Source organism: Alteromonas sp. AWJ4_199 (assembly GCF_056159165.1).
Map to the genome: position 1 here is coordinate 2,422,207 of NZ_JBSWUR010000001.1, position 115,343 is coordinate 2,537,549.

General features: G+C 45.0%; 107 protein-coding genes (2 of these 107 only partly in view). 53 read left to right on the plus strand and 54 right to left on the minus strand.

Annotated elements, in window-relative coordinates; translation table 11 throughout:
• Together ACXAER_RS10615 and ACXAER_RS10620 are read right to left on the minus strand one after the other, a co-directional pair.
• Nucleotides 1–126: the 5' end (the start) of a DUF748 domain-containing protein gene (locus tag ACXAER_RS10615; protein WP_474829054.1), read on the minus strand. Its footprint begins 984 nt before the window's first position; 126 of the gene's 1,110 nt are visible here — the first part of the coding sequence; it begins with the start codon at nt 124–126; its stop codon lies off the left edge, out of view.
• 178 nt (nt 127–304) lie between these two features.
• Complete coding sequence (locus ACXAER_RS10620; protein ID WP_012520152.1) at nt 305–511, minus strand: YheV family putative zinc ribbon protein; 207 nt, start codon at nt 509–511, stop codon at nt 305–307.
• A 118-nt stretch (nt 512–629) separates the two neighbouring features.
• Between ACXAER_RS10620 and ACXAER_RS10625 the strand changes: the two genes are divergently transcribed.
• The 4 genes from ACXAER_RS10625 to ACXAER_RS10640 are packed head-to-tail and all read left to right on the plus strand — an operon-like array spanning nt 630 to nt 4,437.
• Nucleotides 630–2,603 (plus strand): ATP-binding cassette domain-containing protein, encoded by a 1,974-nt coding sequence (locus ACXAER_RS10625; RefSeq protein ID WP_474829056.1) that lies wholly within the window; start codon nt 630–632, stop codon nt 2,601–2,603.
• Nucleotides 2,584–3,090 carry a TIGR02444 family protein gene (locus tag ACXAER_RS10630; RefSeq protein ID WP_474829058.1) on the plus strand — a complete coding sequence of 169 codons (507 nt, stop codon included), beginning with the start codon at nt 2,584–2,586 and terminating at the stop codon, nt 3,088–3,090. Before ACXAER_RS10625 ends, ACXAER_RS10630 begins: the two co-directional genes overlap by 20 nt.
• Nucleotides 3,091–3,110: 20 nt before the next feature.
• Nucleotides 3,111–4,145 carry a hydrolase gene (locus ACXAER_RS10635; RefSeq protein WP_474829060.1) on the plus strand — a complete coding sequence of 345 codons (1,035 nt, stop codon included), beginning with the start codon at nt 3,111–3,113 and terminating at the stop codon, nt 4,143–4,145.
• A gap of 58 nt (nt 4,146–4,203) precedes the next feature.
• Nucleotides 4,204–4,437 (plus strand): YheU family protein, encoded by a 234-nt coding sequence (locus ACXAER_RS10640; RefSeq protein ID WP_474829062.1) that lies wholly within the window; start codon nt 4,204–4,206, stop codon nt 4,435–4,437.
• A 92-nt stretch (nt 4,438–4,529) separates the two neighbouring features.
• Here ACXAER_RS10640 and ACXAER_RS10645 read toward each other — a convergent pair whose 3' ends face one another.
• Nucleotides 4,530–5,084, minus strand: coding sequence for an outer membrane beta-barrel protein (locus tag ACXAER_RS10645; RefSeq protein ID WP_474829064.1), 555 nt, complete (start codon nt 5,082–5,084; stop codon nt 4,530–4,532).
• Nucleotides 5,085–5,895: 811 nt separating this feature from the next.
• Here ACXAER_RS10645 and ACXAER_RS10650 point away from each other — a divergent pair.
• Nucleotides 5,896–7,521 carry an OpgD/OpgG family glucan biosynthesis protein gene (locus ACXAER_RS10650; RefSeq protein WP_474829066.1) on the plus strand — a complete coding sequence of 542 codons (1,626 nt, stop codon included), beginning with the start codon at nt 5,896–5,898 and terminating at the stop codon, nt 7,519–7,521.
• On the plus strand, nt 7,502–9,502 hold the full coding sequence (gene mdoH, locus ACXAER_RS10655) for a glucans biosynthesis glucosyltransferase MdoH (protein WP_474829067.1): 2,001 nt from the start codon (nt 7,502–7,504) through the stop codon (nt 9,500–9,502). The genes ACXAER_RS10650 and mdoH overlap by 20 nt, the downstream gene beginning before the upstream one ends.
• Nucleotides 9,503–9,612: 110 nt before the next feature.
• On the opposite strand, the gene ACXAER_RS10660 is transcribed toward mdoH, so the two are convergent.
• From ACXAER_RS10660 to nudE, 3 genes are all read right to left on the minus strand, one after another.
• On the minus strand, nt 9,613–10,197 hold the full coding sequence (locus ACXAER_RS10660) for a YceI family protein (protein ID WP_474829069.1): 585 nt from the start codon (nt 10,195–10,197) through the stop codon (nt 9,613–9,615).
• 126 nt (nt 10,198–10,323) lie between these two features.
• The gene (gene cysQ, locus ACXAER_RS10665; protein ID WP_474829071.1) at nt 10,324–11,169 is read right to left on the minus strand and encodes a 3'(2'),5'-bisphosphate nucleotidase CysQ; all 846 of its coding nucleotides are present in this window, start codon (nt 11,167–11,169) and stop codon (nt 10,324–10,326) included.
• Nucleotides 11,170–11,172: 3 nt separating this feature from the next.
• Nucleotides 11,173–11,736 carry an ADP compounds hydrolase NudE gene (nudE, locus tag ACXAER_RS10670; protein WP_014951322.1) on the minus strand — a complete coding sequence of 188 codons (564 nt, stop codon included), beginning with the start codon at nt 11,734–11,736 and terminating at the stop codon, nt 11,173–11,175.
• A gap of 71 nt (nt 11,737–11,807) precedes the next feature.
• On the opposite strand from nudE, the gene yrfG reads away from it, so the two are divergent.
• The 4 genes from yrfG (at nt 11,808) to ACXAER_RS10690 (ending at nt 16,031) form a co-directional block, all read left to right on the plus strand.
• A complete protein-coding gene (gene yrfG / locus ACXAER_RS10675) occupies nt 11,808–12,521 on the plus strand; it encodes a GMP/IMP nucleotidase (RefSeq protein ID WP_474829073.1) in 714 nt (237 codons plus the stop codon).
• Between the two features lie 13 nt (nt 12,522–12,534).
• Nucleotides 12,535–13,080 (plus strand): inosine/xanthosine triphosphatase, encoded by a 546-nt coding sequence (yjjX, locus tag ACXAER_RS10680; protein WP_474829075.1) that lies wholly within the window; start codon nt 12,535–12,537, stop codon nt 13,078–13,080.
• Nucleotides 13,081–13,361: 281 nt separating this feature from the next.
• A complete protein-coding gene (locus ACXAER_RS10685; protein WP_474829077.1) occupies nt 13,362–14,750 on the plus strand; it encodes an NAD-dependent succinate-semialdehyde dehydrogenase in 1,389 nt (462 codons plus the stop codon).
• Between the two features lie 189 nt (nt 14,751–14,939).
• Complete coding sequence (locus ACXAER_RS10690; RefSeq protein WP_474829079.1) at nt 14,940–16,031, plus strand: MBL fold metallo-hydrolase; 1,092 nt, start codon at nt 14,940–14,942, stop codon at nt 16,029–16,031.
• A 211-nt stretch (nt 16,032–16,242) separates the two neighbouring features.
• Here the strand turns inward: ACXAER_RS10690 and ACXAER_RS10695 are convergent, their stop codons facing one another.
• From ACXAER_RS10695 to gspC, 13 genes are all read right to left on the minus strand, one after another.
• The gene (locus ACXAER_RS10695; RefSeq protein WP_474829081.1) at nt 16,243–17,676 is read right to left on the minus strand and encodes a YdgA family protein; all 1,434 of its coding nucleotides are present in this window, start codon (nt 17,674–17,676) and stop codon (nt 16,243–16,245) included.
• A gap of 87 nt (nt 17,677–17,763) precedes the next feature.
• A complete protein-coding gene (locus tag ACXAER_RS10700; protein ID WP_474829083.1) occupies nt 17,764–18,519 on the minus strand; it encodes a type II secretion system protein N in 756 nt (251 codons plus the stop codon).
• Nucleotides 18,516–18,995, minus strand: coding sequence for a type II secretion system protein GspM (gene gspM, locus ACXAER_RS10705; protein ID WP_474829085.1), 480 nt, complete (start codon nt 18,993–18,995; stop codon nt 18,516–18,518). Before gspM ends, ACXAER_RS10700 begins: the two co-directional genes overlap by 4 nt.
• On the minus strand, nt 18,992–20,191 hold the full coding sequence (gene gspL / locus ACXAER_RS10710; RefSeq protein ID WP_474829087.1) for a type II secretion system protein GspL: 1,200 nt from the start codon (nt 20,189–20,191) through the stop codon (nt 18,992–18,994). The genes gspM and gspL overlap by 4 nt, the downstream gene beginning before the upstream one ends.
• Nucleotides 20,191–21,219: a type II secretion system minor pseudopilin GspK gene (gene gspK, locus ACXAER_RS10715; RefSeq protein ID WP_474829089.1), complete on the minus strand. Its 1,029-nt coding sequence runs from the start codon at nt 21,217–21,219 to the stop codon at nt 20,191–20,193. The genes gspL and gspK overlap by 1 nt, the downstream gene beginning before the upstream one ends.
• Nucleotides 21,220–21,278: 59 nt before the next feature.
• Nucleotides 21,279–21,905: a type II secretion system minor pseudopilin GspJ gene (gspJ, locus tag ACXAER_RS10720; RefSeq protein WP_474829091.1), complete on the minus strand. Its 627-nt coding sequence runs from the start codon at nt 21,903–21,905 to the stop codon at nt 21,279–21,281.
• A 1-nt stretch (nt 21,906) separates the two neighbouring features.
• Nucleotides 21,907–22,335, minus strand: coding sequence for a type II secretion system minor pseudopilin GspI (gene gspI, locus ACXAER_RS10725; RefSeq protein ID WP_474829093.1), 429 nt, complete (start codon nt 22,333–22,335; stop codon nt 21,907–21,909).
• Nucleotides 22,336–22,376: 41 nt separating this feature from the next.
• Nucleotides 22,377–23,003 (minus strand): type II secretion system minor pseudopilin GspH, encoded by a 627-nt coding sequence (gene gspH, locus ACXAER_RS10730; protein ID WP_474829095.1) that lies wholly within the window; start codon nt 23,001–23,003, stop codon nt 22,377–22,379.
• A gap of 5 nt (nt 23,004–23,008) precedes the next feature.
• On the minus strand, nt 23,009–23,446 hold the full coding sequence (gene gspG, locus ACXAER_RS10735; protein ID WP_474829097.1) for a type II secretion system major pseudopilin GspG: 438 nt from the start codon (nt 23,444–23,446) through the stop codon (nt 23,009–23,011).
• The gene (gspF, locus tag ACXAER_RS10740; RefSeq protein WP_474829099.1) at nt 23,446–24,672 is read right to left on the minus strand and encodes a type II secretion system inner membrane protein GspF; all 1,227 of its coding nucleotides are present in this window, start codon (nt 24,670–24,672) and stop codon (nt 23,446–23,448) included. Before gspF ends, gspG begins: the two co-directional genes overlap by 1 nt.
• Complete coding sequence (gene gspE / locus ACXAER_RS10745) at nt 24,673–26,232, minus strand: type II secretion system ATPase GspE (protein WP_474829101.1); 1,560 nt, start codon at nt 26,230–26,232, stop codon at nt 24,673–24,675.
• A gap of 1 nt (nt 26,233) precedes the next feature.
• Nucleotides 26,234–28,279, minus strand: a complete 2,046-nt coding sequence (gene gspD, locus ACXAER_RS10750) for a type II secretion system secretin GspD (protein ID WP_474803613.1) — start codon at nt 28,277–28,279, stop codon at nt 26,234–26,236.
• Nucleotides 28,280–28,395: 116 nt separating this feature from the next.
• Complete coding sequence (gene gspC, locus ACXAER_RS10755; protein WP_474829104.1) at nt 28,396–29,316, minus strand: type II secretion system protein GspC; 921 nt, start codon at nt 29,314–29,316, stop codon at nt 28,396–28,398.
• A gap of 128 nt (nt 29,317–29,444) precedes the next feature.
• Here gspC and hslR point away from each other — a divergent pair, with 128 nt between their 5' ends.
• The 5 genes from hslR (at nt 29,445) to ACXAER_RS10780 (ending at nt 36,776) form a co-directional block, all read left to right on the plus strand.
• Nucleotides 29,445–29,849, plus strand: coding sequence for a ribosome-associated heat shock protein Hsp15 (hslR, locus tag ACXAER_RS10760; RefSeq protein ID WP_179984995.1), 405 nt, complete (start codon nt 29,445–29,447; stop codon nt 29,847–29,849).
• Between the two features lie 23 nt (nt 29,850–29,872).
• Nucleotides 29,873–30,772, plus strand: coding sequence for an Hsp33 family molecular chaperone HslO (gene hslO / locus ACXAER_RS10765; protein WP_474829106.1), 900 nt, complete (start codon nt 29,873–29,875; stop codon nt 30,770–30,772).
• A 445-nt stretch (nt 30,773–31,217) separates the two neighbouring features.
• Nucleotides 31,218–32,780 carry a phosphoenolpyruvate carboxykinase gene (locus ACXAER_RS10770; RefSeq protein WP_474829108.1) on the plus strand — a complete coding sequence of 521 codons (1,563 nt, stop codon included), beginning with the start codon at nt 31,218–31,220 and terminating at the stop codon, nt 32,778–32,780.
• Between the two features lie 234 nt (nt 32,781–33,014).
• Nucleotides 33,015–35,441 (plus strand): TIM-barrel domain-containing protein, encoded by a 2,427-nt coding sequence (locus ACXAER_RS10775; protein WP_474829110.1) that lies wholly within the window; start codon nt 33,015–33,017, stop codon nt 35,439–35,441.
• Between the two features lie 153 nt (nt 35,442–35,594).
• A complete protein-coding gene (locus ACXAER_RS10780; protein WP_474829112.1) occupies nt 35,595–36,776 on the plus strand; it encodes an MFS transporter in 1,182 nt (393 codons plus the stop codon).
• 110 nt (nt 36,777–36,886) lie between these two features.
• Here the strand turns inward: ACXAER_RS10780 and envZ are convergent, their stop codons facing one another.
• The 5 genes from envZ to ACXAER_RS10805 form a co-directional block, all read right to left on the minus strand.
• A complete protein-coding gene (gene envZ / locus ACXAER_RS10785) occupies nt 36,887–38,221 on the minus strand; it encodes a two-component system sensor histidine kinase EnvZ (protein ID WP_474829114.1) in 1,335 nt (444 codons plus the stop codon).
• 133 nt (nt 38,222–38,354) lie between these two features.
• Nucleotides 38,355–39,077: an osmolarity response regulator transcription factor OmpR gene (gene ompR / locus ACXAER_RS10790; RefSeq protein ID WP_118491268.1), complete on the minus strand. Its 723-nt coding sequence runs from the start codon at nt 39,075–39,077 to the stop codon at nt 38,355–38,357.
• Between the two features lie 153 nt (nt 39,078–39,230).
• Nucleotides 39,231–40,361: a DUF2855 family protein gene (locus tag ACXAER_RS10795; RefSeq protein ID WP_474829117.1), complete on the minus strand. Its 1,131-nt coding sequence runs from the start codon at nt 40,359–40,361 to the stop codon at nt 39,231–39,233.
• A gap of 163 nt (nt 40,362–40,524) precedes the next feature.
• A complete protein-coding gene (locus ACXAER_RS10800; protein WP_474803640.1) occupies nt 40,525–41,430 on the minus strand; it encodes a phosphoribulokinase in 906 nt (301 codons plus the stop codon).
• A gap of 121 nt (nt 41,431–41,551) precedes the next feature.
• A complete protein-coding gene (locus tag ACXAER_RS10805; RefSeq protein WP_474829119.1) occupies nt 41,552–42,496 on the minus strand; it encodes an ion transporter in 945 nt (314 codons plus the stop codon).
• Between the two features lie 163 nt (nt 42,497–42,659).
• On the opposite strand from ACXAER_RS10805, the gene ACXAER_RS10810 reads away from it, so the two are divergent.
• On the plus strand, nt 42,660–43,421 hold the full coding sequence (locus ACXAER_RS10810) for a sugar-binding protein (protein ID WP_474829121.1): 762 nt from the start codon (nt 42,660–42,662) through the stop codon (nt 43,419–43,421).
• 148 nt (nt 43,422–43,569) lie between these two features.
• Here ACXAER_RS10810 and ACXAER_RS10815 read toward each other — a convergent pair whose 3' ends face one another.
• The 8 genes from ACXAER_RS10815 to prmA all read right to left on the minus strand — a co-directional run bounded on the left by ACXAER_RS10815 (nt 43,570) and on the right by prmA (nt 52,116).
• On the minus strand, nt 43,570–43,986 hold the full coding sequence (locus tag ACXAER_RS10815) for a hypothetical protein (protein WP_474829123.1): 417 nt from the start codon (nt 43,984–43,986) through the stop codon (nt 43,570–43,572).
• Complete coding sequence (locus ACXAER_RS10820; RefSeq protein WP_474829125.1) at nt 43,986–45,182, minus strand: hypothetical protein; 1,197 nt, start codon at nt 45,180–45,182, stop codon at nt 43,986–43,988. The genes ACXAER_RS10815 and ACXAER_RS10820 overlap by 1 nt, the downstream gene beginning before the upstream one ends.
• Nucleotides 45,183–45,389: 207 nt before the next feature.
• Nucleotides 45,390–46,679 carry a phosphoribosylamine--glycine ligase gene (purD, locus tag ACXAER_RS10825; protein ID WP_474829127.1) on the minus strand — a complete coding sequence of 430 codons (1,290 nt, stop codon included), beginning with the start codon at nt 46,677–46,679 and terminating at the stop codon, nt 45,390–45,392.
• A 27-nt stretch (nt 46,680–46,706) separates the two neighbouring features.
• Entirely contained in the window at nt 46,707–47,522 is an 816-nt protein-coding gene (locus tag ACXAER_RS10830; protein ID WP_474829129.1) for a class I SAM-dependent methyltransferase, read from the minus strand.
• Nucleotides 47,523–47,863: 341 nt separating this feature from the next.
• Nucleotides 47,864–49,462, minus strand: coding sequence for a bifunctional phosphoribosylaminoimidazolecarboxamide formyltransferase/IMP cyclohydrolase (gene purH, locus ACXAER_RS10835; protein ID WP_474829131.1), 1,599 nt, complete (start codon nt 49,460–49,462; stop codon nt 47,864–47,866).
• An 82-nt stretch (nt 49,463–49,544) separates the two neighbouring features.
• On the minus strand, nt 49,545–49,838 hold the full coding sequence (fis, locus tag ACXAER_RS10840) for a DNA-binding transcriptional regulator Fis (protein WP_012520109.1): 294 nt from the start codon (nt 49,836–49,838) through the stop codon (nt 49,545–49,547).
• A gap of 30 nt (nt 49,839–49,868) precedes the next feature.
• A complete protein-coding gene (gene dusB / locus ACXAER_RS10845; RefSeq protein ID WP_014951289.1) occupies nt 49,869–50,867 on the minus strand; it encodes a tRNA dihydrouridine synthase DusB in 999 nt (332 codons plus the stop codon).
• A gap of 370 nt (nt 50,868–51,237) precedes the next feature.
• Nucleotides 51,238–52,116 (minus strand): 50S ribosomal protein L11 methyltransferase, encoded by an 879-nt coding sequence (gene prmA, locus ACXAER_RS10850; protein WP_334060906.1) that lies wholly within the window; start codon nt 52,114–52,116, stop codon nt 51,238–51,240.
• Nucleotides 52,117–52,322: 206 nt separating this feature from the next.
• On the opposite strand from prmA, the gene ACXAER_RS10855 reads away from it, so the two are divergent.
• Together ACXAER_RS10855 and ACXAER_RS10860 are read left to right on the plus strand one after the other, a co-directional pair.
• The gene (locus ACXAER_RS10855) at nt 52,323–53,084 is read left to right on the plus strand and encodes a substrate-binding periplasmic protein (protein ID WP_474829133.1); all 762 of its coding nucleotides are present in this window, start codon (nt 52,323–52,325) and stop codon (nt 53,082–53,084) included.
• Nucleotides 53,085–53,251: 167 nt separating this feature from the next.
• Complete coding sequence (locus ACXAER_RS10860; RefSeq protein ID WP_474829135.1) at nt 53,252–54,874, plus strand: amidase; 1,623 nt, start codon at nt 53,252–53,254, stop codon at nt 54,872–54,874.
• A gap of 120 nt (nt 54,875–54,994) precedes the next feature.
• Here ACXAER_RS10860 and ACXAER_RS10865 read toward each other — a convergent pair whose 3' ends face one another.
• The 3 genes from ACXAER_RS10865 to ACXAER_RS10875 form a co-directional block, all read right to left on the minus strand.
• Nucleotides 54,995–55,288 carry a high-potential iron-sulfur protein gene (locus ACXAER_RS10865; RefSeq protein ID WP_118491294.1) on the minus strand — a complete coding sequence of 98 codons (294 nt, stop codon included), beginning with the start codon at nt 55,286–55,288 and terminating at the stop codon, nt 54,995–54,997.
• A gap of 222 nt (nt 55,289–55,510) precedes the next feature.
• Entirely contained in the window at nt 55,511–56,140 is a 630-nt protein-coding gene (locus ACXAER_RS10870; RefSeq protein ID WP_474829137.1) for a flavin reductase family protein, read from the minus strand.
• Nucleotides 56,133–56,324, minus strand: a complete 192-nt coding sequence (locus ACXAER_RS10875) for a zinc ribbon domain-containing protein (RefSeq protein ID WP_105932532.1) — start codon at nt 56,322–56,324, stop codon at nt 56,133–56,135. Before ACXAER_RS10875 ends, ACXAER_RS10870 begins: the two co-directional genes overlap by 8 nt.
• Nucleotides 56,325–56,514: 190 nt before the next feature.
• On the opposite strand from ACXAER_RS10875, the gene ACXAER_RS10880 reads away from it, so the two are divergent.
• The 3 genes from ACXAER_RS10880 to ACXAER_RS10890 all read left to right on the plus strand — a co-directional run bounded on the left by ACXAER_RS10880 (nt 56,515) and on the right by ACXAER_RS10890 (nt 59,428).
• Complete coding sequence (locus tag ACXAER_RS10880) at nt 56,515–56,802, plus strand: hypothetical protein (protein WP_269917953.1); 288 nt, start codon at nt 56,515–56,517, stop codon at nt 56,800–56,802.
• A gap of 118 nt (nt 56,803–56,920) precedes the next feature.
• Entirely contained in the window at nt 56,921–59,065 is a 2,145-nt protein-coding gene (locus ACXAER_RS10885; RefSeq protein ID WP_474829140.1) for an exonuclease domain-containing protein, read from the plus strand.
• A gap of 99 nt (nt 59,066–59,164) precedes the next feature.
• On the plus strand, nt 59,165–59,428 hold the full coding sequence (locus ACXAER_RS10890; RefSeq protein ID WP_179984972.1) for a TIGR03643 family protein: 264 nt from the start codon (nt 59,165–59,167) through the stop codon (nt 59,426–59,428).
• Between the two features lie 55 nt (nt 59,429–59,483).
• Here the strand turns inward: ACXAER_RS10890 and ACXAER_RS10895 are convergent, their stop codons facing one another.
• The 8 genes from ACXAER_RS10895 to cutA form a co-directional block, all read right to left on the minus strand.
• Nucleotides 59,484–59,924, minus strand: coding sequence for a hypothetical protein (locus ACXAER_RS10895; protein WP_474829142.1), 441 nt, complete (start codon nt 59,922–59,924; stop codon nt 59,484–59,486).
• Nucleotides 59,925–60,223: 299 nt separating this feature from the next.
• The gene (locus ACXAER_RS10900) at nt 60,224–61,168 is read right to left on the minus strand and encodes a hypothetical protein (protein ID WP_474829144.1); all 945 of its coding nucleotides are present in this window, start codon (nt 61,166–61,168) and stop codon (nt 60,224–60,226) included.
• Between the two features lie 374 nt (nt 61,169–61,542).
• A complete protein-coding gene (gene accC, locus ACXAER_RS10905) occupies nt 61,543–62,886 on the minus strand; it encodes an acetyl-CoA carboxylase biotin carboxylase subunit (RefSeq protein ID WP_474829146.1) in 1,344 nt (447 codons plus the stop codon).
• A gap of 14 nt (nt 62,887–62,900) precedes the next feature.
• Nucleotides 62,901–63,365 carry an acetyl-CoA carboxylase biotin carboxyl carrier protein gene (gene accB, locus ACXAER_RS10910; protein WP_474829148.1) on the minus strand — a complete coding sequence of 155 codons (465 nt, stop codon included), beginning with the start codon at nt 63,363–63,365 and terminating at the stop codon, nt 62,901–62,903.
• A 14-nt stretch (nt 63,366–63,379) separates the two neighbouring features.
• Nucleotides 63,380–63,820 (minus strand): type II 3-dehydroquinate dehydratase, encoded by a 441-nt coding sequence (aroQ, locus tag ACXAER_RS10915; protein ID WP_014951275.1) that lies wholly within the window; start codon nt 63,818–63,820, stop codon nt 63,380–63,382.
• A gap of 303 nt (nt 63,821–64,123) precedes the next feature.
• Nucleotides 64,124–64,933, minus strand: coding sequence for a M23 family metallopeptidase (locus tag ACXAER_RS10920; protein WP_474829150.1), 810 nt, complete (start codon nt 64,931–64,933; stop codon nt 64,124–64,126).
• Between the two features lie 106 nt (nt 64,934–65,039).
• The gene (locus tag ACXAER_RS10925; RefSeq protein ID WP_474829152.1) at nt 65,040–66,926 is read right to left on the minus strand and encodes a protein-disulfide reductase DsbD; all 1,887 of its coding nucleotides are present in this window, start codon (nt 66,924–66,926) and stop codon (nt 65,040–65,042) included.
• A gap of 63 nt (nt 66,927–66,989) precedes the next feature.
• Entirely contained in the window at nt 66,990–67,304 is a 315-nt protein-coding gene (cutA, locus tag ACXAER_RS10930) for a divalent-cation tolerance protein CutA (RefSeq protein WP_474829154.1), read from the minus strand.
• A 213-nt stretch (nt 67,305–67,517) separates the two neighbouring features.
• Between cutA and ACXAER_RS10935 the strand changes: the two genes are divergently transcribed.
• The 5 genes from ACXAER_RS10935 to ppiC all read left to right on the plus strand — a co-directional run bounded on the left by ACXAER_RS10935 (nt 67,518) and on the right by ppiC (nt 73,446).
• Nucleotides 67,518–68,042 carry an FxsA family protein gene (locus ACXAER_RS10935; RefSeq protein WP_474829156.1) on the plus strand — a complete coding sequence of 175 codons (525 nt, stop codon included), beginning with the start codon at nt 67,518–67,520 and terminating at the stop codon, nt 68,040–68,042.
• A gap of 290 nt (nt 68,043–68,332) precedes the next feature.
• Nucleotides 68,333–68,623, plus strand: a complete 291-nt coding sequence (locus tag ACXAER_RS10940; protein WP_012520088.1) for a co-chaperone GroES — start codon at nt 68,333–68,335, stop codon at nt 68,621–68,623.
• Between the two features lie 40 nt (nt 68,624–68,663).
• Nucleotides 68,664–70,304 carry a chaperonin GroEL gene (gene groL / locus ACXAER_RS10945; protein ID WP_474829158.1) on the plus strand — a complete coding sequence of 547 codons (1,641 nt, stop codon included), beginning with the start codon at nt 68,664–68,666 and terminating at the stop codon, nt 70,302–70,304.
• Between the two features lie 490 nt (nt 70,305–70,794).
• The gene (locus tag ACXAER_RS10950; protein WP_474829160.1) at nt 70,795–72,975 is read left to right on the plus strand and encodes a methyl-accepting chemotaxis protein; all 2,181 of its coding nucleotides are present in this window, start codon (nt 70,795–70,797) and stop codon (nt 72,973–72,975) included.
• Nucleotides 72,976–73,176: 201 nt separating this feature from the next.
• Complete coding sequence (ppiC, locus tag ACXAER_RS10955; protein ID WP_474829162.1) at nt 73,177–73,446, plus strand: peptidylprolyl isomerase PpiC; 270 nt, start codon at nt 73,177–73,179, stop codon at nt 73,444–73,446.
• Nucleotides 73,447–73,504: 58 nt separating this feature from the next.
• Here ppiC and ACXAER_RS10960 read toward each other — a convergent pair whose 3' ends face one another.
• Nucleotides 73,505–74,251 (minus strand): hypothetical protein, encoded by a 747-nt coding sequence (locus ACXAER_RS10960; protein WP_474829164.1) that lies wholly within the window; start codon nt 74,249–74,251, stop codon nt 73,505–73,507.
• A gap of 94 nt (nt 74,252–74,345) precedes the next feature.
• Nucleotides 74,346–74,534 carry a DUF6435 family protein gene (locus tag ACXAER_RS10965; protein ID WP_474829166.1) on the minus strand — a complete coding sequence of 63 codons (189 nt, stop codon included), beginning with the start codon at nt 74,532–74,534 and terminating at the stop codon, nt 74,346–74,348.
• A gap of 514 nt (nt 74,535–75,048) precedes the next feature.
• Here ACXAER_RS10965 and ACXAER_RS10970 point away from each other — a divergent pair.
• The 5 genes from ACXAER_RS10970 to speA all read left to right on the plus strand — a co-directional run bounded on the left by ACXAER_RS10970 (nt 75,049) and on the right by speA (nt 80,570).
• Complete coding sequence (locus ACXAER_RS10970; RefSeq protein WP_474829168.1) at nt 75,049–76,206, plus strand: NAD(P) transhydrogenase subunit alpha; 1,158 nt, start codon at nt 75,049–75,051, stop codon at nt 76,204–76,206.
• A gap of 2 nt (nt 76,207–76,208) precedes the next feature.
• Nucleotides 76,209–76,490, plus strand: coding sequence for an NAD(P) transhydrogenase subunit alpha part 2 (locus ACXAER_RS10975; RefSeq protein ID WP_014951245.1), 282 nt, complete (start codon nt 76,209–76,211; stop codon nt 76,488–76,490).
• 11 nt (nt 76,491–76,501) lie between these two features.
• Nucleotides 76,502–77,890: an NAD(P)(+) transhydrogenase (Re/Si-specific) subunit beta gene (locus tag ACXAER_RS10980; protein WP_474829170.1), complete on the plus strand. Its 1,389-nt coding sequence runs from the start codon at nt 76,502–76,504 to the stop codon at nt 77,888–77,890.
• A gap of 187 nt (nt 77,891–78,077) precedes the next feature.
• Nucleotides 78,078–78,503, plus strand: coding sequence for an arginine decarboxylase (locus ACXAER_RS10985; RefSeq protein ID WP_474829172.1), 426 nt, complete (start codon nt 78,078–78,080; stop codon nt 78,501–78,503).
• A 156-nt stretch (nt 78,504–78,659) separates the two neighbouring features.
• Complete coding sequence (speA, locus tag ACXAER_RS10990; protein ID WP_474829174.1) at nt 78,660–80,570, plus strand: biosynthetic arginine decarboxylase; 1,911 nt, start codon at nt 78,660–78,662, stop codon at nt 80,568–80,570.
• A gap of 67 nt (nt 80,571–80,637) precedes the next feature.
• On the opposite strand, the gene ACXAER_RS10995 is transcribed toward speA, so the two are convergent.
• Nucleotides 80,638–81,786 carry a serine hydrolase domain-containing protein gene (locus tag ACXAER_RS10995; protein WP_474829176.1) on the minus strand — a complete coding sequence of 383 codons (1,149 nt, stop codon included), beginning with the start codon at nt 81,784–81,786 and terminating at the stop codon, nt 80,638–80,640.
• A 222-nt stretch (nt 81,787–82,008) separates the two neighbouring features.
• Here ACXAER_RS10995 and ACXAER_RS11000 point away from each other — a divergent pair, with 222 nt between their 5' ends.
• Genes ACXAER_RS11000 through ACXAER_RS11010 form a run of 3 tightly spaced genes read left to right on the plus strand, consistent with a single transcriptional unit; the run spans nt 82,009 to nt 84,896 of the window.
• On the plus strand, nt 82,009–83,463 hold the full coding sequence (locus tag ACXAER_RS11000) for an AlkA N-terminal domain-containing protein (protein ID WP_474829178.1): 1,455 nt from the start codon (nt 82,009–82,011) through the stop codon (nt 83,461–83,463).
• A 2-nt stretch (nt 83,464–83,465) separates the two neighbouring features.
• Nucleotides 83,466–83,978 carry a methylated-DNA--[protein]-cysteine S-methyltransferase gene (locus ACXAER_RS11005; protein WP_474829180.1) on the plus strand — a complete coding sequence of 171 codons (513 nt, stop codon included), beginning with the start codon at nt 83,466–83,468 and terminating at the stop codon, nt 83,976–83,978.
• 33 nt (nt 83,979–84,011) lie between these two features.
• Nucleotides 84,012–84,896, plus strand: a complete 885-nt coding sequence (locus ACXAER_RS11010; RefSeq protein ID WP_474829182.1) for a DMT family transporter — start codon at nt 84,012–84,014, stop codon at nt 84,894–84,896.
• A gap of 17 nt (nt 84,897–84,913) precedes the next feature.
• On the opposite strand, the gene ACXAER_RS11015 is transcribed toward ACXAER_RS11010, so the two are convergent.
• Nucleotides 84,914–86,335 carry a sensor domain-containing diguanylate cyclase gene (locus ACXAER_RS11015; RefSeq protein WP_474829184.1) on the minus strand — a complete coding sequence of 474 codons (1,422 nt, stop codon included), beginning with the start codon at nt 86,333–86,335 and terminating at the stop codon, nt 84,914–84,916.
• Nucleotides 86,336–86,571: 236 nt separating this feature from the next.
• On the opposite strand from ACXAER_RS11015, the gene glmU reads away from it, so the two are divergent.
• From glmU to ACXAER_RS11055, 8 genes are all read left to right on the plus strand, one after another.
• Entirely contained in the window at nt 86,572–87,930 is a 1,359-nt protein-coding gene (glmU, locus tag ACXAER_RS11020) for a bifunctional UDP-N-acetylglucosamine diphosphorylase/glucosamine-1-phosphate N-acetyltransferase GlmU (RefSeq protein WP_474829186.1), read from the plus strand.
• A 301-nt stretch (nt 87,931–88,231) separates the two neighbouring features.
• Complete coding sequence (locus ACXAER_RS11025) at nt 88,232–89,272, plus strand: Gfo/Idh/MocA family oxidoreductase (RefSeq protein ID WP_474829188.1); 1,041 nt, start codon at nt 88,232–88,234, stop codon at nt 89,270–89,272.
• A gap of 220 nt (nt 89,273–89,492) precedes the next feature.
• On the plus strand, nt 89,493–90,305 hold the full coding sequence (locus tag ACXAER_RS11030; protein WP_474829190.1) for a DeoR/GlpR family DNA-binding transcription regulator: 813 nt from the start codon (nt 89,493–89,495) through the stop codon (nt 90,303–90,305).
• A 2-nt stretch (nt 90,306–90,307) separates the two neighbouring features.
• Nucleotides 90,308–92,140, plus strand: coding sequence for a glutamine--fructose-6-phosphate transaminase (isomerizing) (glmS, locus tag ACXAER_RS11035; protein ID WP_474829192.1), 1,833 nt, complete (start codon nt 90,308–90,310; stop codon nt 92,138–92,140).
• A gap of 222 nt (nt 92,141–92,362) precedes the next feature.
• Nucleotides 92,363–93,349 carry an LLM class flavin-dependent oxidoreductase gene (locus ACXAER_RS11040; protein ID WP_474829194.1) on the plus strand — a complete coding sequence of 329 codons (987 nt, stop codon included), beginning with the start codon at nt 92,363–92,365 and terminating at the stop codon, nt 93,347–93,349.
• A gap of 124 nt (nt 93,350–93,473) precedes the next feature.
• Entirely contained in the window at nt 93,474–94,496 is a 1,023-nt protein-coding gene (locus ACXAER_RS11045) for an ABC transporter substrate-binding protein (RefSeq protein ID WP_474829196.1), read from the plus strand.
• A 19-nt stretch (nt 94,497–94,515) separates the two neighbouring features.
• Nucleotides 94,516–96,441, plus strand: coding sequence for an ATP-binding protein (locus ACXAER_RS11050; protein ID WP_474829198.1), 1,926 nt, complete (start codon nt 94,516–94,518; stop codon nt 96,439–96,441).
• Nucleotides 96,442–96,543: 102 nt separating this feature from the next.
• Nucleotides 96,544–97,614, plus strand: a complete 1,071-nt coding sequence (locus tag ACXAER_RS11055) for a GGDEF domain-containing protein (protein WP_474829200.1) — start codon at nt 96,544–96,546, stop codon at nt 97,612–97,614.
• 46 nt (nt 97,615–97,660) lie between these two features.
• Here ACXAER_RS11055 and ACXAER_RS11060 read toward each other — a convergent pair whose 3' ends face one another.
• Nucleotides 97,661–98,659 carry an NADP-dependent oxidoreductase gene (locus ACXAER_RS11060; RefSeq protein ID WP_474829202.1) on the minus strand — a complete coding sequence of 333 codons (999 nt, stop codon included), beginning with the start codon at nt 98,657–98,659 and terminating at the stop codon, nt 97,661–97,663.
• A 384-nt stretch (nt 98,660–99,043) separates the two neighbouring features.
• On the opposite strand from ACXAER_RS11060, the gene ACXAER_RS11065 reads away from it, so the two are divergent.
• A complete protein-coding gene (locus tag ACXAER_RS11065; RefSeq protein ID WP_474829204.1) occupies nt 99,044–100,402 on the plus strand; it encodes an OmpP1/FadL family transporter in 1,359 nt (452 codons plus the stop codon).
• Nucleotides 100,403–100,501: 99 nt separating this feature from the next.
• Here the strand turns inward: ACXAER_RS11065 and ACXAER_RS11070 are convergent, their stop codons facing one another.
• Together ACXAER_RS11070 and ACXAER_RS11075 are read right to left on the minus strand one after the other, a co-directional pair.
• Nucleotides 100,502–101,386, minus strand: coding sequence for a LysR family transcriptional regulator (locus ACXAER_RS11070; RefSeq protein WP_474829206.1), 885 nt, complete (start codon nt 101,384–101,386; stop codon nt 100,502–100,504).
• A 278-nt stretch (nt 101,387–101,664) separates the two neighbouring features.
• The gene (locus ACXAER_RS11075; RefSeq protein WP_118491429.1) at nt 101,665–102,108 is read right to left on the minus strand and encodes a DUF2721 domain-containing protein; all 444 of its coding nucleotides are present in this window, start codon (nt 102,106–102,108) and stop codon (nt 101,665–101,667) included.
• A 316-nt stretch (nt 102,109–102,424) separates the two neighbouring features.
• On the opposite strand from ACXAER_RS11075, the gene ACXAER_RS11080 reads away from it, so the two are divergent.
• Together ACXAER_RS11080 and ACXAER_RS11085 are read left to right on the plus strand one after the other, a co-directional pair.
• Nucleotides 102,425–104,494: a TonB-dependent receptor gene (locus ACXAER_RS11080; RefSeq protein ID WP_474829209.1), complete on the plus strand. Its 2,070-nt coding sequence runs from the start codon at nt 102,425–102,427 to the stop codon at nt 104,492–104,494.
• A 185-nt stretch (nt 104,495–104,679) separates the two neighbouring features.
• On the plus strand, nt 104,680–105,972 hold the full coding sequence (locus ACXAER_RS11085) for an NAD(P)/FAD-dependent oxidoreductase (RefSeq protein ID WP_474829211.1): 1,293 nt from the start codon (nt 104,680–104,682) through the stop codon (nt 105,970–105,972).
• 76 nt (nt 105,973–106,048) lie between these two features.
• Here ACXAER_RS11085 and ACXAER_RS11090 read toward each other — a convergent pair whose 3' ends face one another.
• Nucleotides 106,049–106,615, minus strand: coding sequence for a YceI family protein (locus ACXAER_RS11090; RefSeq protein WP_474829213.1), 567 nt, complete (start codon nt 106,613–106,615; stop codon nt 106,049–106,051).
• A gap of 22 nt (nt 106,616–106,637) precedes the next feature.
• Complete coding sequence (locus tag ACXAER_RS11095) at nt 106,638–107,165, minus strand: cytochrome b (RefSeq protein ID WP_474829215.1); 528 nt, start codon at nt 107,163–107,165, stop codon at nt 106,638–106,640.
• Nucleotides 107,166–107,626: 461 nt separating this feature from the next.
• On the opposite strand from ACXAER_RS11095, the gene ACXAER_RS11100 reads away from it, so the two are divergent.
• The 4 genes from ACXAER_RS11100 to ACXAER_RS11115 all read left to right on the plus strand — a co-directional run bounded on the left by ACXAER_RS11100 (nt 107,627) and on the right by ACXAER_RS11115 (nt 109,609).
• Complete coding sequence (locus tag ACXAER_RS11100) at nt 107,627–107,860, plus strand: hypothetical protein (protein ID WP_474829217.1); 234 nt, start codon at nt 107,627–107,629, stop codon at nt 107,858–107,860.
• Between the two features lie 43 nt (nt 107,861–107,903).
• Entirely contained in the window at nt 107,904–108,467 is a 564-nt protein-coding gene (locus tag ACXAER_RS11105) for a CBS domain-containing protein (protein ID WP_474829219.1), read from the plus strand.
• A 137-nt stretch (nt 108,468–108,604) separates the two neighbouring features.
• The gene (locus ACXAER_RS11110; protein ID WP_474829221.1) at nt 108,605–109,057 is read left to right on the plus strand and encodes a hypothetical protein; all 453 of its coding nucleotides are present in this window, start codon (nt 108,605–108,607) and stop codon (nt 109,055–109,057) included.
• A gap of 117 nt (nt 109,058–109,174) precedes the next feature.
• Entirely contained in the window at nt 109,175–109,609 is a 435-nt protein-coding gene (locus ACXAER_RS11115; protein ID WP_474829223.1) for a hypothetical protein, read from the plus strand.
• On the opposite strand, the gene ACXAER_RS11120 is transcribed toward ACXAER_RS11115, so the two are convergent.
• Nucleotides 109,606–110,547 carry an alpha/beta fold hydrolase gene (locus ACXAER_RS11120; protein ID WP_474829224.1) on the minus strand — a complete coding sequence of 314 codons (942 nt, stop codon included), beginning with the start codon at nt 110,545–110,547 and terminating at the stop codon, nt 109,606–109,608. The genes ACXAER_RS11115 and ACXAER_RS11120 overlap by 4 nt on opposite strands.
• A gap of 146 nt (nt 110,548–110,693) precedes the next feature.
• On the opposite strand from ACXAER_RS11120, the gene arfB reads away from it, so the two are divergent.
• The 4 genes from arfB (at nt 110,694) to ACXAER_RS11140 (ending at nt 114,187) form a co-directional block, all read left to right on the plus strand.
• Nucleotides 110,694–111,110, plus strand: a complete 417-nt coding sequence (gene arfB / locus ACXAER_RS11125; RefSeq protein ID WP_474829226.1) for an alternative ribosome rescue aminoacyl-tRNA hydrolase ArfB — start codon at nt 110,694–110,696, stop codon at nt 111,108–111,110.
• A gap of 126 nt (nt 111,111–111,236) precedes the next feature.
• Entirely contained in the window at nt 111,237–111,914 is a 678-nt protein-coding gene (locus ACXAER_RS11130; protein ID WP_474829228.1) for a hypothetical protein, read from the plus strand.
• Nucleotides 111,915–112,038: 124 nt separating this feature from the next.
• On the plus strand, nt 112,039–112,863 hold the full coding sequence (locus ACXAER_RS11135; protein WP_474829230.1) for a hypothetical protein: 825 nt from the start codon (nt 112,039–112,041) through the stop codon (nt 112,861–112,863).
• A 304-nt stretch (nt 112,864–113,167) separates the two neighbouring features.
• A complete protein-coding gene (locus ACXAER_RS11140) occupies nt 113,168–114,187 on the plus strand; it encodes an outer membrane beta-barrel protein (protein ID WP_474829232.1) in 1,020 nt (339 codons plus the stop codon).
• A gap of 42 nt (nt 114,188–114,229) precedes the next feature.
• On the opposite strand, the gene ACXAER_RS11145 is transcribed toward ACXAER_RS11140, so the two are convergent.
• A protein-coding gene (locus ACXAER_RS11145; protein ID WP_474829234.1) for a S8 family serine peptidase crosses the window boundary here: on the minus strand, nt 114,230–115,343 show its 3' portion. The gene runs 302 nt beyond the window's last position; only the last 1,114 of its 1,416 coding nucleotides appear in the window; the start codon falls outside the window, past its right edge — the gene reads right to left on this strand; its stop codon occupies nt 114,230–114,232.

Sequence of the window (115,343 nt, forward strand, 5' to 3'; positions counted from 1 at the left end):
GTCCGATTGGCTTAGTGTATTGTTAATGTATGTGGCTGCGGCATAAGGAAGGTACAACCTGAACGCGATGAGCATGAGCAATAGCCCTGCTACTACATAGCAAAATCGTTTTTTAGCGTGTTTCATATTTCACTCCTTAGGGAAAGGAATACAAAAAACATGCCTTGGAGAGCGTTTTTCCTCGGTAAGGGCGTTAGCCGCTAGTGGCGCGATACCCAGAGAAGGTTTTAAAAAGCCTGAGTACAGTATGAGAAGGTGTTACACAGGCTTAAGGGTAAGATTTACTGAGATGTGGGTAGGAATGCTAGTGCGGTTTAAAGATACCAATCACGTTTTCGTTAGAGCGCGTAGCGGCACTGACCTTTTCGTCGGTTTGCGCTTCGTTGTACCCACATGCGACGCATTCCAGCTTTTCCACGTTATTTTCAAAATATAACGAAATCGTATCTAACTCTTGGCATTTTGGGCACGTAGCGCCTGCTACAAAGCGGCGTTTTACACGTTTTGACATACATACACCTTTGGGGAATTTCGCCATTATTATACCTTGAAATAGCATGTGTTGATCAGCTTTTACCTTAAGTTTTTGATACTATACGCGCCCTAGATTGTTCTATCACAGGTTAGTCATGATTAAGCTTTCAAATGTATCGTTACTTCGCGGCCGCAAAATGCTGCTGGAAGAGGCGTCGGCACAGGTTTTCCCAGGCCACAAAGTGGCGCTTATTGGCAGCAATGGCTGCGGAAAGTCCACGCTGTTCGCACTGTTGCGCAGTGAAATAAGCGTCGATGCAGGAGATTGCAGCGTACCAAGTGATTGGCGAATTGTAAGCGTGGCTCAGGAAACGCCAGCAACTGATCGAACAGCGATAGATTACGTGATAGACGGTGACAAACATTTACGTGATTTACAGGCTAAGCTAGACGCCGCTGAAAAAAGCGGCGACGGTGTGAAAATAGGCCAAATTCATGGGCAACTTGAGCAGGCTGGGGCTTACGATGTGGAATCACGTGCAGCGACCATACTTTCCGGCCTCGGATTCACTAATGTGCAGCTAAGCGCACCGGTGAGTGACTTTTCTGGTGGTTGGCGCATGCGCTTAAACCTTGCACAAGCACTGCTTTGCCCTTCAGACTTACTGCTGCTTGATGAGCCCACTAACCACTTAGATTTAGATGCCGTAATTTGGCTAGAGAAATGGTTGCAACGCTATGCGGGCACGCTTTTACTTATTTCTCATGATAAAGCGTTTATAGACAATACCGTCGCGCAAATTATTAGTGTTGAGCAACAAAAGCTTGTTACCTACACAGGTAATTATTCATCTTACGAAACTCAGCGTGCTGAGCGCATGCGCTTGCAAAACATAGAGTATGAAAAACAACAGCAAAAGGTAGCCCATCTAAACTCGTTTATTACGCGGTTTAAAGCCAAGGCTAGTAAAGCAAAGCAAGCGCAAAGCCGTATTAAGCAGCTAGAGAAAATGGAAACGTTAATGCCAGCCCATATGGCTAGCCCATTTAGTTTTTCTTTCGCACCGCCAACAGCGCTTCCAAACCCTCTGGTTCAAATGGAAAAAATACAGCTGGGGTACGATGACCATATAGTGCTTCAACAGGTAAAACTGAATTTAGTACCTGGCAGCAGAATAGGTCTGCTAGGTAGAAACGGGCAAGGTAAGTCAACATTAATTAAGCTGTTAGCGGGCGTTCATGCGCCCAAACAGGGCATTTTCAATACCGCTAAAGGTCTTAAGATTGGTTATTTTGCGCAGCACCAGTTAGAAACACTAGACGCTAATGCCACACCCCTTTTACATTTGCAGCGTATTGATGAAAAAGCTACTGAACAGCAGCTTCGCGATTACCTGGGCGGTTTTGGATTTAACGGCGATGAAGCATTGGCTCCTGTGGCACCTATGTCAGGTGGTGAAAAGGCGCGCTTGGTGTTGGCACTAATTGTTTACCAAAAACCTAACTTATTGCTGCTGGATGAGCCTACCAACCACTTAGATCTAGAAATGCGCCATGCGCTAAATATTGCGCTGCAAGGTTTTGAAGGGGCAATGGTGCTGGTATCTCACGACCGCTTCTTACTTTCCTCGGTGTGTGAAGATTTCTATTTGGTAGACAGCGGTGAAGTTGAGCCATTTAAAGGTGACTTGGATGATTATCGCGACTGGATTTTAAAGCAGCAGGCTGCAGAAAAAGCCAAGGCCAACAGCGAGGCTAAAAGTGCTAACAGCGACGCTAAAAACGGCGCGCAGCAAGAGGCAGGAGCGGACAGTAAGCCGGAACGCAAGTTAGATCGTAAAGAAGAAAAGCGCCGCGAAGCCGAGTTCAGGCAAAGCGTAGCGCCACTTAAAAAAGCCATCGAAAAACACGAAAAAGCCATGGAGAAATGCAGTACCGCCTTGGCAGAGGTAGAAGCATCACTCGCCGATACCTCGCTTTACAGCGACGACAAAAAAGCAGAACTCATGGGCTTGCTCGAAAAACAAACTGAGCTTAAGCAACAGCTTGAAGAGGAAGAAATGGCATGGCTAGATGCCCAAGAGCAGATAGAGCAAAAAAGAGAAGAGTATGACAGTGTCAGCGCCTAATATAAAAAACAGTGTGTTTTGGGAGTACAGCGTATCTCGCTATAAGAAAGGTGATATGGCACCACTCGCGCTTCTGCTTCAAGATAACCACAAGGTGAATGTAAACGTTCTCTTGCTGATTTGCTGGTGTTTAGAGAATAATGTCATTATAAATTTGCCTCAGCTTAAATCGGTTATAGCGGCATCAGCGAGCACTGACGAAAAGTTAAAACAGCATCGCGAGAAGCGCAAAGCAGCAAGCCCCGAGAAAGGTGGTGAGCAAACAGCCTACGATGTACTCAAAGCGCAAGAGTTAGAGCTTGAAAGGCAACAGCAGCAAGACATCGTTGCGTCTTTTAATGAGCAGGCGGTTACGCACTTGGGTCAGCAGGCCTCGTCAACGAATATATTTAACGCGTCTATAGCTGCGTTCATTAATGCATACGAGTTACGCGACAACAACGAGGCGCGCCAGTTAGTGAGTCTTGTGGTTAATCAATTATCGTAAAAACACAATAAGAAAATACAATGAGCAAATCAGCGCTATCGCATGGAAAGATAATAAAAAGTAGCTTTAAAGTACCAGGATGGGCAAAGAACCGTCACGTGCAAACTATATGGCCGCGTTTTATTCAAAAGCGTTTACCCCTTTCTTATAATATGGAGCGTTTAACTTTACCGGATGACGATTTTGTTGACGTGGCGTGGGGCCCTAAACCTCAAGAAATATCAGGGATAGTGGTGATATTTCACGGATTGGAAGGCAGCATTAAATCGCACTATGCGAATGATATGATGGCCCAACTATCTGTGAATGGTTGGCAGGTGGTAATGATGCATTATCGCGGCTGTAGCGGTGTGCCCAATCTAAAAGCGCGGGCCTATCACAGTGGCGAAACAGAAGACCCCAGTTTTTTCTTAGAGTGGCTGCACGATAAATTTCCCCGTACTCCCAAAGTAGCTATTGGCTTTTCCCTTGGCGGTAATATGCTGTTGAAGCTGTTAGGTGAAAACCCAGCACAAAAGTGGCTAAAGGCAGCAGTTGCCATATCTTCTCCGCTTAAACTATCTGAGTGCGCTAAGTCAATCAATCAGGGTTTTTCTCGTGTGTATCAAAAGTATTTACTTACTAGCATGAAAGATACTTTGCGTAAGAAGATGGAATACATTGATTATCGCAAGCTTATTCAGCTTACAAAAAGTGATGTAGAAGGCATTACTAGCTTTACTCAATTTGACGAAAAGATCACGGCTCCCCTGCACGGTTTTGCAGATGCGCAAGACTATTATGAAAAGTGCAGCGCGTATCACTTTTTAAGCGCTATCCACTGTCCAACGTTAGTATTGCATAGCATCGATGACCCCTTTATGAACCACTTAATTGTGCCAAAAGAAGAAGAGCTTGCGCGTAACGTTACCGTAGAGTTGAGCGAACGAGGCGGTCATGTCGGCTTCATGCAAGGCTCTGTATTAAACCCGAAGGTTTGGCTGCACGAGCGCGTAAAACGCTTCGTTAGCGAAGCATTACCGGTAAACTCAACTTGTGGTTATGTTAGTCGCTAATGCCGCGGTGATATTGATGTCGTTTAAGTTTTATAAAACGTTTTTCCCAGGAGTGTGAATGATAGTCCCCATCGACGCGTTAGAAGCCGATACGCTTTATAGCTTGGCTGAATCTTTTGTATTACGCGAAGGCACCGACTATGGCGCTGAGGAAGTTGAGCTAGAAGTAAAAGTTCAGCAGGTGCTAGACAGGTTAAAGTCGGGCGAGGCAGTACTTGTATACTCAGAGCTCCACGAAAGTGTGGATATAAAAAGAAAAGAAGATATTGAGCCCAGCGACACAGCTGAATAAAAAACGAAGCGAAAGAATAGCCGTCTTCTTGAAGTGCAGACACAAAAAAGCCGGGTCGAGCAACCCGGCTACCTACCTGAGGAGAGGAAGGCTTAAAAAGCGTAGCGTGCAGTTACCTGCATAATGTCTAAATCATCAATGACTTTGTAGTTTGCACCAACAGCCCACTGTGGCGTGATGTAGTAGTTAGCGCCTACTTTGAATGTCGCTTCACCATCATCTACATCGTAATAGCCCACTTCACCAGCAAGCTCTACCTGCTCTGTAATCATTGAGCGAAGACCTGCATTAATGCTGTAGCCTGTCTCATCATCTATGTCACCATCAACACGCTCTAGGTTAGCGCCAAAATAGGCATCTGTTGTGGCGTTTACAGGTAAGCGGTAACCTGCACCTAGGGTTAGCATATCGAAGTCGAAGTTACCTTCTTCAAAAAAGCTGTACTCGCCGTTTAAGTACCAGTTGCTGTTTAACAGGTATTTACCGTTAACGGTTAGGCCGTCTGGTTCGAAAGACTCGTTGTCGTCAAAGTCCATTTTGGTGTAACCACCTTCTACGTAACGCCAGTCTGGCTTGTCGGCCATTGCTGTAAGAGGAAGTGTTGCCGCAGTAAGTGTAGCTGCAATAAGTGTGATTGATTTACGCATGTGATAACTCCTTAGTATGCTCAGTAGCCCACTGTCTGCAGCGCAGTCGCTCAATAAGTTTGCAAAGCGTCTCGGAGGTCAGCGCTTTTACGATGCGCTGCTCTTCAAAAACGTGCTGGCCCTATACGTCGCTTTTCAGTGGGTTACTTAAGTGATGAACACAAAGCTAAAAACTTCTTCATGTCATCTCAATTATTTCTTTTCAGAAATAGTGTCCGATGTATTTATCAAAACCATGAAGTGCAAAGCGTCTGCCAACTTCGAAAAAAGCTCAGCTGAAATACAAAGAGGAAGTGGCTATCTATCTAATAATTATAGAGAAATTTAAAGTAAGAAGAGGCGGTATGCGAATGACGAAGCAGCTAAAGCCTAGATTGAGGCTAAAAATTAAACATATTGGCATGGAGAACTGTCTCTAAAAAACAACAGTTAACCTTTTGGCTAGCTCATCGGACAAATTTACAACAACGAAATTGTCTTCCACCTTCAATGTCGATGTTTTTAAGTTGTTGTAAATAAATGTAAATTTAATTAATAAGACCGTGTTTTTAGTATTGGAACAGCTTTTGCTCAAGTACTTCTGTGTTATCCAGCATTCACTTTTGCCAACAGGCACGGAATTCGACTTTTTGCGATACCAGTGAATAAAGAAAGGAATAGAGCGCCTTTCTTGAATGGTTTCAATGAATACTTTTTCTCATCATCGTTTTAAAGCAGCAGATAATCTGTTGCTCGCTATGTATAGCTAAGCGATAAAGCTAAGAGATTGACGACCATCTGGATAACCATTGTTTTCATAAGGAGAGGACGAATGGCTAAGCCAGTTTCAATTTTCGGAAAAGATTTACAAACTAATGCGTTTCAGCATCGAAAGCTGTCGCGCATTCTTTTAGCAATGACCAGCGTTATTGCCCTATTTGCATTTCAACAAGCGGGCGCTGTCGAGGTCAATGACAACAATCAGCCTCAAAAAGCATCACCCGTTCTTCAATCTATTATTGATGCTGCTCGCAAATCAGCAACAGAAAGCTATGAACAAGACGATCACGGACTAAACAGCAAATTAAAAGAGATTGATTACACCACTTATCGTTCTATTCGCTTTAAGCCTGAGCAAAGTCTTTGGCACGGTGAGAACGACTACGAACTTCAGTTTTTTCATCCAGGTTTTTTATACGAATACCCCGTTACCATTCACACTATTGGCGAAAGCAATAAGCCCGAACGTTTAGCGTTTAACAGCGACATGTTTAACTACGATGGTTCTGCAGCAGGTTTAGCGGACATGACGGATGAAAAGTCAGGGTTTGCAGGCTTTCGTGTTCACTACCCTATAAAAAACGAAGAGTACAAAGATGAATTTGCTGTATTCCTCGGTGCTTCATATTTTCGTTTGGTAGGTAAAAATCAAGTTTATGGTATTTCAGCACGCGGTTTGGCAATTGATACCGCGTTAGCGAAAGGTGAAGAGTTCCCTCATTTCACAGAGTTCTGGGTTATCGAGCCTGGTGAAGGCAAGCCAATTACTATTTATGCTCGCCTAGAAAGTCCTTCTGTTGCGGGGGCTTATAAATTTGTTATCCAGCCTGATATTGATACCAGTGTAAAGGTAGAGAGCTGGTTATTTGCTCGCGACGACGTGAATAAGCTAGGTATTGCGCCATTTACCAGTATGTTTTTATATGGCGAGAACACAGAAAAGCGTCATGACGATTATCGTCCAGAAGTGCACGATAGTGACGGTGTGCTAATGGTAACTCATGCGGGTGAAGAGATTTGGCGTCCACTGACTAACCCAGCACGCCTTCAGGTTACGTCACTTAGCGATACAAATCCAAAAGGCTTTGGCATGCTTCAACGCGACGGCGAGTGGGGTAACTACCTTGATGCTGAGGCCAACTATCATATACGTCCAGGGCTATGGGTTACTCCGGAAGCCGGCTTTGAGAAAGGTCGCTTGGAAGTCGTAGAAATACCAACTAAGTCTGAAATTCATGACAATATCGTGGCTTTCTGGACACCTGAAAAGCCATTTAAATCCGGTGAGTCCCTGTACTTCTCTTACGACCTTAAGACGGTAGAGCAAAACCCTTTTGTAAGCGAATTAGCGTCTGTTGTGCGCACCCGTCAGGGAAAGGCTGTATTGCCCGGTGACGAGTTTAAAAACGAAAGTTTAAATACGACACGGCAGTTCAATGTAGATTTTAGCGCGCCTTCTGCCGTTGCTTTTGATAACGAGTCGATGAAGCTGGTGGTACAGGGTACTAACGGCACAATTTCTCAGCAGAGACTTTACCCTGTAGCCGACGGCCAAGAGTGGCGTGCTTCCTTCTTCGTGAAGCCGAAAGAGAAGCAAACGGTAGATATGCGCGCTTACATTGAAAAAGACGGCGAGCGTGTGAGCGAGGTTTGGAATTATGTCTACCAGCCAAAATAATCGTACTCAAACATCAGTATCGAACGAGGCTAAAGCCGTGCCTCAGGTTAAACGTGACAGCACTGCACGTGCTTCACAATTCATCTTAAAAGGAGAGCATATGCGTTTGTTTATCATGGCAATGCTAGTAATTCCAAGCACGGCATTGGCCGGTTGGAGCTTATACGAGATATTTTTACCTAACGGCCTTACGAATTTAGAAATTGCGCAGTTAGGCTTGGGTTTGACCCTATTCGCTTGGCTGTGCATGGCGTTTTGGACAGGTATCATTGGTTTCTTTTTACAGCTTTTCAATATAGATCCACTGAGTTTACGCAGAAACCAAGTAAAGCCCGATGCTTCGTCGCCGTTAAAGCAAAAACACGCTGTAGTCATGCCGGTTTATAACGAAGATACCCGCCGTATTATGGTGGGGTTCGAAGCCTGTATTCGCGAGTTAATGGAAAGCGAAAACAGTTCGAATTTCGATTTCTATATGCTCAGCGATACCCGTGACATGGAAAAAGCGGATGCTGAGCTACGCGCTTTTACTCGATTGAAAAAGCGTTTGGGAGCATTCTCTAGCCAAGTGTTTTACCGCCGTCGCGAGCAAAACCTGCACAGAAAAGTGGGTAACCTTAAAGAGTTTTGCGAACGCTGGGGCGCAAATTACGAGTCGATGATTGTGTTAGATGCCGATAGCGTAATGACCGCAGAGCGTATGCAGGACCTGGCCCGCCGTATTGAGCAAAACCCTGATACGGCCTTAGTGCAGACTATTCCTATGCCAGTGCGTCAAAACACCTTCTTTGGTCGTTTCGTGCAGTTTGCTGCTCACCTTTACAGCCCAATGTTGGCAACAGGCTTATCATTTTGGCAAACAGATAGTGCAAACTACTGGGGGCATAACGCCATTATTCGCATTGCACCATTCATGCAGCATTGCGGTCTACCCACCCTTGAAGGTCGTGCACCTTTTGGTGGCGAAATACTAAGCCACGACTTTGTTGAAGCTGCGCTTTTGCGCCGTGCCGGTTGGCAGGCTTACTTACTTACCGACACAACAGGTAGCTATGAAGAAGTGCCAAGTAACATTGTAGACTACGCCATTCGCGACCGTCGCTGGGTGCAGGGCAACATACAGCATTTAGGGCTTTTGAAGGTGAAAGGTCTTAAAATGGCGAATCGCCTGCACTTCTTATTTGGTGCGTTTGCGTACATTTCTTCACTAATACTGTTTTGTATGTTGGCACTAGGTACCGCAGATGCATTAATTCGCGCCACGTCAGTGCCAGAGTTCTTCGTATCTGAGTATCAGCTTTTCCCCAGTTGGCAGGTAGCACGCCAAGACATGATGATGGTAACCATGTGGGGTACCGCCGCCTTACTATTCTTACCTAAACTTTTAGGTATTACCTTGGCTTTAATGAAACGTCGTGAAGAGTTTGGTGGGGCTTGGTCTTTACTAAAAGGCGCGGCAATTGAATTAGCCATGGCTGTACTAATTGCGCCGCTGATGATGTTCTACCATAGCTATTTTGTGATCAGCGTGTTTATCGGTCACTCAGTTAAATGGGAAGCACAAGAGCGTGAAGGTCGCAAAGTACCTTGGACCGTTGCAATCAAACACACGCAAATTATGAGCTGCTTAGCGGTAGCGTGGGGCGTAACTACCTTTTATTTCACACCGTCGCTGTTTATGTGGCTGCTACCTGTATTAATTGGCATGGTGTTGGCAGCACCGGTTATCCGCTTAACAAGCAGTGATAAACTAGGCATAGCGATGCGCAAGTGGGGAGTGTTTGTCATCGATCAGGAAGTGAATGAGTGTAAAGCTCTTAAGCGTTTACGTGTAGCGATGGGATATTTCACTGTCTCTCAATATAAGGCTGAAGTACCTGCCCTTCCTGAGAACGTGTGGCAAGGTATGCCAGAGCAAGCGTTAAGTCAAAAGCCATTACCTATGCGTTACAGACTTCCTAACAGACTGCATCAGTCTTAGAGAGAAGCTCTTTAAACCAAAAAAGCCGCACGTTTTCGTGCGGTTTTTTTGTGCTTTCATTTATTACCACTGCCTAACTCTTATCGATAGACCCTAGCAATAGCAGTATTCTATTGCGTAAAGGTAACAGAAAACGTCACTGGGACTGTCGTCGTTATACTCTTTAGCCCTGCAATTTTTTGTAGCGCAGCTACGCCTTCGGCAAGGCCGAAAGATTCTGCTTTAATAAGCGTAGGAGCAGTAGTAGATACAGTTAGGGTATCGTCGTCTACTTTACTCGCCTTAACCGCAAATGATGTAGGAACGGCTTTTCCATGTAACATCAAAATGCCATCTACTTTCCCGTTAACGACTTGACCCGCTTTCAGGTTTGTCATCGACTCAGGTAACTTGGCTTCAAACGTTGCCTGTGCAAATTCGCTCACGTTGAACAGCATCTCTTGCATTCGCTTGTTGCGAATATCAATGGCTGTATTTACTGACGATAAGTCTACTGCTACGGAGAGCTTGCCGCTATCAGACAGCGTACCATCAAAGCTATCAAACTTATGTACTTCGGTGACCTGTGCATTCTTCGTTGATAAGAAGTGTAGTGCACTTGTTTCGCCGTCTAGTGACCAGTCGGCTGCGGCAGGAAATGCTAGCCCACATGTGAGCAATGCTGCAGATAACGTGCGAATACGTGTAGTCATCATAGGTTACTCCTTTTACTTTTTGGTTCCATCTGGCTTGATTTAACCACTACCAGAGTAATGTGGCCCAGCAACATTACTACGCTATTATACGTAGGTTAACACGCTGTGCTAACTAAATAGTACGCGCTAGCGCTGATGTGGGTTTACGAAGTCATCATACTGGACTACATCTCGCCATGGCACCCTTTGATCGCCCATTACCACAAAATCTGGGTTCTCTAGCGAATGACGCTGATTGTAGGTAAGTGGCTCGAAGTTAGCAGCGGCGATACTCCCGCCGGCTTCAGAGACAATACATTGCGATGCCCCCGTGTCCCATTCACCGGTAATACCTATGCGCATAAAAACGTCAGCTTTTCCTTCGGCAATAAAGCAGGCTTTTAGTGAACAGCTTCCCAAGGGAAGAGTGTGATAAACGCGCTTAGCGCACATTCTGCTAAGCACTTTTTCTCTTGACTGGCGACGGCTAATTGCAATCATCACCACGCTATTTTTAGGATCGTCTAGCTTGCGTACGCTAATGGGATGATCGCCATCAGGTGAAGACTTGAATGCCCCTTTCCCCTTTTGCGCATAATACAACGATTGCCCAGGAGGCCAGAAGATAACGCCTATGGTAGGTTCATTATTCTCAATTAGGGCAATGTTAACCGCAAAGTCACCACTTCTAGCGATGAACTCTTGAGTGCCGTCGATGGGATCGATTAGCCAGTATCTGGGCCAATGCTTTCGCTCTTCTAAACTTGCGTGTTTGTTTTCTTCTGAGAGGATAGGGATATCAGGCGTCGCGGCTTGTAAGCGTTTGTTGATGATATCATTTGCCAAATAATCTGCGCTGGTAACGGGAGACTCATCGTCTTTTTGATAAGCGTCAAATTCCCCTTTATCGTATACGTCTAATACGGCTTCACCGGCTTCGATGGCAATTTCTTTCGCAAGTTCTAGTAGGTCGGCATGGGCGTCATCGGGCATTGTTTATTGTTCCTTAAACCACTTTTGAGCTAAAAACAGCGCGGCTATGCAGCGTGCTTCAACAAAGTCTTCTCGTGCAAGTAAAGCATCTGCTTCATCTAAAGGCCAGTGAATCACCTCAAGAGGCTCGGGTTCGTCGCCTTCAAGTTGCTTAGGATACAAGTCGCGAGCCAAAACAATGGTCATATTGGCGTTAAAGAAAGTGGGCGCCATGCTGACCTTATGAAGCTCAACAAGATCATTGGCCGCGAAGCCAGCCTCTTCTTGTAGTTCGCGATTAGCCGCTTCAATGGCAGTTTCACCAGGGTCTATTAAACCTTTAGGGAAGCCTAGTTGATACGAATGAGTGCCGGCAGCATATTCGCGAATTAACACCATGGTGTTTTCATCAAGCATGGGCACTATCATTACCGCGCCCCTGTTTCCACCCGCCATCCGCTCGAACTCACGGGTGGCGCCGTTTGAAAACTCAAGGTCTAAGCGCTCTACCCTAAAGAGTTTGCTTTGCGCAACGATTTCACGAGAATGAATTTGTGGTAACGGTTTGTTCGGATCAATTTTTGGCATGTCTATCGCTACAACTTTGTTATCATACTTGTATACAATTTCTTAGCTTACTTCATTATAAGGAAAATCGCTTGCCCTTTCTGCCCTGGAATGAAATAGAAACTGTACTGCTAGATATGGACGGTACCCTGTTAGACCTTCATTACGACAACCAGTTCTGGCTACATCATTTGCCTAAACGATTGGCGGAAATAAGGGGAATATCAGAGGCGCAGAGTCAACGTGAAATGACTGCGCGATATGAGTCAGTATTCGGGCAAATTCAATGGTATTGCTTAGATTACTGGGCTGAATCCCTCGAAATGGACTTAGAAAATGAGTTTATGCCGCTTAAGCGTGAACTGGCGCATTTGCTCGCCCTTCGCGACGATACTATTCCTTTCCTTGATGCGCTTCATGACTCAGGCAGGCAGGTGGTATTGGTGACCAACGCCCACCCAAACAGTTTGGCGCTTAAGGTAGAACATACTCAGCTCGACGCGCATATCGACAACCTTATTTCTACCCATGAATTTGGTGTAACTAAAGAGTCTCAGCTTTTGTGGAAGCGACTACAAGAGAGAGTACAATTTGATCCTCGTCGTACCTTGTTTGTCGATGACTCATTACCCATTTTACATTCGGCAAAGACGTACGGTATTAAACATTTACTTGCTGTCGATAACCCCGATAGCACCTTGCCAAATCGCAATATTAGTGAGTTTTCAGCGGTGCGCGATTACCGTTTAATGCTAGAAGACATAAAGCAGAATCCAGTTGATACTGCTTTGAAAAAACGTTTTTAAAGGATGAAAGCAAATGGTTTCTGACACAATTTACGTAGGCTCGCTAAATCCGGTAAAAATAAACGCTGCGCTCAATACACTTTCCGACACACTAGAGCACGATTTCGACGCTCAGGGTATGGCTGTGCCAAGCGGCGTACCCGACCAGCCAATGAATGAGGACGAAACGCGCTTGGGCGCCATTAATCGCGTGAAGGCCATGCTCGCTCATCATCAAGGTGGACTCACAGACTCTTGGTATGTGGCAATTGAAGGGGGGGTGGATGTTTTTGAAGATGGCCCTGCTACCTTTGCCTATGTGGCGATTTACCACGAAGGTCACTGGTCGGTAACACGAAGTGCGAGTTTGCCTTTGCCTGTTAGCGTGTATCAAGCATTACAGCGTGGCGAAGAGCTTGGGCCGGTTATGGACAAGCTTTTCGATACCGTAAATATAAAACAAAAAGGCGGTGCTATAGGGTTACTGACTCTAAATCATGCTTCGCGACAAAGTGTTTATGAAGTGGCGTTGACCCTTGCTATGGCGAAGTTTCATTTTCCTGACTTATACACTGACTAGGTTGAGACAGCATTTGGTGCGCAACGAAGCACTTCACTCCGTTATTTCAACAGATTGCCACAAGGGTCTTTTCGCTTAGGAAAATAGATAAAGCGATCGCAATGGTCGCCCTGAAATCTTTACTGCGATAGGTAATCTTTTCTGTATCCTCTTTTACCTCTCTCGGTTTCTCTTACTGGGGGTCTTATATAAGCTTTTGAAAGTATTGAATAAAATTTCATTTGGCACATTGGCTTTTTAGTTGCAAATCCTTCAGACCAAACGGAATAAGGAGAGTGACGATGAGTGAGACAATCAATACCTACAACCCTGCTACAGGTGAAAAGATCGATCATTATCATTTGATGTCAGCTGAGGATGCCGAACAAGCGGTAACCCGCTCACAAGAGGCTTATTTGAACTGGCGTCGTACATCATTTGAAACCCGCGCAGATTTATTCAATAACCTTGCGGATTTAATGGAAGAACGCATCGACGATCTCGCTAGTCTCATGACTCGTGAAATGGGAAAAGTGACCGCACAAGGTAAGCAAGAGGTGCAGCTATGCGCTGAAATATGTCGCTACACGGCCGAGCATGGCGCTTCAATTCTAGAAGATGAACATCGCATTTTCGAGGGCGGTCGTGCCATCATTACTTATCAACCTATCGGCGTTATTCTGGGCATTCAGCCTTGGAATTTCCCACTTTATCAGGTTATTCGCTACAGCGTATCGAATATTATGGCGGGTAACACTACGGTGCTGAAGCACGCAAAAAACGTGTTTGGAATGGCACAAGCTATTCAGCAAATGTACGAAGATGCTGGTTTTCCAAAAAATGTGTATCAGTCTCTACTTATTGATGGCGGTACGGCCAGTGATTTAATTAAACACAAATATGTGCGTGGCGTCACCTTTACAGGGAGCGACGAAGTAGGTAAGCAAGTGGCGAAAGAGGCTGCGAGTCTATCTAAGAAAACCGTGATGGAACTTGGTAGTAACGATGCTTTCTTGGTGTTAGAGGATGCTGACATCGACCATGCGGTAGAAATGTGTATTCAAGGTCGCGTAATCAACAATGGTGAAACCTGTGTAGCGGCTAAACGCTTCGTTATCGTTGATAGCGTTTATGACGAGTTTAGAGACAAGTTCGTGGCGCAATGTAAAAAGCTTAAAGTGGGTGACCCAACGGATGAAAATACCGACCTTGGCCCCATGGCAAGAGAAGACTTGCGAGATGAACTGCACGACCAAGTGAAAAAATCGATCGAAAACGGCGCTACGCTGTCTCTCGGTGGAGAAGTTCCAGATTCTGATGGTTACTTTTATCCGGTGACGGTGCTTGAAAATGTATCGCCTGGCATGCCCGCTTACGACGATGAGTTATTTGGTCCTGTCGCGTCATTAATCCGCGCCCGTGACGACAAACAGGCAATGGAAGTCGCAAACGACTCACGCTATGGTTTAGGCGGCGGCATTTTTAGTACAGATACAGACAAAGCTATTGCACTGGCGAAAGATGAATTCGACACTGGTATGGTGAATATTAACGGTTATTCACTAGCACAGCCAAACCTGCCTTTTGGTGGTGTAAAAGATAGTGGCTACGGCCGTGAACACGGTGGCTATGGTATGCGCGAATTTGTGAATATCAAAACCATTATGGTAGCTGAAAGTGCTGCTGAGTAATTACTAGATATTTATCATCATTGTATTGAAACGGGCGCGTGCGACGTGCCCGTTTTTTTATATCTTCGTTTTAGTATCAACACGCTCTTTGACGCGTTTCTGTTTCCCTGAATATTTTTACGCCACCGTTCGGTCTTTTATCTTGATATGAAGGTATAAAAATATAAGGAATGGTTTAGGATGACGGCGATGAAAGTCTTACACAGGCAGTTAAGTATTATAAGCAAGGGCACAGTGCAAAAAGTGCACACAAAGGAACAAGGTAAACTACGCACTGCGTGGGTGAGTTTGCTTTCAACGACGTCTATTTTCTTGTTCTTGGCAATAGCGCCAGCCTCATCGGCGCCTTTTACGCAAACATCGTCTCCATCATTTCCTCAACCGCCGACTTCAGAAGAAAGTGCTGGTGAAAGTAAGGCATTTATGGCCTGCCAGAACGTGTCTGTTCAGGTGCTAGGTTCAGGGGGGCCGGAATTGGATGACGGAAGAACATCGAGCGCCTATTTGGTCTGGGTTGATAACAAAGCACGTGTTTTGGTAGATGCTGGCAGCGGCAGCAGTGTTCAGTTTGGCGCAACCGGTGCGTCATTTGAATCCCTTGATGTGATTTTGCTTTCTCACTTACATACTGACCACAGTGCCGATTTGCCGAGCTTCGTAAAAGGTGGTTATTTCACTAACCGCGAAAAAAATTTATGGGTAATAGGGCCTGATGGTAATGACGCCATGCCCTCGACCAACGCTTATCTCTCATCGCTAATTGGCGAGGAGGGCGCATTTAAATATCTGTCTTCTTACACTATCGATGGCCAAGACGACTACACCATATCGGCAAAAAGCGTTGTAGACGCCACATTAGAGAAACCTTTTGAATATGATGTGAATAGTGACATTAGTGTTGAAGCGATGTCGGTGAATCACGGGCCGATCCCCACACTCGCGTGGAAAGTTAAGGCTAACGGATGTGTAGCGGTATTTTCTGGTGATACGAATGATGAACAGGGAAACCTGGCTCGCTTCGCTAAAAACGCTGACCTTTTAGTATTGCACAACGCAATTGACGATAACGCGGGGCGCGTTGCGAAGAACCTGCATATGACACCTACACAAATAATCGATATCGCCGCGCAATCTAAAGCAAAACGCATTTTACTGTCTCATATTATGAAACGTAGCGAATCGGGCTTAGATGCGCTTACTGAGGCTATTACGGTTGTTGCTGAGGGGCGTGTCTATGCTGCGCAAGAATTGATGAATATCACGCTTTTTGATGAGAACTAGGTACGGTTTTAAGTAGAAACATAAGACTGGTCAGCCTATGCCAAGAGGGGAGTTAGCAGGGTTGAACGTGGTAAAGATGAAGTAATGAAAAAATGCAGAGCATTAGGCTCTGCATTTTTAATTCTGACTGGGTATTGTCAGCATTTGCCGCTAATAGCGCCTAATGTTAACTGTACTTTGCTGGCGCTTTTTTTAGTCACTTCTAAACATCTTATTGCGGCGCAAAAGGCAATGGAATAGGCATACCATTTACACTGGCTTTGCCGTCTTTAAGCTCTAATTTTGCCTCATAACCTTGCTCTGTTTCTTTTATCAAGCCTTGTTGGGCAAAAGTACCCAACATCATTGGCGTCTGTTGGTCTACTGCGGCCTCAAGTTCCTCAGCCGTCATGTTTTGCGCCTGAGGTGTTGCCATTAATTGCCCCATCATGTAACCAGATACTACGCTTTGCGCAAAGGCTTTGTCGGCTGTTACCTGTGCATCGACCAGCAAATGGGTTACCCAGTAAGCCACATCTTCCATTGTGCCTGGCAAGGCATCAATGCCAACTAGTTTAGTGTTTGCGTGAGCATTAAACGAACCCTCGGGCAACGTTGCTTTAAGCTTCGTTATGTTAAGTTCAGGCTCTGCTTTTAGCTGGGTAAGCAGGTTCGTCTCAATAAATTCCATCATTTTGGCGGGTACTTCCTCAGAAGGCACCAACAGGGATGTGTTGCTGAACTCTTGATATGCTTTGATGAAGTCAACGTCTAAGTTATTTAAAGCGACGCCTAACACCATATCAGTGGCTGCAAGTTCAGGCCCTTCTACCTTATCAATGGCGTATTCTACGTATACATTAGCTGTATTGCTGTCATCATCAATTTTAGTGTCTGTAATAAGCGCAATATTGTCTAGCTGAACTGTTTCTCCTGCTTCAAGGCCCGTAAATTCCATGGTTTCTATAAGTGCTTTAACTTTCGATTCAAACAGTTCGCCTTTAAAGGCTTCTACCATGCTGCCATCGTAGGTCACATCCATAGAAAGATTGGATATCTTAATCGACGCGGCATCGGCGTTTATGCTCAGTGATTCACCCGATGAGGTATAAAAGGTCTGATCGCCCTCAGGAACAGCTTTACCAGCATAACCTGAGAAAAGCACTGTAAAACCTTCTTCCTCATTGGTTGCGCTAAGGGCCGGAATTACATCTTCGTAGCTTAAATTGCCAAGCAGGCCAACAACGCCTTCATTGCTATAAATTGGCTGTTCACCGTCCCATTGAACGTATTCTCTTAATTCATCCCCATCGATAAATACCGTGTAGTGAACGCGACCTAATCCAACGCCATCACCGAAGTAAACAGGACCGTGATGGGCAACCAGCGAAGCAGTTATACTAGGGTTTTCTTCTAGTGGTATCTCAGATTGGTCGATATTTTGCGCATTAAAAAGCGCTTGAAAATCGATAGCGAGTTTGACTTCTGCTTTCGTTGAGAACCAGCCTTTGTCGTACGAAATGATTTCGGCTGAATAGACAGCCTGTTCGTTAATTTCGGTTACTGCAGCGTTAACATTTTCTTCAACGCTATTACCGATAAAATAAGGGGCAACGCCAAGTGCAACTAAAGTAACGCTAGCGCCAGCAAAAAGAGGTTTGTTCATTGTACAATCCTTTGTTGAGTGTTTTTCCTAGTGGCCCTGATGTGAAAAACCAAGGCTTTTTCTGTATTGTTTATTGGGTTTAGCACTTTAAAGCTTTATTGGGATATATCCGCTGCTATTAGGCGTACCAAACAAGCGTGCAGCCTGATGGACTTCTTGCGGTAAGCTGTCGTCAGGTTTGAATTTACCACTTACACGGATATTTTTCATCGTAGTAGGGATAACCGCATCCATCGATAAGCTTAGTAAGTTTGGCTCGCTTACCATTATGCCAATGTCTTTTCCTTCGCAACGAAGCTTTGCTGAGTAAGTTCCGAAATCAATTGGTCCTTGTGTTCCTGCAACCGTAGCGTTTAACCAGTCTCCTGTGCCATCGAGCGACTCACATGCTGGACCAAAGGTTAGGTCACTTAACGAGACTTTAAAGCGTCCGCCTGCATTTACCGGTAAAGGCAAGCGAACTTGTGCAAGTACTCTATCTACAGGTAGGTACAGCGTAAAGTTCTCGGTATTGATCGTATCTTGGCTGAAAAGCCCGGTAGTGATAGGGCCTTCAAACGCGATGTCGTTTTTATCGCGAATATTACCTGCTTTAAGATCTAGCTTAACTTTACCCAATAACATGTGAAGTGGGCTGAGTTCCCACTTCAGGTTGTTAACAGGCAAGCCGTTAACCACTAGGGTCTGTGCTTTACCAGAAAATAAGGTGCCACTTACTCCGCTTACAGAAACATTATTCGGTAGTGTTATACGACCGATAACCTGCACTGCGGGCATATAAGCAATAGCAAACAATAGGAAGGCAAGAATTCCGCCTATGATCCAACTAACTTTCGACTTCATGCTTTACCTAACTGTAGTCGGCGAATTTTGATATAGCCTGGCGCATCTGCTTCAGCTATATCGGCTTGAAGAATAACTACACCCATGTTTTCCATGGCCTTTAGCCAGTCTAACACACTGTTAAACGGCGCTTGATCAACCCATACTTGAAGCTCGTCGCCCTGTGGCTGCATCCGAGAAATAGCAATATCGTACTGAGCAGTAGTGCGGTTTACCGCTTGCGGCAACGAACCAGAAAATGCACGCTTTCCACCGCTGCTGCGGCGTAATTGCTGAGCGCGTGCACCGCTGTCTTTTACCCAAACTAGAAGCGACTGCTGGTTATCAAGCAATTGTTTTTGTTTGTCTAGCGCAGCATTTAGTGGCGACCAAACTGCAAAATAAAACAGTGCAATGACTATCATTACTGCAGAAATTAGCACTAATTTTTGTTCCCGTTCAGTGAGGGCTTTGTATTTTTCTAAAAGTGCGTTCACGACGTACTCCTTACTGACACTGTACCCACAACGCCATTGTCACGATTATTAATAGCACCCTGTTCAACCACAAAACCTGCGTTTTCAGCGCTGCGTTTAAACTGCTCTAAGGCTTCAAAGTTTTTGCCCTGCGCCTGAATACGAATTTCTGTGCGGGTAGCGTCAAAGCGCAATGTTTGCGGCTTAACGTCGGTGGCTGAAAAAGCCGGTGCAAGCTGATCTAACATAATAAGCATGGAAGCATCCCCACCGCCCTGCTCTAACTTAGCCAGTTCACTTTGTAGCTTTAATCGCACGTTGCGATAGGTGCCAATATTGGGGAAGCCGGCTTTAACTGCGCTACTTATTTCACTGCTAAGTGCTTGGTTTTGCGACTTTAACTGATAAAGAGTAACGCCTTTATCTACTAAGCTGGTACACAGTGCAAGTACAGCGAGTACAGCGGCTACACGCCACTGACTTAGCACACCGCTGCGCTTACGTTTTATCTTGTAATCGCCCTGGCACAAGTTAAAACTGGTTTGCATGGCTTCTTTAGCCAAAACTTGCATGGGCAGTTCAAGCGGTGCCTGTGCTTCTTCAATGTTCGGCAGACTGCTTAAATCGATACCTGCGTAGTTTGTGATTGTCACAGGTGCTTCTTGCTGCGCAGTGAAGTGCACTAAAGTAGGAAGCAACCAAGTTTGTTCACCTTGAACCCCTTTGAACTCATCTTGGCGCACCAGTAGCTGTTCACCTAAGGTCAGTACCGACCAGCCGTTTTCCGTTACTGGCACTGCAAGTACATCAGGAATAATGGTGTCGCAGAATAACCCTGCTTCGCTCAGCCAAGACTGCCACAGTTGCATTTTTTCATGGCTAACTACAGCAACGGCTTGCTCATCGCCGCGCTTCGGGCCGATTGCAAAAAACTGCTGGCTAATGTCAGTAGCAAGCTCGTCTTCTAGCATAAACGGGATGGCAGAAATGATCTTGCGGCCAGCTTTCGGCGGCAGCTCAACCCATTTGAGTAAAATTTCGCTGCTGGGCGCTAACGCAATGACGCTACGTTGGCCTGCGCGTTCAGTAAGCGACGATAAGGCGTCGGCATTAGGCAGTTCGCCCGACGCAATAATTTCATCTTCTGTTCGCGAATAAACGAGCCAGCTTATCGGGTCTGTGTAGTTGGCGCCTAAACGCACCAATAATTGTTCCATTAATAGGTTCCCCCAAACTCGCGATTCACAATACTAACACCGGTATCGGCATTAACGTGAAACACGGTGGAAAGCTTAAAAGTTGCTTTGTTGTACTGTGTTTTTGTGTGCAACATAAAATATTCAGTTTTTACCGCAAACCAATCTTGTCGAGTGCTTGTTAAATTAAGCGCTTGAATCGAAGGCTCGCTTAAAAAATCATTAATTTCGTCCCAGCCGTTTTGCGGGCGACTACTAATTAAACTTGTGACCTGTTGAATGTCTAAGCCTGTCAGGCCTGCAAGTAATGGTGCATCTTCTTCTTCTAAGGTGTTGACGTTAATTTTCAACTCATTGTAATCCGGAATCACGCAAACTAATGGCAGTAATGCGTCTAGCCATTGTGGTGATACACCGTTAATAATACGCAATTCACTTTTTGATGCCAGTGGACCGTTAGCCGCAAGGTAAGGAAACTCTCTGGACTCGTATTCGCTGTCTTCTGCGCCGTAAGGACGCATTCTGTCATCTTCGTCGACCCAGTCAGCTAAACTATCGCGTAAGGTATCTGCGGTGTAGTTGTCTAGTCCGTCAACGCTAAGTGATAGCAACATAGTGTGAAAAGCGTCCATGGCTTCCGTGGTGTCACCCGCTCCACTGCTGCCAGTACCGCTGTTACTGCCTGTGCCTCCTGCAGTGCCAGACGTAATCGCGTTTAGATTAAAACACGCCTGCAAATCGTCTAAGTTAGCGGTTAAACCACCGTTTTCTAGAGGATAGCTGAATTCTTGTGCCCAAGGCTGATCTATAGAAATCACATCCGGGCTTTCTTCTATCAAAGACTGGATAGACTTACGCGCAAAGGCCTCGGCGCCCATGGCGTACCAGTAGGCTTGATTGTTGTCTTTTAAGTTCATCGTACGCTGCACCTGAAGCTGCAAGCGTGTGCCCATTTCTGTGGCCAATACCGCAACCAAAGCTACTATCATCAGCACAATCATCAGTGCCACACCTTTTTGTTTAGCCGGTGGGGTAGACGGTTGGGGCATACACGTCTCAGCCTTGGCGCGCGTATGGTTTTTTAAAAGGCGTGTTCCTGTGTTTGGCATTATGATGATTCACCCGTGGTTAAGGTAAATTCCCTTCGAATTTTGCCAAAGTCTTTACTTACAAACTCTATCGCGACTGCCCGCGGCAGTGCTGTACCTTTATAGCTCTCGCTCCACGATAGGTCTTCGTCTTCATCTAATGAACCGCTGTCGGCTGTGGCGAGAAACTCAATTTTTAAACTTTCTATGTCTTCTAGCAGCACTCGTACTTTCGGCTCGTAGCCAATAACATTATCCACGTAATTACTGTAAAGTCTCTCAAGCTTGTTCTCTTGAAGCCTGTAGGCAACAAACTGCAAAGTACTTCTTGGCAGCATTAACTGTGGATTGTGCCAACCGCCTCTTACAAAACCAATACCATCATCATCGCTATCGTCGGTTTCTCCACCTGCCATTACTACATCTTGCTTTTCTCCATTAACCCTTGCTGCGCGAGGCACGGCTTGTTGAAGGTCTCGCTCGATAGTGATCATGGCACGCTGTAGCAATTGGAGCTTGGCAAAACGCTCTTCTGAAATGTCATTGCTGTCGATAACTGTGGTTAATAAACCCGTTGATGCCAGCCCGATAAGGGTAAATATGGCCATGGCAATCAGTATTTCTATAAGCGTAAATCCGCGCTGCATACTAGTTCCCCGCCGTTGGCTTAGCCACAAAAGTGGTAACCGATGTCACTGAACTTTCGTAGCTTTCATCTTCGCCTACCGAAACGGTAACTGCACGTAAGTCGTTATCGTTGGTTTTCGCGACGGTTTGTTGCCAGTACCAAGTGCGGTCAGCCATCTCCATGGTGCCTTTTAAATTATTTTTGGGCGGCCAGGTGGTATCAAGCTGAAGCTGGTTTAGGCGATTGCTTGCCACCCAATTGGCAAAAGTAACAGACTCTATTTGGCCGACGCTAGATAAATGCTCGCCAGCGGCTTTAAGCACTGCGGTGCCTGTTAGTGCGAAAATAAGCAGTGCCACCATAACTTCAAGTAGGGTCAGGCCACGTTGGTTATGGGGGGGGTTAACCGAAACGCTTTTGCCAGAAGAATTTACCGAGTTTGTTCTCATACAAGGTGCTTTTAGAGTGGGCGCGTTCATAATGGACGCTTTCATAGTGGACGCTCCAGGGGCCCTTCAAGCACTAAAGGCGGTAAGTCTTGGTTTTGCAGACTGAAATAAACAGGGGCGTCGCCATCATCGCCCTCATAATTAAACGATAGGGTAAAAGGTGTGATCTCGCCGCTCGACATTATAAGCACTTGCGGTGGAGGCAGCTTTTTCTCTTCTTCGTTACCTATTTCTACCCCTTCTTCGGAAACACTTAGGTTTTCGTCGAATAATTCTCTGTCAAAGAGTCTATCTTCAACGTCCCATGGGAGGTCATCTAAATTTAAGGTGAAGGTAAAAGGTTCGGGTAACGTGTAAGGCTCGTAGGTTTTTTCGCCTTCAATACGCTGCCACTCATCATCGTCGTCTAGGTAAACGAAGTAGTATTCGTTTTTGTCAGCTTCAAAACGTACGCCCAGCTGTTGTTGATTTAACACCGCGAAGTCGCTGGCCATATCAACAATCACCTGCAGGCGCTGTGCTTGGGTTTTCAATAGGTCTGATTTACTTGCGCCGAAGGCGTTAAACATAACGTAACCCGCCGCCAAGCCCATAAGCAGCAGTACCAGCATGACTTCTAATAGGGTGAAGCCTGCTTTATGAAACGATGTACTGCCGCGGTAGCGCATATAGGTTAGTTCAAGTATTCGTTGATGTTCCAGTTACCGATGTCATCATCAGTACCCGGCTCACCGTCTGGGCCATTAGAGAAGATATCCACCACGCCAAGCTCTCCCGGGCTAATTAGCGTATATGGGTTGCCCCATGGATCTTCAGGAAGACGCTTGATAAAGCCGCCTTCTGGATAGTTGCGTGGGATTGGGTCGATAGTCGGCGCTGTTACTAGCGCGTCCAGACCTTGTTCAGTAGTTGGGAAGCGGTTGTTACGTAGCTTGTACATTTCAAGCGCACTTTCCATTTGCTGAATGTCTACCGCGGCCTTTTTAAGCTGTGCTTCCTCTTGATTACCCAAAATTTGTGGTGCAACCATTGAGGCCATAATACCGATGATTAGAAGTACGACCATGACTTCAATCAAACTGAAACCAGAACTGCGATTAAGTGTTTTCATTAAATATTCACCATGTTGTTCAATGCTAAAATTGGTTGCAATATTGCCATAACGATAAACAGGACAATGCCTGCCATCGATACAATAAGTAAGGGTTCAAATACCTTAAGTGAGACACCAATAAGCGCTTCAAATTCCCTATCTTGATTATCTGCAGCGCGAGCTAGCATTTGCTGTAGCTCGCCAGACTTTTCACCTGATGCAATCATGTGCATCATCATTGGCGGAAACATTTTCGTGTTATCTAGCGCAGCGCGCAAGCTAGAGCCTTCTTTAACGTTGACTGCCGCATCGGCTACTTGATTTTTAATATGCTGATTTTCCAGTACATCGCCTGAAATACGCATAGCTTCAAGTAGCGGCACTGCGCTGGCACTCAAAATACTTAAGGTTCGCGCAAAGCGAGCTGTATTTAAGCCTCTAGACACTTTGCCTATTAAAGGTAGGGTTAAAAGTGCTCTGTGATAGCGCAGCTTCATGTGTTTTTGCTGTAGCACGCGCTGAATAATAACAATAAGTACGCCTATGCCAATTAGCATAAATAAACCGTAGTTCTGAAGCCATGTACTTACGGAAATAAGAAACTGTGTTATGCCCGGCAGGTCTTGCCCCATATGGTCAAACTGGCCAACAATTTTTGGCACTACTACGGTTAACAGCAGTAATACGATACCCATTGCAAAGAACAGCATTAACGATGGGTAAATCATCGCTTGAGTAATTTGGCTGCGGGTTTGCTGCCTGCGTTCAGTGTAGTCGGCCAATCGGTTAAGCACGGTATCAAGGTGACCGGATTTTTCACCAGCTGCGACCATCGCGCGGTATAGCTCGTCAAACACACTAGGAAATTGTGCAAGCGCGTCTGCAAGGCCGTGACCTTCTACCACTTTACTGCGTACCGCCATCATCATGTTCTTCTGGCGGGGTTTTTCACACTGTTCGGCGACAGCGAGTAGAGCTTCTTCAACAGGAAGTGCTGATTCTACAAGCGTTGCCATTTGGCGTGTAAGAAGCGCCAAATCCGATGCTGAAATACGTGGCTTAAACAGTGAAAAAGAAAGCCCTTTGCCTTCGCTTTGAGACCGCTCTGCAACTTGCTCTACTTCTAACGGAATTAAACCTTTTTCACGCAGCTGTTGGCGTACCTGACGTGCGTTATCGCCTTCAAGCACCCCATTTGTATTTTTACCGCGGGCATTAACCGCTTTATAAGCGAATGCCGCCATTTAATCTTCCCTCGTTACTCGAAGCACTTCTTCAAGAGAAGTTTCTCCAGCTAGCACCTTGCTACAGCCGTCTTCACGGATGCTTGGGGTCGAGGTTCTGATATAACGTTCAATAGCTTGTTCGCCCACACCTTCGTGCATCATTTCACGCACTTTTTCATCAACTAATAACAGCTCGTGAATGCCGGTACGGCCACGGTAACCAGTTTGATTACACGCTGCGCAGCCGTGCGGCTTATAGATAGTGGTGTCGCTCGTTGCGCTCTGCCCTAGCACTTCAAGCTCAGAAGCGTCTGGCGTATGGGGCTTTTTACAATCTGAGCACAGGGTACGTACCAGTCGCTGTGACAATACGGCCAATAAGCTCGAAGACAGCAAAAATGGCTCAATCCCCATATCTTCTAAACGAGTAATAGCGCCTGCTGCGGTATTAGTATGCAGCGTAGACAGTACCAAGTGACCGGTTAAACTGGCTTGAACGGCAATTTGTGCGGTTTCGATATCGCGAATCTCACCCACCATGACTACATCAGGATCTTGACGCAAAATCGCGCGAAGCCCGCGGGCAAAGGTCATATCCACACGAGGGTTAACCTGTGTTTGTCCAATGCCTGGAAGGTCAAATTCGATAGGATCTTCAACCGTTAAAATGTTTCTATCTCGCGAGTTTATTTCGGTTAGACCTGCGTACAGCGTGGTACTTTTACCAGAGCCTGTTGGGCCGGTAACCAAAATAATGCCGTGAGGCTTTCTGATAAGGGACGAAAAATGGTTTCGGTTTTGAAGCGTCATGCCCAAATCTTCTAGATTCAAGCGAGCATTGTTCTTATCTAAAAGACGCAGCACTACACGTTCGCCATGACTCGATGGCATGGTAGAAACACGAACATCCACAGCGCGACCGGCGATGCGAAGCGTAATACGACCATCCTGAGGCACACGCTTTTCGGCGATGTCTAATTTGGCCATTACCTTTATACGGGACACCAACATAGAAGAAAGCTTGCGGTTAGGACGCAAAATTTCGCGTAATACACCGTCTACGCGAAAGCGAACAACAAGCTGATTCTCAAAGGTTTCGATGTGAATATCCGACGCGCCTTCCTTAATCGCTTCGCCCAACATAGCGTTGATAAGCTTGATGATAGGCGCATCATCTTCACTGTCTAATAAGTCTTCAGTGTCAGGCAAGTCTTCGGCAAGGGCGAATAAATCGCTTTCATTACCAAGGTCTTCCATAAGCTGTTTAGCTGCAGAGCTATCGCGCTGAAACGCGCTAGTCAGTAAGTTTTCAAACTCGTCAGCGGGTATGGTTTTAGGTACAAAGGGCTCACCATAGAAGCGACGTACTTCGGCAAACACGTCAAATGGCGTATTTTCTGTAAAATACAGAACTGCAGGCGTTTCGTTGGTTTCAAGCAACACTTGGTTGCGCTTTGCAAAACTAAACGATAACTGCTTAGGGCCAGCCTCTTCTTCAGGTAAACCGGCCTCTTCACCCATGGCTTCTAGGGCTTCTTCTTGCGCCTCTAGTGCTTGAGTAAGTTGTTCATCCGCCATACTACTCGTTACCTTCTTTTTGCTTCTCTTTCTCAGAAAGGTACTCTTCAAATGAAGGTGGTAGGGCTAGTGCATCGTTCCACTCAGGCATGCTCGGCGTTTCAGCCGTTGGCATTAGAGACACACCTTCTTGCTGACGTTTAAGCTGTAGCGCTCGAATATAGTTGTATTTACGGTGACTGATTGAGTTCATAGTAGCGCCGTCACGCACAATCGTAGGCTTTAAAAACACCATTAGATTACGCTTACGCTTGCTGGTAGACGTGGTTTTGAAAAGGTGACCAAGAATAGGGATATCGCCTAAGAGTGGTACTTTAGACACACTTTCTTGTACGTCTTCATCAATCAATCCACCTAGTACGATAGTACCGCCATCATCAACGATCACTGTGGTTTTGATTTCACGTTTGTTGATAGAAATATCTACCGAGGTTGCACCGCTTACGCTCGACACTTCTTGTTCAATAAGTAGCTGAACAGCATCGCCTTCGTTTATTTGCGGTGTCACTTTAAGTTTGATACCTACTTCTTGACGGTCTACCGTTTGGAACGGGTTAGAGTTGTTCGCGCCCGTTGTAGTACCGGTAATAATCGGTACTTCCTGACCTACAATGAAAAAGGCTTCTTCATTGTCCATAGTGGTAAGGTGAGGTGTGGCAAGAATATTAGAATTGGTGTCAGTGCTTACCGCTTGGACAACAGCGCCCCAGCCATTTTCGATAACACCGGCAATCAACCCATTAGCTCCACCTAAAAGACTTGCTAGTGAAGTATAGTCGCCTTCATCGGTGGTAGTCACAGTTACCACTTCACCGTCGTCGGTAACATAGGCTTCAGTGTCTGTATCATCTTCTGCTTGCTTAAGGGCTACGGCTAATGAACCTACAGGAACTACACCGTTGCTAAACTGCGTGCCGCCACCTTGTTCTGAAACCCATTGTACACCTAGCGTTGTGCCATCGCCTTCAAACACTTCTACGATAATAGCTTCAACTTGTACCTGTGCACGGCGAATATCCAGCTGTCGTACAACCTCTTCTAGCGAGCGCATCATGTCTGGCTCTGCAGTTATAACGATGGCGTTAGAATCTTCATGCGCATCAATGCTGATTTCGCGGTTTGAACTTGCTCTACGCGATGTGGTACCGCTGCCTTGCTCTTCTGCTTGGATACTGGCTGATACACCTTGAAGAACTTTAACTAAGTCTTCTGCCTTTGCGTAATTAAGAAACAGTACGCGTGTGTTGCCGTTAGACTCAAGTTCCTGATCCATACGCTGAATAAGGTTAATGAGGCGCTGGCGTGCTTTAACATCGCCACTCACTATAACCGAGTTAGTTCTATCGTCAGCTACTACGCGAGGCTCTGACTTTGCGCCTGTATTCGCTTTGCCTTGTGATTTGTTGATACTTTCAATAATACGTACCATCTCAGAGGCTGAAGCATAGCGAAGCTTAACAATCTCTACTTCTTCGTCACCAGCGCGGTCTACGCGTTCAATGATTTCAACAAGACGATTAACCACTGCAGCACGGCCCGTTAGCATCATCACGTTTGATGGGTCGTGGCTAACCACGTTACCGCCGCCCGCTTGGTCATTTAGCTGTCGTAAAATAGGGGCTAGTTCACGTACCGGCACGTTATAAACAGGCACTACGCGGGTAATAAACTCATCGCCGTCTTGTTGTGCGCCTTCCACTACTGGAATATTAGAAGTTTTCGCGTCTTTAGAGCGTACAACTTTTAAGATGCCGCTTGGCATTTCAACTACAGCAAAGTCGTAAACTTGGAGTACGTTTAGGAAAAATTGATAGTACTGATCTTCATTAAGCATGTCGTAACTGCGTACGCTTATTTTTCCACGTACGTTAGGGTCGACAATAATGGTTCGCTCTAGGTTTTTACCAACAATATTAATGAATTCATTGATGTCAGTATCTTTGAAATTAGGCATGTATTCAGCGGCAGTCACCGAGAAACACAGAAGCGCTGTGCACATGGCGGTGCCTAAGCGAGATAATAGTTTATGGCTAGTGCGCCTTTTCATTCTAACTTCCTTCATTTCCTAACATGTCGATGGCTGAATTGCTTGCACAGTTACTGTGCTGACCTCTACACAAACGCTTACCAGTAAAAAACGAGCCGTTACCGTTTTAGTTGTTGTTACGCCTCGGGTAAATCTAAGTAGAGCGTGGTTAAACTGCCATCTCGAATAATCGTTAATTCTATATTTTGTGCATTGCGTAGCTCAGACAGTGCCTCTTGCGATTGTTGCAAGTCGGTAAGGTCTAGCCCGTTAATTTGGGTAATGACATCGCCAGCCTGAAGCCCGGCCGATTTGAATAACTCAGGCTCTTTCCCAGGACTAACTTGATAACCAATAAGTTGGCCTTCCTCGGTTTTCGGCGATATCGAAATAAAATCTGTAAAGCTAGCAGGCCGTTCACGAAGTGCCGCAGTTGCCTCTAATGCTTCATCGCTAAGCTCGACGGTATCTTCTTCTAATTCATCTTCTGGCTCAGGGCGATTTCTTGCCTGCATTTCACGGCGACGATTAGCTTCGTCGTAGTCAATGCCGTCTAGCATCAGGGTTTCGTTTCTCACCCCGTTTTTAATAATGACGCGATCGTTATACACCTTTTGCAACGTGGCATTGGTGCCTTCAATCTTTTCACCCAAGCCATACACCGCTTGGCTCCCACGATTTTCAATAATCGCGGTACCCGCTTCCTGCTCTGAACTGGCTACAACGCCCGTTAAGGTTAGATTCAAACGGGTTTCAGGGGCGTCGGTCACTTCTGCAACGGGTTCAGCAGGTCTAGCTGCCGCATTACCAAATAAATTCAGCTGTTGTATTTTTGCAATGTTGACCCCACTTTTGCCTGATGACGATGAGATAACCGGAGCACGGCTTACTGTGGGTGTCGCAGATAGTTGAGGTTCAGGTATAATTCGCCACACGAGTTTGGCAGCAAACGCAATTAAATACAGGCTAAGCAGAACCACTACTATGGTATGTAGCTGTTTTTGATGCTGGCTTAGATAAACAACCAGAGATTGTGGATTGGGTTTATTGAATGTCATGCTGCCACTAATGGTACTGCTTTATTATAATATAGTGAATTTTTGGTTAACCGCGCTTTAGCAAACCCATAATAGCCTAGTAAAGGTGAGGGTCAAACACTAAAGCCGCACCATTACGAAATTATTACATGAGCCAATCGGAAAGTAACAATACACCACAAAATGTTAGGCTGGACAAGTGGCTATGGGCTGCAAGGTTCTTTAAGACGCGCGCCATTGCGAGAGACATGGTGCAATCGGGAAAAGTCCAGTACAACGGGCAACGGGCCAAACCTGGTAAACATGTAGAGCTTGGAGCCATGATTAAAGTTCCCGCGGGATGGGATATTCGCGAAATAAAGGTGCTAGGCTTAAGCGACAAGCGCTTGAGTGCGCCATTGGCACAAGCTCTTTTCGAAGAAACGGCTGAAAGTGTAACAAAACGTGAAGAAAACCAGGCTGCACGAAAAATGAGCGCTTTTCACAGTCCTAAACCAGATCATAGACCTGATAAAAAGCAGCGAAGACAGATTATTAAATTTAAGCAGCAATAATGAGCTGCTAAACAGGATTACTTATGAGCGATTTCGATAAATTACACCGCTTCCTATTTACTCAAGCTAACGTTCGTGGCGAACTGGTTCGCCTGGATGAAAGCTTGAAGCAAATAGTGCACAGCTATGAATACCCAGTGCAAATTCAAACTTTGCTAAGTGAAATGGCTGCGGCGACGTCACTTTTAACGGCAACCCTTAAGTTTAAAGGTGAAATTTCACTGCAAATTCAAAGTAAAGGGCCGGTAAGTTACGCGGTATTAAATGCCACTCATGAGCAAACACTTCGCGGTGTGGCGCGCTGGGATGAAACACTGGAAACGCTGCCAGATACCTTTTCTGAGCTATTGTCGCAGGCCGTATTGGTTATTACGATTACACCAGATGAAGGTGAACGTTATCAGGGTGTTGTAGCTTTAGATAAACCGTCTCTTGCTGAATGTATTGAGGGCTACTTTGCTCAGTCAGAGCAGCTTGCAACCAGCGTTCATCTGATGACAGACATGAGCGACCCTAAAAATGCGAAAGCGTCGGGTGTATTGCTTCAGGTTCTACCTACCGATGCAAGCGCAACCGACGTGTCGCAGGCCAATGAATTTGCTCACATCTCAAAAATTACCGAAACATTGACCAAAGAAGAGATGTTTTCTTTGCCTGTTGAAGACATTTTATACCGTCTTTATCACCAAGAAGATGTGGAAGTGTATCCAGCTAAAGACGTAACCTTTGCCTGCTCATGCTCGAAGGAACGCAGCGCAGAAGCGCTTCGTCATGTAGAGAAGTCTGAACTTCACGCGATTATTGCTGAAGAAGGCGCGATCAAAATGAACTGTCAGTACTGCCATGCAGAATACCGCTTTGACAGTATAGACGTTGAAGCTATTCACAGTGGCAACTTCGACGCTCCTTCTTCTAATCAGTAACTACTTGTTTACTTCTGTGTTAAAGCACCTTCTTTCAAAGGTGCTTTTTTATTTCAGAACACCTCGCAGTATATCTCAATTCATTCGCTCAACACTTCACTTGTGGTCAAAAAATGCCCAGCAGTAAGTGTTTAACTTTTCTCCACAGTCCCACTTTCCTTTTTCTCCCGGTTTCAGTCAAAGTTTTCACTCGCTGTTTCAAAAAAAATTTAATTTTTTATTTTGAAATTCATCGATCAATATAGGTTTTCTAATCCCTATTTTTGCATTTATATCCAAGGTAAAGGCTTTCCTTGTAATTAATTTACAATATTTATGAAATTAGTATGTTCTAAATAGTGAGTATGCGTTTTATAAATGCTCTAAAGGCCTTGTTTACATTACACTCAAAGAGGTGATACTTTTTTGAAAGTGCTTTTGAAAAATTACATATAGGGTAACAGCCATGACCGCAGCAGCCTCAATTCAAACGGAACTGAAAGTAACGCCACTTATCGACCTGCCAAATGCAGAGCTCATCGAACGCGCCGTATTGCGCGGAGAAGGTGTATTAGACAAAAACGGCGCGCTTGTCGTTGAAACCGGCAAACGTACCGGTCGTTCTCCAAACGACCGCTTTATTGTGAAAGAGCCAACTACCGAAAACGACATCGATTGGGGCAAAGTTAATAAGCCTTTTGACGCCGACAAATTCGATGCACTGTGGGATAGAGTAGAAGCTTACCTGTCTACCCAAGAACACTTTCTTTCACACCTTCAAGTGGGCTCTGACCCCGAACATGCCTTATCTCTTGAGGTAAGAACGCAAACTGCTTGGCAGCATGTGTTTGCTCGTAATCTATTTATTATTCCACAGCAGTGGAATGTGAAAGGTGACCAGCCTTGGCAAATCTTAAACGTACCTGGTTTCACCTGTGAACCAGAGCGTGACGGCACAAACAGCGACGGCACAGTTATCATCAACTTCGCCAAAAAGCGCGTGTTGCTTGCTGGCATGCGTTACGCAGGTGAAATGAAAAAAGCCATGTTCTCAGTGCAAAACTTCCTGCTTCCAGCAAAAGACGTGCTCCCTATGCACTGTTCAGCTAATGTGGGTGAAGAAGGCGATGTGACTCTGTTTTTCGGTCTTTCAGGCACAGGTAAAACTACGCTCTCAGCTGACCCTAAGCGTTTCTTGATTGGTGATGACGAGCACGGCTGGGCACCAGGTAGCGTATTTAATATCGAAGGTGGTTGTTACGCTAAATGTATCGACCTATCTCAAAAGAACGAGCCAGTTATTTGGAATGCGATTAAGTTTGGCACTATTTTAGAAAACGTAGTGCTTGATGATACGCGTACACCAGATTACACCGACACATCGTTAACCCAAAACTCACGAGCGGCCTACCCACTTTCACACATTGAAAAGCGCGTTGCTGAAAACCGTGGTGGAGAACCTCGCTCGGTCGTATTTTTGACCTGTGACGTAAGTGGCGTATTGCCTCCTGTTTCTGTACTAACTGAAGAAGCTGCGGCGTATCACTTCCTAAGCGGTTACACAGCGAAAGTAGGCTCTACTGAAATTGGCTCTACTAGCGATATTGAATCAACCTTCTCAACTTGTTTTGGTGCGCCTTTCTTCCCGCGTCCGGCAGGCGTGTATGCTGAGCTTCTGATTAAGCGTGTTAAAGCGTTTGGTGCAAAGGTTTACTTAGTTAATACCGGTTGGACAGGCGGCCCTTACGGCACAGGTAGCCGTTTTGATATTCCTACTACGCGCGCCATCATCGATGCGATTGTATCGGGTAACTTGGCTGATGTTGAAACCCAGCACATTGACGCGTTAAACCTAGATGTGCCAGTGGCAATAGACGGTGTAGACAGCAATTTGCTTGTGCCACAAAACACGTGGGCAGACAAAGAGAAGTACAACGAATATGCCGCTAACTTAGTTAACGACTTTAAACAGAACTTTGAAAAATATGACGTTAGCGACGCTATCGTTAAAGCCGGGCCGGGTAACTAATACCCCGTTCGCCCCTTCCCAACGTTCATCACACTCAACGTGATTGATGTTTTGCCCGCACCGTGTTGCGGGCTTTTTTTATTGCTGTTAACAAATTTAACATTATGAATACGTATGTTTATTTAAGTTGAGCAATGCACTGGCTATCATTCACGGTACACAAGTAGGCTTTTAATTAAGCGCGCTTCGTCAATTAAGTGCGCTTCGCTAGGAAGCATAAAAAAGGTTTTGAGCATGATAGACAGGAAACAGCGTATAGCACTTGCATGTGCTAGTTTGGCATTTTTTTCGGTAAATGCGCTAGCGGAAGTTCAAACAGCAACACTTGAAAACGCAACGCTTACCATTGATACGGATACTAATGATTTTAAGATAAAGGCGCTGCGTAACAACAGTTTTCAGGTAACCTATCTTACCGATGTCAAAGGTGCGCCCTACGCAAACCTACCTTCTATGGCACTTCCTGAGGAAGGCACGAGTGCAGTTACAAAAGATATCGCAGGCGATGTTGAGCTAGAAGAAACCGCAACAACGCTTACCTTGAAATTCAATAATATTTCTGCGCATGTCGATAAATTAACGCACGTTATCAGTTACTCGGTAAACGGCAAAGTAGTAGCAAAAGAACAAGGCGGACTAAGTATTTCCAGTAACGGCGTCAGCCTGTCGTTTGCGTTAGATGAAAACGAAAAACTCTACGGTGGCGGCCAGCGCGTTTTAGGTATGGATCGTCGTGGTCATAGCATGCCGCTTTATAACAAAGCACACTACGGTTACACCACCTCTTCAAATCAAATGTACTTTGGCTTGTCGGCTGTGATGTCGTCAAAAAATTATAGCGTATTGTTTGATAACACCGCTTCTGGCGAGCTAGATATTGGCAAAACGAACAGCGACGAATTGCTATTTAAGGCACAAGGCGGCCGTGCCAGCTACATCATGGTGTTGGGTGAAAATTTAGAAGACACGGTTACGAATACCGTAGCAGTAACGGGAAAACAGCCGCTTCCACCGCGTTGGTTGTTAGGTAACTTTGCTTCTCGCTTTGGCTATAAGTCGCAGCAGCAGGTCATGGATGTTGTCGATGCCTTTAACACGCAAGATATTCCTGTTGATGCCGTGGTACTAGACCTTTACTGGTTTGGTAAAGACATAAAAGGGCACATGGGGAACTTAAGCTGGGACACTGTCACTTTCCCTGAGCCTGAAAAAATGATCAGCGAGCTACGCGCTCAAGATGTAAAAACCGTGCTTATAACCGAGCCTTTTATTCTTACAACTTCAAAGCAATGGGAAAGCGCCGTTGCCAATAATGCTCTTGCTCAAAACGATAATGGCACGCCGTATACCTTTGATTTTTATTTTGGCAATACCGGCCTTGTCGATGTATTCAGTGAGTCCGGCCAAGATTGGTTTTGGCAATACTATGAAAAGCTTGCTGCACAGGGCGTTGCGGGCTGGTGGGGCGACTTGGGCGAGCCTGAAGTGCACCCTGACGATATTCAGCACATGTGGCAGTCTACAAAAGTAAGCGGCGCAGAAGTGCACAATGCCTACGGTCATCAGTGGGCGAAAACCGTGTATAACAATTTAACTGCGCTACAACCCGACACGCGCCCCTTCGTACTGATGCGTTCAGGCTTTTTGGGCAGCCAACGCTACGGTATGGTGCCGTGGACAGGCGATGTGAGTCGAAGCTGGGGCGGACTTAAACCTCAGGTAGAGTTGGCACTTCAAATGAGTGTTTTTGGAATGGCGTATACCCATTCTGACTTAGGTGGGTTTGCCGGAGGCGAAACCTTTGATGCCGAGCTTTATACAAGATGGCTTCAGTTCGGTACTTTTTCGCCGGTATTTAGGCCTCATGCACAGGATAATATTGCCCCAGAGCCTATTTTCCATGCCGACCCGGTGAAGTCTATTGCGCGCAAGTTCATTCAGCTTCGTTACGACATGCTGCCTTACAACTATTCGATGGCATTTGAAAATGCACTGAACGGTACGCCGCTAATGCGCCCCTTGGCCATGGAGTATAGTGAAAGCGATTGGTTTGAGAACGCCGACAGCTATTTATGGGGCGACGCGCTGTTGGTCTCACCCGTGACTAGCCCTGACCAGACCCAATGGCCGACAACTCTTCCAAAAGGCGTTTGGTTCGACTTTTTCTCAAACACCAAATACCAAGGCGGGCAAACGGTAGATTACCCGTTAACCCAAGAAAACTTCCCTGTATGGGTTAAAGCAGGCAGCTTTATGCCCATGTCAAAAGGGCTTGATCGTACAGAGCAGTTTAATGCTCGCGAGCTAGAGATACATTACTGGCACGACAGCTCTGTAGCAGCATCTTCTTACACCTATTACGAAGATGACGGTAAGAATCCAGCGTCTGTTGAAAAAGGTTTGTACACTAGTTTACAGCTACGCTCGTCAGTTGATGATAACGCTAAGTTAACCCTTTCTCTTGGCAGTGACGGCAGCTATATCGGTATGCCGAAGCAGCGCAACATCACCTACGTGGTGCACGGCTTTAGTCAAAAACCTTCGCGTGTTTTGATTGATGGCCATAGCGTGCCAGTTGCATGGGATGAAAAAGGGAAAACGCTTTCGCTTGCATTTAACTGCGACTATCAGCAGTCTGTTGAAGTTGTGATCATGCGATAATGTAAGTTGTGCTCATGAGATAAGAAAGGGCCCTGATCTGTCTTACTAGGCAGTTTTCCCAAGGGCACACTTTCTAAGTTAAGGGCGCTACCTAGATTGTGCCCTTACAACTACATCCGCTGTTTCCCAACTGATATCAACTGTGGAGCCTAAATGAGCCGACTTCCCGCGACCATTGTTATTTTTGCCGGTTTTTTCTTAATTGGTAAGTTATTTCTTTTATGGGGAATACTTCTACCTGATATCGCCGCCGACCTGAATATGTCTGAGGTCGTCAGTGGTGCTTTGTTCTCGCTGTTTTCGGTAGGCATGATGTTGGGCGCAGTGATTGGCGGTAAATACGCCAGTCGCTTCGAGTACATGCCGCTATTAGCGACCCTGTTTAGCATGAATACGGGGCTGCTGCTTTTAGTCTCAGTACTGTCATCTTGGCAATGGTTTCTGGTGTTAGCTGTTTTGATTGGGGTGGTAAGCTCAACGATCTTTACCATAGGTCACACACTAATCGCGCGGATGTACGCTGAAAAGCGCTTTACTATGATGGGCTTAATGGACTTCATGTTCAGCTTAGGTACGTTTGCTGCGTCGTTTTTTGTAACACTGTTATATTTTATTGAACAAAACTGGCGATTGCCTATTCAAGTAGTGGCTGGCGTGATGATCATTCTATCGTGCTATACCTATATCGCTGCGCGGTCGCAGGCAAAAGTTCTCAAAGGTCAGCCAAAACAGCCTAAGAAAACCTTGGCATTTGGTACCATCATCAAACAGCCCGTTTTTATGTTTCTAGCCTTGCTCACATTTGGTTATGGCGCGGTAGAGTTTGGTAACGCTAACTGGTTTGTAAGCTATGCGCAAAACGGCTTAGACTTTAGCGGTGAACAGTCGCGTAATCTACTCGCATGCTTTACCGCAGGTATGGTTATAAGCCGTCTGACCTTTCCATTTCTGCTTCGCTTTGTGTCACTCCATCGCATGATAGTGCTTATGGCTACGGCTTCCCTTGCTGGTGTCTTTGCGCTTAAGCTGATGCCAACTTTCTATGGCATAGGCGCGGGTAATTTATTGCTAGGTTTAGGACTAGGTGGGCTATTCCCGCTTGCACTGTCTGCGGCAATGAATATCGACAGCGACAACGGCCCTGTGCTTTCTGGCATTGCGATTATCGGCAATTCTACCGGAGTGCAGGTCGCTTCTTTTTCTACCGGGCTTTGGGCTAACTTTGTACCGCTTACCACGGCATTTTGGGTGATTCCAATAGGGGGGTGTGTGCTGTGGCTAGCTTCTTACGGTTACAGCAGAAAGATAAAGTACCACAAAGACCCCGTAGGCTGAGCGCTCTGAGAAGGCTGAGAAGCCTAAGAAAGTAGAGAAAGCTGGCTTTGTGAGAACAAACATTTCTAGCCGGTATGCATAGCGCTACAAATTAACGGTGTAACGCTGTGCTATTTCTTTTCGGGCAGTTCAGATAGGTATGGCAGGTAAAACTCGGCCACTAGCCCTTGCTGCGGATGGTTTCTTAGTGTCACCTCACCGTCATGGGCCTCTACAATTCTTCGAATAATGGCAAGTCCTAAGCCAGAGCCTGACGAGTTACGGGCTTTATCGCCTTGTGCAAACGGCATGAAAACACTGTTTAATTCCTCTTCAGGTATGCCTGGGCCAAAATCACGCACTTTGCAGTACACACGCTTTTCGTGACGGTTATAGAAACTGCTAATGGCGATTTCATCAGAGCCGTATTTGAAGGCATTTTCGATGAGGTTATCGATGACTCGCTTCATTGCAATACGCCGCAGCGATAATGGCGGGATGGTGTTAAGCTTTAATTCAATATGATGTTTATCATCCAAGTGCCTTGCTTGCACCAGCTCTGCAATAATCGCGTTTAAATCGGTTTCTTGAGTCACTTCTTCGGTGTCGTAACGTGCATAGTCTATGAACTGGTCGATGATAGCGTTCATGTCCTCTATGTCGTTCACAATGCCGTCTTTTATCCAATCTTGATCTTCTGGCAGCATTTCTGATGCAAGGCGAATGCGAGTAAGCGGCGTGCGCAAGTCGTGAGAAATACCTGCGGTCATGATATTACGATCGTTCTCTAGCTGCTTTATGCCCTGATTCATACGGTTAAAAGCGCGAGTAACCTGGATCATTTCCGTGCTGCCTTGTTCGCGAAGCGGCGCTGGATGCTCACCTTTACCCACGGCAATTGCTGCTTTTTGTAAGGCTGATAATGGCCGCGTCATGCGCCTTACAAACAGCCAGCCACCCGCTACGCTCAATATCCCAATCACCATTAAATACATAGTCAGTGGGGAGATATTCGCTTCGTTAAGTCCTGAAATAGGAATAGAAATCCAGGTGTCTGGGTAGCGATTAAGCGATATCCACACAATGTAAGGCGCGTTTTCGTCGCTAGCTTGTGTGGCTGTGCTAATGCGTACATCGGCAAGCTGCCTAAGCTGTTCACTAACCTGCGTTGATATATAGCTGTAATAAACCGCGCTTTCTAGACCGTTCTCTCTCGCTACGCTTTCATCAAATACTTGAACCTGTGTTTGCTGAAAGTAGCTGTCACGTGTTTCTTGATTAGTCACCAGTAAATCGTTAGCTAGTACCGACTTTACTTGTGTGGCCAATAAGCTATTAATTTGCTGGTAGCTAGGATGAATAAAGTAATAGGTGACCGAGATGTAGGACACAATTTGGTTTATGAGCAACAACACGCCAATAAGCATGACGGTTTGGCCAAATGCACTTTTGGGAATTAAACGCATAACATGCTGTCACTGTGGGAAATGAGCCAGTGTCTGTAATGACAGTATGTGAACGCGTAGCTAGCCGTCATGAATACATACTTCACTAACGAACTGGCTAAGGCGGTAGCATCCGCCGTATCCATCATAGGTGCTAAACTTGTTCGCCATCAGGCACGAATACGTAGCCCAATCCCCACACAGTTTGAATGTAGCGCGGGTTGGCTGGGTCGTCTTCGAGCATTCTCCGAAGGCGAGAAACTTGAACATCAATACTGCGTTCTAGGGCGCTGTAGTCTCGGCCTCGTGCTAAGTTCATCAGCTTGTCTCGTGACAATGGCTCGCGGGGGTGAGTAACCAAAGACTTCAATACTGCAAACTCGCCGCTTGTCAGAGTGAGCGGCGTATCGCCTGCTGTCATCTCACGGGTGGCGAGATTAAGTTTGTAATTGCCAAACTCCACAATTTGCACGTCTTTAGACGGTGCGCCCGGCGCTTCGCTGCTGCGCCTGCGCAATACTGCTTTCGCGCGGGCTAAAAGCTCGCGTGGGTTAAATGGCTTTGGCAAATAATCATCTGCACCCATTTCAAGGCCAATAATGCGGTCAACTTCATCGCCCTTTGCGGTAAGCATAATAATGGGCATGTCGTTTTCTTGCTGACGCAGTCGGCGACAAATAGATAAACCATCTTCGCCTGGTAGCATTAGATCTAAAACCATAAGGTGAAAATTCTCGCGCTCAAGCAGTCTATCCATTTGCTCTGCGTTGGCCGCACTGCGAACTTGATAGCCTTGTTCTAGCAAATAGCGCTCTAATAGGCTTCGCAGACGCATGTCATCATCGACAACGAGAATTTTAGAGGTTTCCTGACCCATACTCATACCTTTTGTTTTACGTTTGTTTCACTATAACCACAAGATGTGAAATACAAAAGCGACAAAAGCGTAAAAGATAGCGCATGTTTGTTACAAATAGTGTCTAAAGCGGGTACGGCCCCATGTTGCTATGTAACGCTACTCAAAGTAACGCTAATCAAAAGTAGCGATATTAAGGGCTTTAGTATTTGCCGTGCCGTTAAGTGTCTCCAGATATAACTGTGTTATGGCACCAGTGCCCTGGTGCGACTGTTCGAAGAACTGATCGCTGACTTTTAAGGCGATGCGCTGCCATGCACCCGCGTATTTCGATAAAAAGGCCTCATGCCCCCATTCCCCTTGGCGCAGTTTTACGCGTGCTGGTGCGAAGAAAATCTCTGCATTAAGCAGTTTGGGGTTGGGCTTTTCTTCGGCTTTCCAATCTGTTGCACCAATTAAGGTTACCTCGCTTAAACTATCGCCAAGCAGCTCGCTAAGGTTATTAATTAGCGTACCGTTAGCTGCGAAATCAAGAAGCCAGTAGCGCGAATCGCTTTTGTCACTCGTAAGCGCATTAAGGTCATCATAGCTATACACCGCATCGTAGCAGTCAGACGCTTTGACCATATCTACATTTGACTGAGAGGTTAACCCAACCACTTGATAGCTGGCGTTTCGCGCCGATTTTTGATCTTTTAGTAACTGTGCTGTACCCAACGCGGTTTTACTTGAAGCGCTCGATAGCAGTAAGGTTTCACCCTTTGCTTTCTCTGCCACATAGTCATCAAGCACAAACGAGGTCATATAAAGAGGCCTGAAATTTAGCTGCCATGCCTCACGGTCTTTGTTGTAGCCAGGGTCCGCTGCACAGCGTAGATATTGGTCGTAAACGGGGCTAATACTTTTGCGTTGTTCGTGAATGTCAGAAAAGCCATGAGATGCGACTTTACCAGCCTTTATTACCCAGTGGCTCGCCATAGGAAGGTAACCAAACACTTTCTCACCTTCGCGAATATCAGGGTGGTTCGAGGCTTTGACTGTGGCAAAGCCCCAAACAGGTACTATTCCGAAGCCGTTTGGGTTATCACCATTGTCATCACTTTGTGGTGGAAAGAAACCCCAATAACCCATTTTAAAACCCAATGCCGCGTAGGTGATGTTATTGGCAGAAAAGCCGAAACTATCGGTCTCAAGCAATACTTCGTCTTGCTGTAAATCGCTTACGTTTATATCGCAGTGAACAACTTTCGTGTTAGAAAGGTCTTGCTGATCTATCCAAATCTGCTGGCTTTGAAATGTAGTCATAATAGATGCCCGACGGTCATAGAACTGGGTTAAAAGGCCCAGTTGAAAAAAGCTTAGTCAAAAAAAGCTAAGCAGCTATAAACCTAGACTGACGCAGAGGAGTAGCCATTACGACTTAATGTTTTAAATATATGCCTATAGAAGTGGTGTATACAGCCTGAAGCTACTCGTCGGTGTTAAGCCAATCCATCTGATGGCCAGCGCGGCGCTTTTTATTCAGAATATCTTCAAGCAGCGGAGTTAGGATAAGCTCCATTGCCAACGCTATTTTACCACCTGGCACCACTAGCGTATTGATACGCGACATAAATGAGCCGTCAATCATTTGAAGCAAGTAAGGATAATCGACATTCTTCATTTCTCGTCTGAAGCGGACTACAACAAAGCTTTCATCTTGGGTGGGAATTTCCCTAGCGCTGAAAGGGTTCGAGGTATCAACGGTCGGTACGCGCTGAAAGTTAACGTGAGTGCGAGAAAACTGCGGCGTGATATAGTGGAAGTAATCGTCTAGGCCGCGAACAATACTGCTCATCACCGCTTCACGAGAATGGCCACGATCAGTGGTGTCGCGCACAATTTTTTGAATCCACTCTAAGTTTACAATCGGCACCATGCCGACCAGCAAGTCCACGTGCTTTGCGACGTCATTTTCTTCAGTTTTAACGCCGCCATGTAAACCTTCATAAAACAGCAAATCAGTGTTTTGAGGTAAATCTTGCCACGGTGTAAAGGTGCCCGGCATTTGGTTAAAAGGAACGGCTTCATCAAAGGTGTGAAGGTATTGCCTAAACTGTCCCGTCCCCGAACTGCCATATTCTCTAAAAAGCGTCTCCAGCAGTTCAAAGTCGTTGGCTTTAGGGCCAAAATAGCTGATATGCCTGCCTTGTTCTTGGGCTTTACGAATTTCTACTTCCATTTCTGGGCGAGTGAAACGATGGAAACTATCACCACCAACTACTGCAGCATTAACATTTAAGTTCCTGAAAATATGGCGAATAGCATTGGTCGTGGTAGTAGTACCCGCGCCGGAAGAACCTGTTATAGCAATAATAGGGTGTTTGACAGACATAGGAATTCTTTTTGGAAATGACGGTTACTAGTTATAAGCTGATGTGCGACAAGAATCAAGGGGCGACCCTACGCGCGCAGCCTAATTTAGGTCATGTGTTTTGGCGGAAGCCAGCGCAGAATCAACGATCGAGCTTATGATGATGCTGCAACAAACGCGTTATTAATTTTGCTTCTTCTTCATCTAAATCTAGTAATCTTCTTACGTGTTCTAAATGATGGATGTCATGCTCACTCAACTTTCCATCGTCTAATGCACTTTGTACCGTATCTTTAAACCGGTCCCGTTTTAACTGCATCTGGGTGGTATAGCTTGACGATAAAATGCCCGCAGGTAAGGCATAAAAGCATATGCCCATGATAGTGATAAGCCCACCAAATACTTTGCCTAATGCTGTAACGGGAACGGCATCGCCATAACCTACGGTAGTTAGCGTGACCAGTGCCCACCACAAAGACGCGGGAATACTGCTGAAAACGTTGGGCTGCGCAGCATGTTCGATATAGTAAATGCAGGTGGCGGCGATAACAGTGAAAAGCAGAAGGACGCTAATAGCTGCGATGAGGCTATGCGACTCGTTGCGCAATACGGTGATAAGGGTTTGCATTGAACGGGAATAGCGACCAATTTTCAAAATTCGAAGTACTCTGAAAACCCGTAATATACGTAAATCAAATGCCACGAAAACGCTTAAGTAAAAAGGTAGTATTGCCATTAAATCCACCAGCGCCATAGGACTTTTTATATAAGCCCAACGCTTTTGCCATGCCGTCGTTTTTTCTTGGGAAGTGCCGTTAGCTTTGAAAGTACGGGGAGGCGCCGATGCACTGCTGTATACGCGAAGTATGTATTCAACAGTGAAAATAAGTACCGAAACGACCTCAATGGTATGCAGCTCTCGCTGCCAAAGGGCGGGAATACTCGGCACGGTTTCTAGCATCATGGCCGCTACATTTACGATGATCAGCGCGATAAGCAATATATCAAACAACTTGCTACGTTTTTTGTATTCGTGGGCTTCGCTAGCGGGGGCAAGAATGTGATAGCACGCGTTTCGAAATGACATAGCTAAATTTATGATTTAAGAATTAACCTTGTTATATCAATAACGGCGATAAATTGGTAATCCTTCTGATAAAGAGAGACGTTACTGTGCAGCTTTTCAAACGCAGTAGGGCTCAAAACATGTTAGTTTAAACGTCAGGAAGGCAAACTAAGAGCGTATTCAGTTGAAAAGTACTAAACCGCTAGTATCAGCATTCACCTCTACATTACTTGTCGCTATGCTTGCCCCGGCAGCACAAGCGAAGCCGGACAATGTTATGTTTACCGCGAATGCACCCGTTATAGATGGCGTAGCAAATGATGCTGCATGGAAAGAAGGTGATTGGCACGACATGACCTCGCTGATGTGGGGCACCAGGCCCGAGCCCAGTGACTTTTCTGGTAGATATAAACTACGATGGGATAAAAAGGCGCTGTACCTTTTAGCAGAAATAGAAGACGACCACCTCTCAGATACCTATGCCAACCCGCTTGAGCGATATTGGGATGATGATTGCCTAGAAATCTTTATTGATGCGGATGCCTCTGGTGGCGATCACTTTAATAACTACAACGCGTTCGCTTATCACTTAGCGCTAGACAACCAAGTTGTTGATATTGGTCCGAATGAAGCGGGTGAAGCCGTGCCGCAGCTGTATAACAATCACGTTGAAAACAAATGGCAGCGAGATATATCGGCGCCTCATAAGGTTTATTGGGAAGCGGCTGTGCGTGTATTTGACGATAGTTATCAGCATGGAAAAGACAACTCACCGTTAACCTTAAAAGAAGATATGGCTCTGGGCTTTATGCTGGCCTACTGTGATGCCGATGGCGGAGACAGAGAACACTTTTTAGGCTCTCATGACATTACTCCCGTAAACGGCGATAAAAACCTGGGGTTTAAGGATGCGTCTGTGTTTGGGAAAGTGACTTTAGCGAAGTAGTGAAGACCTAAATTAAGGCGTTTGAGCCTTAAAAAGGAGTTCGCGCACCCTTCAGCCAGTGTATTGCTATAAGATAAACTTGATCCACTGGCTGTGGGATGCTCACATATTCAATTATCGAATTACCGCTAGACAAAGCCGCAGCTGGTTACTGTTCTTTAAACAAAACAACAAGGCCTTGGGGCACTTCGGTGGTTGATAAAACATACGTCATCGAGTTTTTATTGTTTAGTACATATGCCAACGCTTCTTCTTGAGAGCGGAACTCTTTTGGTGGGGTTTTTCTTCCACTAAAGCGCATTTGTGCCCAATACCCTTGAATGCGGGACTCTGTAAGCGCAATAAACTTAGTGTTGAATATTGTCCTAGCGGTATTGGGTGGTCGCAATCCTACAGGCTCTATATCCCAGTCAGAAGAATTTCCCATAAAGATGTCTCGAATTTGCCATTTTTCAGTTGGAGCGTCTTGTGCTTCCAAGTTAGCAACAATGATGACTTCTTCGCACCTTGCGAGTGAAGCAAACATGGCAAAAAGAATGGCAAACAATAGCGTGCGAGTTTTCATTAGAACACCCACTCTAGTGCAAATTGGGTGAGTACCGCATTTCTATCGAAGCTCGGATCCTTAATTTCTGAATAAAATGAGTTCTGTCCCTCCTCACCACTTAACCAAGTCACCTCAGCTTTGGCCGACATATTATGTCTAAAGTCCCAGCGAAACCCTACTGAAAGTGAATCAAGGTCATAGCGCGGAAGGCTATCGACTATTGCATCATAGGCAAAAGACAATGAAGTGAGTTGTGGTGATTGTCCCTTCGGAATTTGATTTGTGGGGACATCATTGCTGCTATTTGCAGAAGCAATAGTAGTAAATATTTGAAACTCATCAAAGTGATACCCAAGAGTCAGGTAGTATGCATTAACTTCAGGAACACTGATTAAATCTGATTCAATTTTAATAACTTCAGAGTAAACAAAATAATCGAGAGAGTCATATTGCAGGCTAGCTTGATACGCAACCGCGTCCGAGTCGAATCGGAAAACGTCTGCGTTTTCTGTGTACCCCGCAAGCTCTAAGAGTGTAGCGAAGTCTTGAAAGCCGGGGATGTCTGCAAAGAAGTCAGACGACACTATGGCTGAAGCCCGTGCGCGAAAGCCGCCTTTAGATATGCCTAATATAAGCCCCCGAATATCGTTTACTTCAATGGCTGTTTCTTCACCTGCACGGTCAAAAGTACCATCATAAGTGCCGTAATAAGCTTCAATTTCTACATTCAATTTGTCGAAGTGAATGCGATACGTTGCGCTTAAGCCTTCATAGTTTGAAAATAAAAAGCCGCCGTAAACTTGTTCGGGAGGCGTAATCCAGGGGTAAGCGAAGCCCACATCAAGTACGTCGCTGTAGCGGAAAAATGGGGTTCTCAATTTGCCTAGCTTAAAGCTCCAATTGGAGTTTGCGTTATACGTTAGATAAAGCCATTCAAGACCTGAATCTCTATCGTCATTAGAATGCCCAAGTAATTGGCCAGACAATTTAAGTTTTTCACTAATGCTTAAGTCCGCTTGTAACGCGAATAAGGACTGTTCAGAAAAGCTAAAATCATTTGAATAGCCTTGGAATTCAGCTTCGCTCGTGTCTAGTTGTCCCCCGACAACCCTAGCAAAGCCACTGATACCTATCGAATCAGAGAGGGAATCGCTGCTCTTCGCCGCACAGGTAAAGCATGCTAGGCATATTGTCAGTATGTAAAGGGTTTTCATTCACCGTGAATTCTTTTGTACTTTGATATCGTTCAAGTATATACGCTCAAAATAAAAAGTTGCGTCTTTTTAACCCGTTAAGTGAGAGTATGTGAGCGTTGGGTGAGAGTCTGGTGTGAGCGTTTGGTAAGACAGTCAAAAAAATAGGCGATATAAAAAACGCGGCTTACGCCGCGTATTTAATGTTTGTGTTATATGCGCCGCTTATTAAGCTTCAGCTTCACGGGCAATTGCACGGTGGGCAATGTCAGTACGGTAATACACATCTTTAAATTGTATGGTTTTAAGTAGCTCATACGCTTTTTGCTGCGCTTCTGTAACGTTGTTACCCAAAGCAGTCGCACAAAGCACGCGGCCACCTGCGGTAACCACATCACCGTCTTGAAGTGCGGTACCTGCGTGGAAAACCTTTCCTTCTAGCTTAGCGGCTTCTTCGAAACCAGTAATCACGTCGCCTTTATCATAGCTGCCTGGATAGCCGCCTGCGGCAAGCACAACACCTACCGACGCGCGCTCATCAAACTCAATGGTTTTGTCTGCAAGCTCGCCTTTGCACGCTGCTTGGCAAAGTGGAACCAAATCAGATTTTAAGCGAAGCATAATAGGCTGGGTTTCTGGGTCACCAAAGCGGCAGTTGTACTCAATGACTTTTGGTGTACCGTCGGCCATGATCATAAGGCCAGCGTATAAAAAGCCAACGTAGTCGTTGCCTTCAGCGGCCATACCATTAACCGTTGGCATAATCACTTCCTGCATAATACGGTCGTGAATGTCTTGCGTAACGACCGGAGCAGGAGAATAAGCGCCCATACCACCTGTGTTTGGCCCTTTATCACCGTCAGCCGCACGCTTGTGGTCTTGGCTGGTGGCAAAAGGCAGTACGTTCTTGCCATCTACCATTACAATAAACGACGCTTCTTCGCCGTCTAAGAACTCTTCAATAACCACGCGGCTGCCCGCTTCACCAAAGGCGTTACCTGCTAGCATGTCGCGAATAGCATCTTCAGCTTCTTCAAGGGTCATCGCAACGATAACACCTTTACCGGCAGCAAGACCATCAGCCTTTACTACAATCGGCGCGCCTTTCTCGCGAACGTAGGCAATAGCTGGGTCAATCTCTGTGAAGTTTTGATACTCAGCCGTTGGGATATTGTGGCGAGCCAAAAAGTCTTTAGTAAACGCTTTTGAGCCCTCAAGCTGTGCCGCAGCTTGAGTAGGACCAAATATCATTAAACCCGCGTTAGTGAACGCATCTACTACACCTGCAACTAGCGGCGCTTCTGGGCCTACAATAGTAAGCTCAACATCGTTACCTTGAGCAAAAGAAACTAAGCCAGCGATGTCGTTTACATCAATAGCCACGTTCTCGAGCTTAGGTTCTGTAGCAGTACCGGCATTACCAGGTGCTACAAATACTGTTGAAACATCAGAAGACTGCGCTGCTTTAAACGCTAGCGCGTGTTCGCGGCCACCGCCGCCAATTACAAGTACGTTCATTAACTGTTCCGTTTTGAGTGTTTAATATTACGATTTTGGTTTGGTGAATTTTAGCGTCATGCGATTGCTCTCGCCAATCGCCATGTACTTCTCACGATCTTGGTCGTCTAGCGCCAAACGAGGAGGTAGCGTCCACACACCTTTCGGGTGGTCTGCAGTATCCATTGGGTTTGCGTTTACATCGCTACTTGCTTTAAGTACAAAACCCGCTTTTTCAGCGGCAGCTACAACGTAAGAACGCTTCATGTAGCCACTTTTCTTCATTGCTTCATCATCTGCACTTTCAGGTAGTTCATGTTCCACTACGCCCAGTACGCCACCTGGTTTAAGTGCTTTGAAGAAAGCCCCAAACGCATTGTCGATACCTTCGTCACCGTGACGCATGTACCAGTTGTGTACGTTGCGAAAGGTTAGCACCATATCAGCGCTGCCCGCTTCGCTAATATCTAGCGCTTTCATAGGGTCGAATGCGGTAAGTTCCGCACCTTCGTACTTCATGCCCGGCTTCATTTCTTCTTTGAAGCCTTCTACCGACTTTTTGTAATAGCCGCTAGTTTCATCGTCAACATAGAAGTGTGCCGCAACATATTTACCGTCTTCTTTTACAACAGAATAAAGAATGTCGGCATACCAGCCGCCACCTGGAGAGATTTCGACTACTGTCATGTCTGGTTGTAAACCAAAAAAGCGTAATGTTTGTTGAGGATTGCGATACTCGTCGCGCACTTTGGCTTTATCAGAGCGGATATCGCTCATCGCGGCGTCAGAAATAGCATCGGCACTAGCATAGGTTGCTGTTACACCTAGCGTTGCGGCTAACGCAAGTTGGGCTAACTTTTTCATTCTTATTTCCTTTTCTGTCTAGGGTAGGTAATTGTCTATGCGGACTAGTAAAACATAACATTTATTAGTAACACTATTACTACAAATTACCACAAGTCAGATCAAGCCTATCAGCTAACCCCTATTCGCATTTACGCCTTAGCATAATAATTCGCAACTTTGTCGCTTCGATAAGGTTTCACTACAACCAAGCAAATGACCTTGAGTTTACGTATTAAAAAGGGTTAAGGAAAAATAACAAACACACAGTAAAGTAACAATGTGCCACTTTACTGCGTGTTTAACTTAGGTGTTGGTTGCCCTCACTAAGCCTGCACTAAAAGATATGGTGTAGATACCTATTAGTGACGGAAGTGACGCATACCTGTGAACACCATAGCAATGCCGTGTTCATCAGCTGCATCAATCACTTCTTGGTCGCGCATAGAGCCGCCTGGCTGAATTACTGCCTTAATGCCAGCTTCAGCTGCTGCGTCAATGCCGTCACGGAATGGGAAGAAAGCATCAGATGCCATGACAGAGCCAGCCACTTCAAGGTTCTCATCAGCTGCTTTAATACCCGCAATTTTTGCAGAGTAAACACGGCTCATTTGGCCTGCGCCCACGCCTACCGTCATACCGTCTTTACAGTAAACAATCGCGTTAGACTTCACGTATTTTGCTACCTTCCAGCAGAACATAAGGTCGCGTAGTTCATCTTCGCTTGGCTTACGCTTAGTCACAACTTCTAGGTCTTCCATTTCAACCATGCCGAAGTCGCGCTCTTGTACTAATAAACCGCCGTTTACGCGCTTAAAGTCATAACCTTCAGTTAGCTGACCAGCCCAATCGCCACACGCTAGAAGGCGTACGTTTTTCTTCGCACTTACGACTTCTTTCGCTTCATCGCTTACTGTCGGCGCAATAATCACTTCCACAAATTGACGGTCAACAATCGCTTGCGCCGTTTTCGCATCAAGCTCTCGATTAAACGCGATAATGCCACCAAATGCAGACGTTGGGTCAGTTTTAAATGCGCGGTCATAGGCACTTAGGATATCGTCGCCAATAGCAACACCGCACGGGTTAGCGTGCTTAACAATTACACATGCTGGCTCTTCGAATTCTTTCACGCACTCTAGTGCCGCATCGGTATCAGCAATGTTGTTAAACGATAGCTCTTTACCTTGAAGCTGGGTAGCAGTAGCAACCGACGCTTCTTGAATGTTGTTTTCAACATAGAATGCTGCTTCTTGGTGGCTGTTTTCACCATAGCGAAGGTCTTGCTTCTTAGTAAGCTGCATATTATAGGTGCGTGGGAATTCGCTGTGCTGGTGGTCACAATCTGCTTCACAACCAGTGCTATCTAAACGGGCACCAAAGTAGTTTGCAATCATGCCGTCGTATTCAGCTGTGTGTTCAAACGCCTTAATAGCAAGGTCAAAACGGGTGTTGTACGTTAATGAGCCGTTGTTGTCGTTCATTTCAGCAAGTACGCGAGCGTAGTCAGACGCATTAACCACAATGGTCACATCTTTATGGTTTTTCGCAGCAGCACGTACCATGGTCGGTCCGCCGATATCGATATTTTCAATCGCATCTTCTAGCGTGCAATCTTCATTTGCCACGGTTGCAGCGAACGGGTAAAGGTTAACTACCACAAGGTCGATAGGAGCAATGCTATGCTCTTCCATTACCGCTTCATCGGTACCGCGACGACCAAGGATACCGCCATGAATTTTAGGGTGAAGCGTTTTAACACGACCTGCCATGATTTCTGGGTGACCTGTGTGATCAGAGACTTCTTTCACAGGTAAGCCAGCATCAGCAAGTAGTTTCGCGGTACCGCCCGTCGACAGAAGTTCTACGCCAGCGTTATGCAGCGCTGTCGCGAAATCGAGGATACCGGTTTTATCAGAGACACTAAGGAGAGCACGTTTAATAGGTTTTGGTGTTTGCATAAATTTTAAGTTTCTAATGTTGTAGTGTTGAAACAAAAAGAGCACCGATTGGTGCTCTTTGGTGGGCAAAGCCCTTGGAATCTTAGTTCATGCCGTATTGCTTAAGCTTCTTGCGAAGTGTGCCACGGTTGATGCCCATCATGATGGCAGCGCGGGTTTGATTGCCGCGTGTGTAAGTCATGACTTCTTCTAGCAGCGGCGCTTCAACTTCAGCCAGTACCATTTCGTACAGGTTATCGATGTTTGCGTTATCCAATTGCTTAAGGTACTTATTAACCGCTTGCTTTACAGAGTCACGCAGTGGCTTTTGAGCTTGCGTTTGTGAAGGCGTAGTTACTGTAGTAGTAAAAGGTGAAGTCACGTTTTGATCGAACATAATACTGTGTTGCTCTTAAGTTAGTCATCACTATGCTGCGGGAGAAATCTGTCGGGTTTCTCGTGTCTGCAGCGCTTGAAAATATGCATTTAGTGCATCGAGTTGCTCATTCGCATCATCGATAGCGTTAAACGTTTTACGAAACTGACGATCCGTATCGTGCTCCGCGAGATACCAGCCCACGTGCTTACGGGCAATTCTCACACCGGCTATGTCGCCATAAAAGTCCTGCACATTGGCTACGTGCTCATGCAAGAGTTCATATAACTCTGACAGCGGCGGTGCTGGTAGGTTCTCGCCCGTTTCAAGATAGTGTTGGATTTGCTTAAATATCCAAGGTTTACCTTGCGCGCCGCGACCTATCATTACGCCATCTGCACCGGTGTAATTCAGCACCTCTTGTGCTTTTTCTGGAGAAGTAATATCACCATTTGCAATAACAGGAATTGAAATTGCCGCTTTAATTTGGCGTATGGTGCTGTATTCAGCTTCCCCTTTATACATACAAGCTCGTGTTCTGCCGTGAACAGCAAGCGACTGTATGCCGTTTTGCTCTGCAATGCGGGCAATCTCTACCCCATTGCGATTTTCTGGGTTCCAGCCGGTACGAATTTTTAGTGTCACGGGTACATCAACAGCATTAACTACTGCTTTAATAATCGCTTCCACTGTGTCTGGGTATTGAAGCAACGCAGAACCTGCTAGCTTCTTATTGACCTTTTTAGCAGGACAACCCATGTTGATATCGATGATTTGCGCACCGTTCTCAACATTAAATTGTGCTGCTTGAGCCATAAGCTCAGGATCAGCCCCAGCTATCTGTACAGAGCGAATGCCTTCTTCACCCTCATGATTCATACGCGCTTGTGATTTAGCTGTGTTCCAAACCTTCGGATTACTCGAAAGCATTTCTGAAACAACAAGCCCTGCACCTAAGCGCTTACAAAGTTGGCGAAACGGTCTATCTGTTACGCCAGCCATGGGGGCCAACATCAAATTGTTTTCTAACTCGTAAGGTCCAATTCGCATTGTAAAATGTATAGCTCACCATCTAAAACTGCACAGAAAATATACACCCGGCTAAAACGGGGCGCTAAGTGTACGTGTTTTCGCAAGGCTTGAAAAGGCTAAAAATCACACAAAATTTCACTTCGTGGTCTTGACAGTGAAAAAAATCTGTCACATTAGTAAGCTAACGTCGATTTTTAGTACGAATATTGTACGAAAGTCTTACAGCCCCCGATTTGAAAGGGCTGTAATGTGAAAAAAATTAACAAATTATTAGATGATGACGATTTTTATCGTATGAATGTTCGTCGCAATATTGAGGTGGTTTGCCGTAAACGCTCTAATGCGACTAGACGTATATTTAACCGTCTAGTCAGTTTTTTAATCGCGCTTAGTGTTTTTTACCCGACACTCGTGCCCACTCTCCGTCAATGGCACTGGGTTCAAGCGTAATGTCGTTTGAATAAGCGTCTTCAATGCGAGTAACTTGTTCTGCCAGTATGCCTGAGAGCACTAACAAGCCGTCCTTTTTGCAGTAATTAGTAATAACGCCTTGGAGTTCTAATAATGGACCTGACAAGATATTCGCCATAACCACATCGGCTTCAAGTTCAGGCTGGTCTTCCGGTAGATACACATCTAGGCGGTCTTCAACGCCATTGCGGCGTGCGTTTTCTTTTGTCGCTTGCAGGGCTTGCGGGTCAATATCAATACCAATAACGCGCTTAGCACCTAGTTTTAATGCTGCTAGCGCTAAAATGCCTGAGCCACACCCAAAATCGACCACAGTTTTATCTGTCATATCGATACCGTCTAGCCAGCGTAGGCAAAGTGCAGTAGTAGGGTGCGTACCTGTGCCAAAAGCAAGGCCCGGGTCCAACATGACGTTAACGGCATCAGGGTCTGGAACGTCACGCCAGCTTGGGCAAATCCATAAGCGTTCGCCAAACTGCATTGGGTGGAAATTATCCATCCATTCCCGCTCCCAGTCTTTATCTTCAAGCGGCTCTAGCTTGTATTTAAAGTCTGGGCCAAGCACTTTAGCTTTACCTAGGCGCTGCAGAATACCTTTCATATCCGCATCTGCTTCAAACAAACCCACTACTTGTGTATCTGGCCACAATAACACTTCACCCGGCTTGGGTTCATACATTGGGGTGTCTTTCGCGTCTACATAGGTAACCGCCTGCGAGCCATTTGCCGTTAGCATGTCGCCTATTGATTCTGCGTATTCAGAAGAAGTATTAATTCGAAGTTGTAGCCAAGCCATATTTATCGTTCGTTGAGACCTTTGCTTGTTATTGTACCCTCGCTTGGCGTTAAACAAAATGAAAGGAATTGAAAAGCGATAACAACAGACGCCGTTTGTTGGTGTCAGGGAGCGGAGTGCCTTATTCTTTTGTCCACTGGTACAAACTAATATTGCGTTTATATTGGTACTTAATGCGGTTCAATTATTAAGTTAACCGGAGTTTTATGCGTCTTCTTATCTCTTTTATGTGTGTTGTTGTCTTTGCTTTGCCTACAAAAGCCCGTGAGTTGGATGTGGTTGTTGGCTGGAACAAGCCACCGTATGTTATTTCTCAAGAACACAGCGGTTTTGAAATTGATTTGGTAAGAGCCATTTTAGCGGAAATGGGACATACGCTTTCGCCCATCTACGTTCCTTTTGGGCGAACTGCGCGGCTCTTAGAAGATAGCGCTGTGGATATAGGCCTGACACAAAGCGCTGCGCACGATGTAGATGATTCTATCCTTTCCGAACCATACATTATTTATCAAAATGTTGTTGTGACAAAAACGCAAAATAACTTTGATATCAGCGAAGTCGGTAATCTCAAGGGCAAACGTGTCATTGGGTTTCAAACGGCGCAATCGGTATTAGGTGAAGAGTTCAAGCAAGCATTAGCACTAGAGCCAATGTATATGGAAATGGCAAGGCAAGACCGTCAGGTCGATATGCTCATGGCCGACCACGTGGACGCGATTGTTCTAGATAGAAACATTTTCAACTACTTCAAGTCTCAAAATAGCGCCTATGTTGAAGAGGAAACCGTATTCCACGAGTTGTTTCCTATCTCAATATATTGCGCGGCTATACCCAACCCAAAGCTGAGAGCAGAGTTTAATTCAGCCCTTCATCGCTTTATTGCAGATGGTCGGTATCAATTACTGCTCGATGAATATCAGCTTGATAATCTGCTTCACAAGCTGCCAAAGGCGTCCGCCAAACTGTAAATACGTATTTTATCGTGTAGACAGTGAACCATTTTTGTTTCAACGTATATCAAACTAGCAATACGTTTATGTCCGTCACTTTTTACCTAACCGTAGATAAGGGATGATGGTAAAAAGGTCATGGCATAAGAACGTTTTCATAAAAACAATGCGTTAAGGAAAGCTCTATGTTGAAACAGTGGTATTTACTGGCTGTAACCTTGCTGTGCACCGCCTGTGTGTCGCAAGCGCACCGTGAAGATAGCGATAATAAAAAGTGGCTAGATGAGCCAGCATACCTGCAGGCTCAAGCTATCGCTAATGGCGATACTACATCGGCAGAGCTTGTGAGCGGGTATTTAGCTCGAATTAATGAGTTAGATGAAAAGACAAATAGCGTTTTAGCACTAAACCCCAATGCATTAGCAGACGCTAATTCAATTGATAAACAATTTGCCAGTGGAGCGGAATTAGGCCCGTTAGCCGGTATCCCTGTACTTTTAAAAGACAATATAGAGAGCGCAGAAATGCCCACAACGGCAGGCTCTATGGCGCTTATTAATAACGACACCGGACGAGACGCCCCCATTGTGGCGAAGCTAAAAGCAGCGGGCGCGATCATTCTTGGCAAGACTAACCTGTCCGAGTGGGCAAATTTTCGTTCTGAATCATCGATAAGCGGTTGGAGTGCAGTAGGGGGACTAACCCGTAACCCTCACATATTATCGAGAAGCGCATGCGGTTCATCGTCTGGCTCGGGCGCAGCAATGTCACTTAGATTAGCGTCACTTGCCGTAGGTACTGAAACCAATGGCTCTATAATCTGCCCGGCATCTATTAACGGTGTAGTGGGCTTTAAGCCAACCGTTGGTTTACTTTCAAGAACGCACATTGTACCCATTTCATTCAGCCAAGATACGGCTGGACCCATGACATCCAACGTTCAAGACGCATGGCTGATGACAGCGGTAATGGCGGGCGAAGATGCAAGTGATAGTGCTACTGAAAACACAGCTTCCCATCGACCTGACATGCCTTCATCGGAAATGTTGGCAACAGATTTAAAAGGCAAGCGCATTGGCGTTGTCAGGTATCGTCAAGGTGATAACCCTCATGTACTTGACGTCTACGAAAGCGCGCTAAATCAGTTGAAAGCATCGGGTGCTACGCTGGTGGATATTAGTGATTTTTCACAGCCTGATTCATTTTGGGCCGACTCTTACAATGTTTTACTCAGCGAATTCCATCACAGCATCAACGAATATTTGTCGGGATCGCCAGCAGAGATCCCCGTAAGAAATTTATCTGAGCTTATCGCTTTTAACAACCAAACCGAGCGAGAGCTAGCGTTATTCAACCAAGATATTTTTGAAAAGTCGCTAGACGCGGCGCCTATTGATAGCGAAGCGTATCACAGCGCCCTAAGTCTTATTCAAGATACAGCGGGCAAAAATGGTATTGACGCATTGCTAGCAAAACACAATGTCGATGTATTAGTTGCACCTTCAAATAGCCCTTCATTTTTAATTGACGGTGTGTATGGCGATCATTCGCCAGCGGGTTTCATTGGTATAGGCTATCTAGCCGCTGTAGCGGGGTATCCACATCTCACAGTACCGGCGGGTGAAGTGAAAGGCCTTCCAGTAGGCATTAGCTTTATCGGAGGTAAGTGGCAGGATGAAAATGTGCTGAAAATAGGTAAAGTCTTTGAAGCTAAACATGGCTTTTTCATTAAGCCCGGCCTTTTACCTACACGTTTTGATGATCCGAGCTTAAAGGGCATCCAGAATGGACTAAATGAGAGCCGCTAGATAAAAGCACGTGGTTTGAATGTGTAGTCCGTTAAGCAGTATTGAAACTAAAAAGCCCCCGATACTTATCGGGGGCTTTTTCTATTTATGTATGCTGTTTATGTAGCTGCGAGTGATGGTTTAGCCTGGCTTTTTAACCCACGCGCTACACCAGCCATCAGCGTTAACCAGCTTGTTAGGGAAAATGTTACAAGGGCGATATTGTTCGCCATCGGCTCCCTGCACGTACATGCAGTTTGCACATTTTGCACCTTCAACGGTTGAAGACGGTGTGTAGTTTAATGCTTTCGCAGTTGGGTCATCAGCGCTCAATTGTTCTTGAGCTTGTGCACGTAACGCTACACCACCTAATGTAAGACCGATAACTGTAGAGCCAGACAGTTTTAAAAAGTCACGGCGGTTTACAGATTTCATAACATTCTCCTTAAGAGATAGAAACGATAATGATTCTTTTTTATTCAGTGTCTTAAACGCAAAAACCTGCCCAAAGAGGCAGGTTTTGTGTAATGTTTAAATACTATCTCTTTTTGAAAAAAGATCGAATGAAATGTCTTATTTTCACTTGATCTAGATTAAATAAACTTCAGAGTAATAATACCCGATAGTAATTATCAGACCCTTCTATCTGCTACAAGTTCATTTTTTAGCTAGGGGGACTCCGGGTTTGGCGTAGGCAAACTGTGCAACACGCTTAGTGCTATGATAGCTATCTAATCCAGAAATACAGGCAGTGTTTGCTTTTTCTATATCGGCGTATCCGTCTTCATCAATAATGCTCTCTGGCATATGAAGCTCTTGAATCTCTCCAATAACCATTTCGGTTTCGTTAAGCAGTTTTAAATGTTGCGCCACCTTTAAGCCCATCTTGATTTCACTTTCTTTAACAAACGGCGCACTAAATGACTCGCTAAACAGCGGTGTTAAACCCACTGCTTCAAATTCGCTTTCATCAGGGACATAACGGGCAGATGTTTGGTGTGCTTTATCGACCCAATCAGTCGACACGTGATTTAGCGTATAAAAGCCCTGTTGCTTTATATTGCTAAGGGTATCTCTTACCACAGTATGTGGGCGCATGATCATGCCTATAAGTGGTGGGTTAGCACCGACATGAACGATAGAGCTTACAATGGCTAAATTGTTGGTGTTCCCGTTTGTGGTACCCACCAAAGTAGCCGACTTAAAGCCAGATAAACTGTTGACTAGATTAGCTCGGTATCGCTGAGCAAGTTCGTCAATATCGCTGCGTGTAAACTGCTTAGTCATTTTCTCGTTCTGCCTCAATTTGAATGTCGTCACCATGCTGATACGTGGTCAACTCTATGGGTTGGCAGCACACCTGACAGTCGAGTACTTGGACTTGACCCACATCGTTAACTTCATCTATTTCAACGTCGTTAGGCGCCATACAGTAAGGGCAGGAGAAGCCCATGGAACGGGTTAAGCTCATATTTCATTGCCTTATTAATCATGAATAGTGTTTATTACGTAATGCTAAGACGAGTGGATTTTCTTTAGCAAAATACCCCGTTGTTTATGAAAAGAACGCGCCGAGGCAATCGCAATAGCCATTATTAAATGAAAGTCTTGATGATGAGCCCTAATAAACAGCAGTAAGGTGAATGAATAGAGGTGATGGTGTGGCAAATAAAGTAGGAAACTGCCCGTGTTGTAATAGAGAAACGCGCCTGACTTATCATCACCTTATCCCGAAAAAAATGCACCGACGCACCTATTTCAAAAAGCACTTTAGCAAAGCCGAACTGCAGGACGGTATCTATATTTGTAGGCAGTGCCATAGCGGCATACATCGCTTTTATGATGAGATGACATTGGCCAAGCACTACTTCAATTTACAACGTTTACTAGATGACGAGCAGCTTTCAACGTTCTTTCAGTGGGTGTCTAAACAAAGAGTACGTGTTTAATAAAGGGCTTGGTCTAATAACGGCCAGTAGACTTTAAATACATTCGATATGGATTTAATTTGATTAACTTGGCTGTATAAATATACACTATTGGTGTTTTCATAGCCAAAGATACCTCATGCGAAAAGATTTACCGCCACGTTATTACCTCACACATTTTCACGAGTTCCTTAAGTTCTTTGAAGGTGCGAACAGCATGCTTTTGAGTGATGAGGCAGCTGATTTTGTCGAGCGCTTTAACGCATTAGACGATGACAAAAAATGTATTGTAGTACGCGCTGCAAATCGCAAGTATGCGGTTATTGACAGAACCCAGTTTAACTACAGTGAAATCAGCGAGCCGCAAGCACAAATAGATTGTCTCATTGATAGCGGGTGGTTTGGCGACCTTTCGAACGCATCGCTTAATGATATCGCCGGCGTTCTAACCAAAGACGCGTTGTTGGCGCTTCTTGCTGAATACGGCAGTACGCAGGGGCTAGCGTCTCTCACCAAGCCTAAACTCGTGACGTTACTTAATGAACATATCGGTGCTAGAGGTTGGCCAGAGCGCTTTTCGCTAAACAACTATTTAGTGTGTTTATTTGATAATGCGCTTCGCTATTTGCTGTTTATCTATTTCGGTAACACCAAAAGTCGTTTAAACCAGTTTTCTATGCGTGATCTAGGCGTAATGAGAACCCGCTCAGATTCGGTAACCGATACAGCGCGCTTTGAAAGTAAAAGCGATGCGCAATCAGCTTGGTTTTACGCAAATCATTACAGTCAGTTAGCCTTTTATAATGATGATATGTTACTTGCCTTAGCGGATAGTGATTTCCCTGCTACAGAAGGTGTGTCAGCCAGTTTCTACCGCGACCAGCTGCTTTATGCGCTAGGGCTCAAAGTGTTGGCTTTCGATAAACCCAAAGGGTTAGGCATTTTAAAATTAGCTCAAAGCGATAAAGCAAAAGAAAAATGGCTAAGGGAGAGCTATAAAGACGGACAAGAAGATGACGTCAAACAAGCCCTTGAGGACATTATTGATAACCCTCAATCCGATACGCTATTAGCGTTTGCCGAAGATTTTTATGCCCGTAAATACCATAAAAAGCGCACCAGTACCGTCACCGATATGCTTCGTAATGCAAGTCGGTCGTTAGATATTGATGTAAGCCAGAATCAACAGGTAGAACGTGGCGTATTGGCCCATTATGCGAGACAAGGCGTAGAAGGCTGGCGCACAGAAAACCGTTTGTGGCGAAGTTTATTCGGTCTTACTTTTTGGAAGCAACTTTACGAAGAAGATACACTGGTTACTGAGTTTGATCGCAGGCCATTATCGCTTAAGCAGAATAACTTTTACGTCAAGTTTGAGCAAAGTATTGAAGCACTGCTGCTTGCCCTTGATAGCAAAGAGAAACTGCGCTTTCACATTCATAAAATGGCCACAATGCACTATGGCAAAGTGAACAGCCTGTTTATGTGGTCAAGCCATTTGCTTACGCCTTTAGAAGCTCTGCTTGAGCACGGTTCGCTCGACAACATCTATGCTTTACTTCGCATGATGTGTAAAGACTTTGAAAGCCTGCGCGATGGTTTCCCCGACATTATGGTGTTTGACGGCGCGCTTCGCTTTGAAGAAATTAAAGCGCCTGGCGATCAGCTTCGTCGAAACCAATTGGTTTCTATTCAGCGTTTGCAGCAAGCCGGTTTTGACGTTGCTGTGACGACAGTGAATTGGGTGCGCGACCCAGCCCAACCCTATGTGGTAGTGGATATTGAGACTACCGGTGGAAACAATAGTTATAACCGCATTACCGAAATAGGCATGGTTAAACTAGTCGGCGGTGAAGAGGTAGACAGATTTCAAACCTTATTGAATCCGCAGCGCAGAATCCCTAGTAACATTACCCGTCTTACCGGGATTTCGGATGATATGGTGGCTGACGCGCCGACTTTTGCTGAAGTCGCAGATCAGGTGGCGCGCTTTACTGAAGACGCTGTGTTTGTTGCCCATAATGTGAATTTTGACTATGGCTTCATTAAACAAGAGTTTGCGCGACTAGAGCAGCATTTTAGGCGCCCCAAAATGTGCACCGTTCGCGAAATGCGGCGAACTTATCCCGGGTTGCCTTCGTACTCATTGGCTAACCTAACTAAGCACTTCCATATCGAAATGGAACAGCACCACCGCGCGTTAAGTGATGCCAAGGCTGCTGCCGAGTTGTTAAAGCTGGCGTTTGAGAAAGATGATGAATTAACGAGTCTGTCAGCGAATTAATAACGTTGTTATTAAACTTTTTAGCATATGGGCACTGAACAAAATGCGCGTAAACTCAGTATTGAGTTGAGTTATAACGTGCATATTGAGATGTAAAACATGGCATTAACTGAAGAACAAGAATCACGAGTTATTGAAATGGCGTGGGAAGATCGTACGCCGTTTGAAGCAATTGAACGTTTATACGGGCTGCCGGAAAAAGACGTGATAAAGCTTATGCGTAAGAACCTTAAACAGAAAACCTTTAAAAACTGGCGAGAGCGCGTGTCGGGGAGAAAAACTAAACACGCTAGCTTGCGTCCAGAAGGTGTGGATAGAGGTTACTGCCCATCTCAGTATAAATACAAGAGTGCCAATAAATAGAAATATATTTGTATTTTCGGGAGCTTCTAGCTTCTTAAAAAATGTAATGCTGTGGCTATTTCTTTGGCGTAGTAATAGTGGTTATAGGTAAAAGAAACGCGGTAAGTTCCTGGCGCAAAGGCGTTGGGAAGACAACCGTGTTTTCTGATTGCAGAATGCTCTTCGCATGGTGAACCTGACGCAAAAGATTTTGGTAGGTTTCATCATTTCGCTGCAATGCTTCAACCTTTCTCATCATGAGTTCTATAAACTCGGCGGTGGATAAATCGTCGTGCTGCCTAATTTCAAAAGCAAGCGCTTTAAGAACATAGGCTTCCCACTCTTTCCGGTAGCTCTCTTTTAAGCGTTCAGGGTATATCGCCAAATCTGCAATATCTTGCGCTAAATCTACAATATCAAGTGGAGCATCGAATAAGACCCGAAATGCAAGAAGCACTTCGTCAGAAAGGCGAGAAATGGGAAGTTTTTCTTTGAACTGAGCGTAGCGGCTTGGCACAAGAACACCTTTTTGTTGCGGGTAAAACTTATAGCTTTCTAGTAATGGACCCCATAATCCTAACTAAATAACTTCGCCTGATTGTAGTAAAACCAATAGCTGGATGAAAGTGGGCTTGGTTAAAAATACGTAATCTAAAATAACTGAACGTATTAGCAGACCAGCCCGTAACCTATTATGCACTGTTAAAGTGTGTACGCGTTCTTGCTGTTTGGCCCATCGTTTGATGGGCCTTTTTTATTTAGCTTAGCCGTTCTTATGCTATCGGTTGTTTTAACGAACTGACGAGCGTCAGTCACTTAACTTTCAAAAGAAAGCTTTATGCCGGCCAGTAAGCGGCTGACGCTATCTACAACATCCGCTCTGACAAACCACTCAACATCATTTTTTTCAGAAAGCACACCGCTAAACTCTAGTGAACCACCGTGACCTGTTCCCAGAAAATCTTCAATTAATTCAGCGCGCTCACCAAAGCTACTGTCTATGTAGGAGTAGTATGCGAAGTATTCTATAGGGTATGACGTGTTAAACGCACTGGCTGCAAATTCGCCGCTAGTTCCCACTACAACTTTTGCGGCACTTTCATCAATACGCTGCACTAATTCAACAAACGCCGTATCTTCGTCGTTTACTCGAAACCGATATTCTGCACGAGCAAATGCACCGCCGAGCATTTTTTCAAAACTGGCCTCATAACTGTGGCGTTGGCCCATTTTTGCTGAGTACTCTACTTCGAAATATTCATCTTCGCCCCCGATATTAAAGGCTTCAGACGCTTCTGCGTTAGCTAGTTGGCCAACTACTACTTCAATGGCGGTGTCGTTTTGTAATTGCCTCACGTGGCGTACCCCGGTTATCCAACCATCTTTTGATAAGCCGGTGGAAGAAACACGCCCTTTGTAAGTCGGAATAATACCTAGCTCGGTTTTGCCGTAATCGTTTTCGTGCCTTAAATAAAGTCGCCTTGCATAGAGATAATCGGTGTTATCGCTGCCGAACGTATTATGACTTGATGAGAAGTCATCGCCCGTAACAACAAAGCTGTTTAGCGACCATGCAGAAGTTAGCGCCACCGATGGGTAATAGCGCAGTCGATATTGCTCTCTGCTAGGGCGATTAGAACGTTCATCGAATCGAACTTGAATGTCTAGCTTCTGTGAGAAAGAAGGCGATATTGGCTCTGCAAGAGCGTCAGTTCCAGTAACAATGATGAGTGGTAAAACAAGAAAAACCGGTTTTCGCACTTATTAAACCCTACGCGGCATGACTAATTAGTTTATACATTAAATCTAATTAATTGGCGCAAATAAATTGCAATGTAATGGGTAAAAGGCAAAAAAAAAGCCGGCAGGGATACCGGCATAAGTGGAGTGGGACTCCAATAAGGGTAAACACACAAAAGTTTCAAACTCAGGGAGATGTCTTAAAACTTGTACGCAGTATAGAGCTAGTTTTTAAATAGGAAAATTGTTAAAAATTGATTGTGGTAATCGGAAAAATAGAATTTGCTTAAAAGCGAAAAGCGAAAAGCGAAAAGCGAAAAGCGAAAAGCGAAAAGCGAATAGCGAATAAAGAAAATTGGGCTACACAAAAAACAGCGTGTAGCCCAAAGGGGGGATTAGGCTAAACCTAGCTTCTTCTCTAGGTAGTGGATGTTGGTTCCACCTGCGAAGAAGTTTTCATCGGCCATAATGGCGCGTTGAAGAGGGATATTCGTTTTAATGCCCTCAACCACAATTTCTTCAAGAGCATGGCGCATACGAGCAATCGCTTCGTCGCGGCTTTCACCATAAGTGATAAGCTTGCCTATCATTGAGTCGTAGTAAGGAGGCACGTGGTAGCCCGCGTAAATATGCGACTCCCAACGAATACCCAAACCACCTGGCGCATGGAACATATTGATTGGACCAGGGCTAGGAATAAAGGTTTGTGGATCTTCTGCGTTAATTCGACATTCAATAGCGTGGCCACGAATTTGAATTTGAGACTGATCAATTGACAGTGGCTGACCGGCTGCAATGCGAAGCTGCTCTTTAATAAGATCAACGCCTGTGATCATTTCAGATACTGGGTGCTCTACCTGAATACGAGTATTCATTTCAATGAAATAAAATTCACCATTTTCATATAGGAACTCGAAAGTACCTGCACCACGGTAGCCAATTTCAATACAGGCTTTGCGGCAGCGATCACCAATCTTTGTTCGCATTTGCTCAGAAATACCCGGTGCAGGCGCTTCTTCAACCACTTTTTGGTGGCGACGCTGCATTGAACAGTCACGCTCACCTAGGTGAATGGCGTTGCCTTGGCCATCGGCTAATACCTGAATTTCAACGTGACGTGGGTTTTCAAGGAATTTTTCCATGTAAACCGTTGAGTTACCAAATGCAGCGCCAGCTTCCGCTTGCGTTGTTTCAATGGCTTTAATCAACTCAGCTTCGCTGCGCACCACGCGCATACCACGGCCACCGCCGCCGCCCGCAGCTTTAACGATGATTGGGTAACCAATGCGCTTAGCAATGGCTTTATTGCGCTCGGCGTCGTCAGTTAGCGGGCCGTCAGAACCTGGTACACACGGTACGCCTGCCTTTTTCATGGCGTTGATAGCAGAAACTTTGTCACCCATAAGGTTGATAGTTTCAGCTTTAGGACCAATGAAAATAAAGCCGCTTTTTTCTACCGCTTCAGCAAAGTCTGCGTTTTCCGCTAGGAAACCGTAACCTGGGTGAATAGCAATAGAGTTAGTGACTTCTGCAGCAGCGATAATGCGCGGTATATTAAGGTAGCTTTCGGTTGCCGATGCTTTACCAATACAAATTGATTCATCAGCTAGCAACACGTGCTTCAAGTTTTTATCCGCAGTCGAGTGCACGGCTACGGTTTTGATGCCCAATTCTTTACAGGCTCTCAAAATACGTAGGGCAATCTCACCACGGTTAGCAATAAGTACTTTATCTAGCATAGTTAAGCACTCGCTTATTCAATGATGAACATTGGCTGGTCGAATTCTACAGGGTCTTGGTTTTCAACCAAGATTGCCTTAACCACACCTGCTTTGTCTGCTTCAATTTGGTTCATCATCTTCATCGCTTCAACGATACAAAGCGTGTCGCCAACTTTTACTTGTTGACCAACTTCTGCAAATGGTTTTGCCGTAGGTGAAGATGCACGGTAGAACGTACCTACCATTGGAGACTTAACAACGTGACCTTCTGGCTGAGCTGGCTCTGCTGGTGCTTCAGAAGCAGTGGTAGCGGCCGCCGCTGGAGCAGGTGCCACTTGCGGTGCAGCAGGTGCTGCAAAGCTGTAGTTCATTGGCGCTTGAACACCCGTTGGGCCACGGTGGATTCGTACAGACTCTTCGCCTTCAGTGATTTCTAGCTCGGCAATGCCAGATTCTTCCACTAGTTCGATGAGTTTTTTAATCTTTCTAATATCCATGTTCTGTCTCTGCTTTATTTATGCGATTTCGGTAAGTTGATTGCTGCAGTTAGCGCGAGCGAGTAGCCCATGGCACCAAGGCCAACAATGACGCCAGCTGCAACATCAGAAAAATAAGAATGATGACGAAACGGTTCACGGGCGTGAACGTTCGACAAATGCACTTCAATAAACGGGATATTGACACTTAATAATGCATCGCGAAGGGCGACGCTGGTGTGCGTGAAGGCAGCAGGATTAATAATAATGGCATCAACAGTACCCATAGCAGCGTGCACGCGATCAATCAGTTCAAACTCAGCGTTTGACTGAAAATGCGTTAAGGTCACGTTGCTTGACGCAGCCTGCGCCTGCAAATCATCTACGATGTCTTGCAAGGTTTGTGTGCCGTATTTGTCGGGTTCTCTTTGGCCTAACATATTAAGGTTAGGGCCGTTCAATAACAAAATATTCATCTAGTTTGCTGCTATCTTCGGGAAAAAGTCACGGTTATTGCTATTTCAACAAACTTTTGTGACAGTTGCACGAAAAAAAGCCAATTTATTTGCTCGTTTATTGTGTTAACTGATGATTATAGTGATAGATAAAGATTTAGCAGCAAAATACTGGTCTAATCAGGTGTTTTCGGCGCAAAGTTTATTGGAAGGTTTGCTTGTTTGCTGTCTGTGAAACCGCAGCATGCTGCACTCTCAGAAGGCGTTAGTGGGGGATGAGATGGTAGTTTTAACGAAAAGTATCAGTATGTATTGCTATAAATGCTAAGGTGAGGCCTTAGTTAGGGCGCTATCGAGGGAAAAGGGGACACTTACGTACTTACCATGGAATTTAGCTACATATATGCCAAAGTGAAGGTGGGGTAAGGAAGAAAACCCCGTATTGCCGGTATAACCGATAAGCTGCCCACGTTCCACGACTTGCCCTCTTGTCACAGCAACACCTTTATATTTCAGGTGGTAGTATTCGCCGGTGGTTCCGTCGCTATGAAGAACAACCACGTAGTTAGCGTATTTTGCAAACCTCGGCGTTGGCCCGCCTTTCGTGCCGTCATCTTTCGTGTCGATCACTACGCCTTCCCGGGCAGCTAAAATAGGTGTACCTACAGGCGCGGCAAAATCGAGAGCATACCTTGACGCACCAGAATGACTAAAATTGCCGTTAAAGCCTTGAACAATAAGGTATTTGCTAGCTGGTTGTAGCGGTGGCAGATACGTATAGGCGTTGTCGTGTATCGCGTCTACGCGCCCCACCGTCCATTTAACGCGCATAGATGCCCAGAATGCGTCGGCATTTTTTACTACGCCAAGGGGCACTTTGTCGTTGGTATCTAAAAATGCGTTAACGTGGGCTTTCGGTTTCGGCTCACTGTTACTCGTGGGTACATCTCGTAAGACATTAGAGTAAAGAGTTAGCGCTACGGGCAATTCTACTTTTCTCTGTACCGAGACTAAATAAAGAGAAGAAGACGAAGGCGTAAGCTCAAAACAAAAGCGTTTGTTATCAAAGCACCCCGTGGTTTTCGCCGTTATTGATAGGGAAAAAGTGAGCGAAATAAAAAAGAAGGCCAGCATTGAAGCCAACCTTCTTTTCTGAAACCCGTCTCTACCCAAGATTAAGAGAGCGGCGTCTCGCACCGCTCGCCATATTAGAAGAGGAAAGGCCTCGAATCGAAGCGCCTTAGTCCAAGCGACCACTTTGAGCATCATTAACGTCAGACCCATTCTTTAGCCACTCGTTTACATGACTAGCAAAGGCGTCTGCTTTCATAAACCCGGTGACACGGGCTTTGGTTAGCTCGTCACCGTTTTCGTCAAAGAACAAAATAGTAGGCAGTCCTAGCACAGTGAAGGTGTCAAAAATCTCCTGACGTTCTGGTGTGTTATCGGTAAGGTCCATTTGCATCCATACCGTATTGCTAAGCGCAGATACCACTTTCTCGTCAGGGAACGTGTACTTCTCGAACTCCTTACAGGCTACGCACCAGTCGGCGTACAAATCGACCATCACGGTTTTACCTTGTGCGTTAGCCGCCGCTATTTTATTACGTAAGTCTGCTAAGTCTCTGGCAACAACAAAGTCTGGGTGCCCTGCGTGAACACCATCAGAGTGCTCGCCCCAAAGCCCTGTGTTTAGCCCTGCTTGATAAGTAAGGCCAGCACTTCCCATAATGCCTATTGCCACCACAACAGCACGTACAAGCTTCATCAGTGAGTTTTTACTGGCGCGATTGAGTACCCAGTAGTAACCGAATAAACCGAAGCCAAGCAATCCCCATAGGAAGCCAGTGGCTGGGCTATTATATAAACGCTCAATAAACACAATGGCCACGGCAAGCATCATAAAGCCGAAAGTCACCTTCACCACATTCATCCAATTACCTGCTTTAGGTAGGAGTTTTCCACCTGTCATGCCGAACAGAATAAGTGGTACGCCCATACCTATGCTTAATAAGTAAAGAGAAATAAAGCCCAGTGTCATATCGCCAGTTTGGGCGATGAATAACAATATGCCGGTTAGCGGGGCCGTCGTGCAGGGCGAAGCGATAAGGCCAGACAATACACCCATCACAAATACACCTGCAAAACTACCAGGTGTTTGATTGTTACTCATGTGAGTGAGCTTTTCTTGATACTTTGCCGGTAGCTGAATTTCAAAACCGCCAAACAGAGCAACGGCAAGTGCCACAAATAGCACAATGAATACGCCCAGCACCACAGGGTGTTGCAGCGCAGCTTGAAACTGTGCGCCTGCTACGGCAACCACTAATCCAAGCAGTGAGTATGTGATCGCCATACCTTGCACATAAACAAAGGTTAACCAGAATGAATGCGATGCGGTTTTAGGTTTGCCCTGACCAATCACTATGCCCGACACAATGGGGTACATAGGGAACACGCAAGGCGTGAAGGCTAAGCCAACGCCTAATGCAAAAAATAGAGCTAAAGTGAGAGCAAGGTTATCTTTATCGATAAGCTGTTGGGCTAAATCAAACTGCTCGCTTTGCGAAGAGGTCGCTGCGTCATTTAACTCTGAGGCCGTATCTGTATCAGCAACTGTACTGCTTCCCACTTCATTTAAATACACGACTTTCACCGTGGGCGGGTAGCAAAGCCCTGCGTCTGCACAGCCTTGATAACGAATTTTAACTACGCTGTCACGAACTGCCGATTCGATAGGCAGAGTAATAGATACGCCGTTATAAAAGACTTCAGACTCGCCAAAAAACTCATCTTCAATCATTACCCCATTTGGGTACACAGGCTCGCCAATTTCGGCTTCTTTCGCCACAAACTTAAACTGCTTTAAATACAGATAATAGCCATCCGCAATATCGAAGCTTAAGGTAAGCACATTGTTTTTTTGATTGAAATCGAACGCAAACGCTTGGTCTACATCTAAAAACTGGGGTTCATCTGCAAATGGATCGTCAAAAGCATTTGGCACCTGTGCATAGGCGAATGCGCTTAATAGCGACAGTAAACAAAACGCTGAGAGAACATAAGCAGTAAAGCGATGGAACAGCGAAGCTGATGTAGTGCCTGATGAAAAAGAAGGTAAAGTCATAAAGTTACGGTTCATTATATCTATTGTGCGTTGTCGTTATTTTTATTGGAAAAACGTTTTTAACTAGCGCTGTAGCGTGATTTGTAACCACTGACCGTAAGCGCTGCTAGCCTCGGCATTAAGTTCTAGCCATTCGGGGACATCGTACGGATGTAGCTCGCTAACCTTATCAAAAGCTTGTAATGCAAGCTGTGTGTTCGTTTTAATGATTAACTGGCATTCCGTATCGGTCTCTATCTTACCCTGCCATTCATAAACAGACTCAATACCCTTCACAATATTCACGCAAGCTGCAAGCCTTTCTTTAACCAAGGTGCTGGCAATCAACTGCGCTGTCTTTTCATCTGGAGTGGTACACAGTACAAGCTTTATTGTCATAAACGTATCCTACCTTGTTTGCGCCTGTTACTTTGCTAATGAGCCGATGCGTTATAGACCCGAATCAGCACTCTATTCTTTCATAGCTAACGTATAGCTCAATCGTTATCGGTCGCTTTACGCGGCTATTTAAGCGAAAGGATGGGCACCTTTTCTTGTTATTACGTACAAAGACCTTATAACAGGTTATGAATACATGAAAGAGGAAGCATTTTGCGGGTTTTATTTATACTGTTTGCCCTATTACCTATTTTAGAAATTGCGTTGCTGATAAATGTGGGCAGCGTGATTGGTGGTTGGAATACCGTCGGCTTGGTACTTCTTTCTGCCTTTATTGGTGCTTACTTTGTTAAACGCGAAGGGGTAAGTACGCTGCAGACGGCACAAGAGAAAATGCAGCGAAATGAAGTGCCTGGAAAAGAGCTGGTTGAAGGATTAATGCTAGTGGTAGCGGGCATTTTACTTGTTACGCCAGGCTTTATTACCGATATCTTCGGTTTCTTATTAGCAATGCCGGGCTCTCGTCATTTCTTTGCTGCACAGGTAAGTAAGCATATGAAAATGCGCGTTGTTGCTCCGGGAATGGGGCCGGGAGCTTCAGGTTTCGGGCAAGGTCAGTCTCCTTTTGGTCAAGGTCCTTTCGGCGAGCATTCACGCTCACACAACGATGATGGTGATGTGTTTGAAGGAGAGTACTCGGATCGCACCACCAACGACCCGGATAAGCGCTTAAAATAAAAAGATCTACAGGCCCAAATTTAATGGCCCCTCCCTTAGGCTATGAACGGCGTTTACCGCGATAAACGGCGTTTACTTGCCCAATAAAAAGAAGTATTTAGCGAAAAAACCAATTTTTTTACATTTTTTTGTTTAAAAACCCTTGAAGTTATCTGGGTACTACCCCATCTATCCGTGCAGATAAGATTTTAACTGCTCAGCAATGAGCAACCCAGGCACACAATATTCAGACAGTCTGAATATTGGTAATCACATAAACTTGAATAGTGGAATTTTCAGGAGACTTGAAAATGGCAATTCGTCCTTTACACGACCGCGTAATCCTTAAGCGCGCAGAGCAAGAAAGCAAATCTGCAGGCGGTATCGTTCTGACTGGTTCTGCAGCAGAAAAATCTACACGCGGCGAAGTAATCGCAGTAGGTAACGGTCGCATTCTTGAGAACGGCGAAGTTAAAGCGCTAGACGTTAAAGTAGGCGACACCGTTATTTTCAACGACGGTTACGGCGTTAAAACAGAAAAGCTGGATGGTGAAGAAGTACTAATCCTAAGCGAAAGCGACATTCTAGCGATTGTTGAGTAATTACAACTAACGTTAAAACGAATTTTAGAGGAATTTAATCATGGCAGCTAAAGAAGTACGTTTTGGTGATGACGCTCGCAGCAAAATGCTAAAAGGCGTAAACACACTAGCTAACGCAGTTAAAGTAACACTAGGTCCAAAAGGCCGTAACGTTGTTCTAGACAAGTCTTTCGGTGCACCTACTATCACTAAAGATGGTGTGTCTGTAGCGAAAGAAATCGAGCTTGAAGACAAGTTCGAGAACATGGGCGCGCAGATGGTAAAAGAAGTTGCGTCTAAAGCGAACGACGAAGCAGGTGACGGTACAACTACTGCAACTGTACTTGCGCAAGCAATCGTAACTGAAGGTCTTAAGAGCGTTGCAGCGGGTATGAACCCAATGGATCTTAAGCGCGGTATCGACAAAGCAGTTGCAGCGGCTGTTGAAGAGCTTAAAGCTCTTTCTACTGACTGTGCAGACAGCAAGTCTATCGCACAAGTAGGTACTATCTCTGCAAACTCTGATTCAGAAGTTGGCGATATCATTGCTCAAGCAATGGAAAAAGTAGGTAAAGAAGGTGTAATCACAGTAGAAGAAGGTCAGGCACTTCAAAACGAACTAGACGTTGTTGAAGGTATGCAGTTCGACCGCGGTTACCTATCTCCATACTTCATCAACAACCAAGAAAACGGTACTGTTGAACTAGACAACCCGTTCATTCTATTGGTAGACAAGAAGATTTCTAACATCCGCGAACTACTTCCTACCCTTGAAGGCGTAGCGAAAGCTGGTAAGCCGCTTATGATCATCGCTGAAGATGTTGAAGGCGAAGCGCTTGCTACTCTAGTAGTAAACAACATGCGCGGTATCGTTAAAGTTGCAGCGGTTAAAGCACCAGGTTTCGGTGACCGTCGTAAAGCAATGCTTCAAGACATCGCTATCCTAACTGGCGGTACTGTAATCTCTGAAGAGATTGGTCTAGACCTTGAAAAAGTACAGCTTGAAGACCTAGGTACTGCTAAGCGCGTAGTTATCAACAAAGACAACACCACTGTTGTTGACGGTAACGGCGACCAAGAAGCGATTGAAGGCCGTTGTGCTCAAATCAAAGGTCAAATTGAAGAGTCATCTTCAGATTACGACAAAGAAAAGCTTCAAGAGCGTCTAGCTAAGCTTTCTGGTGGTGTTGCAGTAATTAAAGTTGGTGCAGCAACTGAAGTTGAAATGAAAGAGAAGAAAGACCGCGTAGAAGATGCACTACACGCAACTCGCGCAGCGGTTGAAGAAGGTGTGGTACCTGGTGGTGGTGTAGCACTAGTTCGCGCAGCAGCTAAGCTTGCTGAGCTTACTGGCGACAACGACGACCAAACAGTAGGTATTAAGCTTGCGCTACGTGCAATGGAAGCGCCTCTACGTCAAATCTCTATCAACTCAGGTGCAGAAGCATCAGTAGTTGTTAACGAAGTGAAGAACGGCGAAGGTAACTACGGTTACAACGCTGGTAACGACACTTACGGCGACATGCTAGAGATGGGTATCCTTGACCCAACTAAAGTAACGCGCTCTGCACTTCAGTTCGCATCGTCAATTGCTTCATTAATGATCACAACTGAAGCAATGGTAGCTGAACTACCTAAAGAAGAAGCAGCGCCTGCAATGCCTGATATGGGCGGCATGGGCGGTATGGGCGGTATGATGTAATCACCCCCAAAGCTTTACGCTTTAAAGAAAAGCGCAGCTCTTGAAGCTGCGCTTTTTTGTATCAATTACTTTGCCATAGTTCTTAGGCCTAATCTGCACTAACTCAAACTCCTCTTTCATATTGTCATTTCTGTCGTAAAAGTCGCATTTAAAAGTTTGGTTTTGACAGGTTTTTTCGCGTGAAATTTTATATAAGATTTTATCTTATTGATTAAATTAAGTTTTATTTTATGCGCTTTATCTAATAAAAGTATCCAAAAGTATAATGGCTAAAAAAAGATCAAAAATAATACTTTAAAAGACAGCGTTAAATTAATTTAATCCAAGAACAAAGCTTAATTGCAGATTAAGGAAAGCTTAGGGCCCTACGTAATCGGGGGTACAACGCGTATAGCCAAATTTTCTAGCACTTTCATTGAAACTTATATCTTTGTCAGCTTATCGATTTGGTTAATGAAAAAACAAAATTACTAAACTAGAGGTTAAAGCGATGGGTGTAATGACATGGCTAGAAGACTTTTCTTCTGCAACTGATGCGAAGCAGGCGCAGCGAAATAAACAAGCGCTGAATGCAACAACATGCTGCATAATGATGGCAGATGCCAATCGCAATATAATTTTCGTAAATGACGCCGTCCAAAAATTACTGAAAGACAACGAGTCTAAACTCAAGGCCGTTTTACCTAACTTTTCGGCTTCCAACTTAGTTGGACAAAACATAGATCAGTTTCATAAGAACCCCTCCCATCAGCGTAATGTGCTAGCTGAATTAAAGTCTACAATGGTTTCTTCCGTTACTATTGGCGATTTGATATTTAAGCTTACGCTCACCCCTCTTTTTGACCAATCAAACAAAAACATTGGAACTATGGTTGAGTGGGTAGATCAATCTGAGCTATTGATTAAAACAACTATGCTCAATGTTCTTAACAAGGCACAAGCGGTCGTTGAATATACAGCAGATGGTGTTATCCAAAATGCTAATAGTAAATTTCAAGAAATAACAGGCTACGATGAGTCGGACTTGATAGGAAACCATCACAAAATACTCTGTACTACGAGTGAGAAAAAATCTGAGGCTTATTCAGAGTTCTGGAGAGAATTACGCAATGGTAATGAGCAAGAAGGCGAATATTGCGTTATTAGCAATAGTGGTGACGAAATTTGGTTACAGGCTTCATTTAACCCTGTTATGAATGAAGCGGGCAAAGTAATCAGAATAGTGCAGTTTGCTAACGATATTACAGAAGCTAAATTGAAAAACGCTTACTTTGAAGGCCAGATAGATGCGATAAATAAAGCGCAACCTGTGGTTGAGTTTGATATGGGCGGAAAGGTGTTACATGCAAATGATAACTTCCTCTCTTTGATGGGCTACAGCTTAGAAGAGATAAAAGGGCGTCATCATAGCTTATTTGTCGATGAAGAGTTTAAGCGCAGCATCGAATACAGTCAGCTCTGGGACCAGCTTCAAGACGGTATACTTGTAAGTGGTGAATTCAAACGTACAGGTCGAGGGAATAAGGAGGTATGGGTTCAAGCTTCATACAACCCTATATTCGACTTAAGCGGCAAGCCATTTAAAGTCGTACAGTATGCCGTAAATATCACAGGCAGGAAGCAGGCTATTAATGACATCAAAACTACAATGGGTGAACTAGTTAAAGGCAATTTGGACTGCAAGATAGAACACAAATTTGAAGGTGAATTTGAGGTTCTTGGAAACGCAATAAATCAATTTGTTGAACAAATGTCCAACACAATTGGCGCGATTTATACGGCAGTTGAGACTATTAATACAGCCTCATCAGAGATTGCAACTGGTAATTCAGACCTCTCAAGCAGAACAGAGCAGCAGGCTTCTAGTCTAGAAGAAACTGCGTCGAGTATGGAGGAGTTAACCGGTACCGTTAAACTCAATGCAGAAAACGCGGCGCAAGCTAATGGGTTAGCATCCCAAAGCTGCGGCGTGGCAACCCAAGGTGGAGAGCTTATCAGTCAAGTCGTTGATACCATGTCACTAATCAACGAGTCAGCGCAAGAAATTTCAGACATTATTGGTGTCATAGACGGCATTGCCTTCCAAACCAACATTTTGGCGCTAAATGCTGCAGTCGAAGCAGCCAGAGCCGGTGAACAAGGGCGAGGCTTTGCAGTTGTTGCTTCGGAGGTAAGAAGTTTGGCCCAACGTTCGGCAGAAGCCGCAAAAGAAATTAAAGAGCTAATTTCTAACTCAGTAAGCAAAATAGAGAGTGGAAACACGCTAGTTAGGCAGTCAGGTGAAACAATGCAAAACGTTGTAGAGTCGATAAAGCGGGTAAACGACATTATGACTGAAATTGCTGCGGCTAGTTCTGAACAGGCCTCAGGCATTGAAGAAGTGAGCAAAGCCATTGTGCAAATGGATGAAATGACGCAGCAAAATGCGGCACTTGTTGAAGAAGCTGCTGCAGCAGCCGAAAGTTTACAGCATCAAGCAGGTAACTTATCGCAAAAGGTGTCCATGTTCAGTGTTGCAAAAAGACCTATTGAAGTGCAGGCCTCTGCTTTATCTTCAGTAAGTAACAACCCAAAGCTAGAAGATAAAGCTGCTGAACATCTGAATTTGTTAGACACAAAACAAGTGCTTAAACCAAGCATACCTGCCTCAAGTGAGTGGGAATCGTTTTAAACATTTGAGCAAAGGTCTTAGCTAGTCTTTACTTTAGCTGAGACTTTTGTGATTTTTAGAAATGAGCTATCAGTCGGAGTTCTGCATAGGGTAGTGCGTCAAGACGTTGAACTGACCAATAGAATGTAAGCAGTTTACTAGGGTATAATTAGCTAGCACCATTTAAACCTCATTAACCTCGATACGCATTAGGTCCAACACATGGCAACGGCTTCCGCACTTCACATTTTGGTAAAAACAGAGAAAGAAGCGCTTTCTATTTTAGAGCAGCTTAAAAAGGGTAAGGATTTTGCGACGTTAGCAAAGCGCCATTCCAAATGTCCGTCGGGTAAGCGTGGCGGCGATCTTGGTGAATTTCGTCGTGGCCAAATGGTAAAAGCTTTCGACGATGTGGTGTTTAAGAAAGAGGTGCTTAAAGTGCATGGGCCAGTTAAAACTCGCTTTGGTTTTCATCTAATCCGCAGTAGCTAGGCAATAAAAGAAAGGCTTCAAGCGCCTTCCTGTCATCACATATTAGACCGGCGATGCGCTAGTTACCTGGCTCCCACTTTTCACCGCATACTGAATTTTTTGTGAATACGGCGTAGGGGCTGTTGGTGTCGTGCAGTGAATTGCGTAGCGCTGCGCCGTGATCTACCGTAATAAAAGGTGTGTCAGAGGCCTTGCCTTGCCCGTCCAACATAAAATAGTCGCTTGTGTAGCTTGTTAGCATCATACGGTTTTCATACCCCATATCAGTTAAGCGAACCCGGGTAATGGCTTTGAACTTAGCGTTAGGGTTTGAAAGCCCTACAATCTTTTTAAAAAAGTAGCCTTTATCAGATTGCAGCTGCGAAAAACCGTTTAAGGTGTTAATCAGGGTTTTCAAATCTATGGCTTCGCGCTGCAGCATAAAGTCGTGATGAATAGCATTCCCGTCTTTTCTAAGGCTGTCCTTTGACGGTGTTTTGCCGGCTGTATAGGCCTGCTCTGTTTCAAACGAAGAGAGCGTCTCTTGTCCTACTTCTGCATAGTTAACCAGTGCGCTTGTGTTCATGTTTACGTAGTAGTCGCTGATCCCCGCAGGTACCACTTCAAACAGCATAACATCTGGCGTTACAGCGCCGCGCTCTTCAGGCGTTTGAGGGCCTTTGGCTGCGCACTTGTCAGAAATGAAATAGTAATATTGGCCAGCTTCAATAGCGAAAGCTGTATTGGACAGCACCGCGCAGGTGGCCAGAAGTAGTAGCTTAGAAGTGAGCTGCTTAATTGCCGTTACAGCACTGCCTATTTGCATATCAAAGACGCCTTATTGTTTTGATGCATTTATGTGTAAGGCGTCATTGTAAGGGCTTAGAAAACAAAGGGCGAGAAAACCAGGGAAAATTAGCTTAGTTGTTTTTTTCGTTGCCAGAGCTTTCTAATTTTTCTATCTCTTTCCAAAGTGTCTCAGACTCAGCCGTTAACAGCGAATACGTTTTGATATCACCATTTCGTTGTGCATGCATGGCTTTCTCCAATAAGGCATCGTATTGCTTGCGCATTTTTTTCGTGGGGTTGTTTTTAAAAAGTCCAAACATGGAAAAATTTCTCTTTTTAGTAGTTTGCGGTATAACGCAATAAGGGAAGGTTTCGATCACCACACTTAATTAACAAACTTTCATGGTAAGAAAGCGAGATCTATTTTTCTTCAACAGATTCTTCATTTCGTATGCGCCCCACCATTGTAAAAACTTCCTTGAAGTTAATTTCAACATTTACGTCTGTACAAAAAATAATCACATTTTTCTTTATTCACATTGTGAATAAGAAAATATCGAAGCCATTTATTATCTGTATGCCATTTCTTTATTCGTATTAGTTATTAGTCGTAAGGAAAAGGTAGTGGTTAAGCATAAGTCTTTCGCGTAGCTTTGCTCTGCTTTCGCCTAAAAATAAAGCGGTCCCACGGATGAGTACTGCAGAAAAAAGAGCGAATAAAGCAAAAATTGAATGTAATTTAGCCAAGGAATGCTAAGCATAAGCGAATTAAATGGCTGTGCAGCATAAGGTTGGTGTCATTCTCAAATTGCCAACAAGTGAGGAGGTGTATGTGTGAAGATCATAATATTAAATGAGTCAAAAGCGCCGGATACGCTCAATAATGTGGAGAAGCGCTGTGCGGCTACGCCAAGTAGCGCTCAACGTCTGGTGAAGAAAGGTGCAACTTTACTGCTCGAAACAGGTGCAGGAAAGGGGGCTGGTTATTCAGATAACGAATATCAAGATGTGGGCGTCACAATCCTTGATGATGTGAATGATGCATTATCAACAGCAGATATGCTGGTAGCGGTGAATAAACCTGCCGATGCGCAGCTAGCGTTGATGAAAAAAGGGGCCATTGTGGTAGGCCATCTTGACCCTTTCTTTCAGCAACCGCTTATTGAATCAATTGCAGAAAAAGGGCTGACCGCCATTTCTGTAGAAATGATTCCACGCTCATCTCGCGCTCAGAAAATGGACGCATTGAGCTCGCAAGCCAGTCTTGCCGGTTACGTAATGGTGATGCAGGCAGCCAATCAGCTGCCATCAATACTCCCTATGATGATGACACCATCAGGTACCATAAAGCCAGCGAAGGTATTCATTATTGGCGCAGGTGTAGCGGGCCTTCAGGCCATTGCAACGGCTAAACGCTTAGGGGCAAACGTGTTAGCTTACGACACCCGTGCGGTAGTGGCAGAGCAAGTAGAGTCTCTAGGCGGCAAATTCCTTAAAATAGACATTGGTGAAACAGGCCAAACGAAAGACGGTTATGCAAAAGAGCTGACAGACGAACAAAAAGCGAAGCAGCAAGAAGCGCAGCGCGACGCTATTGCCGACTCTGACATTGTTATAACTACCGCCCAACTGTTTGGTCGCAAACCACCTGTTCTTATTTCAAAAGATACATTAGCGCTCATGAAACCAGGCAGTGTGGTGGTTGATATGGCGGCTACATCGGGCGGTAATGTTGAAGGTTCAGTTGCTGGCGAAACAGTTGAAGTTAACGGTGTAAAGGTAATCGGTAAAGGTAACTGGAGTCAGTTTGTGGCTAAAGCCGCCACCGACATGTACGCCAATAACATCTACAACCTTGTGGATGAGTTCTTTGACGATGAAACCAAAACCTTTGGGCTGAATCTAGAAGACGACATTCTGGCTGGCTGTGTTATTACCCACGACGGCAAGGTAACCAACGACATGCTTAACAACGCATACAAAGGAGCCTAATCATGGAAATCATTTACCTACTTTTCATAGTGCTATTGGCTGCTTTTTTGGGTTTTGAGTTAATTCGAAAAGTACCTGCTACTTTACATACGCCTCTAATGTCTGGCTCTAATGCGATTTCGGGTATTACGTTAGTGGGGGCATTGGTTGCCTCGGGTAGCGACAACAACTTGCTAACCACAATTCTTGGTACGGCTGCGGTAGCGCTGGCCAGTATAAACGTGGTGGGCGGTTATCTTGTTACCGACCGCATGCTTGGCATGTTCAAGAAAAAAGATAAATAAGGAGTACGCAAGTGAGTGATATCGTAACTGTAATAAACCTTGCGTATGTAGTTGCTGCGGCACTATTTATCCTAGGACTTAAATTACTTAGCCATCCAGATACTGCTAAGAAAGGTAACTTCATTTCTGCCATAGGTATGCTGGTTGCTGTGGTTGTTACCCTGCTTGATCAGCAAATTATTAGCTATCATTACATCCTGCTGGGTTTTGTTATTGGTGGCGCCTTTGGTGCGTGGAAAGCTAAGACCGTTGAAATGACGGCAATGCCGGAAATGGTGTCTTTATTTAACGGCTTTGGTGGTGCAGCGTCATTACTTCTGGGTTGGGCAACATTAGCCGGAATGAGCCTAATTACCCTTAAAACTGAAAGCGCGTTTACTTTTATTACCCTGTTTTTCACAATTTTAGTTGGGGGGATTACATTCTCAGGCTCGGTGGTGGCGTGGGGTAAACTGTCGGGCAAAATGAGCTCTAAAGCGGTTATTTTTACAGGGCTTCGCGAGCTAAGCATCTTGCACCTCATTGGCATGGTAGTGATTGGTTATTTCTTCACTACCGATCCAAGCAACCCACTTTGGATTTACTGTGCAATCGCGTTGTCACTAAGCTTCGGCTTGTGGGCGACCATTTCAATCGGTGGTGCAGATATGCCGGTGGTTATTGCACTTTTAAATAGCTACTCAGGTGTAGCGGCGTCTGCGGCAGGTCTCGCTACAGGCAACACAATATTGATTGTTACGGGCCTATTGGTTGGGGCTTCAGGCTTAATTCTTACCAATATTATGTGTAAGGCCATGAACCGTTCATTAATGAATGTGTTGCTGTCTGGCTTTGCCAAGCCAGTAGAAGCGGGTGAAAAGATAGAAGGCGAAATTAAAGTACTGGCTGCACAAGATGCATTTTATGTATTAGAAGCAGCACAAGCAGTACTGGTAGTGCCCGGCTACGGTATGGCGGTTGCGCAAGCGCAGCATGCCGTGCGTGAACTTCAGTCGTTGTTAGAGGAAAATGGCTGTACGGTTGATTACGCCATTCACGCGGTAGCAGGGCGTATGCCGGGTCACATGAACGTGTTATTGGCAGAAGCTGACGTGCCTTATGATCAATTATACGAGATGGATGACGTTAACCCTCGTATGGAGAACTATGACGTGGTTATTGTTATCGGTGCAAACGATGTAGTAAACCCAGCAGCCAAAGAGATGAAAGGCAGCCCTATTTACGGAATGCCAGTTATCGAAGCACATCGTGCGAAAACGGTCTTTGTACTTAAGCGTTCTGCGAATGCCGGTTTTGCTGGCGTAGACAACCCGCTGTTTTTCAAAGATAACACTCGCATGGTATTGGGTGACGCCAAAGACACGATAAACAGTATTATCCGTGAGTTCGGAGACGACTAATACTCTGCCTTTTCTCTTATAGACAACCATTAAAGGCCTGCGTATACGCAGGCCTTTTGTTTAAAGGTATAAAACCTGATTAAAACGTACTACAACTTTAGTTGTGATTGACGAGATTCGGTTTTAGTATGTGAAGGCTATAGAAGTTGAATTCACTATTCATATAGTCATAGAGATGTACGAATAAATGTCGACGACCCCGTTTCATATTGAGCCGTTTAGAAATTGTATTTTGGTCACGCTTCGTGGCAAGTGGGATATGTCCACCAACATTCAGTATCTCGCTAAACTTTCTGAGTGCTTGAAAACCCGTAAAGGTAGACCCTTCCACCTATTTGTAGACATGCGCGGCTGGCAAGTTCCCAATTCAGATACCTTCAATCAAATAAAAGCACCTATAAAGTTAGATCGGCGAAGCCAACTTAGCGAGACATGGTTAGAAGATGACGAGACTGAGGTTGAACATATCGCGCAGAAGTTTTTTAAATCACCGCAAATTAATCTGGGATTTGAGCTTGTGCGTACTCAAAACATCTCGGAGTTTTTAGCGCATTGTGAAGAAAAAGCAGACAAAATAGTTATAGACTATGTTCGAACATGGATAGGCACATAAAAGCTCACGTTCGATAAACAAAATTAGTCGCGACAATAGATATTTTACATCGCAACAATACTCGCGTTCAGCCTTGTGTTGTCTATAATACGCGGCTTATTTTCGCACTTACTTTGCTAGGAATAAACCTAGCCCACTTACACATAGGTGAATAAATTGTCAGATTGGAGCATCGAAGAAGCAGAGCGCGTCTATGGCGTGTCTCAATGGGGTGGAGGCTATTTTCAAATCGGTGAAAATGGCAATGTACATATTACCCCTGTTCCTGAAGATCCTAGCATTCGAATCGACTTTAATTCGGTAATAGAAGATATCCGTAAAGAGGGCGTACAGTTCCCTGTCGTTGTGCGTTTTCACGATATTTTGCGTTCGCAAGTTGCTGGCTTGAACAAAGCATTTAGACGCTCCATCGAAGAAGCTGAATACCAAGGCCAGTACCAAGGCGTGTATCCGGTGAAAGTTAACCAAATGCGCGAAGTGGTTGAAGAAATTGTCGATGCGGGTAAACCATACAATTACGGCCTAGAAGCAGGCTCTAAAGCTGAACTACTTACTGTATTGGCAATGAATACCAACGAAGACTCGTTGACCATCCTTAACGGCTATAAAGACGATGAAGTCATGCGTCTTGCTTTGTTAGGTAGAAAGCTTGGTCGCCGAGTTGTTGTGGTAGTGGAAAAATATACCGAGCTACTTTTACTCGTGAAAATTTCAAAAGAGCTTAACATCGACCCTATTATCGGTGTGCGCTCTAAAATGACCGTAAAAGGGCGAGGTAAGTGGGAAAGCTCTGGCGGTGAGCGTGCGAAATTCGGCTTAACTATTACTGAAATTATCAACGCAGCCCGCTATCTTGAAGAGCAGGGCATGGCCCATTGCTTAAAGCTGCTTCACTTCCATATTGGCAGTCAGCTGACCGATATTCGCGCGGTTAAAGAAGCGGTAACCGAAGGTGCACGTATTTATGCAGACCTTCATAAAATGGGCTTCGAACTAGATTACGTTGATGTAGGCGGTGGCCTTGGTATCGATTACGACGGTAGTAATTCAACGAATGAGTCGTCACGTAACTACAGCATGCAAGAATACGTTGCCGATGTTGTCTATGGCATGAAGGAAATGTGTGACCTTGAAGGTGTACCACATCCGCACTTGGTAAGTGAAAGTGGGCGTGCAATTACTGCGCACCACAGCTGCGTTATTACAGAAATTGTGGGCGAGATTAAATCGAATGCATCGCACATGGATACGTCTGCAAAAGAAGGCGAGCACTTCTTTTTGAAAAATATGCGTGAACTTGCCGATACTTTTGACGAACAAACAAATATGCATGAGATATACAACGACGCGTCTCAGTATAAAGAGCAAGCCCTCGATGCATTTAAGTTGCGTGTACTTACGTTAGAAGAGTTAGGCAAAATAGAAACCCTGTACTGGGATATCATGGGGCGCTTGCAGAAGTGGTATCGAAACGAAGAATATGTGCCAGAAGAGCTGCAAGAACTGGATTACAGTTTGTCGTCTCAGTACCTGTGCAACTTCTCTGTGTTTCAGTCGGCTGCAGATACTTGGGCAATCGACCAGTTGCTGCCAGTCGTGCCACTTATTCGCATGAATGAAGAACCAACGGTAAACTGCTCACTAGTGGATATTACCTGTGATAGCGACGGTAAAATTGATCAGTTCACTATTGGCCGTGAAATTACTGATGTACTGCCAATGCACCCACTTAAGAAAGATGAGCCTTACTATATTGGTTTGTTTTTAACGGGCGCTTATCAAGACGTAATGGGCGATATGCACAACCTGTTTGGCCGCTTAAACGAAGTGCATATTTACAGCTATGATGACGACCCGGAAGACTTTTACATTGAAGAAGTCGTAAAAGGCTCGTCAGTAGAAGACGTGCTAAACGTTATGCAGTATAACCCACGTGCAATGGCATCAGATGTGAAGCGCATGATAGACAAACACGTGTGGGACGGCAACTTAAACCCTCGTGAAGGTGTTCGCTGGACTGATTTCTACGAGAAGTGTTTGGCGGGTTACACTTACCTTAAGCAATAGTAAATAACCGAGAACCTGCTACTTTTTAACACTTAAGTTTCTCAGGTTCATATAGCCGATGCCGCTACTAATTAGCTGCGTCGGCTTTTTTCAAATAGCGCTTCCAAAGTTCCGCTGTTGTAGAGTTAATCATGTTTGACTCTGCGTTCATCAACATCACGTAGCCCACTTTTTTCTCGGGCATAAAGGCAACGTCGGCGCGATAGCCTTTTACCCAGCCGCCATGATAGTTAAGCTGCACGCCATTTAAGTCATAAATACGCCAGCCCAAACCATAATGAGCATCGCTGATCATACCGCGCCAACCCCTGCGATAGGTTTCACGCTTGGTTCTGACTCGTTTTGTTGTGACATAGTCCACCATTTCATCAGAAATCACCGTTGGGAATTCGCCAAGCAGCGCCTGTAAATAAATGGTCATATCTGAAATGCTGGCATTAACTCCTGCAGCGGGAGAAAAGCGGTAGTAGTTGCTTTCAACTTTGCCTTCACGCCATTTATTTCTAGCAATGGCGATATGAGGTTGTGCCCATGACTTTGATGCGAGTAAACCGCCTTTACCAACGCTGGCTGTCTTCATGCCTAATGGTGAAAAAAGGTTTGCCTGCAGCTGGCGCGAGTAGGATGTATTATTGTTGCTAAAGTAGTACTCCAATGCTCCGAAAAGTGCATTTTGATAGGTGTAACATTCGCCAGGTGTACACAAGGGTTCAAGCTCACCGAGAGATTTTAATACGCGCTGTAACGAATAATCGGCTTCAATTAGATTGTCGTAGGCGTTAGGCATAAAGCCACTGGACTGCCCTACAATATGTTGTAGCTGAAGCGCGCCCATACCTTTTCCTGTAAAAGGTATGTCGGGCAATAAAGTGGAGATAGGTGTCTTCCAGCTAAGCTGATTTTTTTCCACAAGTTTGGCCGACAGAAGGGCAGTAAAGGTTTTGGAAACAGAGGCTAGCCTGAATACTGTATCTTCGGTAACGCTCTTCCCGCCTTTTTTACGGGTTTTCCCGTAAACGTAAACCCGCGGTGCTTTTCCCTGCTCGTAAAATACAAATGCATAACCAGGAACATTGTATTTTGACGCTTCTTTTTTAACGTGATTTGCGTAGTCATCTAACCAATCAGCAGAAGCACTCTGAGCTATGAGCATTAGTGTCGCAAATAGCCAAAGTGTAGCTAGGCTAAGTAGTGAAAAGCGCGAAGATTTCAGCATATAGTCAGCTCATTGTGCCTGTGCCTTCAAGGTTACTTCACAGGGCGTTCATTATTATTATCTTGTTATTATGCGTTTAGCCGCATCAATGATCAAATGTCGCTAATTATACTCACTCATTTTAACCCTGGTTTTATAGAGTACCGATTTTGTCGCACTTACACAGTAAAGACGCGATACACTATGCTCTGGTAACGAGTTAAGGGCGAGTGCTGCATACTTATGTTAGATAACAATAATGTGCAAGAAGAAGAGGCGTCAGAAAGGGAAAGTTTAGCTGAGTCCGTATTTTCCAAGGCGAGGCTTAGCAGAGATCCGCGTTTCGACGGGCGATTTTTCGTTGCAGTAAAAACCACGGGCATTTTTTGTAGGCCGATTTGCCCAGCGCGCTTGCCTAAAGAAGAGAATGTTACTTATTTCGAACATGCGACTCAGGCTATGGCGCAAGGCTATCGACCTTGTTTTCGGTGTCGACCCGACAGCGCACCTCGTTCTGCGGCTTGGAAAGGCGTGGGCGCAACAGTAAGCCGAGCGCTATCGCTATTATCAGCCATTCCTATTGAGAGTGTGGCAGATATTGCCTGCCGTCTAGGTATAAGTGAACGCTATTTGAATAAGCTGGTCGTCAATGCGGTAGGTATATCGCCTAAACAGTTTCAAAATATGCAACGTACTTTGTTTGCAAAACAGCTTATTCAACAAACCCACTTGTCGATGACAGATGTATCAGTAACCGCAGGTTATCAGTCGCTTAGGCAATTGCAGCGAGCTGTAGAGCAATATTGCGGAATCTCGCCAACACAGCTTAGAAAAAAACAGGGCGCTGACCAAAAGTCGATATCCTTGTTTCTAGCTTATCGTCCTCCGTATAACTGGCCCTATGTACGTGATTTTTTAGCAGCGCGCGCCATTGAGGGTATGGAGCTAGTTACAGAAAACAGCTACCAGCGTTATTTTTCAGGTCAGTACAGCGCTGGTGTCTTCAAAGCAGAACATGATCATGCGCGCAATGGCTTCACTGTTCACATTGATATGCCAGATCTACGCGCTCTTCATACCGTAATAGAAAACATAAAGCTGGTCTTAGACCTTCACGCCGACCCACTATTAATAAATCAAAGCCTAATGCAGGCAGGGCTGTCACAAGAGCAGCTAACATCAGGCCTACGCCTTCCCAGCGCGTGGAACGTATTTGAAAGCGGTTGCCGCGCTATTGTCGGGCAGCAAGTCAGTGTAAAAGCGGCTATTGGACAGGTAACGCTACTTGTACATGAGCTAGGCGAAAAGGTAACAAACGTAACATCTTCACACGACTTTGATACTGAGGTAAGTGAGCGCTACAGTTTTCCTACACCAGACGCTATCGTTGGCAATGATTTAGAGTTTTTGCGTATGCCACAGGCGCGAAAAAACGCGCTACGCAGCTTTGCACAATTATTTGTTGGCGATAGCATGCCAACTCATGAGGATATCCTTGCAATTAAGGGGGTGGGCCCCTGGACACTGGATTACTTAAAAATGCGCGGCGAGAGAAACCCAGATATTTATCTTGGGGGCGATTTAATTGTTCGTAAGGTGGCGCAGCAGTATCCGATTGAGCCTGATAATGCCGCGCCATGGCGCAGCTATTTAACCCTTCAGCTTTGGCAGCTTAGTAACCAGCAAAAAGAGGCTTAACCATGATATACACAGGTTTCGTAAATAGTGTGCAAGGGCCGCTTAAAGTTGAAGCGACTGATGAAGGGGTAACGGCCATCGCGTTCTTAAGCACAGATGAAGCAGCGCAATACAACTCTCTTGGTGATGAGGCTTACGCCCATACGCATTCATGCACTAACGCAATTACCGATGAAACGTGTCGTCAGCTTAAGGCGTACTTCAATGGGCAGCTTCAGGAATTCGATTTACCGCTTACTCCTAAGGGCACTGTGTTCCAGAACCAAGTATGGCTGGCTTTACAGCAAGTAAAGTATGGTGAAACGGCTAGCTATTTGGATATTGCAAAAGCTATCGATAACCCAAAAGCCGTTAGGGCCGTGGGTATGGCAAATGGTCGTAACCCTATTGCTATTGTAGTGCCTTGCCATCGTATAATTGGTAGCAATAAAACCCTAACAGGCTATGCAGGTGGTTTACCCCGTAAGCAGTACTTACTTAATTTAGAGGGAGCCCAAGGGGTGCTGTGGTCATAAAAGAATGGTTATAAGAAAGATGGTAATAAAAGCATGGCAATAAGAGACATTATCGCGCTACTGATATTAGCAGGTATCTGGGGCGGCTCGTTTATTTTTATGCGTGTTGCGGCACCAGAGTTTGGTATTTACGTACTTGTTGCCATTCGAACAGTGTTGGCGACAGCTGTGCTTTTACCATTGCTGCTATTACGTGGTTCGATTAAAGATATAAAGCGACACTGGCTGGCCATTGCGCTAGTGGGCATGGCTAATACGGCGGTGCCTTTCGTATTGTTTAATTACAGCAGTCTGCACTTAGAGGCTGGTGTCAACGCTATTCTAAACGCTACCGCGCCCATGTTTGGGGCTATTGTTGCCTGGCTGTGGTTAGGCGATAAGTTAACAAAATCAGCGGTTGCTGGGCTTGTTGTCGGCTTTGTAGGCGTTACCGTTATTAGTCAGCAAAAGTTAGGTGAGGGTGAGGTCAGTTTTCTTCCTATTTTGACTGCGCTACTAGCCACAACAGGCTACGGGATAGCGGCATGTATGATGAAAAAATGGCTGCAAGGGGTTAAGCCTTTAGTTGTTGCAACAGGCAGTCAGGCCATGGCAAGCGTAATGCTGGCGCCGTTCGCCCTGGCAACTTTGCCCGCCACAATGCCAAGCGTGAATGCATGGGTAAACGCCGTGGCGCTAGCTGTCGGTGGTACCGGTGTCGCGTATATCTTGTATTTCAAACTTATTGCCGATATTGGCCCGGCAAAGGCAATAACGGTTGCTTATTTGGTGCCGCTATTTGGCATTATTTGGGGCGTACTTTTCTTGCAAGAGCATTTGTCAGTGCAAACTATAGTAGGCGGCTTGATGATTTTGTTTGGCGTGGCGCTAACAACAGGCGTTCTCAAACGAAAACGCCTTAAGGTTAAACCTGCTTAAACTGAAGCCAGTATTGGCTAGTCTATCAGCTGCATTCTTACTAAATTGCTGCCATCGCGCTTAGCTTGATAAAGCGCGTCTTCGGCATGTGCGGTTACCTCGTTCATAGCGCGAGTTGACGCAGTATATGAAATACCAATAGAAGCGGTAATTACTACCTCGGATAAATCTTGCAGAGGGGGAAGCGTCGCGATGCCATGGCGAAGGTTTTGCGCCATGTCGAATGCCACATGTGGGCCAGTTTGAGGCAGCAAAATAATAAACTCAGCGCTACTCCATCTACCTACTACATCCTGTTCGCGTATGTTCTCAGTCAAGTAAGATACCACTTTATCTAAAATGTCATCGCCTGCGTTACGTCCATGGGCGTCAACAATTTCTGAAAGTTCATCAACACTGACTAACATAACACTAAGCGATTTGTGCTCTGCCAATAGCGTTGTATAAATAAGCTGTAAATTATCCTTTTCAGGCAATCGGTTGCTGTGGCGTACCACCAAATCTGGCTGCATATCTTTTCTGAAATAATACAGAAGATTGTAGATAAGTAAGAACAGTGAGAATACAACAACAAGCAGTGTTACCACGCTAAAGATAAACGCCTGAGAAATTTCTGCTTGGCGGTCTTCAAGTGGGCTTAAAAGAAATACGGTCCACCCGAATTGATTCAGCTTAACTTCGGCAATAAGGAAGTCTTTTTGATCAATAGTGACTAACTTATTGTTTAAGGCTTGCTCGCTTTGAATAGTCATGGGGAGACTGGCATACCAAGGAAGTTCAGATAAGTTAGTAAAATCAGAATAAGAAGCAATAAGGCTTGGGTCTGAAGACAACATAATATCGCCTTCCCCATCTACGAATAAGAAGTCATAGCCGTATTCTTGTTTGTAGGTATCGAACACTTCGATAAAGCTGCGAAGGCTTTTTCCTACACCGAAAAAACCTAAAAAGCGGTCGTTATCGTCGTGAATTTTAATATCAATATAAAAGTGTGTGTCTTCCCATTTACCAATATCGGCAACGGCATCAGCGGGATAGTCACGATATTTGAAGTACCAGCTTACCTCACCTTCGATAAGGTTGATAATACTGCCATCAGAATTGTATTGCTTTCTGTCTGCCTCACTGGCGATAAAGAAAGATAAACCAAACTCATTTTCAAGACGGTCCAATGTTTTGAAAACGGCTTCTTGGTCTATAGTCTCGCCATCCATTAAGTCTACCAGTTCGGTAGAGTGGCCGAGTGCTTCAGATATATGTAGTGGCTTAAGAAGTTGCTCAACAATAAGCGATATTGCAGGCGACAATGACTGCTGCTGCGCACGACTTTGTTCGGCAACGATTTTTGAAATACTGAAATGAACCAGTGTCACAATAGCGATAACCACTACCGCAAATAACACCAGAATACTTCTATGTAGTGTACGAAATGTGTTCACAGACTGCGCATGCTCCCTTGCCTGGCTGAACCTAACCTAACTTAAGCGTTAAGTATACCTGTAGCAATAATGAACTACTAGGCGGTTTGTCTTAACTTAGACTAAATAACGAAGAGCAAAAGCGCAATGTGGAGTCGTTCGGTTAGACCTCGAAGAGAATCAATCGCTGACATATTGTTGGGCCTTGGTTACACTATGCTCCGATTTTCATTCTCTTTGCGAAATAAAGGAAATATATGGCTTTCTCAGTGGTTGTATTAGCAGCGGGTAAAGGTACCCGTATGAAGTCGTCGTTACCGAAGGTATTACACAAAGTAGGTGGTGTGCCTATGGTGCAGCGAATTATCAACACAGTAAAATCACTGGGCGCGGATAATATTCATTTGGTTTACGGCCATGGCGGCGACCAGCTAAAGGTAACGGTTGTTGAAGACAATCTAAACTGGTGCTTGCAGGCCGAACAGTTAGGTACAGGCCACGCTGTTCAGCAAGCGGCACCTCATATTAAAGACGATGAAGACGTGCTTGTACTTGTTGGCGACGCACCACTTATTCGCGAAGAAACATTAAGTGCATTAAAAGCAGCAAAGGAAAGCTGTGATTTAGCACTGCTTACTGTAAATTTAGACGACCCTACAGGCATGGGCCGCATTATTCGCGAAAATGACAATATTACCGCGATAGTTGAGCACAAAGATGCCACTGAAGCTCAGCGTGAAATTAAAGAAATTAATACCGGCATGATGATGATGTCTGGCAAAGACCTCAAGCGCTGGTTGGGCGAGTTAAGCAACGACAATGCTCAGGGCGAATATTACCTTACTGATGTTATTGCAATGGCTGCCGCTGAAGGCAAGCGAATTCAGTCTGCTCAGCCGCAGTCGGCTGTAGAAGTAGAAGGTGTTAATAACCGTTTGCAGCTTGCAAACTTAGAACGCGCGCTGCAACACCGTCAAGCCGACGAGCTAATGACCAACGGTGTAACCTTGTTAGACCCCGCTCGTTTTGACCTACGTGGCCACCTTGAAACCGGTAACGACGTAATTATCGACGTAAACGTTATTATTGAAGGCAAGGTTACGCTTGGCAGCAACGTTACTATTGGTGCTAACTGTATCCTGCGAAACTGCACCATTGCCGATAACGCGGTAATTGAAGCAAATTCTATTGTTGAAGAAGCTAGTGTTGGCGAAGCTTGCACAGTTGGACCATACGCTAGACTGCGCCCAGGTGCAGTAATGCAGAAAAATGCCAAAGTGGGTAACTTCGTAGAAATGAAGAAGGCTATTTTAGGTGAAGGCGCCAAAGCGAATCACTTAACCTATCTAGGCGATGCAGAAGTGGGTGCTAAAGCGAACATTGGCGCAGGCACAATTACCTGTAACTACGACGGTGTAAACAAGTCCAAGACCGTCATCGGCGAAAATGCTTTCATCGGCTCAAACTCGTCGCTTGTCGCGCCTGTAAACATTGGCAAGGGTGCTACCATAGGTGCTGGTTCAGTGATCACGTCAACCGTAGACGAAGACGCGCTAGCCGTTGCCCGCGGTAAGCAGCGCAATATTCCAAATTGGCCGCGCCCGACTAAAAAATAAAGGCGTGCCCTTATTAAAGGTCGCTAACGGGTTACTTGATGAGTTAGGGCTGGCAAACACAACTAGTGATTAGCTAGCCCAGTTTCTTCTTCAGCCCCACCCAAATATCGCCCTGTCAGAAAGATGATAAAACCAGAGGGCCTAAATCAACGTCTACTGTGTCGTTGTAAACGCAACTCATCCTGCTATCTTATTTGTTTCACATCTTCGAAATAATGAACTATCTGAGGTTTCCTCTATCTATCACAACTGATAGTGTGTGTTTACTTACCTTATAATTATCGTTACACAAGGATATGAAATGATATCTACCCTTTTGGTCGGTTTTGGGTTTTCCGCCACAACCTTTCATTTGCCATTTCTAAATTATTTACCGCAGTTCTCTGTCGATGTGGTTATCTCTTCTAAACCTGATGTAGTTAACACAGTTTTACCCCATGCTGAAGTGTATGGCTCGTTGGAAGAAGCGCTAAAAATTCACGATGTAGACTTGGTGGTTATTACAACCCCAAATCACCTTCATGGACCACAGGCGAAACTGGCACTAGAGCACAGTTGTCACGTGTTAGTAGAGAAGCCATTTACATTAGATAGTGAAGAGGCAGAAGCTTTAGTAGCGCTTGCACATTCTCAAAATAAACAGCTTTGTGTTTATCACAACAGACGTTTTGACGGCGATTTTCTTACGATTAAGCAGCTAATTGACGATGGCAAGCTAGGCGACATTAAACGCTTTGAAAGCCGATTCGACCGATTTCGCCCGGTACCAAGAGATAGATGGCGTGAAAATGCAGGGCCAGGAAGCGGTATCTTCTGGGATTTAGGTCCCCACTTAATCGACCAAGCGCTACAGCTTTTCGGCGAGCCAGAAGAAGTGTCGGCAAGCATACAGGCATTGCGCGAAAACGGGCAATCAGATGACACATTCGATGTAACGCTTCTTTACAGTGACAAGGTTGTGAAGCTAGGTAGCTCAGCTTTCCAGGCAGGGGCAACATTGCGCTACGACTTGCAAGGCACAAATGGCAGCTTTCGCAAGTTCTATTTAGATCCGCAAGAAGACCAATTGCGTGCGGAGCTATCTTTTGACGATGAGCACTGGGCGATTACAAAAGATAACGAGCATGGCGTGCTAGCTGTGGCCAATGAAAGCGGTCAGCTAGTTGAGGAGACGGTTACAACATTGAAAGGTGAATATCTCACGTTTTTCAATCGCCTTGCTCACGCTATTGAAGACGGTAAATTCTCGCCGGCTGACGCGAGTACGGTCGTACCTGTCATCAAAGTCATTGAGCTAGCCATAAAAGCGAGTGCTCAAAAGAAATCACTGGCGTTTAATTAAACAATTACCTTGATCGCCGTTTCAATTTAACTTACGATGCTTTCACTTTAAAGCTATTTACTTTCGTTTTGAAAGTTAAGCTGAGTATATGGTTGAATATTCAGTTGAATGTTGACGTGTGTTTGCGGGCTGTTTCGCAGACTTTTCATGGCTTGTTCTCAGGTGGAGCAATGCATACAGAAAGGTTTAGCGAGAAGGCGGCAAAAGCATCGAGGTTATATTGAAAAGTAGTAAATCAGTTGAACAGCGCCGCCAGCAGATAGTGGCGTGGGTGAAAGAGCATGGTCAATCACAAGTTGAAGATTTGGCCGTGCGTTTTGCTACGTCTGAAGTCACCATCAGAAAAGATCTCGCGGCCCTTTCGCAGCAAGGTTTACTGATTCGACAGTTTGGTGGCGCAGTGCCCGTGCCATCATCTACAAACTCAAATGCTAAACCATCTCAATTTATCGTAAATGATCCATTCACTAATACAACTGCTAGCCCAGCAATCAATGCTATAGGCCAACTCGCAGCGAGCTTGGTAAAACCCGGCAACAAGATAGTGATAGATTGCGGCGCAACCACCGCGTCAGTCTTGCCTTACCTATCGGGTATTGACGACTTAGTGGTAATGACCAATACATTATCCACTGCCAATTACCTTACCCAAAGTGCTAAAGAGCCTACGGTGTTAATGGTAGGTGGCACATGGGATGCCCAGTCTCAGTCGTTCCAAGGCGCAATGGCTGAACAGTTAGTTAGCGCCTATAGTTTTGATATTGCGTTTATTGGTGCAGCGGGCATAGATGTGAACCGAGGCACAACCACCTTTAACGAGCTTATTGGCGTAACCCGCGCCATGGCTGCGGCGGCCAGTAAGGTGGTGATAGTAGCCAGTTCTAAGAAATTAACGCATAAAATGCCTAACCTAGAGCTGAGCTGGAAAAACATTTCTGTTTTGATCACTGATGAAGGCATTAGTGAACAAGACAAACTTAATATTGAAAATCAGGGCGTGACCGTGCTTATTGCAGCGCCGAGTGGAGAATAATTATGTGTGGAATTGTTGGCGCTGTTGCTGAGCGTAACGTGGTTGAAATTCTTCTGGAAGGATTAAAAAGACTAGAGTATCGCGGCTATGATTCAGCTGGCGTAGCGCTCCTGCAAAACGACGGCACGCTTACCCGTATTCGCCGTACAGGCAAAGTACAAGAACTTGCTGATGCAGTAGCAGCAGGCGATGCACTAGGTACAACAGGTATTGCTCACACCCGCTGGGCGACCCACGGTGGTGTAACTGAGGCAAACGCTCACCCTCATTTCTCTACCGAACGCGTGGCTGTGGTTCACAACGGTATTATTGAAAACTACGTAAATTTAAAAGCCCAACTAAAAGAAAAGGGCTACACCTTTACCAGCGACACTGACACTGAAACCATTGCTCATACTGTGCACGAGGAACTAAAGTCGGGTAAAGCCCTGCTTCACGCAGTACAAAGTGCGGTTAAGACTTTTCACGGCGCTTATGGCACCGTCATCATGGATAAAGAAGACCCAAGCCGCGTAGTGGTTGCACGTTCGGGCAGCCCGTTAGTTATTGGGCTTGGGCTTGGTGAAAACTTTATTGCGTCAGACCAAATGGCGCTATTGCCAGTAACACGCCGCTTTATCTTTTTAGAAGAAGGCGATGTGGCAGAGATCACGCGCAGAGACGTTAAAATATTCGATAAAGACGGCAACGCCGTTGAGCGCGAAATTATTGAGTCGAATATCGAGCACGATGCGGGTGACAAAGCGGGTTATCGCCACTACATGCTTAAGGAAATTCACGAGCAGCCAACGGTGGTGCGCAACGCATTAAAAGACCGTATTGATGAAAACGGACTTACCGCTGATGTATTTGGAAAAGGCGCTGACGAGATATTCAAAAAAGTACAGCATGTACAAATCATTGCCTGTGGAACTAGCTACCACGCAGGTATGACGGCGCGCTACTGGCTAGAGCAGTACGCTAATGTGTCGTGTAACGTAGAAATTGCGTCAGAGTTTCGTTATCGCAAGTCAGTGGTTCACCCAAATAGCCTGCTTATTACTATCTCTCAATCAGGCGAGACAGCCGATACGCTAGCTGCGCTTCGCTTAGCAAAAGAACTGGGCTATATGTCTAGTTTGACTATCTGTAACGTTCAGGGCTCGTCGTTGGTACGCGAATCAGACCTGGCTTTTATGACCCGTGCTGGCGCGGAAATTGGCGTGGCATCTACCAAAGCCTTTACCACACAGCTTGCTGCTTTCCTTATGCTAACCCTTGCATTGGGTAAAGAAAACGGCATGGCCGAGTCCGACAGCAAGGCCATTGTTTCTGCACTTCACAGCTTGCCTGCGAAACTTGAAGAGACCCTAGCTATTACAGGCGGTATCGAAGATTTAGCGGAAGAGTTTGCAGACAAAAACCACAGTTTGTTTCTAGGTCGTGGCGACCAATATCCCATTGCTATGGAAGGTGCGCTTAAGCTTAAAGAGATTTCTTACATTCACGCCGAAGCCTACGCGTCTGGTGAATTGAAACACGGCCCGCTTGCGCTAATTGATGATGAAATGCCGGTTATTGTGGTTGCACCAAATAACGAACTGCTTGAAAAGCTTAAGTCGAACGTAGAAGAAGTGCGCGCCCGTGGCGGTATCATGTATGTATTTGCAGATAAAGATGCCGCGTTCGCCGGTGATGAAACCATGCGCGTTATTGACGTACCGCACTGCGACGAACCAATTGCACCTATCATTTATACCCTACCGCTTCAGCTATTAAGCTACTATGTAGCGTTAATTAAAGGTACGGACGTTGACCAGCCGCGTAACTTGGCGAAATCGGTTACTGTGGAATAAAGCGCACTGCTGAAGCGCTTCTTTGTGCTCACAAACAAAGCCTGCGACTGACAAAAGCGCAGGCTTTTTTATTTTCAATAGGCGAGTATTGTGGCTGGTAATTAAGTAGCTTCATCGACAAACCTTCTCCATCCGTCTTACTTTGTCAGGTAACCCAGTTGTAAAACGGAAAGTAAGTTCATACCTATAACTCATCATCAAGTTTCAACATCGCGAGGCACCATGGCTATTCCCTACTCACTGCTAGATTTAGCGCCTATATCTGAAGGGTTTGGGGTAAAAGACGCGTTAAACAATTCAAAGCTAATGGCTGTGGAAGCGGAGCGCGGTGGCTATGAACGTGTGTGGTTAGCCGAGCATCACGGCATGCGTGGTGTCGCCAGTTCTGCCACCTCTGTAGTGTTAACCCACATTGCTAATGCAACCTCGACTATTAAAGTGGGGGCCGGTGGCATTATGCTGCCTAACCATGCGCCTTTGGTCATTGCTGAACAGTTTGGCACCCTGGCCGAGTTATTTCCCAATCGCATAGAGCTTGGATTGGGGAGAGCACCAGGTACTGATATGGCAACGGCAAGAGCGCTTCGTCGTAACTTGCAAAGCGATGTTGATAGCTACCCAGAAGATATTCAGGAACTTCAGCATTACCTTGGTACCCCAAAAGAGGGGCAGCCAATTGTTGCAGTGCCAGGGGCGAATACCCATGTGCCTTTGTGGTTACTTGGTTCTAGCTTGTACAGTGCACAGGTGGCGGCAAAAATGGGACTGCCATATTCGTTCGCTTCGCATTTTGCGCCCGACGCGTTATTCGATGCGCTTCATGTGTACCGCAATATGTTTAAACCGTCGCCTCAGTTATCAGCGCCAAAAGCGATGGCTGGTGTAATGGTGGTAATTGCAGAAACCGATGAAGAGGCTGAACTCCTATTTACCTCAGTGAAGCAGCAATTTATGAATATGCGACGGGGCCTAAACAAACCGTTTGCTAAGCCTATGCCTAACTTTAACGAATATTGTACGGCGACTGACGAAGCAATGTTATCGAATGTATTGAGATATGCGTTGGTAGGGGCGAAGGAAACGGTGCAAAACAAGCTGGCTCAGTTTGTTGAAGCGACAGATATTGATGAGATTATTGTTTCGATGCCAATTTACGATATAGACGCGCGTTTATTCAGCGTTAGGGCGTTTGCAGACATCGTGTTTTAATGCACAAAACTTTATGAGCAGCTTTTAATACTTGGTTATAACTTCTTCTATGCAATGCCAAAGAATAACTTTATGATATGAAAAGAAATACATATTTTCATCTAGTTATTACAGGTTTACATTCATGCCAAAGGTCTGGTTTTCCTTTCTCTCTGCGCTTATTTTTTCTGTGGCGAACTTAAGTTCGGTACAAGCTAAAGAAGTACTAGATCTTGTAATTCTTGAAACATTGCCTGTTCCCATCGTCTCTGAGTCGCGGACCGAATTTGAAAAAGAGCTTATTCGAATTATGCCCGAGCACGACATAAACGTTACCACATATAATGCGGAAGGGTCGGAGGCGCGCGCTACAGAAATACTAAGCGAGCTGGCACAAAAGGCTAAACCTGATCTTATTGTATCTGTCGCTACCTTGGCCACTCGCGCTTTGTATACTTCTGAAGAGTTTGTTGATACGCCAAAGCTTTTCATGGTCGTGTCAGCTCCTGTCGAAGAAGGTATAGTCCCCGCTATTGGTGCTATAAGTGATCGTAATATGACAGGTGAGTCTCATGTACTCGATGCGAAAGTAAAGCTTGATATGTTAGATGGCGTGCTCAGAGCATCAAATCCTGCGTCTCCATTTACTATAGGTTTAGTACATTCAACCTATCCCTCATCGACTAATCTGGTAAACCAACTGCTAGCGTTAGATAGTGAGTATGAAAATATAAACTTAGTCGCGGTCAGCACGCCTTATTTAGAAGGTGATGAAGGACTTGTTGAAATGACGGATAGTATTGTAGATAGCTTGGGACAAAAAAGCTCAGAGCTTGATGGCTATTGGTTATCTTCAGGCCCTTTAGCTGAAGCTAGTGGGTTGGTGGAGAAGGTTAAAAAGAAGACTGGATTGCTTCCTTTATTCGCTGAAAGCATTTCTTCTGTGAGAGCCGGAGCGCTTCTTGGCGTGGTATCTGAATCAGAGAGTATAGGGAAATCAGCAGCAAGAAAAGCGAGGCTGATACTGCAAAGAAAATCGGCGAGAGACATTCCCGTTGGTAAAATGGAAACGTACACTGTTGCGGTAAATGTTGCTACAGCAATTAAACTAAAACTGCCCATTCCTTCCAATTATTTGAAGCTCTCTAAAGAGCATGTGTATCAATAAGGCCTAATTAGAAGTCAGTATGCGGATTAAATCAAAACTGCTAGTCATCTACATTCCAATACTGTTAATTGGTATGGCACTTACTGGGTATTGGGCTTATTTAACCGCGTATGATTCGGTGCGCGAGAGAGAATATCAGCTCCTAACTCAAACCCTTACGTTGAACGTTTTAGAAATTATCGATGAAAGGCAAGAACTGCTTATTGAAGCTGGACTAGAGAATGTTCCAGTGTTTCGCGAGGCTTATCAAAACGAAGTGTTTGAAGAGTTAAAATCGCTGCAACAAGCTACAAACAGACATTTTGCTATTAATGACACAAGCAAAAATACTGTCATATTTAGCACGGCCGATAATGCGTTAGTACTTAATGTAGAAGACGCTAATTTGGCGACTATTGCCAACCGGCGTGTGGCGTTTGGCGAGTCGAATGTAAATGATATGGATGTCTTGTTTGCGTGCGCTGAATTTGCCCCTTGGAACTGGAAGGTCACGGTACTACAAGCCGCTGAACCGCTGCAATCCTCATTATTCACCATAGCGTGGCTAACTTCATTAGTAACCCTTTTCGCCGTTGTTATTGTTAGCTTGCTCATGGGAAAAGTGATGCAGGTATTTGTTGTCTCTCCTATCGAAAAAATAAAATCAGCAGCGAGTCGCATTGCCGTTGACCATAAAAAGGTTAGCATTGACCTTCAGCAGAACGACGAGTTAGGTAGTTTAGCGCGAGACGTTGAGGCAATGTCTGGCGAAATAGAGCAATACGTTGCTCAAGCTCAGCAAGCAAACCGCGCTAAAACCGATTTTCTTGCAGTGATGAGCCATGAGATTCGCACGCCGCTAAACGGTATCCAAGGGCTGGCAACGCTGCTTTTAGATACCCCGCTTTCTGACAAGCAACATCAGTATGCCAGCGATTTGAAATCGTCAGCATCCATTCTCGCTACTGTTATAAATGATGTTTTAGATCTCTCAAAAATTGAATCAGGTATGTCAGAGGTTGACGTGACAGAGTTCGACCTTGACTCAATGCTGAACGATCTTATTACGCTATTAGGCACGAACGCTAGCGCTAACAGTACACGGTTAGTGTATAAGAGCAAAAACTTAGCGTCTGTGGCGGTAACTAGCGATATTACCAAGCTTCGCCAAATTATTATTAATTTGGTCAGCAATGCTATTAAGTTTACTCACAAAGGCACAGTGAGCATTTCGGCTAAACTTAAACTGCCTTCAACGGCAACCATGGGTGATAACCTTTTAGTTATTGCGGTTAAAGATACCGGTATTGGTATTGAGGCCGAAAGGCTTGAGCATATATTTGATAAATTCACGCAGTCCGACTCTTCTATTACGCGCAAATATGGCGGTACTGGACTTGGTCTTGCTATTGCTAAGCAGCTTGCCCAAATACTTGGTGGCGATATAAAAGTTGTTAGTAAAGTGGGCGAAGGGTCATGCTTTACAGTAACTGTAAGAGTTCAGTCTCGGCTTATATCAGATTCATCACCCGAATCTTCATCGGCGCGACAAGCCCGTAGCACTAACCTACCAACGGGCCTAAAGGTGCTATTGGCTGAAGACAACGCAATAAACGCGGTAGTCGCACAGGCGCTATTAGAGCAGTTAAACTGCGATGTGGAGCATGTTGATAATGGGTTAAAAGCAGTTGCACGAGTTGAAGATGGCGGTATTGATGTTGTTTTCATGGATGTGCATATGCCTGTTATGGATGGGATTGAAGCAACTAAGCGCATTAGAAAACTAGAAGGTGAGCTTAGCAAAACGCCCGTTATTGGGCTTACCGCAGAAGCGTTTAAAGAGCGCCATGTCTCATTTGTGCAGGCAGGAATGGACGATATAGTCACTAAGCCTGTCACCGTTGAAGCGCTTGAAGAAAGTTTGTTAAAACTGGCGCTTAGCCAAGAAGTCTCTGATAATAGTTAAAGCAGTTCTGCGTAAATGCGTAGCGCTAGCATAGCCCGTGGCAATTGTCATGATTGGCTATGTTGGAAAACTTTAATGGATATATTCTTATCAAGGTGATGCGTGCACAACAATAGACCCAGTGAACTTCGCAGGCTTAGAATCACTCTTATCATAGGCGCAGTTCTGGTGCTTTTGTTCATGGCTGCCGACTTGGTGTTAATTCCTAGTAGTATGTTCGAGCTCTATATCTTCGACCGTCTACTGCTTCAATTTCCTATTGTAATCGCCGTCATTGTACTCTCTTTTTGGCGTGATTTTATACGGTATAGAGCGTATATTTTTGCAGGTTTGCTTGTAGCCCTTTCCTACAGCAATTATTGGCTGATTTGGGTATGTTGGGAAGAGCACAATTTTATTTTTCCTTACGAAGGCACCATTTTATATGCGTTCTTCTGCGTATTTGCCTTGGGTATCCCATTTAAATTAGCGATAGCAGCTAATGTTATCAATATCTTTGGGTTTTTAGGGCTGATGTGGTTAGCACCGGTTTACGGTGACAGGGTGTTAATCTCAGCTGCGTTTGTAACAGGTTCGCTGTTTATATGTGTCTATGCGAAGTACAGATTAGATCGCAGTGTGCGCAAGCTTAAAGAAACTAACGACCGATTATTAAAACTTAGCAAGTTCGACCCGTTGACGGACTTACTTAACCGGCGTGCCCTGCGAGATCAAAGTGAAAAACTGTTGGCCTTGAGTAAGCGTCATAATGTCTCTATGGCGGTATTAATGCTCGATTTAGATGACTTTAAAAAATACAACGACAGTTTTGGTCACCAACAGGGCGATGAAGCAATAAAAGTGCAGGCGCGTATTATGAAAGAGGTGCTTAAGCGCGAAACAGATATCCTAGGCCGATACGGTGGCGAAGAGTTTATCGTTGTTTTAAGCGATATCAATAAAGAGCAGGTTGAAAAGCACGCGCAAGCAATACTGAATAAATGGAACGACACTAAACTTAAACATGCTGATGGCGCAAAGCACTCGTTTATGAGTTGTTCAATTGGTGTGGCTTACGCCAATTCAGTTGGCGAGTTGTCCATTGATAGGCTTATTGATGAAGCTGATAAAGCACTCTATGAAGCGAAAGAAAAAGGTAAAGCACAGTATGTGGTAACAGAAGCACAGTGTTAATGTAACACCGTGCTTTTGATTTAAACTGCATTCTTCACTTTAAAAATTACAGCTTCACTATCATTTTTCCGGTATTTTTACCTTCAAACAACATGTTTAAGCCTTTTTCGGCGTTATCTAAACCTTCAATGGTATGCGCGCGGTACTTTATCTTACCTTGCTGTACGTATGGAGTAAGCTTCTGTAAAAGTTGTGGAATTTCACCCCAGTGGTCTGGCATCGCAAACCCACGAATATTAATCCGCTTTTTGATTAGCGGGATCCAATTTGGGCCCGGAGCAGGGTTGTCCGACTGATAGTCGGCAATCATCCCGCACACGACAATACGACCATGGGCATTCATTCTGTTGAATATGTGCTGTTGAATAGGGCCACCCGTATTTTCAAAGAATACGTCAATCTTGTCTGGCGTAAGCTCAGCCAGTTTTTTCTCTAAGTCGTCAGTTTTGTAATTGATTGCGCCGTCAAAACCCAGTTCATTAACAATCCAGTCGGCTTTGTCGTCACTACCTACAACGCCGATTACACGCAGTCCATCAGCTTTTGCCAGTTGACCCACTATAGACCCTACAGAACCCGCTGCACCAGTTACAATAAGGGTTTCACCTTCCTTTGGTTCGCCAAAGTTATAAAGGCCTGTGGTGGCGGTTAACCCAGGCAGCGCAAATACGCACAGTGCCATTTCTTCAGTAACACCTTGCTGAAGCTTATTAAAGCCTGAGCCATCACTTAATACATATTCACTCCAGCCAGTCATGCCCATAACTTTGTCGCCTACTGAAAAGCCTGGATTATTAGACTCAACTACTTCGCCCACACCGCTAGAGCGCATAACATCACCAAGTTCTACAGGAGGAATATAGCTTTCTCTGTCTTCGCTCATCCAACCTAACATGGCAGGGTCTAAAGACATGTGAGTTTGCTTAATTAGAATTTGACCATCTTTTGGTGTGGGTATTTCAAGTTCTTTTGTTTCAAATAAATGCGAACCGATTTTTCTATCGTCGGGGCGCTTTACCAAAGTAATAGCTTTATATGTTGGCATTGTTTCCTCCTGTACTCGTTAAAAGGGGTGGTGTGCTCAGTGTTGAAACGCATTTTGGTTGGTTGAGATCACCCCGCAACTATGAAAATAGGGTGGGGCTTGTTGGTATAAATACAACCTTTTAGCATAGAATCTATAAATGTGAGTGAAAGATGTGAACAGTTCCAATAGTTATTGGTGATGGTTTTCCAAACATCTGTTAACAATATAGTGATCTTTATTTAACTATGCATTATCAATATTGCTTATAAATGCGTCGAAGTTGTTGCTATAATTGTAAAAAATGCGATAAAAGTGCGTAAATAGCGTTTACTTGCATTGAACAAAACTACTCATATCCGTAAAATGCCCGCTGCAATTTTCCCCTATTACAATGAGTATTTTATGAAGCAACAGTTTTCTTTACGTGCCTCAGTTTGCTTAGCGCTTGCTACCTTAGCCTCTTCTTCTGCGCTGGCAGCTGGTTTCCAAGTTAATGAACACAGTGCAAACGGTCTAGGTCGCGCGATGGCCGGTCAAGCGGCAAAGCCAGAGAATGCCTCTATTCTTGCAACCAACCCTGCAGCAATTGGTGTATTTAAAGAAGCTGAGTTTAGTGCATCAGCAAGCTTTATTGATCCTAACGTCGACATCGATGGTGATGTTAGCTTTGCATTAGGCGAAGGCCTGGTTGGACAGCCAATACCTGCGGCAGAGGACAATATTGCTGACACTGCTATCGTACCTGGATTCTTTTATGTTTCACCTATCAACGATGAGCTATCTGCTGGTGTTGGTGTATTCACTACTTATGGTCTTCGCTCAGATTACTCAGATGATTTCGGTGCCCTTCACTTCGCTGATACAGCAGAAGTTAAAACCGTAACGGTTAACCCTGCGGTTTCCTATAAAGTGAACAAGCAACTTATGGTTGGTTTTGGTCTTAACATCACGTACGCAGAAGCTGAAATTGGCTCTGGTGTTTCGAACACGCTCGCAGGCACAGTTGCGGGCCTAGCTCCAACAGCTGAAGCTTTAGGCATCACTTTACCGACCCTTACTCCTGGTAACTCATTGTTTAGCATGGAAGGTGATGACATAGGTTTCGGTTGGAATGCAGGTGTTTTCTGGCAGCCAACTGACATGACGAATATCGCGCTTTCATATCGCGCGGAAACGAAACTAGAGCTAGAAGGCGCAGTTTCTTCAGAGACACCTGTGTTTCCTATTAATCTTAACCAGCCAGGTAGCCTAGATTTGAATCTTGCCGCTATTACCGAACTAGCGGTTGATCAAAAAATAGATAACCAATGGTCTGTACAAGCAAGCTTGACGTTTACCGACTGGAGCACGTTTGAGAAGCTTGAAGCTAATCTAGAAGACGGTGTTGACTTCTTAATTAAAGAAGAGAACTTTGATGACTCATGGCGTGCGGCTGTTGGTGTTACCTACATCTTAAATGACGAAATTACTCTTCGTGCTGGTTATGCATATGATGATGGTGTGGTTTCGGTAGAGAACCGTTCGTTAAGCATCCCAGACACTGACCGTCACTGGTTCTCTGGTGGTATGACTTACACAATAAGCGAAGATACATCAATTGACCTAGCCTATGTATTTATTGATGGCCGAGAGGCGAACATTAATAAAGACAGAACTATTTTGAGGAACGTTCTTCCTGGCACTGACTTCACCACTAACTTCACGGGTACTCAGTCAGCTACAGCGCACATCCTAAGTGTTCAAATGAACACTCGCTTCTAAAAACGAAGAAGATAAGTGCAATAAAAAGGCAGCGTTTTTACGCTGCCTTTTTCGTTTTAGAGCAAATACTTTTTAGGCAAATTTGCCACTAGTCAGTAATTAGATCTGCGCAAATAAATCTTGCAGGCAAGTAATGGCAGCGCTAATTTTGGCCGGCATAAGATCTTGTTTCGGAGTAACCGCATAAACAGTGTAGTCAGGCAATTCCCATTCTGTGAAAAGCTGCTTCATTTCACCTGATTTAAGTAAGTGTCTTACCTCTGGCTCAGGCAATACGGCGTAGCCCAGATTATCTTGAGTAAGCTTTATTAGCGTCTGCATTGAGTTTACATCAATACGCTGAGAATCTAGTTCAAACTCACCTTTGCTTTCATGTTTCATCACATAGTCTTCAATATGCCTGTGCACAATGTAAGCATGACCATTCAACTCTTCTGGTGAGGACAAGCTTATGCTAGCTAGCGGGTGCTTATCGGACACGCATAAAATCCGTTTCCATGTAGCAAGCTTCAAACTACTAAAGTTAGTGTCTGAAACTGGGGCGAAGCAAAGTACTAGGTCTGCACTTGATGCAATAATATCTTTCGGTTCATCAGTTACCGTTAAAGATATCGTAATTTTGGGGAATTCTTCACACAGCTTCTTTAACGGTTCACTGAGTAAACCGCCACCAAATCCTTCAGGGGCTATAATGTTAATGTTCCCAGTAGGGTTGTCTTGAAGGCTTTCAATTTTCTGTTGCGCTAGTTCTGCGGTTTGCAGCATTTGCTTGCTGGTGTCGTAGTATATGCGTCCGGCTTCAGTCAGGCTTAAGCTTCGGGTATTTCGGTTAAAAAGGCTAAGCCCAATATCATGTTCAAGCTTTCGTAGCTGTTGGCTAATTGCAGAAACAGTCATGTGTAGCTCGCGGGCTGCAACACTCATGCTACCGCTGTCTGTTACCGCAATAAAAACCTGTAGAGAGCGAAGTAATTTGGTATTCATGGCGCAGTTAAATCCTTTCTATTGGCCAAAATCTTGTGGGCCTACATTTGTAGCAAATTAACGACTTTATTGGGCGAATTTTACCTCAGTTAGATGTTGATGGGCGTTTTTCGCTGGGCCCTTTACTCAATTCTTACACAAAAAATGCTTTTAAAATAAATTAAAGCTTTGCGTAGGAATGAACTAAGACAACCAGAGGGTTGTAAACTCTCTGGTCGTCCTAGTTATGAGGCTAATTATTGCAAACACAGTACTGGTGAGTTTGGCGTTAAAAGAAATTATCGAATAGTTCTTACTAAGTTTATGGTATTGGTGGCAAGCTTGACTTCAACCAAAAACACAATAAGCGCACTGATAAGAAACATCATGGCCAATATGAATAGCACTATAATCGGCGTTTTCAAATCGACCACCCAGAGTGACCCGGAAAACAGCGCCATAATTACCGTACAAACCATTAGCCCCGAAGCGACACAAAGCCCAATCGCCCAGTTAATGACTTTCACCCTGCGCCACAGTACTTTTATTTCTTTTTTAGAGCGGTCGACAATGTGTGGGTCTGACAAGGTATGAATTTGTCTTTCTGCTACTCTGACCCTATCTGATATTCGCCCCAACCGGGACGACATAACGTTTAGGAACCCCGCAATACCGGTAAGTAAAAATACGGGGGCTACAGCGAATTCGATAAGCTGTGAAAGGCTCGGAATAAGTGTGTCCAATGATTCCTCCAGCGAACATGGTTTTTGTTTAGTGCAACAGTGTTTAACTAATCGCTTAACTTTTTGACAACGCACCGCCTACTTAATGTGCAGAGTTTATCGCCGTGTGTAGTTAGTGAGTAAGGTAACTACTCATTACTTTGATAGCGTTATTAGCCATGTTCAAAGCAAAGTTTACGCCAAGGGTTTAATCACATAATTGGCTTAGTTATCTGAACATTGCAATAGTTTATCGGTTTTTAACCCATTCATTCACTAATTAACGATACACTAGCCCTATTTACTAAAAAAACACCTCTTATCACAAGGATAGATAATGCGCTTTGCCCCAAGCTTTCCACTTTCATTGCTAACGACGGCACTATTGTCGTCTGCCGCTATCGCCCAAGTACCCGATGAAATAGAAAGGATAGAAACTACGTCTTCTCGTATACAGGGCAGTGTGAACGCATCTGGCTACGCGGTATCGTCTATCTCAGCAGAAACGCTTTCACTACTTTCGTTTCAGCATATTCAAGAGTCGCTAAACTATATAGCGGGGGCAGGTGTGCAGCGTGGTAACGGACAAGAGTATCTACCAGCCCTTCGTTCACCCGTATTAACCGGTGCAGGAGCATGCGGTGGTATTTTAGCAGCGGAAGACGGTATTCCGCTTCGAGCAGCAGGCTTTTGCAATATAAATGAATTGTTTGAAGCCCATGGCGAGCTTGCTGAGCGTATTGACGTAATAAAAGGCCCTGCTTCAGCGCTTTATGGGTCTAATGCCATTCACGGCGTTATTAACGTAATCACGCCAGATACCACGCAAGGCGACGGCTTGCTAAGCGCTGATTATGGCTCCTATGGCTTTCATCGCATTAAGCTTAAAGAAGGGAAAGACTTCGGTAGTAGCGGTGTGGGTATTGCGGCTAGTGTAACTCGCGACACCGGTTACAGGGATGACGAAGGCGTTGACCAAGAAAAAGTTTCGCTTCGCCACCGAATTGAGTGGGATAACACGGTTATCACGAGCGGCCTTACCTATACCCATCTAGACCAAGAAACTGCCGGCTACATCGAAGGGTTTGAAAGCTACAAAAATACACAAATAGCCAAAAGCAACCCAAACCCCGAAGCGTTTCGAAAAGCAGAAAGTTTTAGGCTATGGAGCAAGTTCGATACTAGCTTTAGCGGAGGTCATGCACTGTCGATTACACCTTACGTACGCAACCAGGACATGCGTTTCCGTATGCATTTTTTGCCTGGCAAACCCCTTGAAACGAATGCTCAAAAAGGCGTTGGTGTGCTGTCTCAGTTCAATTACGTCATTAATGACAGCCTAAGTGCAGATATAGGATTAGACGTAGAATACACAGAAGGTGAATTAACCCAGTCACAAGACAGCGCCACAGAAGGGTCAGCCTTTTTGGTTGAAACCATTCCTGCAGGTAAACACTATGATTATGATGTAGATGCCACGCTATTTGCGCCTTTCTTTACCTTTAATTGGCAAGCTGAGCGTTGGGCTATTTCTGTCGGCGGGCGTTTTGAGTCTATGCAATACGACTACACCAACAATATGAATGTTGGTCGTGTACGCGAAGATGGCACACAGTGCGGTTTTGGTGGCTGTAGATATTCCAGACCAGCAGACAGCGAAAGTGATTTTGATAACTTTAGTCCGAAGCTTTCACTTCGTTATCAACTTAATCCTCAAACCCAGTTATTTGGCGGCATCGCAAGAGGCTATCGCGCGCCTCAGGCTACCGAGCTGTATCGTTTACAGCGTGCGCAGACTGTTACTGATCTCGACTCGGTAACGGCCGATAATATCGAAGTGGGCGTTACAGGTACGCTATTTGACGGCAGCTATACGCTTAGCCTTTATAGCCTGCAAAAAGATAACGTTATCTACCGCGACAGCGACTTTTTCAATGTGAGTAACGGCGAAACTTGGCATCGAGGCGTAGAGCTAGCTTTTGACCAGCAACTTAGCGAGGCGCTGCGTTTAGACTTTGCTGGTACGTATGCAAGGCACACTTATGAACACAGTCAACTTTCAGGTGAACAAGACATCAAAGGTAATGATATCGACACTGCACCCAAGCTTCAGTTTAACACTCGCTTAAGCTTTGATATGTCGAAATCGGTACAAACTCAATTAGAGTGGCAACATGTTTCGAGCTATTTCACCGATGCTGAAAACCTAAACGAGTACGAGGGGCATGACTTGGTAAATGCGCGCGTACGCTACAGCGTGAACGAAGACGTTACATTGTATGCGCGGGTTAACAATGTATTTGATACGGACTACGCTGAACGCGCCGATTTTACTAGCTTCACTGGGCCGCGTTATTTTCCTGGGCGCCCTAGGAACTACATGATAACGGCGTCGTTTTCTTTATAGGTTTAAATAGATGTATTTAATAGATAACTATTAGCCTCAAAAATACAGACTATTGCCGTGATCCGCTTGTACCCCACAAGCTTCAGGCGTAGTCTGTAGCCATTAGCATGGGTCTCAGTCATGCCATGTATAGCGCTTTTAACGGTAAGGCGATATAGGTGGAATGATTGTTAATAGGTATACCCATGCAAAAAATAGTAATTGTTGGTGGCGGTGCTGGTGGTCTTGAATTAGCCAGTCGCTTAAGCCGCACCCTCGGGAGAAAGAAACAAGCCGAAATTACCCTCGTCGATCGCAGTCGAACCCACATCTGGAAGCCGCTATTACACGAAGTGGCCGCCGGTGTAATTGATAAGCATTCAGACGGTGTGGACTACGCCATTCACGCTGCGGCTCATCACTATCGCTTTCAATTAGGTGAAATGTGCTCGCTTAACGCGCAAGCGCAAACTATAACCTTGTCGCCTTTAATCGACGAAGAAGGGACACAGGTTTTGCCTGAACGCGAGATTCAATATGACCAGTTAGTGCTGGCGGTTGGCAGCGTGAGTAACGACTTTGGTACACCGGGTGTTGCTGAGCACTGCTACTTTCTCGACTCGTTAAAGCAAGCTGAACGCTTTCACAGAGCGCTTCTTAATCAGCTAATCCGCATCAACCAGCAAGAAGATAAAGACGCCAAAATTGATGTCGCTATAGTAGGGGCGGGAGCAACCGGTACTGAGCTAGCCGCTCAACTTCACCATGTGGCGAATTTGTCCAAGGCTTACGGAATGCCAGACATGTCAGCTTCTCGTCTTAAAATTACTATAGTAGAAGCCGGAGATCGAATTTTACCGGCATTGCCAGAGCGTATAGCAAACTCTGCAAGAAAAGCACTGCATAAGTTGGGCGTAGACATTAAAGAGCAAACCATGGTGGCAGAAGCCGACGCGAAAGGGCTGATCACGAAAGACGGTGGTCGGATTGACGCTGATTTAATGGTGTGGGCTGCGGGGGTGAAAGCACCGGACTTCATAACAAAGCTTGCGCTTTTTGAAACGAACAGAGCCAATCAAATTCTTGTTGATAAGCAGCTTCGCAGTTCATCTCATAAGAATATTTGGGTGTTAGGCGATTGCTGTGGTTTCCAGCAGGAAAATGGGAAGTGGGTGCCGCCTCGAGCGCAGTCAGCCCACCAAATGGCGGATATTGTTGCGCATAATATAACGTCGTTATTTACTCAAAAAGACACGAAAGATTTTACTTACAAGGACTATGGATCCTTGGTCCACTTAAGTAAATACAGCACGGTTGGAAGCTTAATGGGCTCACTGTCAAACAGCAGTATGTTCATTGAAGGGCGTCTAGCTAAGTTGGTTTACGTTTCTTTGTATAATATGCACCAGTTTGCAGTACACGGAAAAATTAAAGGTGCTCTAAAGCTCCTTGTGAAGAAGTTAAGTCAGGCCATCAGCCCTAAGCTGAAGCTTCACTAACCACATGTAAAAAAAGCCCCATGTTTGGGGCTTTCTTAAATCATAAATTTAGTTCGCTGGGACTAAATGTAAATAGCTATTGTTTCACGCCTTCAACGTGAAGCTCTAATTCTACCGTTTGCGATGCTGGGCCTAAATCATAGTCGATGCCATAATCTTTAAGTGCAATCGTCGTTGTGCCCATAAAGCCTGCACGATAGCCGCCCCATGGGTCTTTGCCTTCACCAATCTTTTTGGCTTCAATTGTAATAGGCTTTGTTACACCATGAAGCGTGAAGTCACCCATTACATCCATCATGCCATTGCCTTTATCGACAATTTTTGTACTGACAAACTTCGCCTCTGGAAAGTCGTCAACGTTTAGGAAATCGTCGCTCTTAAGGTGCTTGTCACGCTCTGCGTGGTTTGAGTCGATACTGTCGGTATCGATAGTCACCATAATTTTTGCTGCACCAGGTGCTGCGTCGTCGTAACTAAAAGTACCTTTAAAATCGTTGAAGCGACCAGTAAGCCACGAGTAGCCCAAGTGTTGAATTTTAAAGTTGATAGACGCGTGGGCGCCTTTGCTATCAATCACATAATCTGCGGCGTTAGCGGTGCTTAAAGACAGCGCAGCGGCCAGGGCAAGTGTTAACTTCTTCATCATTTCTCCTTTTTCCTCAATATCATCGAAGCCGTAACATCTGCTTCAGTGTGTCATCGTTACTAATAAAGTGGTGTTTCAGCGCAGCCAGCGCGTGAATGATCGCCAATACAATCACTGACCACGCAATATAAAAATGGGCCTCTCCTGCAATGTCTTCTTGATTTTCAAAGAACTCGCCCATTGCAGGTACAGAAAACCAATTAAATACGTCGATGCTTCTTCCATCGGCCGTTGAAATTAAATAGCCGCTCGCGAATAGCGCGAGAATCAAGATGTACAGAAGCCCATGACCTATGCGACTCAACTTTTTCTCTAGCGGGGCGCCATGTGACGGCGGCCTTGAAGTAAAAACGCGCGTGACTAAGCGAATAATAGTGATGGCAAGCAAGATTAATCCAACGCTCTTGTGCCAATGCGGAGCTGTCTTATACCAGTCGCTGTAGTATGTGAGGTCGACCATCCACAGCCCTGAAGCAAACATGCCGACGATGGCAATGGCAGATATCCAATGCAAAATAACTATAGGTCTGGACCATCTTGGTTTCATATCACTTCCGTTATTACTTACTTGCAATCAGGTTGTTTAAACCTTCAGCTAATCGCGTTATTTCAAACGCTAAATGACCGCTGAAAAAACACCTCATGCATCAATTGAATCTAGTGTATTTCTAATTACGTTGGCTAAACATCACATTTAATGGGAGTGTTCGTTCTTGTTTTTAGAACGAATGCACAGCAAACAACCCACCAAACCTGAGTCGCGACACGGTTAGTTTTCTAAGACGTGTCGTTTAATGGTCGATAAAATGCGCTAAACACCTCTATTAAACGCGCTAAATACTCTTATAGTTTAAATAGGCAGTAACAAAAGTGGCTGCTTTGCTTCAATGTTGTTTAGTTCAGTAGAGGTTGTACGCTTTGCGCGTTTCGTACGTTTTGTTGGCCGTTATTCTGCCAGCATTATTTTCATCACTAGTATCCGTCTCCGTATTGGGAGAGGGAAGAAGTGTGCAAAATATTGCGGGGCAGTCGAACAGTGAAAATACGCTCTCAACTCTCATTAGCGAATGGGAAAGCTCCGCTTATGAAGTATCTGACGACGACATTGATGATGGCATTTCGTTTGTCGACATCACCGGTGGCTTGGAAAAATACCGGTTTTCGGCGGGTAAAACGATTGATGCAAAAGCCTTTACTAAGCAGCGCGCTAACATCATTCGAGGGCCACCTTCTTTCACTTAATCATTAAAAAACTGAATTTTTTATTTTTGATTAGGAGAAAGGTATGCACGCCTTAAATCTATATAAAACCGAAGCTATCGATACATTGGCATGGCCGGTTGTTGAAAACACCATTACTGTAAAATCATCTGCTATGGCTGTCTTCACTGACTTTAAGCAGCATTTACCACACGTTATTGATGCGCGAACACCGGCTACGAAAGTAGAGTCGATCATGCGTCAGTCTCATGTTCGTATGATGCTGGTGGTAAACAGTGAGAACCGTTTCGTTGGTATTGTGACCAGCCATGATGTAGGTGAACAGCAAATCATTCAGCGTGTAAGCGAGCTCAAGATTAAGCGAGAAGAGCTCACTGTTCATGATTTCATGCGTCCCAAAACCTCGCTCATGTCGTTCGATTTCAGTGAGCTAGTACGTTCATCAGTGGGAGACGTGATAGAAACACTCAAAGACTACGGGCAGCACCATTGTCTTGTCATGGACAGAGACAGCCATGAAATTCGTGGTGTAATTAGCGTCAGTGATATTGCGAGAGAGTTGCGCTTGCCCCTTGATATACAAGGTAAGCCTACGTTCGCCGAGCTCATCACTATATTAGCGGCTTAAACTTCCATTTTATAAGTTTTGGACCATACTTTTACTGCGCGCTGTCGTTAAACAACGCGCAGTAAAACGCATATAGTCCACAATGCAATTTGGCTATGTGCTGACCAGAATATTAATAAAAATGATTAGGTGGTTGTATGAGGTACGCGCATGGTGAGTTTATTGTGACTCTGTGTGGTGATTCGGTAGTAATACAAGCCTACGGGCCTTGGAATAGGGAATGCGTAAAAAGTTTTGGTGAGGAATATCGTACCAGCGCGGAAGGGTTATTTGGAAAGGTGTGGTGTAATATCGTGTGCGTTACAGGAGAGTCGCTGCTGATACCCGATGCAGAAGCACAGCTGCGCGAGCGTACGGCGGCAATGCAACCTTTGGGCTTGACTCACGTTGCGGTTGTATTAGGTGATTCGACAGCAAAAGCAACGACTAAGGGGCAACTCAAACGCGTGTACAAAGGGCTCAATATCGAAGTTACGTTTGTTGAACTATTCGAAGAGGCCGTTGAATGGCTTTCCGAACACAGGTTTAGTATCGAACCAGATGGTATCTCATCACATTTAGCAAAAGTAGCAGCAAAGCAAGCGTCTTAGTTGGGGACGTTTTAAGTGAATTGTTAACTAGCAAGCGAGTTGGTACGTATTTCGCAAATCAATGCATAGATAGCTAAAAAATCTTGTTGCGATTGTTTGATAAAACGAGGCGAAATTATGAATAGATCACCATTTCCTACCAGCGTAGTAACCAAAGCGTTCACTTGGGCTTATCAAGAACTGGGTTTAAATATCAAACAAGCTTCTGAAATATTAGGTATTTCTCCTTCATCTCTTGCGCAAACTACCTTGCTTGGTTTTGAAAGCGGCACAGCGGAGTACCGAAAGCAGCTTGCATTTATTCGTATGTATCATTTACTCATCTCATTGTCAGAAGGGGACAGTGAACAAATGAAAACGTGGTTTAGTAGCTACAATATTACGCTTGAATCGAGTCCTCTTGAGATGTGTAAGGGATACGATGGTATTGAGCGTGTGGCTGACCAGCTGCGTAAATTAAAACAGACTGAATCTGGCAGACAAAACGCGCTGGCTATTGTTGAGTTCTCTCACAATGCTCACACTTCAAAAATGGGCGCTGTGTTTCATTAGTCGACTTGTCGAGCTTTACTGTCAATCTCGACAATAAAGTCGGCACATATTTGCGCTTGAGTAATGGGTATCATATGCCCTGCGTTAGGAATTATTTTCTGTACGGCCGTGTCTATTGAAGAAGTAACAGCTTCGATATGCTCGCTTGGCTTTAAAATTGTGTCCTTTTCTCCATACAAGATACCCACTGGACATTGGATGTCATTGTAATAGTTCTGCTGTCTATGCAGGCTACCTTGTGCAGAGACTGTATCTCGGCTTCCTTCATAAAAGCTTCGCGAGTGAAGCGCGAGTAAGCCGCCGCCTTCTATAGAAAAGGGTGAAGGAACCGGCTCTGGGTGAAAGATTTGAGCAACCTGCTTTCGTCCCAACTTTGCTCTTAACGGGCTGGCGATGGTTTTAGCTACACTACTGCGTACGAATTCATTAGGTATGTACAGTACCGAAAGTGGGCCTGCACCACCTTTTAGTGGCGTGGTTAACGGGCATAGCAATGACACAGATGTGATTCTTTCAGGTGCGTCTATCGCCATTCTTAATGCAATACCCCCGCCCATCGAATGACCTGCAATACTGGCTTTTTCGATTCCCTCTTTTTCCATCCATTCTAATAACATTTTGCTTTGCTGCTCAAAGCTGGCTGATGTGGTTTTGTATCGGCTAGAAAAACCGCTACCAGGGCGGTCTACGGAATAAACCGTGTAATGCTGCGCAAGGGTTTTGGCTAATTCATTAAAGTTGTTACTATTGCCTAGTAAGCCGTGAATAAGTAAAAGTGATGGTCCATTCCCTTGTTTTTGCCAGTGAATAATTCCTCCCTCGACAGGGGTAAGTTTTCCCGACGGCCGAAACGCTGACTCGATGCTGCTATCCATTTTTGCAGTAAACCAAATAAGACCTACAAAGATACAAATAACGACAAGTAAAATAATCAGCATGTTGCGTTTCCAAGATTGGGGAGAAATTAACCTATCGGGTTACCATTGAACGGTCAAGTTACCAATGAGTTATAGTCGCAAGTTATTCGCGTGATAAAAACGCAAAATACATTATACGCCATACCATTAAGAATATAGGAACTGAAATGGAATTACCGATAACCCACTCTATCTCGATAGATGAGAGCGAAGCCGAACTTCAGGCTATTCGGGCTCAGGGTAGTGGCGGACAAAACGTCAATAAAGTAAGTAGCGCAATACATTTGCGATTTGATATCAATAAGTCGACCTTACCAGACAAGCTAAAAGCCAAATTACTGAATGCGAAAGATAGTCGCGTCACCAATGACGGTGTATTTGTGTTAAAAGCACAAAATTTTCGTACTCAAGAACAAAATAGAGAGGATGCGTTAGCGCGCCTTGTCGCGTGGATTAAGGCCGCAACTGTAGAACAAAAGCCGCGTATAAAAACTAAAGCGAGTCGAGCGGCTAAAGCCCGTCGTTTAGATGTAAAAAAACAACAGGGCGCGAAAAAATCTATGCGTAAGAAAGTGGAATTTTAAACAAAACTAATCTAAAGTATAAGGCCTGTTAGATGTCATTTCGCAAGACAACGGAAAATTCTTACAATAACAAATGAATGTGTCTTGTGCTTGTGCTAATTATTGGAACTTAGGGAAGCATACAAAGTGACGCGTTCGAACGTTATTCCTATGGTGCTATTTGCAGCCATAGTAGTGTCGCTTGGGATTAATACACCGCAAGCCGCAAACGAGATTATTGCTCGTTTGTTTAACAAGTCTATTTCTAGTACTGAACTACAGCCTTCACAGGCAGACGTTGATCGTTTTCAGTCTATTCTCACTGACAAATCAGAAAAAGAAGTGCGCAATATTTTGGCGCAACGCGCGCTTGGTAACAAAATTACCGAATCTGTACTTTCTGATTTTGCCGATAAAAACGCGATAGAGCCCAACGAAAGTGAAATTCAATCTGCGTATTCCGTGATAAAGCTGTGGACAGTTGATTTAGACGAAAATGGCGCCTATCACAACGACGAGTTAGAGCGTTACCGTCTTGCGATGGCCGAAGGCATGGCTAAAAGTTGGAAAGTATCTAAAGCGCTTTACGAGGCCTACGGCGGCGATGTGGTTTTCCAACAAGATAACCCTTTAACACCTGTAGGTGCTTACCAAAAGCTGTTTGAGCAGTATCGAGAACAAGGTGAGTTTGTCATTTACGACCCTGTCTTTAAAGCAGCGTTTTGGAGCTCGGTCAAAATGAAATATGCTAAAACCTACGACCCCGATAACATAGATTACTCTCTTCCTTGGTGGGAAAAAAGTATGACTGCTTCAGGTAAATAGCTTAAATAAAGCCCTGTTTTTACGGGGCTTTTTTAATTATCTTCAAAAAATCATTTTTCAGTGGAATAAATCGCTTTCTCTAATCGTTATCTCAGTGTCCTTTATGAAAAACGGAGATAACCGGATGAAAAAGTTAAACACTGCAATTGCACTAGCGTTAGGTATCGTATCAACGTCGGCCTTGGCTCAAGAAGCCACGTTTTCTGCGAACACTTCAGCGAATACCTCTACATCGCTTTCGCTATCAAGCGGTACAAACACCCAATCTGCTACTCAAGTAAATGCGCAGACTTCTACTGAAGGCGAAGCAACTACGCAAAGCCAAGTGTCTACCGAGAGTTCAGCCGATGCTGACGGACAGTTATCAGCATCACAAACGTCCACTGATGGAGCTGCTTCTGCAGCATCAGACATGGCTAATTCTATGACCACGTCAGTGGCAGGAACACTAACGGGTAGTGCTTCAGGTTCATTATCTACACTGTTATCTGCGTCTGAAAACGCTGAACAAATCGGCGGGGCAGAAGGTGAAGCAGAAAGTACAGCCCAGACCGCGCAAGGTTTGGCATCAAACCAAATAGGGTTGCTAGCAAACAATAGCGTTAACAATAATGCAGGTGGTTCGCTAAATGGTAGTTTAAGCAGTGCACTTAATAATACTGCAGAAACAGCAGCAGGCAGTATCTTATCGAGCACGGCAGGCAGCACGGCTTCAGGCGCCGCTGAAAATGCGGTTAACAGCGGCGTAGCCAATACAGTAGCAAGCTCTGTTGAAGGTGCAGTGTCAGGTGCTGTCGAACACACTGTGTCTGCTACGGTGGCAAATACGGTAGAGAGCACGGTTGCAAGCACGGTAAATAATACAGTGGCAAGTACCGTCGAGAGCACCGTTACCGGTACGGTTAACGACAGTGTAGCTTCAAGTATCTCAGGTGCACTTGGCCTTTAATTTTACGGCCTAAACCACTGGTGGGAATAGAGCAATCTTGAGCTAGCGCTGTAAACAGCCACCTTAAAATCTGAGTTCGGCTTGTCTAACTAGAAGGCAGGCCGCTCATTAAGGCCTAGACTGAAGGCGCGAACACATGACTTCTCTATTGTGCAGCTTTGGAGTCTGTTGACCTTTAATGTACAAAAAGGTTGTCAGGCACCAATTAAAACCAGCCGCTCAACTCAAAACTCACATCTCCCCATACTTATAAAGCCATAAACGCCCTCGCTAATTTTTACTTTCTCTGTGATAGGTATCGACAATGAAAACGCAAACAACCCAACATTCATCAGCAAAAACCAACGTTACTCTTGGCGGCCGCAAACGCCTTTCACTTGCAGCAACTGCTGTCTTACTTAGGTGTAGTGCAGCCTATGCGGGCGCTGATAATCAGCCCCATGACGATAAAAGTGCGGATCATGCTGAAGCAAAGCATCAAACTATTTCATTCTCAGGCTCTGGGTATATAGGGTACCGTTCTGATAGCAACGTAAGTGTAAGCGAACTCGATACAAATTCAGATGCAGCCGACGGCGCTTTACAGGCGGAGGCGCAGCTAAAGGTATCGTTGATGCCTACAGCTAAGTGGGAAAACGTACTGTCGATAAGTCAGGCTAATACCAACTATCAAACCTTAAGTGAGTTTGATCTAGGCCTTACCACATTGTCTGCAAGCACCAGCTATACGTTTGACGTTGCTAAGCTAGGTGCGCACTACTATCACGCTAGTGCCAAGCTAGACGGGCGAGACTTTTTAACCTACCAGCAGTATGGGCTATCTGCCGGAAAATTATTGGGGCAGCGCACTTATTTGCGCCTTAGTAGCGACATTATCGATAAACAATTCGAGAACACGCTAGAAGGGGCACCTATTCGAGATAGTGAAGCCGTTGCCGTGCGCAGTGACCTTTTTTACTTCTTCGAAGGGGAAGACTTTTTCCAAATCGCACTTAAGTATCAAAATGAAGATGCTCAAGATAGTGTGTTCGATTACATAGGTAAGGGGGTGGATCTTGCCTACACCTATCCTATTGCGATGTTTAATAAACCTCTTAAGCTGAAAGTTGGCTATCAGCTAGACTTGAGAGACTACGCCTCAGAGAAAGATGGAGGTATAGGCAGGGAAGACGACAGGCATGTTGTTGAAATGAGTGCAGACTATGCCATTCACAACAATGTCGATATAAAACTGTCTACCCAATATGGCGACTATGCCTCGAGTGTCGATGGCGCAAATTATAAAGAAACCATCGCCGAGTTAGGTGTTAACGTTCATTTCTAGTGAACGTTAATGCAAACCTTACAATTAAAGGTGTTTTGGAATTTAAGGCAGCACGCCAAAACCAAATACGCTGTCTCGCCCGGGAATTCCCGCATCTAAAGCTAGCTTCTGCAGTTTCAGTAAAGCAGCGTTTCTTTCTTGCTCTGCACGTAAGAAGCATGCATACAAGGCGGTAACGCGCGGTGAAGCCATAGAGGTGCCCGTTTGCCTCACCGTTTTTCCATTGGGGTGTGCAGCATCTACCGACACGCCAAACGCAGCAAAATCCACGTAATCTCCTTGATTCGCCCACCTGTAAATTGCATTAGATTTATCAACGGCAGTAATACCTAATGTTTCTGGATAAGCGGCGGGGTATAAAGGTAAAGAGGCCGGCCCCTCGTTGCCCACCGCAGCTATTATTTGAATACCGTTATTATCCAATTGTTCTATTACCCGCGCTAAAATAGGGTTGTCGGGACCTGCAAGGCTCATGTTGATGGCATCTACCTGTTGTGATGCAAGGTAGTTGAGGCCCTCAATTAGCGACATTAACGTAGCCCCTTGGCTAACGCTGTTTCGAGAATAAAAAACGCCAGCATTAAAAACTTGGCTTGATTCTGGTAGCGATGATGCTAATAAACTCGCTACAGCCGTGCCATGATCATAAGAAATGGGTACGTCTCCCACTCGATCAGTCACCAGACTTTTTTTAGTTTCTTTGTTTGTTGGATTTGTAGCTGTGTTGGTGTTTTGGCCAACAATAAAAGAGGCTTGCGTAAGGTTTATGTGTGACAGCATGGGGTGAGTAGGCACAACATGCGTATCAACCATTCCAATACGCAGCGGTGTGGCACATGCTTCAAACTTTTGTAATGGTGATTCTTTTTTGGGGTCAGCTTCTGGTTTGTTTTCAGTCTTTGTTGCGTTGTTTTGCGATAAGTAAATATGGTTTCGGCCAATTTGAGACTGAAGCTTTTTCGGTAAACTGTTGCGAATAGACGACACCTCATCTTTATCACCTGTGACTTTTACTTTAAAAAGCCACTGAGAGAGAGCGGGTAAAAATTGGGCCTGTTGTATTTCAATGTTGTTATTTTGAAAATGTATGCTGTCTGCTTCTTCCCCTAAAAAAAGCCATTCATTTTCGACAGCAAAAAAACCATTTTCAACCATA

Coding starts and splice junctions, on each gene's coding strand:
- ACXAER_RS10830 (WP_474829129.1), bottom strand. CDS start 47,522: ATGAAAAAGTTAGCCCAACTTGCGTTAGCCGCAACGCTAGGTGTAACA.
- ACXAER_RS10925 (WP_474829152.1), bottom strand. CDS start 66,926: ATGACTTTACCTTCTTTTTCATCAGGCACTACATCAGCTTCGCTGTTC.
- ACXAER_RS10690 (WP_474829079.1), top strand. CDS start 14,940: ATGAAAGTCTTACACAGGCAGTTAAGTATTATAAGCAAGGGCACAGTG.
- ACXAER_RS10995 (WP_474829176.1), bottom strand. CDS start 81,786: ATGCTGAAATCTTCGCGCTTTTCACTACTTAGCCTAGCTACACTTTGG.
- ACXAER_RS10640 (WP_474829062.1), top strand. CDS start 4,204: ATGATAGTCCCCATCGACGCGTTAGAAGCCGATACGCTTTATAGCTTG.
- ACXAER_RS10965 (WP_474829166.1), bottom strand. CDS start 74,534: ATGTTTGGACTTTTTAAAAACAACCCCACGAAAAAAATGCGCAAGCAA.
- prmA (WP_334060906.1), bottom strand. CDS start 52,116: ATGGCTTGGCTACAACTTCGAATTAATACTTCTTCTGAATACGCAGAA.
- gspE (WP_474829101.1), bottom strand. CDS start 26,232: ATGGCGGATGAACAACTTACTCAAGCACTAGAGGCGCAAGAAGAAGCC.
- ACXAER_RS10885 (WP_474829140.1), top strand. CDS start 56,921: ATGCGAAAAGATTTACCGCCACGTTATTACCTCACACATTTTCACGAG.
- mdoH (WP_474829067.1), top strand. CDS start 7,502: ATGTCTACCAGCCAAAATAATCGTACTCAAACATCAGTATCGAACGAG.
- groL (WP_474829158.1), top strand. CDS start 68,664: ATGGCAGCTAAAGAAGTACGTTTTGGTGATGACGCTCGCAGCAAAATG.
- accC (WP_474829146.1), bottom strand. CDS start 62,886: ATGCTAGATAAAGTACTTATTGCTAACCGTGGTGAGATTGCCCTACGT.
- ACXAER_RS10805 (WP_474829119.1), bottom strand. CDS start 42,496: ATGTCATTTCGAAACGCGTGCTATCACATTCTTGCCCCCGCTAGCGAA.
- arfB (WP_474829226.1), top strand. CDS start 110,694: ATGGAATTACCGATAACCCACTCTATCTCGATAGATGAGAGCGAAGCC.
- gspF (WP_474829099.1), bottom strand. CDS start 24,672: ATGGCGGCATTCGCTTATAAAGCGGTTAATGCCCGCGGTAAAAATACA.
- ACXAER_RS10775 (WP_474829110.1), top strand. CDS start 33,015: ATGATAGACAGGAAACAGCGTATAGCACTTGCATGTGCTAGTTTGGCA.
- hslO (WP_474829106.1), top strand. CDS start 29,873: ATGAGCGATTTCGATAAATTACACCGCTTCCTATTTACTCAAGCTAAC.
- ACXAER_RS11025 (WP_474829188.1), top strand. CDS start 88,232: ATGATATCTACCCTTTTGGTCGGTTTTGGGTTTTCCGCCACAACCTTT.
- purD (WP_474829127.1), bottom strand. CDS start 46,679: ATGAACGTACTTGTAATTGGCGGCGGTGGCCGCGAACACGCGCTAGCG.
- ACXAER_RS10875 (WP_105932532.1), bottom strand. CDS start 56,324: ATGAGCTTAACCCGTTCCATGGGCTTCTCCTGCCCTTACTGTATGGCG.
- ACXAER_RS11095 (WP_474829215.1), bottom strand. CDS start 107,165: ATGAAACCAAGATGGTCCAGACCTATAGTTATTTTGCATTGGATATCT.
- ACXAER_RS10975 (WP_014951245.1), top strand. CDS start 76,209: ATGGAAATCATTTACCTACTTTTCATAGTGCTATTGGCTGCTTTTTTG.
- ACXAER_RS10625 (WP_474829056.1), top strand. CDS start 630: ATGATTAAGCTTTCAAATGTATCGTTACTTCGCGGCCGCAAAATGCTG.
- gspD (WP_474803613.1), bottom strand. CDS start 28,279: ATGAAAAGGCGCACTAGCCATAAACTATTATCTCGCTTAGGCACCGCC.
- ACXAER_RS10650 (WP_474829066.1), top strand. CDS start 5,896: ATGGCTAAGCCAGTTTCAATTTTCGGAAAAGATTTACAAACTAATGCG.
- gspL (WP_474829087.1), bottom strand. CDS start 20,191: ATGGAACAATTATTGGTGCGTTTAGGCGCCAACTACACAGACCCGATA.
- glmS (WP_474829192.1), top strand. CDS start 90,308: ATGTGTGGAATTGTTGGCGCTGTTGCTGAGCGTAACGTGGTTGAAATT.
- ompR (WP_118491268.1), bottom strand. CDS start 39,077: ATGGGTCAGGAAACCTCTAAAATTCTCGTTGTCGATGATGACATGCGT.
- ACXAER_RS11060 (WP_474829202.1), bottom strand. CDS start 98,659: ATGCCAACATATAAAGCTATTACTTTGGTAAAGCGCCCCGACGATAGA.
- ACXAER_RS11135 (WP_474829230.1), top strand. CDS start 112,039: ATGAAAAAGTTAAACACTGCAATTGCACTAGCGTTAGGTATCGTATCA.
- ACXAER_RS10685 (WP_474829077.1), top strand. CDS start 13,362: ATGAGTGAGACAATCAATACCTACAACCCTGCTACAGGTGAAAAGATC.
- ACXAER_RS11120 (WP_474829224.1), bottom strand. CDS start 110,547: ATGCTGATTATTTTACTTGTCGTTATTTGTATCTTTGTAGGTCTTATT.
- ACXAER_RS10645 (WP_474829064.1), bottom strand. CDS start 5,084: ATGCGTAAATCAATCACACTTATTGCAGCTACACTTACTGCGGCAACA.
- purH (WP_474829131.1), bottom strand. CDS start 49,462: ATGCAAACACCAAAACCTATTAAACGTGCTCTCCTTAGTGTCTCTGAT.
- ACXAER_RS10985 (WP_474829172.1), top strand. CDS start 78,078: ATGTCGACGACCCCGTTTCATATTGAGCCGTTTAGAAATTGTATTTTG.
- ACXAER_RS11045 (WP_474829196.1), top strand. CDS start 93,474: ATGCCAAAGGTCTGGTTTTCCTTTCTCTCTGCGCTTATTTTTTCTGTG.
- ACXAER_RS10815 (WP_474829123.1), bottom strand. CDS start 43,986: ATGAAAACTCGCACGCTATTGTTTGCCATTCTTTTTGCCATGTTTGCT.
- ACXAER_RS10960 (WP_474829164.1), bottom strand. CDS start 74,251: ATGCAAATAGGCAGTGCTGTAACGGCAATTAAGCAGCTCACTTCTAAG.
- ACXAER_RS11085 (WP_474829211.1), top strand. CDS start 104,680: ATGCAAAAAATAGTAATTGTTGGTGGCGGTGCTGGTGGTCTTGAATTA.
- fis (WP_012520109.1), bottom strand. CDS start 49,838: ATGTTCGATCAAAACGTGACTTCACCTTTTACTACTACAGTAACTACG.
- ACXAER_RS11000 (WP_474829178.1), top strand. CDS start 82,009: ATGTTAGATAACAATAATGTGCAAGAAGAAGAGGCGTCAGAAAGGGAA.
- ACXAER_RS11090 (WP_474829213.1), bottom strand. CDS start 106,615: ATGAAGAAGTTAACACTTGCCCTGGCCGCTGCGCTGTCTTTAAGCACC.
- nudE (WP_014951322.1), bottom strand. CDS start 11,736: ATGCCAAAAATTGATCCGAACAAACCGTTACCACAAATTCATTCTCGT.
- dusB (WP_014951289.1), bottom strand. CDS start 50,867: ATGCGAATTGGACCTTACGAGTTAGAAAACAATTTGATGTTGGCCCCC.
- ACXAER_RS11010 (WP_474829182.1), top strand. CDS start 84,012: ATGGCAATAAGAGACATTATCGCGCTACTGATATTAGCAGGTATCTGG.
- ACXAER_RS10800 (WP_474803640.1), bottom strand. CDS start 41,430: ATGTCTGTCAAACACCCTATTATTGCTATAACAGGTTCTTCCGGCGCG.
- ACXAER_RS11110 (WP_474829221.1), top strand. CDS start 108,605: ATGAGGTACGCGCATGGTGAGTTTATTGTGACTCTGTGTGGTGATTCG.
- ACXAER_RS10855 (WP_474829133.1), top strand. CDS start 52,323: ATGCGTCTTCTTATCTCTTTTATGTGTGTTGTTGTCTTTGCTTTGCCT.
- ACXAER_RS10890 (WP_179984972.1), top strand. CDS start 59,165: ATGGCATTAACTGAAGAACAAGAATCACGAGTTATTGAAATGGCGTGG.
- gspH (WP_474829095.1), bottom strand. CDS start 23,003: ATGCGCTACCGCGGCAGTACATCGTTTCATAAAGCAGGCTTCACCCTA.
- ACXAER_RS10700 (WP_474829083.1), bottom strand. CDS start 18,519: ATGAAGTCGAAAGTTAGTTGGATCATAGGCGGAATTCTTGCCTTCCTA.
- ACXAER_RS11105 (WP_474829219.1), top strand. CDS start 107,904: ATGCACGCCTTAAATCTATATAAAACCGAAGCTATCGATACATTGGCA.
- envZ (WP_474829114.1), bottom strand. CDS start 38,221: ATGCGTTTAATTCCCAAAAGTGCATTTGGCCAAACCGTCATGCTTATT.
- ACXAER_RS10660 (WP_474829069.1), bottom strand. CDS start 10,197: ATGATGACTACACGTATTCGCACGTTATCTGCAGCATTGCTCACATGT.
- ACXAER_RS10860 (WP_474829135.1), top strand. CDS start 53,252: ATGTTGAAACAGTGGTATTTACTGGCTGTAACCTTGCTGTGCACCGCC.
- accB (WP_474829148.1), bottom strand. CDS start 63,365: ATGGATATTAGAAAGATTAAAAAACTCATCGAACTAGTGGAAGAATCT.
- ACXAER_RS10780 (WP_474829112.1), top strand. CDS start 35,595: ATGAGCCGACTTCCCGCGACCATTGTTATTTTTGCCGGTTTTTTCTTA.
- ACXAER_RS10865 (WP_118491294.1), bottom strand. CDS start 55,288: ATGAAATCTGTAAACCGCCGTGACTTTTTAAAACTGTCTGGCTCTACA.
- hslR (WP_179984995.1), top strand. CDS start 29,445: ATGAGCCAATCGGAAAGTAACAATACACCACAAAATGTTAGGCTGGAC.
- glmU (WP_474829186.1), top strand. CDS start 86,572: ATGGCTTTCTCAGTGGTTGTATTAGCAGCGGGTAAAGGTACCCGTATG.
- gspC (WP_474829104.1), bottom strand. CDS start 29,316: ATGACATTCAATAAACCCAATCCACAATCTCTGGTTGTTTATCTAAGC.
- ACXAER_RS10820 (WP_474829125.1), bottom strand. CDS start 45,182: ATGAAAACCCTTTACATACTGACAATATGCCTAGCATGCTTTACCTGT.
- cutA (WP_474829154.1), bottom strand. CDS start 67,304: ATGACAATAAAGCTTGTACTGTGTACCACTCCAGATGAAAAGACAGCG.
- ACXAER_RS10630 (WP_474829058.1), top strand. CDS start 2,584: ATGACAGTGTCAGCGCCTAATATAAAAAACAGTGTGTTTTGGGAGTAC.
- ACXAER_RS10635 (WP_474829060.1), top strand. CDS start 3,111: ATGAGCAAATCAGCGCTATCGCATGGAAAGATAATAAAAAGTAGCTTT.
- yjjX (WP_474829075.1), top strand. CDS start 12,535: ATGGTTTCTGACACAATTTACGTAGGCTCGCTAAATCCGGTAAAAATA.
- ACXAER_RS11040 (WP_474829194.1), top strand. CDS start 92,363: ATGGCTATTCCCTACTCACTGCTAGATTTAGCGCCTATATCTGAAGGG.
- gspG (WP_474829097.1), bottom strand. CDS start 23,446: ATGAAAACACTTAATCGCAGTTCTGGTTTCAGTTTGATTGAAGTCATG.
- ACXAER_RS11005 (WP_474829180.1), top strand. CDS start 83,466: ATGATATACACAGGTTTCGTAAATAGTGTGCAAGGGCCGCTTAAAGTT.
- gspI (WP_474829093.1), bottom strand. CDS start 22,335: ATGAGAACAAACTCGGTAAATTCTTCTGGCAAAAGCGTTTCGGTTAAC.
- gspJ (WP_474829091.1), bottom strand. CDS start 21,905: ATGCAGCGCGGATTTACGCTTATAGAAATACTGATTGCCATGGCCATA.
- gspK (WP_474829089.1), bottom strand. CDS start 21,219: ATGCCCCAACCGTCTACCCCACCGGCTAAACAAAAAGGTGTGGCACTG.
- ACXAER_RS11050 (WP_474829198.1), top strand. CDS start 94,516: ATGCGGATTAAATCAAAACTGCTAGTCATCTACATTCCAATACTGTTA.
- ACXAER_RS11080 (WP_474829209.1), top strand. CDS start 102,425: ATGCGCTTTGCCCCAAGCTTTCCACTTTCATTGCTAACGACGGCACTA.
- ACXAER_RS10920 (WP_474829150.1), bottom strand. CDS start 64,933: ATGCTGGCCTTCTTTTTTATTTCGCTCACTTTTTCCCTATCAATAACG.
- cysQ (WP_474829071.1), bottom strand. CDS start 11,169: ATGCCCGATGACGCCCATGCCGACCTACTAGAACTTGCGAAAGAAATT.
- ACXAER_RS10950 (WP_474829160.1), top strand. CDS start 70,795: ATGGGTGTAATGACATGGCTAGAAGACTTTTCTTCTGCAACTGATGCG.
- ACXAER_RS11070 (WP_474829206.1), bottom strand. CDS start 101,386: ATGAATACCAAATTACTTCGCTCTCTACAGGTTTTTATTGCGGTAACA.
- ACXAER_RS10940 (WP_012520088.1), top strand. CDS start 68,333: ATGGCAATTCGTCCTTTACACGACCGCGTAATCCTTAAGCGCGCAGAG.
- ACXAER_RS11140 (WP_474829232.1), top strand. CDS start 113,168: ATGAAAACGCAAACAACCCAACATTCATCAGCAAAAACCAACGTTACT.
- ACXAER_RS10695 (WP_474829081.1), bottom strand. CDS start 17,676: ATGAACAAACCTCTTTTTGCTGGCGCTAGCGTTACTTTAGTTGCACTT.
- ACXAER_RS11065 (WP_474829204.1), top strand. CDS start 99,044: ATGAAGCAACAGTTTTCTTTACGTGCCTCAGTTTGCTTAGCGCTTGCT.
- ACXAER_RS10620 (WP_012520152.1), bottom strand. CDS start 511: ATGTCAAAACGTGTAAAACGCCGCTTTGTAGCAGGCGCTACGTGCCCA.
- ACXAER_RS10795 (WP_474829117.1), bottom strand. CDS start 40,361: ATGACTACATTTCAAAGCCAGCAGATTTGGATAGATCAGCAAGACCTT.
- ACXAER_RS11115 (WP_474829223.1), top strand. CDS start 109,175: ATGAATAGATCACCATTTCCTACCAGCGTAGTAACCAAAGCGTTCACT.
- ppiC (WP_474829162.1), top strand. CDS start 73,177: ATGGCAACGGCTTCCGCACTTCACATTTTGGTAAAAACAGAGAAAGAA.
- ACXAER_RS10770 (WP_474829108.1), top strand. CDS start 31,218: ATGACCGCAGCAGCCTCAATTCAAACGGAACTGAAAGTAACGCCACTT.
- aroQ (WP_014951275.1), bottom strand. CDS start 63,820: ATGAATATTTTGTTATTGAACGGCCCTAACCTTAATATGTTAGGCCAA.
- ACXAER_RS10870 (WP_474829137.1), bottom strand. CDS start 56,140: ATGACTAAGCAGTTTACACGCAGCGATATTGACGAACTTGCTCAGCGA.